Origin of the sequence: Mesorhizobium sp. B2-5-7 (assembly GCF_006440875.1) — a bacterium.
In the GTDB taxonomy this organism is placed as follows: Bacteria; Pseudomonadota; Alphaproteobacteria; order Rhizobiales; family Rhizobiaceae; genus Mesorhizobium; species Mesorhizobium australicum.
In genome coordinates, this window is the sequence record NZ_VFUO01000001.1 from 57,672 (window position 1) to 170,339 (window position 112,668).

The 112,668-nt window shown below is 63.5% G+C and carries 102 protein-coding genes, 1 other RNA gene and 1 pseudogene (2 of these 104 running past the window's edge); 72 read left to right on the top strand and 32 right to left on the bottom strand.

Translation table 11 applies throughout. From position 1 onward, the window contains the following. From FJ543_RS00255 to FJ543_RS00275, 5 genes are all read left to right on the top strand, one after another. Positions 1 to 3,697: the 3' portion of a translocation/assembly module TamB domain-containing protein gene (locus FJ543_RS00255; protein ID WP_140873271.1), read on the top strand. 2,360 nt of this gene lie to the left of the window's left edge; the window shows 3,697 of its 6,057 coding nt (coding positions 2,361–6,057); its start codon lies off the left edge, out of view; the stop codon is at positions 3,695 to 3,697. Positions 3,698 to 3,949: 252 nt separating this feature from the next. Next, complete coding sequence (locus FJ543_RS00260) at positions 3,950 to 5,608, top strand: ABC transporter substrate-binding protein (protein WP_015317134.1); 1,659 nt, start codon at positions 3,950 to 3,952, stop codon at positions 5,606 to 5,608. A 147-nt stretch (positions 5,609 to 5,755) separates the two neighbouring features. Further along, on the top strand, positions 5,756 to 6,790 hold the full coding sequence (locus tag FJ543_RS00265; protein ID WP_140873273.1) for an ABC transporter permease: 1,035 nt from the start codon (positions 5,756 to 5,758) through the stop codon (positions 6,788 to 6,790). A gap of 11 nt (positions 6,791 to 6,801) precedes the next feature. Beyond that, positions 6,802 to 7,959, top strand: coding sequence for an ABC transporter permease (locus FJ543_RS00270; protein WP_015317136.1), 1,158 nt, complete (start codon positions 6,802 to 6,804; stop codon positions 7,957 to 7,959). 50 nt (positions 7,960 to 8,009) lie between these two features. Further along, the gene (locus FJ543_RS00275) at positions 8,010 to 10,331 is read left to right on the top strand and encodes an ABC transporter ATP-binding protein (protein WP_140873275.1); all 2,322 of its coding nucleotides are present in this window, start codon (positions 8,010 to 8,012) and stop codon (positions 10,329 to 10,331) included. Positions 10,332 to 10,344: 13 nt separating this feature from the next. Here FJ543_RS00275 and FJ543_RS00280 read toward each other — a convergent pair whose 3' ends face one another. After that, positions 10,345 to 10,935, bottom strand: coding sequence for a transglycosylase SLT domain-containing protein (locus tag FJ543_RS00280; protein WP_015317138.1), 591 nt, complete (start codon positions 10,933 to 10,935; stop codon positions 10,345 to 10,347). A gap of 216 nt (positions 10,936 to 11,151) precedes the next feature. Between FJ543_RS00280 and FJ543_RS00285 the strand changes: the two genes are divergently transcribed. After that, complete coding sequence (locus FJ543_RS00285; RefSeq protein ID WP_140873277.1) at positions 11,152 to 12,690, top strand: trimethylamine methyltransferase family protein; 1,539 nt, start codon at positions 11,152 to 11,154, stop codon at positions 12,688 to 12,690. Positions 12,691 to 12,756: 66 nt separating this feature from the next. Beyond that, on the top strand, positions 12,757 to 15,198 hold the full coding sequence (locus tag FJ543_RS00290) for an FAD-dependent oxidoreductase (protein WP_140873279.1): 2,442 nt from the start codon (positions 12,757 to 12,759) through the stop codon (positions 15,196 to 15,198). A gap of 18 nt (positions 15,199 to 15,216) precedes the next feature. Here the strand turns inward: FJ543_RS00290 and FJ543_RS00295 are convergent, their stop codons facing one another. Next, entirely contained in the window at positions 15,217 to 15,612 is a 396-nt protein-coding gene (locus tag FJ543_RS00295) for a DoxX family protein (RefSeq protein WP_015317141.1), read from the bottom strand. Positions 15,613 to 15,818: 206 nt separating this feature from the next. Between FJ543_RS00295 and FJ543_RS00300 the strand changes: the two genes are divergently transcribed. Continuing rightward, positions 15,819 to 16,307: a hypothetical protein gene (locus tag FJ543_RS00300; RefSeq protein WP_140726016.1), complete on the top strand. Its 489-nt coding sequence runs from the start codon at positions 15,819 to 15,821 to the stop codon at positions 16,305 to 16,307. Positions 16,308 to 16,349: 42 nt separating this feature from the next. Here FJ543_RS00300 and FJ543_RS00305 read toward each other — a convergent pair whose 3' ends face one another. Continuing rightward, on the bottom strand, positions 16,350 to 17,126 hold the full coding sequence (locus tag FJ543_RS00305; RefSeq protein ID WP_015317143.1) for a VOC family protein: 777 nt from the start codon (positions 17,124 to 17,126) through the stop codon (positions 16,350 to 16,352). 178 nt (positions 17,127 to 17,304) lie between these two features. Here FJ543_RS00305 and FJ543_RS00310 point away from each other — a divergent pair, with 178 nt between their 5' ends. The 7 genes and pseudogenes from FJ543_RS00310 to FJ543_RS00340 all read left to right on the top strand — a co-directional run bounded on the left by FJ543_RS00310 (position 17,305) and on the right by FJ543_RS00340 (position 23,245). After that, positions 17,305 to 18,030 carry a gamma-glutamylcyclotransferase gene (locus tag FJ543_RS00310; RefSeq protein ID WP_140873281.1) on the top strand — a complete coding sequence of 242 codons (726 nt, stop codon included), beginning with the start codon at positions 17,305 to 17,307 and terminating at the stop codon, positions 18,028 to 18,030. Positions 18,031 to 18,151: 121 nt separating this feature from the next. Next, positions 18,152 to 19,507: an NAD(P)-dependent oxidoreductase gene (locus tag FJ543_RS00315; protein WP_015317145.1), complete on the top strand. Its 1,356-nt coding sequence runs from the start codon at positions 18,152 to 18,154 to the stop codon at positions 19,505 to 19,507. 5 nt (positions 19,508 to 19,512) lie between these two features. After that, positions 19,513 to 20,355 (top strand): methyltransferase domain-containing protein, encoded by an 843-nt coding sequence (locus FJ543_RS00320; protein ID WP_140714519.1) that lies wholly within the window; start codon positions 19,513 to 19,515, stop codon positions 20,353 to 20,355. 12 nt (positions 20,356 to 20,367) lie between these two features. Next, positions 20,368 to 21,681 (top strand): NAD-dependent dihydropyrimidine dehydrogenase subunit PreA, encoded by a 1,314-nt coding sequence (gene preA / locus FJ543_RS00325; RefSeq protein WP_140615544.1) that lies wholly within the window; start codon positions 20,368 to 20,370, stop codon positions 21,679 to 21,681. 106 nt (positions 21,682 to 21,787) lie between these two features. Then, the gene (locus tag FJ543_RS00330; RefSeq protein WP_140873283.1) at positions 21,788 to 22,306 is read left to right on the top strand and encodes an Rrf2 family transcriptional regulator; all 519 of its coding nucleotides are present in this window, start codon (positions 21,788 to 21,790) and stop codon (positions 22,304 to 22,306) included. A gap of 33 nt (positions 22,307 to 22,339) precedes the next feature. Then, positions 22,340 to 22,798: a carboxymuconolactone decarboxylase family protein gene (locus tag FJ543_RS00335; protein WP_140615548.1), complete on the top strand. Its 459-nt coding sequence runs from the start codon at positions 22,340 to 22,342 to the stop codon at positions 22,796 to 22,798. 70 nt (positions 22,799 to 22,868) lie between these two features. After that, positions 22,869 to 23,245, top strand: a pseudogene (locus FJ543_RS00340) (DoxX family protein). Positions 23,246 to 23,257: 12 nt separating this feature from the next. Here FJ543_RS00340 and FJ543_RS00345 read toward each other — a convergent pair. Further along, on the bottom strand, positions 23,258 to 23,980 hold the full coding sequence (locus FJ543_RS00345) for an SDR family oxidoreductase (protein ID WP_140873285.1): 723 nt from the start codon (positions 23,978 to 23,980) through the stop codon (positions 23,258 to 23,260). Further along, complete coding sequence (locus tag FJ543_RS00350) at positions 23,977 to 24,816, bottom strand: SDR family NAD(P)-dependent oxidoreductase (RefSeq protein ID WP_140873287.1); 840 nt, start codon at positions 24,814 to 24,816, stop codon at positions 23,977 to 23,979. Before FJ543_RS00350 ends, FJ543_RS00345 begins: the two co-directional genes overlap by 4 nt. A 103-nt stretch (positions 24,817 to 24,919) precedes the next feature. Here FJ543_RS00350 and FJ543_RS00355 point away from each other — a divergent pair, with 103 nt between their 5' ends. After that, positions 24,920 to 25,801, top strand: coding sequence for a helix-turn-helix transcriptional regulator (locus tag FJ543_RS00355; RefSeq protein WP_140873289.1), 882 nt, complete (start codon positions 24,920 to 24,922; stop codon positions 25,799 to 25,801). A 250-nt stretch (positions 25,802 to 26,051) separates the two neighbouring features. Here FJ543_RS00355 and FJ543_RS00360 read toward each other — a convergent pair whose 3' ends face one another. Continuing rightward, positions 26,052 to 26,687, bottom strand: coding sequence for a TetR family transcriptional regulator C-terminal domain-containing protein (locus FJ543_RS00360; protein WP_140726037.1), 636 nt, complete (start codon positions 26,685 to 26,687; stop codon positions 26,052 to 26,054). Between the two features lie 242 nt (positions 26,688 to 26,929). Between FJ543_RS00360 and FJ543_RS00365 the strand changes: the two genes are divergently transcribed. The 5 genes from FJ543_RS00365 to FJ543_RS00385 all read left to right on the top strand — a co-directional run bounded on the left by FJ543_RS00365 (position 26,930) and on the right by FJ543_RS00385 (position 31,960). Further along, entirely contained in the window at positions 26,930 to 28,258 is a 1,329-nt protein-coding gene (locus FJ543_RS00365) for an aspartate aminotransferase family protein (protein WP_015317155.1), read from the top strand. Positions 28,259 to 28,370: 112 nt separating this feature from the next. After that, positions 28,371 to 28,811 (top strand): endonuclease domain-containing protein, encoded by a 441-nt coding sequence (locus tag FJ543_RS00370; protein WP_140873291.1) that lies wholly within the window; start codon positions 28,371 to 28,373, stop codon positions 28,809 to 28,811. Then, positions 28,812 to 30,062, top strand: a complete 1,251-nt coding sequence (locus FJ543_RS00375; protein WP_140873293.1) for a Zn-dependent hydrolase — start codon at positions 28,812 to 28,814, stop codon at positions 30,060 to 30,062. A 67-nt stretch (positions 30,063 to 30,129) separates the two neighbouring features. Next, entirely contained in the window at positions 30,130 to 31,581 is a 1,452-nt protein-coding gene (gene hydA, locus FJ543_RS00380) for a dihydropyrimidinase (protein WP_140873295.1), read from the top strand. Beyond that, a complete protein-coding gene (locus FJ543_RS00385) occupies positions 31,574 to 31,960 on the top strand; it encodes a hypothetical protein (protein ID WP_246678810.1) in 387 nt (128 codons plus the stop codon). The genes hydA and FJ543_RS00385 overlap by 8 nt, the downstream gene beginning before the upstream one ends. Positions 31,961 to 32,202: 242 nt before the next feature. Here the strand turns inward: FJ543_RS00385 and FJ543_RS00395 are convergent, their stop codons facing one another. After that, positions 32,203 to 32,607 (bottom strand): cupin domain-containing protein, encoded by a 405-nt coding sequence (locus tag FJ543_RS00395; protein WP_015317160.1) that lies wholly within the window; start codon positions 32,605 to 32,607, stop codon positions 32,203 to 32,205. A gap of 130 nt (positions 32,608 to 32,737) precedes the next feature. Here FJ543_RS00395 and FJ543_RS00400 point away from each other — a divergent pair, with 130 nt between their 5' ends. The 5 genes from FJ543_RS00400 to FJ543_RS00420 all read left to right on the top strand — a co-directional run bounded on the left by FJ543_RS00400 (position 32,738) and on the right by FJ543_RS00420 (position 37,519). Continuing rightward, complete coding sequence (locus FJ543_RS00400; protein WP_015317161.1) at positions 32,738 to 33,529, top strand: ABC transporter ATP-binding protein; 792 nt, start codon at positions 32,738 to 32,740, stop codon at positions 33,527 to 33,529. A gap of 317 nt (positions 33,530 to 33,846) precedes the next feature. Beyond that, positions 33,847 to 34,725 (top strand): ABC transporter permease, encoded by an 879-nt coding sequence (locus tag FJ543_RS00405; RefSeq protein ID WP_015317163.1) that lies wholly within the window; start codon positions 33,847 to 33,849, stop codon positions 34,723 to 34,725. Further along, the gene (locus FJ543_RS00410; protein WP_140873297.1) at positions 34,722 to 35,876 is read left to right on the top strand and encodes an ABC transporter permease; all 1,155 of its coding nucleotides are present in this window, start codon (positions 34,722 to 34,724) and stop codon (positions 35,874 to 35,876) included. The genes FJ543_RS00405 and FJ543_RS00410 overlap by 4 nt, the downstream gene beginning before the upstream one ends. 39 nt (positions 35,877 to 35,915) lie before the next feature. Further along, positions 35,916 to 36,887, top strand: coding sequence for an ABC transporter substrate-binding protein (locus FJ543_RS00415; protein ID WP_015317165.1), 972 nt, complete (start codon positions 35,916 to 35,918; stop codon positions 36,885 to 36,887). Positions 36,888 to 37,075: 188 nt separating this feature from the next. Then, positions 37,076 to 37,519: a CHRD domain-containing protein gene (locus tag FJ543_RS00420; protein ID WP_140714531.1), complete on the top strand. Its 444-nt coding sequence runs from the start codon at positions 37,076 to 37,078 to the stop codon at positions 37,517 to 37,519. A 63-nt stretch (positions 37,520 to 37,582) separates the two neighbouring features. Here the strand turns inward: FJ543_RS00420 and FJ543_RS00425 are convergent, their stop codons facing one another. From FJ543_RS00425 to FJ543_RS00435, 3 genes are all read right to left on the bottom strand, one after another. Then, on the bottom strand, positions 37,583 to 39,232 hold the full coding sequence (locus FJ543_RS00425) for a thiamine pyrophosphate-binding protein (RefSeq protein ID WP_140873299.1): 1,650 nt from the start codon (positions 39,230 to 39,232) through the stop codon (positions 37,583 to 37,585). Further along, complete coding sequence (locus tag FJ543_RS00430; protein ID WP_015317168.1) at positions 39,229 to 40,404, bottom strand: CaiB/BaiF CoA-transferase family protein; 1,176 nt, start codon at positions 40,402 to 40,404, stop codon at positions 39,229 to 39,231. Before FJ543_RS00430 ends, FJ543_RS00425 begins: the two co-directional genes overlap by 4 nt. 72 nt (positions 40,405 to 40,476) lie before the next feature. Further along, a complete protein-coding gene (locus tag FJ543_RS00435; RefSeq protein WP_140873301.1) occupies positions 40,477 to 41,436 on the bottom strand; it encodes an alpha/beta hydrolase in 960 nt (319 codons plus the stop codon). A gap of 185 nt (positions 41,437 to 41,621) precedes the next feature. On the opposite strand from FJ543_RS00435, the gene FJ543_RS00440 reads away from it, so the two are divergent. Next, a complete protein-coding gene (locus FJ543_RS00440; RefSeq protein WP_140873303.1) occupies positions 41,622 to 42,629 on the top strand; it encodes a ribonuclease in 1,008 nt (335 codons plus the stop codon). A 169-nt stretch (positions 42,630 to 42,798) separates the two neighbouring features. Here FJ543_RS00440 and FJ543_RS00445 read toward each other — a convergent pair whose 3' ends face one another. After that, positions 42,799 to 44,085: a GGDEF domain-containing protein gene (locus FJ543_RS00445; RefSeq protein ID WP_140615580.1), complete on the bottom strand. Its 1,287-nt coding sequence runs from the start codon at positions 44,083 to 44,085 to the stop codon at positions 42,799 to 42,801. 253 nt (positions 44,086 to 44,338) lie between these two features. On the opposite strand from FJ543_RS00445, the gene ettA reads away from it, so the two are divergent. The 3 genes from ettA to FJ543_RS00460 all read left to right on the top strand — a co-directional run bounded on the left by ettA (position 44,339) and on the right by FJ543_RS00460 (position 48,064). Further along, positions 44,339 to 45,988, top strand: coding sequence for an energy-dependent translational throttle protein EttA (gene ettA, locus FJ543_RS00450; RefSeq protein WP_015317172.1), 1,650 nt, complete (start codon positions 44,339 to 44,341; stop codon positions 45,986 to 45,988). 44 nt (positions 45,989 to 46,032) lie between these two features. Further along, on the top strand, positions 46,033 to 46,803 hold the full coding sequence (gene tam, locus FJ543_RS00455) for a trans-aconitate 2-methyltransferase (RefSeq protein ID WP_140615582.1): 771 nt from the start codon (positions 46,033 to 46,035) through the stop codon (positions 46,801 to 46,803). Between the two features lie 139 nt (positions 46,804 to 46,942). Continuing rightward, on the top strand, positions 46,943 to 48,064 hold the full coding sequence (locus FJ543_RS00460; RefSeq protein ID WP_140822279.1) for a beta-ketoacyl-ACP synthase III: 1,122 nt from the start codon (positions 46,943 to 46,945) through the stop codon (positions 48,062 to 48,064). A gap of 12 nt (positions 48,065 to 48,076) precedes the next feature. Here FJ543_RS00460 and FJ543_RS00465 read toward each other — a convergent pair whose 3' ends face one another. Then, positions 48,077 to 48,643 carry an isoprenylcysteine carboxylmethyltransferase family protein gene (locus FJ543_RS00465; protein WP_140873305.1) on the bottom strand — a complete coding sequence of 189 codons (567 nt, stop codon included), beginning with the start codon at positions 48,641 to 48,643 and terminating at the stop codon, positions 48,077 to 48,079. 180 nt (positions 48,644 to 48,823) lie between these two features. On the opposite strand from FJ543_RS00465, the gene FJ543_RS00470 reads away from it, so the two are divergent. Further along, positions 48,824 to 49,453, top strand: a complete 630-nt coding sequence (locus FJ543_RS00470) for an MOSC domain-containing protein (protein ID WP_140873307.1) — start codon at positions 48,824 to 48,826, stop codon at positions 49,451 to 49,453. A 39-nt stretch (positions 49,454 to 49,492) separates the two neighbouring features. On the opposite strand, the gene FJ543_RS00475 is transcribed toward FJ543_RS00470, so the two are convergent. The 3 genes from FJ543_RS00475 to tsaA form a co-directional block, all read right to left on the bottom strand. Then, positions 49,493 to 50,332 carry an SDR family oxidoreductase gene (locus FJ543_RS00475; protein ID WP_140615590.1) on the bottom strand — a complete coding sequence of 280 codons (840 nt, stop codon included), beginning with the start codon at positions 50,330 to 50,332 and terminating at the stop codon, positions 49,493 to 49,495. A gap of 152 nt (positions 50,333 to 50,484) precedes the next feature. Then, complete coding sequence (locus FJ543_RS00480; RefSeq protein ID WP_140615592.1) at positions 50,485 to 50,799, bottom strand: DUF2293 domain-containing protein; 315 nt, start codon at positions 50,797 to 50,799, stop codon at positions 50,485 to 50,487. Next, the gene (gene tsaA / locus FJ543_RS00485) at positions 50,796 to 51,320 is read right to left on the bottom strand and encodes a tRNA (N6-threonylcarbamoyladenosine(37)-N6)-methyltransferase TrmO (RefSeq protein WP_140873309.1); all 525 of its coding nucleotides are present in this window, start codon (positions 51,318 to 51,320) and stop codon (positions 50,796 to 50,798) included. Before tsaA ends, FJ543_RS00480 begins: the two co-directional genes overlap by 4 nt. Positions 51,321 to 51,494: 174 nt before the next feature. Here tsaA and FJ543_RS00490 point away from each other — a divergent pair, with 174 nt between their 5' ends. Both FJ543_RS00490 and metF read left to right on the top strand, forming a co-directional pair. Then, entirely contained in the window at positions 51,495 to 52,517 is a 1,023-nt protein-coding gene (locus tag FJ543_RS00490; RefSeq protein ID WP_140726066.1) for a metalloregulator ArsR/SmtB family transcription factor, read from the top strand. After that, positions 52,517 to 53,434, top strand: a complete 918-nt coding sequence (gene metF, locus FJ543_RS00495) for a methylenetetrahydrofolate reductase [NAD(P)H] (protein ID WP_140873311.1) — start codon at positions 52,517 to 52,519, stop codon at positions 53,432 to 53,434. The genes FJ543_RS00490 and metF overlap by 1 nt, the downstream gene beginning before the upstream one ends. Before the next feature lie 434 nt (positions 53,435 to 53,868). Here metF and FJ543_RS00500 read toward each other — a convergent pair whose 3' ends face one another. Beyond that, positions 53,869 to 54,786, bottom strand: a complete 918-nt coding sequence (locus FJ543_RS00500) for a DMT family transporter (RefSeq protein ID WP_140873313.1) — start codon at positions 54,784 to 54,786, stop codon at positions 53,869 to 53,871. Positions 54,787 to 55,093: 307 nt separating this feature from the next. On the opposite strand from FJ543_RS00500, the gene FJ543_RS00505 reads away from it, so the two are divergent. Next, a complete protein-coding gene (locus FJ543_RS00505; RefSeq protein ID WP_140873314.1) occupies positions 55,094 to 56,314 on the top strand; it encodes an alanine racemase in 1,221 nt (406 codons plus the stop codon). Between the two features lie 169 nt (positions 56,315 to 56,483). Here the strand turns inward: FJ543_RS00505 and FJ543_RS00510 are convergent, their stop codons facing one another. Next, the gene (locus FJ543_RS00510) at positions 56,484 to 57,662 is read right to left on the bottom strand and encodes a lytic murein transglycosylase (RefSeq protein WP_140873316.1); all 1,179 of its coding nucleotides are present in this window, start codon (positions 57,660 to 57,662) and stop codon (positions 56,484 to 56,486) included. A 345-nt stretch (positions 57,663 to 58,007) separates the two neighbouring features. Then, complete coding sequence (locus tag FJ543_RS00515; protein ID WP_140714557.1) at positions 58,008 to 58,808, bottom strand: GH25 family lysozyme; 801 nt, start codon at positions 58,806 to 58,808, stop codon at positions 58,008 to 58,010. Positions 58,809 to 59,096: 288 nt separating this feature from the next. Between FJ543_RS00515 and FJ543_RS00520 the strand changes: the two genes are divergently transcribed. Beyond that, complete coding sequence (locus FJ543_RS00520; RefSeq protein ID WP_140873318.1) at positions 59,097 to 60,476, top strand: serine hydrolase; 1,380 nt, start codon at positions 59,097 to 59,099, stop codon at positions 60,474 to 60,476. 28 nt (positions 60,477 to 60,504) lie between these two features. Here the strand turns inward: FJ543_RS00520 and FJ543_RS00525 are convergent, their stop codons facing one another. The 5 genes from FJ543_RS00525 to FJ543_RS00545 form a co-directional block, all read right to left on the bottom strand. Next, a complete protein-coding gene (locus FJ543_RS00525; protein WP_015317189.1) occupies positions 60,505 to 60,813 on the bottom strand; it encodes a HigA family addiction module antitoxin in 309 nt (102 codons plus the stop codon). 8 nt (positions 60,814 to 60,821) lie between these two features. Further along, entirely contained in the window at positions 60,822 to 61,118 is a 297-nt protein-coding gene (locus FJ543_RS00530) for a type II toxin-antitoxin system RelE/ParE family toxin (RefSeq protein ID WP_140873320.1), read from the bottom strand. A gap of 163 nt (positions 61,119 to 61,281) precedes the next feature. Continuing rightward, on the bottom strand, positions 61,282 to 61,947 hold the full coding sequence (locus FJ543_RS00535; RefSeq protein ID WP_140873322.1) for a class I SAM-dependent methyltransferase: 666 nt from the start codon (positions 61,945 to 61,947) through the stop codon (positions 61,282 to 61,284). Then, on the bottom strand, positions 61,944 to 63,242 hold the full coding sequence (locus FJ543_RS00540; protein WP_140873324.1) for a DUF3419 family protein: 1,299 nt from the start codon (positions 63,240 to 63,242) through the stop codon (positions 61,944 to 61,946). The genes FJ543_RS00535 and FJ543_RS00540 overlap by 4 nt, the downstream gene beginning before the upstream one ends. Positions 63,243 to 63,274: 32 nt before the next feature. Further along, positions 63,275 to 66,925, bottom strand: a complete 3,651-nt coding sequence (locus FJ543_RS00545) for a hydantoinase B/oxoprolinase family protein (RefSeq protein WP_140873326.1) — start codon at positions 66,923 to 66,925, stop codon at positions 63,275 to 63,277. A gap of 183 nt (positions 66,926 to 67,108) precedes the next feature. On the opposite strand from FJ543_RS00545, the gene FJ543_RS00550 reads away from it, so the two are divergent. The 8 genes from FJ543_RS00550 to FJ543_RS32170 all read left to right on the top strand — a co-directional run bounded on the left by FJ543_RS00550 (position 67,109) and on the right by FJ543_RS32170 (position 71,120). Then, positions 67,109 to 67,321, top strand: coding sequence for a hypothetical protein (locus tag FJ543_RS00550; protein ID WP_015317194.1), 213 nt, complete (start codon positions 67,109 to 67,111; stop codon positions 67,319 to 67,321). Between the two features lie 160 nt (positions 67,322 to 67,481). Then, entirely contained in the window at positions 67,482 to 68,201 is a 720-nt protein-coding gene (locus FJ543_RS00555; RefSeq protein WP_041163805.1) for a DnaJ family molecular chaperone, read from the top strand. Beyond that, complete coding sequence (locus FJ543_RS00560; protein ID WP_140873328.1) at positions 68,198 to 68,953, top strand: N-acetylmuramoyl-L-alanine amidase; 756 nt, start codon at positions 68,198 to 68,200, stop codon at positions 68,951 to 68,953. Before FJ543_RS00555 ends, FJ543_RS00560 begins: the two co-directional genes overlap by 4 nt. Before the next feature lie 212 nt (positions 68,954 to 69,165). After that, positions 69,166 to 69,903, top strand: a complete 738-nt coding sequence (locus FJ543_RS00565) for a transglycosylase SLT domain-containing protein (protein ID WP_140615616.1) — start codon at positions 69,166 to 69,168, stop codon at positions 69,901 to 69,903. Positions 69,904 to 69,967: 64 nt separating this feature from the next. Further along, positions 69,968 to 70,367: RNase P RNA component class A (rnpB, locus tag FJ543_RS00570), an RNA gene on the top strand. 179 nt (positions 70,368 to 70,546) lie between these two features. Further along, positions 70,547 to 70,822, top strand: a complete 276-nt coding sequence (locus FJ543_RS00575; protein ID WP_140615618.1) for a type II toxin-antitoxin system ParD family antitoxin — start codon at positions 70,547 to 70,549, stop codon at positions 70,820 to 70,822. Further along, positions 70,819 to 71,013, top strand: a complete 195-nt coding sequence (locus FJ543_RS32165; protein ID WP_263495617.1) for a type II toxin-antitoxin system RelE/ParE family toxin — start codon at positions 70,819 to 70,821, stop codon at positions 71,011 to 71,013. Before FJ543_RS00575 ends, FJ543_RS32165 begins: the two co-directional genes overlap by 4 nt. Continuing rightward, positions 70,941 to 71,120, top strand: coding sequence for a type II toxin-antitoxin system RelE/ParE family toxin (locus FJ543_RS32170; protein WP_263484659.1), 180 nt, complete (start codon positions 70,941 to 70,943; stop codon positions 71,118 to 71,120). The genes FJ543_RS32165 and FJ543_RS32170 overlap by 73 nt, the downstream gene beginning before the upstream one ends. Before the next feature lie 115 nt (positions 71,121 to 71,235). Here FJ543_RS32170 and FJ543_RS00585 read toward each other — a convergent pair whose 3' ends face one another. Continuing rightward, positions 71,236 to 72,351, bottom strand: coding sequence for a cystathionine gamma-lyase (locus FJ543_RS00585; RefSeq protein ID WP_140714569.1), 1,116 nt, complete (start codon positions 72,349 to 72,351; stop codon positions 71,236 to 71,238). A gap of 408 nt (positions 72,352 to 72,759) precedes the next feature. Here FJ543_RS00585 and mraZ point away from each other — a divergent pair, with 408 nt between their 5' ends. From mraZ to FJ543_RS00690, 21 genes are all read left to right on the top strand, one after another. After that, positions 72,760 to 73,233, top strand: coding sequence for a division/cell wall cluster transcriptional repressor MraZ (gene mraZ / locus FJ543_RS00590; RefSeq protein WP_140714571.1), 474 nt, complete (start codon positions 72,760 to 72,762; stop codon positions 73,231 to 73,233). Then, positions 73,230 to 74,246 (top strand): 16S rRNA (cytosine(1402)-N(4))-methyltransferase RsmH, encoded by a 1,017-nt coding sequence (gene rsmH, locus FJ543_RS00595; protein WP_140873330.1) that lies wholly within the window; start codon positions 73,230 to 73,232, stop codon positions 74,244 to 74,246. The genes mraZ and rsmH overlap by 4 nt, the downstream gene beginning before the upstream one ends. A gap of 4 nt (positions 74,247 to 74,250) precedes the next feature. Beyond that, positions 74,251 to 74,646 (top strand): hypothetical protein, encoded by a 396-nt coding sequence (locus tag FJ543_RS00600; protein ID WP_140714575.1) that lies wholly within the window; start codon positions 74,251 to 74,253, stop codon positions 74,644 to 74,646. After that, entirely contained in the window at positions 74,643 to 76,367 is a 1,725-nt protein-coding gene (locus FJ543_RS00605; protein ID WP_015317204.1) for a penicillin-binding protein 2, read from the top strand. The genes FJ543_RS00600 and FJ543_RS00605 overlap by 4 nt, the downstream gene beginning before the upstream one ends. A 54-nt stretch (positions 76,368 to 76,421) precedes the next feature. After that, complete coding sequence (locus tag FJ543_RS00610) at positions 76,422 to 77,876, top strand: UDP-N-acetylmuramoyl-L-alanyl-D-glutamate--2,6-diaminopimelate ligase (protein WP_140873332.1); 1,455 nt, start codon at positions 76,422 to 76,424, stop codon at positions 77,874 to 77,876. Next, the gene (locus FJ543_RS00615; protein ID WP_140873334.1) at positions 77,873 to 79,354 is read left to right on the top strand and encodes a UDP-N-acetylmuramoylalanyl-D-glutamyl-2,6-diaminopimelate--D-alanyl-D-alanine ligase; all 1,482 of its coding nucleotides are present in this window, start codon (positions 77,873 to 77,875) and stop codon (positions 79,352 to 79,354) included. The genes FJ543_RS00610 and FJ543_RS00615 overlap by 4 nt, the downstream gene beginning before the upstream one ends. Before the next feature lie 17 nt (positions 79,355 to 79,371). Then, complete coding sequence (mraY, locus tag FJ543_RS00620; protein WP_015317207.1) at positions 79,372 to 80,454, top strand: phospho-N-acetylmuramoyl-pentapeptide-transferase; 1,083 nt, start codon at positions 79,372 to 79,374, stop codon at positions 80,452 to 80,454. A gap of 8 nt (positions 80,455 to 80,462) precedes the next feature. After that, positions 80,463 to 81,863: a UDP-N-acetylmuramoyl-L-alanine--D-glutamate ligase gene (murD, locus tag FJ543_RS00625; protein WP_140660917.1), complete on the top strand. Its 1,401-nt coding sequence runs from the start codon at positions 80,463 to 80,465 to the stop codon at positions 81,861 to 81,863. Then, positions 81,863 to 83,014, top strand: coding sequence for a putative lipid II flippase FtsW (ftsW, locus tag FJ543_RS00630; protein ID WP_015317209.1), 1,152 nt, complete (start codon positions 81,863 to 81,865; stop codon positions 83,012 to 83,014). Before murD ends, ftsW begins: the two co-directional genes overlap by 1 nt. 1 nt (position 83,015) lies before the next feature. Further along, the gene (gene murG, locus FJ543_RS00635; RefSeq protein ID WP_140660918.1) at positions 83,016 to 84,143 is read left to right on the top strand and encodes an undecaprenyldiphospho-muramoylpentapeptide beta-N-acetylglucosaminyltransferase; all 1,128 of its coding nucleotides are present in this window, start codon (positions 83,016 to 83,018) and stop codon (positions 84,141 to 84,143) included. After that, positions 84,140 to 85,540, top strand: coding sequence for a UDP-N-acetylmuramate--L-alanine ligase (gene murC / locus FJ543_RS00640; protein ID WP_140873336.1), 1,401 nt, complete (start codon positions 84,140 to 84,142; stop codon positions 85,538 to 85,540). The genes murG and murC overlap by 4 nt, the downstream gene beginning before the upstream one ends. Next, positions 85,537 to 86,502, top strand: coding sequence for a UDP-N-acetylmuramate dehydrogenase (gene murB, locus FJ543_RS00645; RefSeq protein ID WP_140873338.1), 966 nt, complete (start codon positions 85,537 to 85,539; stop codon positions 86,500 to 86,502). The genes murC and murB overlap by 4 nt, the downstream gene beginning before the upstream one ends. A 301-nt stretch (positions 86,503 to 86,803) precedes the next feature. Beyond that, on the top strand, positions 86,804 to 87,730 hold the full coding sequence (locus FJ543_RS00650; protein ID WP_140873340.1) for a D-alanine--D-alanine ligase: 927 nt from the start codon (positions 86,804 to 86,806) through the stop codon (positions 87,728 to 87,730). Further along, positions 87,718 to 88,659 carry a cell division protein FtsQ/DivIB gene (locus FJ543_RS00655; protein WP_140873342.1) on the top strand — a complete coding sequence of 314 codons (942 nt, stop codon included), beginning with the start codon at positions 87,718 to 87,720 and terminating at the stop codon, positions 88,657 to 88,659. The genes FJ543_RS00650 and FJ543_RS00655 overlap by 13 nt, the downstream gene beginning before the upstream one ends. Continuing rightward, a complete protein-coding gene (gene ftsA / locus FJ543_RS00660) occupies positions 88,656 to 89,963 on the top strand; it encodes a cell division protein FtsA (protein WP_015317215.1) in 1,308 nt (435 codons plus the stop codon). The genes FJ543_RS00655 and ftsA overlap by 4 nt, the downstream gene beginning before the upstream one ends. A gap of 66 nt (positions 89,964 to 90,029) precedes the next feature. Continuing rightward, positions 90,030 to 91,715 (top strand): cell division protein FtsZ, encoded by a 1,686-nt coding sequence (gene ftsZ / locus FJ543_RS00665; protein WP_140873344.1) that lies wholly within the window; start codon positions 90,030 to 90,032, stop codon positions 91,713 to 91,715. A gap of 279 nt (positions 91,716 to 91,994) precedes the next feature. Next, complete coding sequence (gene lpxC / locus FJ543_RS00670; protein ID WP_015317217.1) at positions 91,995 to 92,945, top strand: UDP-3-O-acyl-N-acetylglucosamine deacetylase; 951 nt, start codon at positions 91,995 to 91,997, stop codon at positions 92,943 to 92,945. Between the two features lie 262 nt (positions 92,946 to 93,207). Next, a complete protein-coding gene (locus FJ543_RS00675) occupies positions 93,208 to 94,077 on the top strand; it encodes an outer membrane protein assembly factor BamD (RefSeq protein WP_015317218.1) in 870 nt (289 codons plus the stop codon). Between the two features lie 184 nt (positions 94,078 to 94,261). Further along, entirely contained in the window at positions 94,262 to 95,935 is a 1,674-nt protein-coding gene (gene recN, locus FJ543_RS00680) for a DNA repair protein RecN (protein WP_140873346.1), read from the top strand. Between the two features lie 188 nt (positions 95,936 to 96,123). Next, positions 96,124 to 98,328, top strand: coding sequence for an NAD-dependent DNA ligase LigA (gene ligA, locus FJ543_RS00685; protein WP_140873348.1), 2,205 nt, complete (start codon positions 96,124 to 96,126; stop codon positions 98,326 to 98,328). Continuing rightward, positions 98,325 to 99,017 (top strand): TIGR02453 family protein, encoded by a 693-nt coding sequence (locus tag FJ543_RS00690; protein WP_246678811.1) that lies wholly within the window; start codon positions 98,325 to 98,327, stop codon positions 99,015 to 99,017. The genes ligA and FJ543_RS00690 overlap by 4 nt, the downstream gene beginning before the upstream one ends. Positions 99,018 to 99,043: 26 nt before the next feature. Here the strand turns inward: FJ543_RS00690 and FJ543_RS00695 are convergent, their stop codons facing one another. Further along, positions 99,044 to 99,802, bottom strand: a complete 759-nt coding sequence (locus FJ543_RS00695; RefSeq protein WP_140615645.1) for an SDR family oxidoreductase — start codon at positions 99,800 to 99,802, stop codon at positions 99,044 to 99,046. Between the two features lie 161 nt (positions 99,803 to 99,963). On the opposite strand from FJ543_RS00695, the gene FJ543_RS00700 reads away from it, so the two are divergent. Next, positions 99,964 to 100,692, top strand: coding sequence for an AzlC family ABC transporter permease (locus tag FJ543_RS00700; RefSeq protein ID WP_140615647.1), 729 nt, complete (start codon positions 99,964 to 99,966; stop codon positions 100,690 to 100,692). Then, positions 100,689 to 100,985, top strand: coding sequence for an AzlD family protein (locus tag FJ543_RS00705; RefSeq protein WP_023769676.1), 297 nt, complete (start codon positions 100,689 to 100,691; stop codon positions 100,983 to 100,985). Before FJ543_RS00700 ends, FJ543_RS00705 begins: the two co-directional genes overlap by 4 nt. A gap of 137 nt (positions 100,986 to 101,122) precedes the next feature. Here the strand turns inward: FJ543_RS00705 and FJ543_RS00710 are convergent, their stop codons facing one another. From FJ543_RS00710 to FJ543_RS00720, 3 genes are all read right to left on the bottom strand, one after another. Continuing rightward, positions 101,123 to 102,967 (bottom strand): aminopeptidase P family protein, encoded by a 1,845-nt coding sequence (locus FJ543_RS00710; RefSeq protein WP_140873350.1) that lies wholly within the window; start codon positions 102,965 to 102,967, stop codon positions 101,123 to 101,125. A gap of 216 nt (positions 102,968 to 103,183) precedes the next feature. Beyond that, entirely contained in the window at positions 103,184 to 104,056 is an 873-nt protein-coding gene (locus tag FJ543_RS00715; RefSeq protein ID WP_140873352.1) for a 50S ribosomal protein L11 methyltransferase, read from the bottom strand. Positions 104,057 to 104,067: 11 nt separating this feature from the next. Beyond that, entirely contained in the window at positions 104,068 to 104,646 is a 579-nt protein-coding gene (locus tag FJ543_RS00720) for an SCO family protein (RefSeq protein WP_140873354.1), read from the bottom strand. A gap of 258 nt (positions 104,647 to 104,904) precedes the next feature. Here FJ543_RS00720 and FJ543_RS00725 point away from each other — a divergent pair, with 258 nt between their 5' ends. The 3 genes from FJ543_RS00725 (at position 104,905) to FJ543_RS00735 (ending at position 106,824) form a co-directional block, all read left to right on the top strand. Then, complete coding sequence (locus FJ543_RS00725; protein WP_181173925.1) at positions 104,905 to 105,396, top strand: CreA family protein; 492 nt, start codon at positions 104,905 to 104,907, stop codon at positions 105,394 to 105,396. A gap of 84 nt (positions 105,397 to 105,480) precedes the next feature. Further along, positions 105,481 to 106,122 carry a DapH/DapD/GlmU-related protein gene (locus FJ543_RS00730; protein ID WP_140873356.1) on the top strand — a complete coding sequence of 214 codons (642 nt, stop codon included), beginning with the start codon at positions 105,481 to 105,483 and terminating at the stop codon, positions 106,120 to 106,122. Positions 106,123 to 106,380: 258 nt separating this feature from the next. After that, positions 106,381 to 106,824: a low affinity iron permease family protein gene (locus FJ543_RS00735; RefSeq protein WP_181166289.1), complete on the top strand. Its 444-nt coding sequence runs from the start codon at positions 106,381 to 106,383 to the stop codon at positions 106,822 to 106,824. Between the two features lie 76 nt (positions 106,825 to 106,900). Here the strand turns inward: FJ543_RS00735 and FJ543_RS00740 are convergent, their stop codons facing one another. Then, positions 106,901 to 107,767, bottom strand: a complete 867-nt coding sequence (locus FJ543_RS00740) for an SDR family NAD(P)-dependent oxidoreductase (protein ID WP_140873358.1) — start codon at positions 107,765 to 107,767, stop codon at positions 106,901 to 106,903. Between the two features lie 132 nt (positions 107,768 to 107,899). Between FJ543_RS00740 and FJ543_RS00745 the strand changes: the two genes are divergently transcribed. Beyond that, positions 107,900 to 108,181 carry a hypothetical protein gene (locus FJ543_RS00745; RefSeq protein WP_023792142.1) on the top strand — a complete coding sequence of 94 codons (282 nt, stop codon included), beginning with the start codon at positions 107,900 to 107,902 and terminating at the stop codon, positions 108,179 to 108,181. Positions 108,182 to 108,238: 57 nt separating this feature from the next. On the opposite strand, the gene FJ543_RS00750 is transcribed toward FJ543_RS00745, so the two are convergent. Continuing rightward, entirely contained in the window at positions 108,239 to 108,814 is a 576-nt protein-coding gene (locus FJ543_RS00750; RefSeq protein ID WP_140615661.1) for a TMEM175 family protein, read from the bottom strand. 238 nt (positions 108,815 to 109,052) lie between these two features. Here FJ543_RS00750 and FJ543_RS00755 point away from each other — a divergent pair, with 238 nt between their 5' ends. Both FJ543_RS00755 and FJ543_RS00760 read left to right on the top strand, forming a co-directional pair. Then, on the top strand, positions 109,053 to 109,460 hold the full coding sequence (locus tag FJ543_RS00755) for an SH3 domain-containing protein (protein WP_140873360.1): 408 nt from the start codon (positions 109,053 to 109,055) through the stop codon (positions 109,458 to 109,460). 215 nt (positions 109,461 to 109,675) lie between these two features. After that, the gene (locus FJ543_RS00760) at positions 109,676 to 110,884 is read left to right on the top strand and encodes an MFS transporter (RefSeq protein WP_140873362.1); all 1,209 of its coding nucleotides are present in this window, start codon (positions 109,676 to 109,678) and stop codon (positions 110,882 to 110,884) included. Positions 110,885 to 110,944: 60 nt separating this feature from the next. Here the strand turns inward: FJ543_RS00760 and FJ543_RS00765 are convergent, their stop codons facing one another. Together FJ543_RS00765 and FJ543_RS31360 are read right to left on the bottom strand one after the other, a co-directional pair. Continuing rightward, complete coding sequence (locus FJ543_RS00765) at positions 110,945 to 112,417, bottom strand: MATE family efflux transporter (RefSeq protein WP_140873364.1); 1,473 nt, start codon at positions 112,415 to 112,417, stop codon at positions 110,945 to 110,947. A 182-nt stretch (positions 112,418 to 112,599) separates the two neighbouring features. Continuing rightward, a protein-coding gene (locus FJ543_RS31360; protein ID WP_181173890.1) for a hypothetical protein crosses the window boundary here: on the bottom strand, positions 112,600 to 112,668 show its 3' portion. Its footprint extends 78 nt past the window's final position; 69 of the gene's 147 nt are visible here — the last part of the coding sequence; its start codon lies off the right edge, out of view; it ends in the stop codon at positions 112,600 to 112,602.

Here is a 112,668-nt window from a genome sequence, read left to right on the forward strand (position 1 = left end):
GGGCATTCCTGCAACCGCTGCCGGCCGGGTGAAGATCGCCGAGGGCACGACCAGCGTCGAGATCGCCTCGGGCGAGGCCACCGTTCGCGGCATCAAGGCGGCGGTCGCCGAACCTTCGGCTCTGACCATCGCCGACGGTGCGGCCAAGATCGAGAAGCTGGCGCTCGATATTGGCGGCGGCAAGGTGGCGCTGTCGGGCAGCGCCGGCGAGACGCTCGATCTGGCGGCGCAGGTCTCCGCCTTGCCCGCCGCCCTTGCCAATGCGTTTTCGCCTGGCCTGGATGCCACGGGAACGCTTGACGGTATCGCTGAAGTGAGCGGAGCGCCGGCAACTCCCGATATCCGGTTCAACGCGAAACTGGCCGGTGCCGAGACCAGCCAGACCCGCCAGGCAGGGCTCGGACCGCTCGCCGTCGATGCGGCCGGCAGCTACACGATCGCCGGCGGCGTCGCCCTCGACCATGCAACCCTGTCCGGCGACAAGGTCTCCGGGCAGGCGACAGGCACCATCAATCCGAATGGGGCGAGCGATTTTGCCATCGATCTGACCTCGTCGGGCCCCAGCCTGCCGCTGACCGTCGGCAGCGCCGAGAGCCCCGTCAAGATCGAGGTCCGATCAGTATCGGCTAAAATCGCGGGCGAAAGCACGTATGCCCGACTGGACCTTTCCGTGATCCTGCCCTCGGTCGTTACCAGCCCGGCGAAGGTGGACGGACTGACCCTGGCACTGCACTCGGACGCATTCGATCTCCGGAATCGCGCCGGGCCGGTTTCCGGAACGGTATCGGTGGACAAGGTTGGGCTCGACAATCCAACGATCGCGCCGCTTATCGCCGGCAAGGTCACGGCCGCGCTCAGCGCCCGGCTGAGCGCCGACACTGTGGCTATCGACAGCGGCTCGCTGAAAAGCGATGCGCTGAGCAGCCAGGTGGCCGGCCAAGTATCGCTGCGTGACGGTGCCCTCGATCTCAACCTGAAGGCGGATGCGCCATCGTCGGCCTTGCCGGCGGCGGCACGCGGCATGCTTGGCGACCGCGCCCACATAAGCGCCACGCTGAAGCGCGAACCCAACGGCAATCTCCACATCGGTGGATTGAAGCTGGCTTCCGGCGCGCTAAGCGCCGACGGACAGGCAAGCCTTGCCGACAACAAGATAACCGCCGATATCAGGGGGACGCTGAGCGACATCTCGCCATTGTCGAAGGATGCCACGGGCGCCATCGCCTTCGCGCTGAGCGCGCAAGGGCCGGCCATGGCGCCCGACCTGTCGCTTACCGTCAACAGCGACAGGCTCTCGGTTGCATCGCGCGAGATCACCGGATTGAAGCTCACGGCTACCGGCAAGGCCGATGCCGCCAATCCGGCGGCCAATGTCCAACTCACCGGCAATGTCGCCGGGCAGGCGCTGCAGGGGAGTGCCGTGCTGGCAACGGCGAACGGCAGGAGCGCCGTCAATGGCCTGCTGCTGTCGCTGGGCAAGAACCGGATCTCGGGCGATCTGGCGCTGGACGACAAGTTCGTGCCTGAAGGCACCATTTCGCTCGACCTTCCCGACATCGGGCCGCTTGCCGCGCTGGCACTGGAAAAGGCCGAAGGCGACGTTCGCGGCACGATCGCCTTCTCCAGGAATGGCGCGGCGCCGCAGGTCGCCATCAAGGCGACGACCGACTCGATCATACGCGGCGACCTGCAGGCGAAGGCCGTCTCGGTCGATGCGCTGATCGCCAATTATCTCGCCGCTCCCGTGATTTCAGGCAAGATCCGCGCCGACACCGTCACCTCGGGCGGTACGGTGATCAGCGGCATCAATGTCGATTTGAAGCGCGATGGCGACTGGACCGGCTTTTCCGGTGGAGCGACGGTCAAGGGCATTCCGGCGCAGGCGGCAGGCCGGGTGAAGGTAGCCAACGGGACGACCACCATCGAGCTTGCTTCAGGCCAGGCGACCGTCCAGGGCATCAAGGCGGCCATCGCCCAGGCCTCGACCGTCAGCATCGCCAATGGCACGACGACGTTGGACAGGCTGGTGCTCAACCTTGGCGGCGGCACCGCGACGGTGACCGGCAAGGTCGGGCAGGCGCTCGACATCAATGCGGTGCTGGCGCGCGTGCCGATGTCGCTCGCCAACAGTTTTTCGCCCGGGCTCGATGCCGCGGGTTCCATTTCCGGCACGGTGAAGGTGACGGGCGCACCGGCGAGCCCCGCGGTTGCCTTCAACATAGACGCGGCCGGCGTGCAGACATCGCAGACCCGTGGCGCGGGCGTCGGCGCGGTGAGCGTTTCTTCGTCCGGCACCTTTGCCGGCAACAAGCTGGCCTTCAACGCCAATATCAGCGACGGGGCCGGCCTTGGGCTCAAGGGCGGCGGCACGGTGACGACGGTGGGCACTCCGGCGCTGGCGCTCGACTTCAACGGTGCGGTGCCATTCGGCCTTCTCAGCGAGAAACTTGCCGCGCAGGGCTTGTCGCTGACCGGCAACGCCAACGTCAATGTCCAGGTGCGCGGTCCGGCGAAATCGCCTGTCATCGGTGGTACGGTGAGGGCGTCCGGCGCACGCTTGGTCGATGCCAATTCGGGTCTCGCAGTCAACGACATCGCCCTCGATGTCTCGATCGGCAACGACGTCGCCAGGATCAACCGGCTGACCGGTACACTGTCGACGCGCGGCAGCCTTTCGGCCAGTGGCACGGTCGGCATCAATCCGGCGCAAGGGTTCCCGGCCGACCTGTCGATCAAGCTCACGGACGGTCGTTATACGGACGGTCGCGTGGTGACCGCCAACCTTGGCGGCGACCTGACGATCAAGGGGCCGCTGACTTCGGCACCGGCGATTGCCGGCACCGTCAACCTGGCCAAGACCGTCATCACGGTCCCGGACAAATTGCCGGGCTCACTCTCGGCGCTCGACGTCAAGCACAAGAATGCGCCGGGTCCGGTCAGGGCGCAGGACAAGGCGCTGCGCCCGGCCACGACCAGCGGCAAGAGCGGTGGCAGCGGCCTTGCACTCGACGTCACGGTCAACGCGCCGAACCAGATCTTCATCCAGGGCCGGGGTGTCGACGCCGAATTCGGTGGCTCGCTCAAGCTAACCGGCCCGGCCTCGTCGCCGCAAGCCGTCGGCACCTTCACCTTGCAGCGCGGCCGGCTGTCGATCCTTGGCAAGCGGCTGACCTTCACCGAAGGCACGGTCGGGTTCTCGGGTTCGCTGGTGCCTTACCTCAATCTGACGGCGACGACGACGACGACCGGCGCGACCGTCACCATCGTGGTGTCGGGCGAGGCGACCAATCCCAAATTCACCTTCAGTTCGGTGCCGGCGCTGCCGGAGGACGAGGTGCTGGCGCAGTTGATCTTCGGGCGGTCGATGTCGAACCTGTCGCCGCTGCAGATCGCGCAGCTGGCCGAGGCCGCCGGACAATTGGCCGGCGTCGGCGGTTCGACGTCGCTTCTGGAAAACCTGCGCAGCGCCATCGGCGTCGACGACCTCGACGTGACCACCGATGATAAGGGCGGCACGGCGGTCTCGGCCGGCAAGTACCTGAACGACCGCACCTATGTGACCATCCAGAAGGGCGACAAGCCGGGTTCCGGCAAGGCGACCATCGATCTCAATGTCGGGCGCGGCGTCAAATTGCGCGGCGAGGCGACGGACGCCGGCGAAGCCAAGGGCGGCATCTTCTACGAGAAGGAATATTGAGGGCCTGGCCTTCATCCTGGCCGCAACTGGCGCTGTCGTAACCAGTGCGAATGTCTCAATTTAATTGCCCGAAGAGATTTTGGCGAAATCTGGGCGCACTAGCAATTTTGCGCCAAGACTGTCGCTATCACGCGAACTGCCCCCCTTCCAAAGTTGCACATTCGCTAACATGTTCCCAATCCATGCCGTCTTTGACATCATGGCCCGGATGCGGAATGTTAATCGGCGGAAAGCCAACAATGGGAGTTAGTCATGACAATCTATAAGAGCAACGGCGACAGCGTTCCGGATCACATCCTGGCGATGGCCGAAGAAGCCAAGTCGGGCAAAGTCGATCGCCGCGAATTCCTCGCGCTCGCCAGCGTCTTCGGTGCCTCTACCGCTATGGCCTACGGCCTGCTCGGCCTTGCCGCTCCGACTCCGGCCAAGGCCGAGGACGTCCAGGGCAAGAAGGGCGGCGTGCTGAAAGTGGCGATGTCGGTCAAGGATCCCAAGGATCCGCGTACCGCCGACTGGTCCGAGATTTCCAACGCCGAGCGCCAGGCGCTCGAGCCGCTGGTGAAATACACCAAGGAGTACACATTCGCTCCATATCTGCTGGCAAGCTGGGACATCAACGACGACGCCACCGAGTACACGCTGCATGTGCGGCCTGGCGTCGAATGGAACAATGGCGACAAGTTCACCGCCGATGACGTGATCTACAATTTCACCCGCTGGGCCGACAAATCAGCCGAAGGCAACTCGATGCCTGGACGTCTCGGCAGCCTCGTCGACGAAAAGACCAAGAAGTTGCGCGAAGGGTCGATCGTCAAGGTCGACGACATGACCGTCAAACTGAAGCTGTCGAAGCCCGACATCGCCATCATCCCGAACCTGTGCGACTATCCCGGCCTCGTCGTCCACAAGAGCTTCGACGAGAAGGGCGCCAACTTCAAGAACTGCCCGATCGGCACTGGTCCGTTCGAGCTCGTCTCCTATGATGTCGGCCAGAAGGTGGTCTACAAGCGCCGCACGACCGGCAAGTGGTGGCAAGGCGAAGCCTTCCTCGACGGCGTCGAGTTCATCGACTACGGCACCGATCCGGCCGCGACCGTTTCGGCCTTCGAATCGGGCGAAGTGCAGACCAACCACGAAACGACCGCCGACTACGTCAAGATCATCGCGGACGTCGGCGCGCCGCCTTCGGAAGTGGTGACCGCGGCTACCGTGGTGTCGCGCTTCAACGTCAACGCCAAGCCTTATGGCGACCAGAAGGTGCGTCAGGCGATGTGCCTGGCCGTCGACAATTCGGTGGTCCTGCAGCTCGGTTACGGCAATGCCGGCACGCCGGCCGAAAACCACCATGTCGCGCCGATCCATCCGGAATATGTCGAACTGCCGAAGATCAAGCGCGACGTCGCCAAGGCCAAGCAGATGCTGACGGAAGCCGGCGTGATCGATTTCGAACACGAGCTGATCAGCAACGACGAGGACTACCACAAGAACACCACGGACGCGATCGCGGCCCAGCTGCGCGAGGCCGGCATCAAGGTGAAGCGCACCGTGCTGCCGAGCTCGACCTTCTGGAACGACTGGACGAAGTATCCATTCTCGGAGACCAACTGGAACATGCGTCCGCTTGGCATCCAGGTCATCGCCATCGCCTACCGCTCGGGCGAAGCCTGGAACGAGACGGCCTATGCCAATCCGGACTTCGACAAGAAGGTCAACGAGGCGCTCGGCATCGCCGATGCGGAGAAGCGCAAGGTGGTGATGAAGGACATCGAGCAGATGCTGCAGGATTCCGGCATCATCATCCAGCCTTACTGGCGCAAGCTCTACATCAACATCAAGCCCGAGGTGAAGAACCACTCGATGCACCCCACCTACGAGCACGATTTCGGCAAGGTCTGGCTCGATCAGGCGTGACCGTTGCTTGATGATATGAGGGGCGCCTGCCCCTCATATTCGCAGGATCGTCGCCGTTGCATTGGATGCAGCGGCGGCGGGACGCTACAGGGTTTTCGTCACAGGGTTGACCATATCTGACCCCAACCCGGCCGGCAGGGGGGCACAATGTTCTCATTCATCATCAGACGCATCGGCACGATACTGCTCACGATGCTGTGCCTGACGCTGGTCGTCTTCTTCCTCGTCAATCTCGAACCCAATCTGAAAAAGCTGGCGATCAGCCAGACCGAAATGCACACATCGGCGGAGCAACTCGAAAGCTGGCTGGTCAATCACGGCTATCGCCAGAATTTCTTCGTTCGCTATGGCCAGTGGCTCGGCATCGTGCCCAAGCAGCCGATCACGGATCCGGCGACCGGAAAGACCACGCAGCGCTTCTCCTTCTGCAATGACCCGGCCGTGCCGACATTCTCCGGCGTGATCGAGGGCGATTTCGGCTGCTCGACCAAGTTCAAGACCACGGTCGCGGCCAAGCTGTTCCCTGCGCTGGGCGCTACCGGCATTCTGATGCTCTGCGTGCTGGGCGTAATGGTGCCGGTGTCGCTGCTGGTTGGCATCCTTGCCGGCATGCGGGAGGGGTCGCGCACCGATCGCGTGCTGTCGATCGCCTCGATCGCCTCGACAGCGACGCCTGAATATGTGTCGGGTGTCATCTTCACCGTCATCTTCGCTTCGTGGCTCGGCTGGCTGAACGGGTCGGCCGCGTCCGCGAGCCAGGGCATCACCTTTTACAATTTCACCCTGCCGGTGATCACGCTGGCGATCTACGGCATCGGCTATATCGCACGCATGACACGCGCCTCGATGGTCGAGGTGATGACGCAGCAATATATCCGCACGGCACGCCTGAAGGGGCTTTCCTTCAAGAGCGTCGTGGTCAAGCACGCGCTGCGCAACGCCTTGATCGCACCGTTCACCGTCATCATGCTGCAGTTCCCCTGGCTGCTCACCGGCGTCGTCATCGTCGAGGTGATGTTCCGCTACCAGGGCTTCGGCTACACGCTGGTCGAGGCCGCCGGCAACAACGACATCGATCTTCTGCTCGGCTGTTCGCTGGTCTCCGTGTTCATCGTGCTGATCACCCAGCTCATTTCCGACGTCGGCTATGCATTCCTCAATCCGCGCATCCGCGTTCAGTAGGGAGAAGGCGCATGCAAGCTCAATATATCGGCGCCTCCACCATCATCCTCGAAGTGCTCTGGCGCTTCTGGCCGGTCTGGGCCGCGCTCGCCATCGTCATGGGTGCGAGCTTTCTCTACAAGAAGAAGCTGGCGCTCTACGGCCAGTTGTTCGACAGCGGCGTCGGCATAGCGGGCGTGTTCATCTGCCTGTTCTGGCTGTTCACGGCGATTTTCGCCTCGACCATCTCGCCTTTCGATCCGCTCGGCCAGATCCCGATCATGAAGGACACGCTGCCGGGCGCCATCGAACCGCAATCGGGGCTCGTCTACCTCTTCGGCGGCGACAAGCTCGCCCGCGACGTGTTCTCGCGCATGGTCTATGGCAGCCAGATCGTGTTGATCATCGCACCCGCCGCGACCGGTTTCGCGCTGATGGTCGGCATCACGCTTGGCCTGCCGGCCGGCTACTACGGCGGCAAGATCGATTCCATCCTGTCGTTCCTGGCCAACCTCGTGCTGGCCTTCCCGGTGATCCTCCTGTTCTACCTGCTGGTGACGCCCGGCATCATGGACACGCCGATCCCCTATGCGCTGGCCGGCGTCTTCTTCCTGTTTCCGATCATTTTCTTCAGCGTGCTGTTCTGGACACGCTACAAGAACCGGCCCGACCGGATTTATATCCTGCTCGGCCTGACACTGATCATCGGCGGCTGGATCTATCTCGGCCTTGTCTTCGACAGGGATCCGCTGCACATCGTCCACATCGATCCCAACCAGCTCAATATCTTCGTGGCGGTGGTGTTCGCCTCCAGCCCGGGCGTGTTCCGCATCGTGCGCGGCCTGGTGATGGACATCAAGACGCGCGACTATGTGGCGGCGGCGCAGACGCGAGGTGAATCGCCTTGGTACATCATGCTGTGGGAGATCCTGCCCAATGCGCGCGGGCCGCTGATTGTCGATGCCTGCCTGCGCATCGGCTACACCACCATACTGCTCGGCACGCTGGGTTACTTCGGCCTGGGCCTCGCGCCCGAGAGCCCGGACTGGGGTACGGCGATCAAGGATGCCAGCCGATTGCTGCGGTCCTTTATTCACCCGGCGCTGCCGCCGACGATCGCGTTGATGTCGTTCGTGCTGGGTCTCAACCTGCTCGCCGACTCACTGCGTGAGCAATCGATGAAGGATTGACGGCGGGGTCTCAGATCCCACTTGGCCAAGAATAAGGATTGGAGCGACCCATGAACGAGGCAGTTCGAAATCCGGCACAGCCGATCATCGAGATCGAGAACCTTTCGATCTCCTTCTTCACCCGCAAGGGCGAGATACCGGCCGTCATGGACTTTTCCTGCACGGTCATGCCGGGTGAGGCGATGGGCATCGTCGGCGAATCCGGTTGCGGCAAGTCGACCGTGTCGCTCGGCATCATGCGCGACCTCTCCAACATCGGAAAGATCGTTGGCGGCAAGATCAAGTTCCAGGGCAAGGACATGGGCGAGCTCTCCGACGAGGAGCTGCGCGCCATCCGCGGCAACAAGATCGCCATGATCTACCAGGAGCCGATGGCCAGCCTCAATCCGGCGATGAAGATCGGCCAGCAGCTGATGGAAGTGCCGTTGATCCACGACAAGGTGTCGACGAAAGAGGCCTACTCCAGGGCGCTCGAAATGGTGCGCTCGGTCAAGCTTCCCGATCCCGAGCGCATGATGCGCTCCTATCCGCACCAGCTTTCCGGCGGCCAGCAGCAGCGCATCGTTATCGCCATGGCGCTGCTGTCGAAGCCGGCGCTGCTTCTGCTCGACGAGCCGACGACGGCGCTCGACGTAACCGTGGAAGCGGGCATTGTCGATCTGGTCAAGGGGTTGGGCGAGAAGTTCGGCACCTCGATGATCTTCGTGTCGCACAATCTCGGCCTCATCCTGGAAACCTGCGACCGCATCACGGTGATGTATTCGGGCGAGGCAGTCGAGACCGGCAAGATCAAGGACGTCTTCGACCGGATGCGCCACCCCTATACGCAGGGGCTGTTCCGTTCGATCCCGCTGCCTGGCGCCGACAAGAACTCGCGGCCGCTGATCTCGATCCCGGGGCAATTGCCACTGCCGCACGAACGGCCCAAAGGCTGCAATTTCGGCCCGCGCTGCCACCATTTCGTCGAGGGCGTCTGCAACGCCGCCGAAATCCCGATGATCGAAGTCGCCGGACACGAGGGCCATTTCTCGCGCTGCGTGCGCTTCAACGAGATCGATTGGGAGGCATTGCCGCCCGGCGCCAAGAAGGTGAATGAGCGCGTCGTGCCCGGTGCGCCAGTACTCAAGATCGAGGACCTGCGGAAATACTACAAGGTCGGCGGCAGCGAGGTGTTCGGCTCGAGCGAAGGCCGCGTCGTCAAGGCCAACGAGACGATCTCGTTCATGGCACGCGAATCCGAGACCGTGGCCATCGTCGGCGAATCCGGCTGCGGAAAGTCGACGCTTGCCAAGGTATTGCTCGGGCTGGAAACCGCCAGCTCCGGCAGCGTCACGCTCGGCAACAAGGAAATCCAGTCGACCGGCATCGAGAAGCGCAGCGTCGACACCGTGTCGTCGATCCAGATGGTGTTCCAGAACCCGTTCGACACGCTGAACCCCAGCCATTCGGTGGGGTCGCAGATCATCCGGACGCTGGAAAAATTCAATGTCGGCAAGACCGTCGCCGACCGGCGCAAGCGCATGCTGGAACTGCTCGACCTGGTGAAACTGCCGCGGGCGTTCGAAACCCGCAAGCCGCGCCAGCTTTCCGGCGGCCAGAAGCAGCGTATCGGCGTGGCGCGAGCCTTCGCCGGCGACGCCAAGGTCGTGGTGGCCGACGAGCCGGTTTCGGCGCTCGACGTCTCGGTGCAGGCGGCGGTGACGGAACTGCTGATGGACATCCAGCGCAAGAACAAGACGACGATGCTGTTCATCAGCCACGATCTCTCTGTCGTGCGCTACATCGCCGACCGCGTCGTCGTCATGTATCTCGGCTATATCGTCGAGCAAGGCACCACAGACCAGATCTTCGCGCCGCCCTACCATCCCTATACCGAGGCGCTGCTCTCGGCGATCCCGATTGCCGACACCAGCGTGGTCAAGAAGCACATCGTGCTGGAAGGTGACATCCCCTCGGCGATGAACCCGCCGTCCGGCTGTCCGTTCCAGACACGCTGCGGCTACAAGAAGCTGGTGCCTGACAATCTGTGCGAGACCAAGGTGCCGCCAGTCAAGAACCTCGGCGATGGCCATATGAGCCTGTGCTGGCTCTCCGACGACGTGCTCAAGACCATGGAGCCGGTGATCAAGTTCGACAAGGAACATGCCGCCCATGAAGGCGTGCCTGACGACGCGCCGCATGGCGAAGGTCCGGGCTTTGCCGGCGAACCGCCGAAGCGGCCACATGGCAAGGTAGCGGGTGCTGAGGCCGACGCGATCGGGGAGGCCGCCGAGGAGGCGGACGCCGTTTCGCGGGCGCGTCGCCACGAAGTCCGCGACGAGGTGTCGGAAACCGGTGATTCAAAACCGAAGGACACGACAAAGCCGCACTAGCGCGGACAGGACATCAGCTCCCGCATTGCTGCAGCTGAACAGCATAGTCGCGGGCCATCTTGTCGGTGGCCCGTGCGTAGCCCTGGACGCCGGCATCGCCACGATTGCCGCGGCCATAGGCGGTCCAGCCTAGGTAATAGGCGAGGTAGAGGTTGTAGGTGTCGTTGCGCGCGACGCCGTATGTGTCGGCTGTCTTGGAATGATACCAGCCGACGAAGTCGACGGCGTCGGCGAATCTCGTGCGCCGCGCCGCCCAGTTGCCGGTTTCGCGCTGATATTGCGACCAGGTGCCGTCCAGCGCCTGCGAGAAGCCGGTGGCCGAGGAGACATGTTTCCACGGAATGAAGCCGAGCAGTTTGGTGCGCGGCGGCCGGGCGTTGCTCTTGAAGCCGGATTCCTTGCGCACCGTTGCCATCAGCACCGGCACCGGCACGCCGTATTTCTGTGAGGCGCGCTCGGCACCCGACTGCCAATTGTCGAACCAGCCATCGTTCTGGTCGAAGACGGCGCAGACATTGTTGATGTGACTGGGTGCCGTCGCGCAGGCCGAAAGTGCCAGCAGCACGCCAACCGCTACAATTTTACTAAAACTCGACCTACGCATTGGATGAGCAATAGGCCGAAATCATAAAGGGAATCTTGCTGCCGCTGTTAACGCCTCGTCGGCACGGTCAGGTGAGAAAATGCCATAGCTGTATTCCGACGCCAATTGTCGCCTTTTATAAAGTCGTGCTGAGCATATGCCGCCTTGGCTAAAATCGCGCCCGTAAATGGCGCATTTCTGACAGCTTGCGCGGTTTACCGAAGCTTTGATGCCGGCATGACCGAACCAAGACGCAAGCGCGGCGCCGAGCGTACCAGCAACCGGGGGCCAGCGCCCATCGCACAGCTGCGGCCCAGGCGGGTGATCAATCCCTATCCGCCGATGGCCTTGCTGTCACCAGACCAGATCGAGGCGATCCATCAGGCGTCGATGCACATATTGGAGAATTTCGGCATCGAGGTGATGAGCCCGCGTGCGCTGTCGCTGTTCGAGAAGGCCGGCGCCAAGGTCGATCACGCCTCGGCCAATGTGCGCGTCGATCGCGGCATGATCGACGCGGCGCTGAAGACGACGCGGTCCGGCTATACGCTGACCCCACGCAATCCGGCCAACACAATCCATCTCGGCGGCAACACCATCAATTTCACGCTGGTTGCCGGTCCTCCCAATGTGCATGACATGGAGCGGGGCCGCCGTGCCGGCAATCTGCGCGACTATGCGGATCTCACCAGGCTGGCGCAGCATTTCAACTGCGTCCACATGCTTGGCAACCAGGTCTGCGCACCGGTCGAACTGCCGGCCAACTCACGCCATCTCGATACGTACTTCACCAATCTGACGCTGACCGACAAGAGTTTTCATGTCTCGGCGATCGGCCGGGGCAGGGCGCTGGACGGCATCGAGATGATGGCGATCGCGCGTGGGATGACGCTGGCCCAGATGGCTGATGATCCCGGCATTGCCACCATCATCTCGGTCAACTCGCCGCGTCGCTTCGACGAGATGATGGCCGAGGGGCTGATGACCATGGCCGAGTACGGCCAGTCGGTGGCGGTGACACCGTTCACGTTGATGGGAGCGATGAGCCCGGTGACGCTGGCCGGGGCGCTGGCGCAGCAGAATGCCGAGGCGCTGTTCGGCGTCGTGCTGACGCAGCTGGTGCGGCCAGGCGCGCCCGTGATGTACGGCGCCTTCACCTCCAACGTCGACATGAAGTCGGGCGCGCCGGCCTTCGGCACGCCTGAAAACACCAAGGCCAACATCGCTTCGGGTCAATTGGCGCGCCGCTATGGCCTGCCATACCGGACGACGCCCGGTTCGGCTTCCAACGCCGCCGACGCGCAAGGCGCCTATGAGATGCTGATGGCGTTGTGGGGCGCGGTGCTTGGCCATGGCAATCTCGTCTACCACGCCGCCGGCTGGCAGGAGGGCGGGCTGACGGCTTCGTTCGAGAAATTCATCATCGACGTCGAGATGATCCAGCACATGATGGAGTTTTTGCGCCCGATCGTGGTCGATGAGGCCGAACTTGCCGTCGAGGCGCTGGGCGCGGTGCCGACCGGCGGCCATTTCTTCGGCGAGCCGCACACGCTGGAGCGCTACGCCACCGCCTTCTACCAGCCGATGCTCTCCAACTGGCAGAATTACGAAGCCTGGCAGGAGGCCGGCGGCCTCGACGCGACCGCGCGCGCGACGCGGCTGTGGAAGAAGGCGCTGGAGGATTATGTCGAGCCGGTGATGGACATCGCCGTACGCGAAGCGCTCGAGGCCTACGTGGCCAAGCGCAAGGAAGCGATCGGACAGGGCGAGCCGTGATGCGCGACGAACGTCCCGTTTTGATTCATCCCACCCATCCAACTAACTGATATCAGAGAAGAAACCATGAAATCGCATGCAAAGGTCGTGGTCATCGGCGGTGGCGTCGTCGGATGTTCGGTGCTGTTCCATCTCGCCCGTCATGGCTGGACCGACGTCGTGCTGCTGGAGCGCGACGAGCTGACCTCGGGCTCGACCTGGCACGCGGCCGGCGGCATGCACACGATCAATGGCGATCCCAACGTCGCCAAGCTGCAGAAATACACCATCAACCTCTACAAGGAGATCGAGGAGCTGTCGGGCCAGGCAACCGGCGTCCACCTGACCGGCGGCGTGCTTCTTGCGGCCACCGAGGCGCGGCTCGACTGGCTGCGCGGGGTGGTCGCCAAGGGCCGTTATCTCGGCATCGAGCTGGAGGAAATCTCCCCGAAAGAGGCGGCCGAACTGATGCCGCTGCTCGATCCCAAGCAGTTCGTCGGCGCCGTCCGCAACAAGGAGGACGGCCACCTCGATCCCTCCGGTGTCACCCACGCCTATGCCAAGGCGGCACGAAAACTCGGCGCCGAGGTGGAGCGCTTCACCAAGGTCGAGGATATCGTGCGCCGTCCCGACGGGCTGTGGCGCGTCATCACCAACAAGGGCGAGGTGGTGGCCGAGCATGTCGTCAATGCCGGCGGCCTGTGGGCGCGCGAGGTCGGCCGCATGGTTGGGCTCGAACTGCCAGTACTGGCGATGGAGCACATGTACCTGATCACCGAGGACATGCCGGAGGTTGCCGCCTGGAACCAGAAAACCGGCACCGAAATCATCCATGCGGTCGATTTCGACGGCGAGCTCTATCTGCGCCAGGAACGCGGCGGCATGCTGATGGGCACCTATGAGAAAGCCAACAAACCATGGTCAGAATACCAGACGCCGTGGAATTTCGGCCATGAATTGCTGGCGCCGGATATCGACCGCATCGCGCCGTCGCTCGAGGTCGGTTTCCGGCATTTCCCGGCTTTCCAGAACACCGGCATCAAGCAGATCATCAATGGGCCCTTCACTTTCGCGCCCGACGGCAACCCGCTGGTCGGGCCGGTGCGCGGCCTGCCGGGCTTCTGGGTCGCCTGCGGCGTCATGGCCGGCTTCAGCCAGGGCGGTGGCGTTGGTCTGGCGCTATCCAACTGGATGATCGAGGGCGATCCCGGCGCCGATATCTGGGCGATGGATGTTGCGCGCTACGGCGACTGGGCGACGATGGCCTACACCAACGCCAAGGTGCGCGAAAACTATTCCCGGCGTTTTTCGATCCGCTTCCCCAACGAGGAACTGCCGGCCGGGCGGCCGCTAAAGACGACGCCCGTCTATGACCTGTTGTCGGCCAAGGGTGCGCAGTGGGGCGTCGCCTACGGGCTGGAAGTGCCGCTCTGGTACGCGCCGGAAGGCGTCAAGGACGAGTTCTCATGGCGGCGCTCGAGCGACTTCAGCCATGTCGCCGCCGAAGTCGCGACGGTTCGCGCAGGCGTCGGCTTGTCGGAGATATCGAGCTTCGCCAAATACAAGGTGACGGGCGAGGGGGCCGCGGCCTGGCTCGACCGGATGCTCGCCTGCAAGCTGCCGAAGCCCGGCCGGATGACGCTCGCCCCGATGCTGAAGGACGACGGCAGGCTGATCGGCGATTTCACGCTGGCCAATCTCAGCCCCCAAGGTCGGGAAGAAGCGGGCTGGTTCCTGGCCGGCTCCGGCATTGCCGAGCAATATCACATGCGCTGGTTCGAGCAGCATCTGCCCGACGATGGCTCGGTCCATATCGAAGCGCTGGGACAAAAGCTTACCGGCCTGTCGATTGCCGGCCCCAAGGCCAGGGACGTGCTGGCGAAAGCCACGCGCTCCGACATCTCGAACGCGGCATTTCCCTTCATGGCCGTCGGCAAGATGGATGTCGGCATGGCGCCATGCCTGGTCGGCCGCGTCAGCTACACCGGCGATCTCGGCTACGAGATCTGGGTGGTGCCGGAATATCAGCGTGCCGCCTATCAGGCGCTGATGGCGGCGGGGGCGGAATTCGGCATCGGCCTGTTCGGCTCGCGCGCGCTCAACGCGCTGCGGCTGGAGAAGAACTACGGCTCATGGGGGCGCGAATACCGGCCGATCTACGGGCCGCTGGAAGCCGGCATCGATCGTTTCGTCGCCTACGGCAAGGACGCGGATTTCATCGGCAAGGCGGCGGCTCTGGCCGAGCGCAAACAGGGCGGCAAGTTGCGGCTGCGCGCCTTCATCGTCGATGCCGACGATGCCGATGTCATCGGCGACGAACCGATCTGGTTCGGTGGCGCGGTGCGCGGCTGGGTGACGTCGGGCGGCTATGCCCATCATTCGAAGAAGTCGGTCGCTCTCGGCTACGTGCCGAAGGAGATCGCAGAGAAGAGCGACGGCTTCGAAATCGAGTTGCTCGGCAAACGGCATGCGGCGCGAATCCAGGCGGCGCCGCTGTTCGATGCGAATTTCGAACGGATGCGGGGGTGAACCACCCCCGCATGGGGTTCACGCGCTACGGCGGTTGTCCAGCGCGAAGGCGCCGGCGCCGGCAAAGACCAGATAGAGGAAGATGAAGCAGAACGAGATCGCCGAATCGCCGCTGTTGTTGACGGGGAAGAAGTCGCGCGGCATGTGAGCCATGAAATAGGCAATCGCCATTTCGCCGGCCAGAAGGAATGCGACCGGGCGGGTGAAAAGGCCCAGCGCCAGCAGAATGCCACCAGCGAATTCGAGGATGCCCGCTGCTAGCGGCAGTCCGCTCAACGCGGTGGCTGCGTGGTCGCTGGCGGGGAAATTGAACAGTTTCTGCGTGCCGTGCTCGATGAACTGCAGCGCGGTCATGATGCGCAGAACGCCAAGCGCCTGCGGCTGGTATCTGGCAAGGCCATCGAAAAGCTTCATCCAAAACTCCGTTTGGCTTCTCGGACCGGCCATAGGTTATTGCCCGGCAGTGGACCATTCACATCTCATGGCCAGCCATCAACAATTGGTGATTGGAAATGTTCCCCGCCTTTCATATTGTTCTCGTAAAGGTTGCATTTTTGTGTGTTTGGTTGTATTGGTTGTAGGCGTCGATTGGATGCTCTTCACATGTGGGTCCCCTTGTCATGAAAAAAGTCGCCATCAGCCTGTTCGCAATCCTTGTGAGTACCAGTTTAGCCATGGCCGAGGACGCCGGCTGCGAGGCCTTCAGATGGCCGGTGACGCGCGAACAGGCGCTGTTTGCAACGGCACCCTCAACGCCGTCCGGAGCGACACTGGCAGTAGGGGCGGCCGCGGATCTGGCGCTGGTGCCGGCCGAGAAGGCCGGCTTTGCGGTGCCGCCCGAACGCGCACCTGCGGAAGGCACGTTCGGTGCCGTCGCCAGTGTGGCGGTGCCGCCGGAGGGGACCATCCAGATCAGCCTGTCGGGCGAGGCCTGGGTCGATGTCATCCAGGACGGCAAAGCCGTGAAATCGTCCGGCTATAGCGGCGTCAAGACGTGTCCCGGCATCCGCAAAAGCGTGCGCTTCAAACTCGCGGCCGGCCAGGCCACCGTCCAGTTCAGCGGTGCCAGGAAAGAGACCCTCAAGGTCGCGGTGCTGGCACCGGAATAAGTCGACGCCAGCAAGCGTGATATCAGCGGTTGACGCGGGCGCTTATCGCACCGGCGCCATCAAAGCGAAGTGCGCGCCTTGCGGATCCTGGCATTGCACGACCCAGCTGCCTCCGGGGACCTCCATCGGTCCCATCAGGATCTTGCCGCCATTGTCGGTGACGCGTTTTGCGGCCGCGTCGATGCCGGTGACGTTAAAATAGAACTGCCAGACCGGCACCGGAATCTGCTCGGGCTTGTTCATGATGCCACCGCCGGATTCGGGGCCGGCGGTAAAGGTCTGGTAAGTGCCCATCGGCCCCATGTCGAATTCGCCGGCATTGGCCCAGCCGAACTGGCTGGAATAGAAGTCAAACGCGGCCTTCCAGTCGCTCGTATAAAGCTCATGCCAGCCGATATGGCCCGGCGTGCTGGCCGGCACGACGGGCTGGTCGGGGCCGTTCGGCTGCAGGAGCATGAAGGTCGCGCCTTGCGGATCGGCCACGACGGCAAAGCGGCCGACGCCTGGAATGTCGTCGGGCTGGCGGTGAACGGCGCCCCCCGCCTTTTCCAGCGACGCTGTTGCCGCGTCGACATCCCTGGCGTGGATGTAGCCCAGCCAGGCGGGCGGCATGCCCATCTTGGCGGCATCCTGAGGCATCGTCATCAGGCCGCCGACGCCACGCTCGCCGGCATTCATGACGACATAGCGCGGCATGCCTGGGGCCTTATCGAAGGGCTCGGCCTTCCAGCCCACCACGGCGGGGTAGAAAGCCTCGGCGGCGTCGAGGTCTGACGTCATCAGTTCGTACCAGAAGAAGGGCATCGGGGATTGTGGCATGGTCGGTCTCCTCACCTTTGTGCGCCGATCGTCGTTCGATCCATCCTAGGACGATCTTGACGACGGAAATCCGACATCTGGGCTGGAAATCGGGAACGGCAAGGCGCACCCTCTTGGCAATCTTGCGTGTCTTGCGATTTTCGCCTTTGCTTGGCCTCGAGGAGGAGGTCGTCGTTCCATGCGGCAGATGTCACTTACCGCCGAGCTTGTCGCACTGTGCCATCGCGACGAGGCCGATCCCGGGCCCAGCGGCGGCTGGACGCAACTGAGCGACGAGGATTTCCGGGTCCTTTCCGCGCGGCTCGCCCATGAAGCAGATGCGGGGCCGCTATGGGTGTTCGCCTATGGCTCGCTGATCTGGAAGCCGGCTTTCGAGTCCGTCGAACGCCAGCGTGCCACCGCCCATGGCTGGCACCGCTCGTTCTGCATCGACATGGTTCGCTGGCGCGGCAGCGTCGCGCAGCCTGGGCTGATGATGGCCCTCGAACGCGGCGGGCGGTGCGATGGTGTGATCTACCGTTTGCCGGAAGGGGAGAAGACTGCTCAGATCGAAAGGCTGTTGCGGCGCGAGATCGACGATCATGAGAGCGTCGCTTCGGTCAGGTGGGTCTCGGTGCGTACGGCGCAAGGGCATCTTCGGGCGCTGGGTTTCTGGGTCGGGGTGACGGGCAGGGGCACTTCGCTCGGGCAGCCGCTGGACCGGGTGGCGCGGGTGCTGGCGCGGGCCTGTGGCCATGTCGGATCGGGCGCCGAATATCTCTACAACACCGTCAGCCACCTCGAGGAATTCGGCATTCGCGACCGCAATCTGTGGCGCCTGCAGCAATTGGTCGCCGACGAAATCAGGTCTATCCATGGCAATGGCAGGGGTGGCGGCCTTATCCCAGTGTCACCGTCATCATAACATGAATACCACTATCATGTTTTCTTCCAGTCTTTTCAACGGTTTGTGCCAAAAATTGACCAATTGATAAAAAAATAAAACGTGCTAGCCTTCCCCAAAACGAAAACATGGGGAACTGAGAATGCCAGAAGGCCAGTTCAAAGAGGGTATTGTCGGCGGCCGGCTTCTGCCCGACCAATACGCGGATAATTTTTCCGACCTGCATCCCCCGCTCGATCATCACGAGGCGCTGGTCGAATCCGACCGCTGCTATTTCTGCTACGACGCGCCGTGCATGAACGCATGCCCGACCTCGATCGACATTCCGCTGTTCATCCGCCAGATCTCGACCGGTAACCCGATCGGCTCGGCCAAGACCATCTTCGACCAGAACATTTTGGGCGGCATGTGCGCCCGCGTCTGCCCCACCGAGACGCTGTGCGAGGAGGTTTGCGTGCGCGAGGTTGCGGAAGGCAAGCCGGTCCAGATCGGTCGTCTGCAGCGCTACGCCACCGATGTCGCGATGAGCGAGAGCAGGCAATTTTATCCGCGCGCCGAGCCGACAGGAAAAACCGTAGCCGTCGTCGGCGCCGGCCCGGCCGGTCTTGCCGCGGCGCACCGGCTCGCCCGCCATGGCCATGACGTGACCATCCTGGAGGCGCGCCCGAAGGCGGGCGGCCTCAACGAATATGGCATCGCCGCATATAAGAGCGTCGACAACTTTGCCCAGGCCGAGGTCGACTATGTCACCGCGATCGGCGGCATCGACATCCAGAATGGCAAGGCGCTCGGCCGCGATTACCAGCTCTCCGACCTGATCCGCAATTACGACGCCGTTTTCCTTGGCATGGGGCTTGGCGGTGTCAACGCGCTGCGCGCCGATGGCGAGGATGCCGCCGGCGTCACCAACGCGGTCGAATTCATTGCCGAACTGCGCCAGGCCAGCGACCTCTCCGGATTGCCGGTCGGCCGCCGCGTCGTCGTCATCGGCGGCGGCATGACGGCGATCGACGCCGCCGTGCAGTCGAAGCTGCTTGGCGCCGAGGAGGTGACGATCTGCTACCGGCGCGGCCAGGAGCATATGAACGCCTCCGAATTCGAACAGGACCTGGCCGCCGCCAATGGCGTCACCATCCGTCACTGGCTGCAGCCGAAGCGGGTGATTGCCGAAGGCGGCAAGGTCAGTGCCATCGAACTCGAATACACGGCACTCGACGGCGACCGGCTTGCCGGCACCGGCGAGACGCTGACGCTGGTTGCCGACCAGGTGTTCAAGGCCATCGGCCAGAGTTTCGTGCCGGCTGCACTCAACGGCAGCGGGGCGTCGATCGATCTCGAAGCCGGCCGTATCAAGGTCGACGCGGAAGGGCGCACATCGCTGGCCAAGGTCTGGGCCGGCGGCGACTGCATTTTTGGTGGCGACGACCTGACCGTTTCGGCTGTGGCGCAAGGCCGCGACGCGGCGGAAAGCATCCACAGGAGCCTGACCCAGGGATAAGGACCATGGCCACGGTGGAACCGGGCATTGCCCGTCACTACGAGATTTCAGGCCTGGAGGAGCGGATTCTTGCCGCGCTTGCCGACACCGGCGTGGAAATTGACCATCTGAGCGCTGACGATCTCGCAGCGGTCGACGAATTCCACATTGGCGGCGTGGCCGCCACCAGGGAACTCATCGACCAGATGGGGCTGAAGCCTGGAGCCCGGCTTCTCGACATCGGTTCAGGCATCGGCGGCCCGGCCCGTTTTGCCGCGAACAATGCCGGCGCCGATGTCACCGGCATCGACCTGACCCAAAGCTATGTCGATATCGCGACCAGCCTGTCGAAACGGGTGGGAATGGCCGGCAAGACGCGCTTCGTGCAAGGCAGCGCGCTGGACATGCCGTTCGCCAAGGCCAGCTTCGATGCGGCAATGATCCTGCATGTCGGCATGAACCTTCCCGACAAGGCCAAGCTGATGAGCGAGGCCGCCCGCGTGCTGAAGCCCGGCGGTGTCTTTGCCGTCTATGACGTGATGCGGCTCAAGGATGGAGCACTGACCTATCCGCTGCCATGGGCCTCCGACGCGACCATGTCGTTCGTCGCCACGCCTGCTGATTATCGAGCCGCCGCCACCGTCTGCGGCTTTTCAGTAATCGCCGAGCGCCCGCGCGGCGCTTTCGCCATCGAATTCTTCGCCACCATGCGTGCCCGCATGGCCGCCGCGCAGGCCGAGGGCAAAAAGCCGCCGCCCGGCGTCGGCCTGATCATGGGCGAGGATGCCCGCACCAAGATCGCCAATCTCACCGCCGCGCTTGAAGGCGGCATTCTTGCACCCGTGGAAATGCTCCTTCGTCTCGGTTGAAAGGGACCTGTCATGGCTGACATCAGAAATAATTTCGTCGGCATCAAATCGCCCAATCCGTTCTGGCTGGCCTCGGCGCCGCCGACCGACAAGGCCTACAACGTCATCCGCGCTTTCAAGGCGGGTTGGGGCGGTGTCGTCTGGAAGACGCTGGGCGAAGAGGGGCCGCCGGTGGTCAACGTCAACGGCCCGCGCTACGGCGCGATCTGGGGCGCCGACCGGCGCCTGCTCGGCCTCAACAACATCGAACTGATCACCGACCGCGATTTGCAGACCAATCTGCGCGAGATGAAGCAGGTCAAGATGGATTGGCCCGACCGTGCGCTGATCGCCTCCATCATGGTGCCCTGCGTCGAGGAGAGCTGGAAATCGATCCTGCCGCTGGTCGAGGAGACCGGCGCCGACGGCATCGAGCTCAATTTCGGTTGTCCGCACGGCATGTCGGAACGCGGCATGGGCGCGGCCGTCGGCCAGGTGCCGGAATATATCGAAATGGTGGTGCGCTGGTGCAAGCAATATACGCGCATGCCCGTCATCACCAAGCTGACGCCCAACATCGCCGATATCCGCAAGCCGGCGCGGGCAGCGCATGCCGGCGGCACTGACGCGGTGTCGCTGATCAACACCATCAATTCGATCACCGGCGTCGACCTCGACAGTTTCGCGCCGATGCCGACCATCGATGGCAAGGGTTCGCATGGCGGCTATTGCGGCCCGGCGGTGAAGCCGATCGCCATGAACATGGTGGCCGAGATCGCCCGCGATCCCGAAACCCGCGGCCTGCCGATCTCCGGCATTGGCGGCATCACCACGTGGCGGGACGCCGCCGAATTCATGGCGCTAGGCGCCGGCAATGTGCAGGTCTGCACGGCGGCGATGACCTACGGCTTCAAGATCGTGCAGGAGATGATCGCCGGCCTCGAAAACTGGATGGACGAGAAGGGCCACCGCTCGCTCGACGACATTATCGGCCGCGCCACGCCCAACGTCACCGACTGGCAGTATCTCAACCTCAACTATGTCGCCAAGGCGCATATCGACCAGGATGCCTGCATCAAATGCGGCCGCTGCCACATCGCCTGCGAGGACACCTCGCACCAGGCGATCACCAGCATGGTCAACGGCGTCAGGCATTTCGAGGTGATCGAGGCCGAATGCGTCGGCTGCAATCTGTGCGTCAATGTCTGCCCGGTGGACAATTGCATCACCATGGAGCCGCTTGCGGCCGGCGCGTTGGACCAGCGTACCGGCAGACCGGTGTCGCCGGTCTATGCCAACTGGACCACGCACCCGAACAACCCGATGGCCAAGGTGGCGGCGGAGTAGGGACAACCTTTCAAAAGCGGCGTCTGTGGACGTCGCTTTTTCGTTTTCCTATTGCAGATAAGAATTATCCAGGATATGTAGTATCTATGAATTGGAGACTAACATTATGAAGCTGGGCGAGGGTGTTGAGGCGGCCATCCACTGCGCGGCGACACTGGCGAGCGTCGAAGGCAACAGCACCATGCCGGGCGCGGCGCTGGCGGAATCCTTCGGCCTGTCGTCGAGCTATTTGCTGAAGCATCTCAACATGCTGACGGCGTCCGGCATTCTGGAATCGGTGCCGGGTCCCGCCGGCGGCTACCGGCTGGCGCGGGCTGCCGAACGCATCACGCTGCTCGACATCGTGCTGGCCATCGAAGGGCGCGAGCCGGCTTTTCGCTGCGGCGAGATCCGCCGCAACGGTCCGGTCAAGATCGATGCCTCCGCCTATGTGAAACCTTGCGGCATCAATGCCGCGATGCTCAAGGCGGAGCGCGCCTACCGGGCAGCGCTCGCCGAGGTGAAGTTGTCCGACATCGTGGCGGATTACGCTGCGGAAGGCGACCCCAGATCGTTTGCCGCGAGCTGCGCCTTTGTCGAGCGCCATCAACGGCGGCAGAAACCCAGTTCAACCAACCAAGCCTAAATTAACCTCCCCAAGGATGCGAAAGGAAAGACGATGAAACAGAGGCTGCAGTTCTTCGCCAAGGCGCCCGAGATCATGAAGGCTGTGTCGGCGCTCAACAAGGCGGTCGACGAATGCGGGCTCGAAGTGAGTCTGCTGCACTTGATCAAGCTCAGGGCCTCGCAGATCAATGGCTGTTCCTTCTGCGTGGAGATGCACAGCCGCGAAGCCAGGCGCGACGGCGAGACCGAGCAGCGGCTCTATCTCGTCGCCGCCTGGAAGGAATCGCCGCTGTTCTCCGAGCGCGAACGCGCCGGACTGGCCTGGACCGAGGCGGTGACGCTGATCGCCAACGATGGCGTGCCGGACGAACTCTATGCGCGCACGCTGGAGCATTTCTCGGAAGAGGAACTGGTCAAGCTCTCCGTCGCGATCGGCATGATCAACACATGGAACCGACTTTGCATTCCGTTCCACGCCATCCATCCGATGCCGGCCGCCAAGGCGGCCTGACAGTCCGGACATCTGTTGGGGGCGCCGCCGGGGAAAGGCGGCGCCCCTACTGTTTCAAAGGGGGAGTTCAATGCCTGTCGATTTGCCTTCGACCTTGCTGTTTCTCGGTCGCCTGCTGCTCGGCGGTGCCTTTGTCTTCGCCGGCTTGCGCAACATCCAGAACGCGGATTTCCTGACCAGGTTGGTGGCCGCGCGTGGCGTGCCCCAGGCCGGGCTGGCGTTGTGGGCGGGCATTGTCCTGCAGATCATCGCGGGAGTGCTGGTGATGGTCGGCCTCTGGACCGCGATTGCCTGCGTGGTGTGGTGCTGTTCCTGATCGTGGCGACGCCGATGTTCCACAATTTCTGGGATCATCAGGGTCCGGAGCGTGCATCCCGCATCAATGGCTTCGTCGGCAATGTCGCACTGAGCGGAGGGTTTTTGTCGCTGATCGCGCAGTCGCTTTAACTCTCCAAGGTTTTACGCCGCGAACCGCAGGCCGCCGTCGCAGGTCAGTACCTGGCCGGTCATGAAGCCGTTGGAGACGAGGAAGGCTATCGCCGAGGCGACGTCCTCGGCACGGCCGATGCGCCCTACCGGGGTCTTGCCGGCATAGTCGGCAAACACGGCTTGTCGCTGCTCGCCCGGCAGAAAATCCCACCATGGCGTGTCGATGACACCCGGCGCCACGACGTTGACGCGCAGCGGCTTCAGCTCGATGGCCAGGATCGGCGCCACGGTCAGGAGCATGCCATTGATGGCGCCGATGCCGGCGACGCCCGGCGTGGCGAGCTGGGCCGATACCGCCGAGATGAAGGTGACCGACCCCGATTTGTTCAGCGTCGGCAAGGCGGCCTGCAGGCAGGAGAGTTGAGGCCGCACTTTCTCGTCGACGCCTCCGGCGATATCGGTGAGATCGAGGGTCTGGAACGGGCCGAGGCCCTTGCCGCCGCTCGCCGCCAGAACGAGGTGGTCGAACGAGCCGAGGCGCTCGAAAAATTGGCGGACTTCATCCGGTTCCGAAGCGTCGAAGGCCGCCTTGTCGGCCGCTCCGCCAAGGCTTTTCCAGGCGCTGATGAGCCTGTCCTGGTTGCGCCCGGTGATCGTGACCTTCATGCCCGGGCCGAGCAGTTTGCGCGCCGTCGCCAGGCCGATGCCGGATGAGCCGCCGATGATCACCGTGTGTTCGATGTTGCTGGTCATGAATGCTGTTCCTTCGTTTCAGGGAAAGCCAGCCCGACGAGGTCGAGGCTCAGGCTTCGCAATTGTTGTCTTGCCTTGGCATCGTAAGCCTGGGCGTCGGCGCGGGATTCGCGCAGGCCGTCGAAATAGAGGCCGCTGCGCCCTTCGAGCGCGGGCGAGGTGGCGAGATTCAAGATAGCCTCGGCGCCGGTCTCGACCGAACTCCATGGCGTGACGCCCGCCTGGCGGACCATGGTGGTGTTCATGTAGCTCGCCGGATGCAGCGCGTTGACGGTGACGCCGCTGCCTTCCAACTGCCCGGCCAGATCGACGGTGAACAGGATCTGCGCCAGCTTGCTTTGGCAATAGGCGCGCACGCCGCTGTAGCCGCGGGTCAGCATGACGTCGCCGAAATCGATCGCCTGCTGGCCGGCGGACGCGACATTGACGATGCGTGCCGGGGCGCTCGCCTTCAGCAGCGGCAGAAGCTCCGAGGTCAGCAGGAAGCCGGCGAGATAATTGACGGCAAAGCGCAACTCGTAGCCATCGGCGCTTGTCTGTCGTTTGTCGCCAGCGGTGCCGACGCCGGCGTTGTTGATGAGGATGTCGAGGCGGCTCGTGCTGGCGCGCACGGCTTCGGCGAGGCATCGTACCTGCGCCAGCGAAGCGAGATCGGCCGCGAAAAATTCGGCCTTGCCGCCGGCGGCTTCGATGGCGGCGATAACGGCGTCACCGCGTGTGGCATCGCGGCCATGCACCAGCACTCGTGCGCCGGCGGCACCCAGCCTTTGCGCCAGCACGCGGCCGACGCCGTCGGTCGAGCCGGTGATGAGGACGGTCTTGTCTTTCAATTCCATGTTCAGAGCCTCCTGTTGTTGCTCTGAACGCAAGATGGAGCGCTTCGCCCATGTCAAACAGTTCAAACTTTATCCTGGTATCAATACTGCTATAATAGCCGGTATGAACGCTCCCGTTGCCTCCACCCGATCAGCCGACGAGAGCCGCCGGCGCGAACTCGGCGCCTTCCTGCGGTCGCGCCGGGAAAGGCTGGCGCCATCGGCCACCGGCATCGCGACAGGTCCGCGACGGCGCACGCCGGGTCTGCGGCGGGAGGAAGTGGCGATGATCGCCGGCGTCGGCACCACCTGGTACACCTGGCTTGAGCAGGGCAGGGACGTGCGGCCCTCGGTGGAAGTGCTGGCGGCGCTCTGTGAGGCCTTGCGCCTCGACGCCGTCGAGAAGCGGCATCTGTTCATCCTGGCAGGCCGCCAGCAGCCGGAGCGTCGTTTGGCGGCGCCTGAAAAGGTCGACGCTACGCTGTTGCACATGCTGCAAAGCCTGGTGCTGCAGCCCGCCTATGTCGTCGGCCGCCGTTGGGACGTACTTGCCTGGAACGACGCGGCCGTGGCGGTGTTCGGCGACTATGGCTTGCTCGAGGGCGATAGCAGAAACATCGTCCACATGGTGTTCACCAACCCGCACCATCGCCGCCTGCTGGTCGACTGGGAAGAACTTGCCCGCGTGGTGCTTGCTTCGTTTCGTGCCGAAAGCGCCAAATATGTCGGCGATCTGGATTTCGAACGGCTGATCGCGCTGATGATGAGTTCAAGTCCCGAGTTCCGTGACTGGTGGCCCCGGCGCGACGTGGCGCGCAGGCTGACCGGCGTGAAGCATGTCCGGCATCCCATGGTGGGCTTGATGGCCTTCGAGCATATGAGCCTGTCGATCGACGACGGCTCGGACATGCGGCTGATCGTCTACACGCCGCTCGCCGAGCAGAACTCGATCTCCAAACTTCAACAACTGCTGGAGGCGATGCCGGCCGAACGGCGCAGCGCGTGAAGTTATCTGCCGGCGCGCTCTCAACTTCGTCATCCACGGGCGGAGCGGAAGCGAAGCGGACGCGCAGACCCGAGGATCCATGCCGTTACCTTGACAGTATAGTGCAGCCGAGCAGAATTCTGGACCGTAGCGGCGCTCATGTGTCGCGGCATGGATTCTAGGGTCTGCGCCGCGTCGCTTCGCTCCTTGCTTCGCCCTAGAATGACGAAGCCAATGTGCGCTTCGGCCAATCTAGACATGATTTCGCCTGTTACCCTTTCGGCTTCAGCCCATCGAGGAACAATTGCTCCAGGAAGCGGGCAGCGTCCTCGAAGCGGCCGTCGCCGCCACGGTTCGGCCCCAGCACGGCGCGGACCTGGACATCGAAATCGGCGTAATGCTGCGTCGTCGCCCAGATCGAGAAGATCAGATGCCAGGGATCGGTCCGGGCGATCTTGCCGGCGCGCATCCAGCCCTTGATGACGGCGGCTTTCTCGTCGACCAGCGTCTTCAACTCGCCCGCCAGCAGCGGCATGATGCGCGGCGCGCCTTGCAGGATCTCGTTGGCGAACAGGCGGCTCTCGCGCGGAAAGTCGCGCGCCATTTCCAGCTTGCGCCTGATGTAACTCCTGAGTTCAGTCATCGGATCGCCGATGTCGTCGAGTTCCCGCAGCGGCGCCAGCCAGGTTTCGAGCAGCCGTTCCATCAATGTCTCGTGGATGTCTTCCTTGCGGCGGAAATAGTAGAGCAGGTTCGGCTTCGACATGCCGGCGGCTTCGGCGATCTGGTCGATGGTCGAACCGCGGAAGCCGTTGGTGGAGAACACTTCGAGCGCGGCCTCCAGGATCAGTTCGCGCTTTTCCTGCTGGATGCGGGTGCGGCGAGGGGCTTGCGTGCTCGTGGTCACCGTTGCGGACCTTCTTATTGCCATATCTCGCATTCAAGGTCATCTGGACCAATTCTCTGGACCAGTTTTTCCCCAGGCTGTGGAACGCACTTCAGGAGCCGCATTTCCGCTAGTAATCCATTGACCGCCGACATGGCGGTGCTAAACGTTTGTCCAATCGGTCAAAATTTGCGTAGCATGAAAGCGCGGCAAAGACCAAGCGTTGGACGCAGCGAAACAGGTTACAAGGGGAAGTCTTGGTCATGTCCAACCGGCTGAAAGTCACGCCGAACGATCTCAGCGCATTCTGGATGCCGTTCACGGCAAACCGGCAGTTCAAGCAGGCGCCGCGCATGTTCGTGTCCGCCAAGGACATGCATTACACGACCAGCGATGGCCGCAAGGTATTGGACGGCACCGCCGGCCTGTGGTGCGTCAACGCCGGCCATTGCCGTCCCAAGATCACCGAGGCGATCCAGCACCAGGCCGCCGAGCTGGATTATGCACCCGCCTTCCAGATGGGCCATCCGATCGTGTTCGAACTGGCGAACCGCCTGGTCGACCTCGCGCCCAAGGGCATGGACCATGTCTTCTTCACCAATTCCGGTTCGGAATCGGTCGAAACGGCGCTGAAGATGGCGATCGCCTATCATCGCGTGAAGGGGGAAGGGTCGCGCACCCGGCTCATCGGCCGCGAGCGCGGTTATCACGGCGTCAATTTCGGCGGCATCTCGGTCGGCGGCATCGTCACCAACCGCAAGATGTTCGGCACGTTGCTGGGCGGCGTCGACCACATGCCGCACACGCATCTGCCGGAGAAGAACGCCTTCTCCAAAGGCGTGCCGGAGTATGGCGCGGAGCTCGCCAACGAACTCGAGCGTATCGTCGCCCTGCATGACGCCTCGACCATCGCCGCCGTCATCGTCGAGCCGGTCGCGGGTTCCACGGGCGTCATTCTGCCGCCGAAGGGCTATCTCGAGAAGCTGCGCGAAATCTGCACCAAGCACGGCATCCTGTTGATCTTCGACGAGGTCATCACCGGTTTCGGCCGTCTCGGTGCGCCGTTCGCGGCCGACTATTTCGGCGTCACGCCCGACATCATGACCACCGCGAAGGGCGTCTCCAACGGCGTCATCCCGATGGGCGCGGTGTTCGTGAAGAAGGAAATCCACGACGCCTTCATGACCGGCCCCGAGCACATGATCGAGTTCTTCCACGGCTACACCTATTCGGGCAACCCGATCGCCTGTGCGGCTGCACTCGGCACGCTCGACACCTACAAGGAAGAGGGCCTGCTGACGCGCGGCGACGAACTGGCGCCTTACTGGGAAGATGCACTGCATTCGCTGAAGGGCGAACCGCATGTCATCGACATCAGGAACATCGGCCTGATCGGTGCGATCGAACTGGCGCCGATCGCCGGCAGTCCGACCAAGCGGGCCTTCTCGGCCTTCGTCAAGGCGTTCGAGCGCGGCGCGCTGATCCGCACCACCGGCGACATCATCGCACTGTCGCCGCCGCTGATCATCACCAAGGGCCAGATCAACGAACTGATCGATCATGTGCGTGAAGTGCTTAGGATGATCGATTGAAGAACTGGGCGCCGATATCCCTCCCCCTCGAGGGGAGGGTGGCCGCGAAGCGGTCGGGTGGGGTCGGTTCGACCGGGTGCCGACGTGATCTTTTGCCGCGAGGTCGCTTCTGATGCCCCGTACCCGCGTGAGCTTCGAAATGCGCCAAAAGGCGCGCGCGCTTCGAGTTCACGCGACCAAAGGCGAATCCCTTCTTTGGTATGAATTGCGTGAGTTGAAACCAAACGGAATCAAGTTTCGCCGACAATGTCCGATTGGGCCCTATATCGTTGACTTTGCCTGCTTTTCTACAAAGCTGATTGTTGAAGTCGACGGCGATTTGCATGAGCACGAAAAGGGCAAGCAGCACGACGCCGTTCGTGACGCGTATCTACGATCGCTTGGGTTCGAGGTCTTCCGTGTCGACGAACCCGATGTCATAAACAGCGCTTGGCATGTCGCGCAGGTGGTCAAGGAAAAAGTCGAGCGTATGTCAGCCGACCCCACCCGACCGCTTCGCGGCCACCCTCCCCTCGAGGGGGAGGGGGACGCCCCGCAATTGATGAGGTTTTGAATGGCCGCACCCGGCGAGAATCTGCGAATCAATTCAGACCGTTTGTGGGATTCGCTGATGGAGATGGCGAAGATCGGCCCCGGCATTGCCGGCGGCAACAATCGCCAGACCGTGACCGACGAGGATGGCGAGGGCCGGCATCTGTTCAAGCGCTGGTGCGATGCCGCGGGGCTCGAAATGGGTGTCGACGAGATGGGCACCATGTTTGCCCGCCGCGAAGGCACCGACCCCAGCCTGCCGCCGGTCTATGTCGGCAGCCATCTCGATACGCAGCCGACCGGCGGCAAATATGACGGCGTTCTCGGCGTTCTTGGCGGCCTGGAGATCGTGCGCTCGCTCAACGATCTCGACATCAAGACGAAACATCCGATCGTCGTCACCAACTGGACCAACGAGGAGGGCGCGCGCTTCGCGCCGGCCATGATGGCGTCCGGTGTGTTCGCCGGCGTGCTCGACCAGGCCGACGTCTACGAGCACACGGACAAAAACGGCAAGAAATTCGGCGAGGAACTGGAGCGCATCGGCTGGAAGGGCACCGAGAAGGTCGGTGATCGCAAGATCCACGCCTTCTTCGAACTGCATATCGAACAGGGCCCGATCCTCGAGGACGAGGACATCGACATCGGTGTCGTCACCCATGGCCAGGGCCTGAAATGGCTGCAGGTGACGCTGACCGGCAAGGAGGCGCATACCGGGTCGACGCCGATGCCCAAGCGCCGCAATGCCGGGCTCGGCATGGCGCGGGTGATCGAATTGGTCCACGAGATCGCCATGGACTACCAGCCCGACGCCGTCGGCGCGGTCGGCCACATGGAGGTCTATCCCAACTCGCGCAACATCATCGCCGGGCGCACCGTCTTCACCATCGACATACGCTCGCCGGAAAAGGAAGTGCTCGACGCCATGGATGGCCGCATCCGCGAAGGCATCGACACGATCTGCGACGCGCTCGACATCCAGTACAAGATCGAGCAGGTCGGCGCTTTCGATCCGGTCACCTTCGACAAGGGCTGCGTCAAGGCGATCCGCGATGCGGCCGAGCGGCTTGGCTATACGCATCGCAACATCGTCTCGGGTGCCGGCCACGACGCCTGTTGGATCAACCGCGTCGCGCCTACCGCCATGGTGATGTGCCCTTGCGTGGATGGGTTGAGCCACAATGAGGCGGAAGAGATCACCAAGGAATGGGCAGCGGCCGGCGCCGACGTTCTGTTCCATGCCGTGGTGGAGACGGCCGTTATAGTAGAGTGAACTTAGAGATTTACCTTCAAACGCCGCTCACCAAGAAGCGGGAAGAGAAGAACAAGGGAACAGCAAAATGACCAAAGTGATCAAGAACGGCACCGTCGTAACCGCCGACCGAACCTGGAAGGCCGACGTGCTGATGCAGCACGGCAGGATCGTCGCCATCGGCTCGGACCTGCATGGCGACCATGAGTACGACGCCACCGGCTGCTATGTGATGCCGGGCGGCATCGACCCGCACACCCATCTCGAAATGCCGTTCATGGGCACCTATTCGGCCGATGATTTCGAATCCGGCACGCGTGCGGCCTTGGCCGGCGGCACCACGATGGTGGTCGATTTCTGTCTGCCGGCGCCGCAGCAATCGCTGCTCGAAGCCCTGCAGATGTGGGACAACAAGACCTCGAGGGCGTCCTGCGATTATTCGTTCCACATGGCGATCACCTGGTGGGGCAAGCAGGTGTTCGACGAGATGGCCACCGTGGTCGACAAGGGCATCACCTCGTTCAAGCACTTCATGGCGTACAAGGGCGCGCTGATGGTCGACGACGACGAGATGTACGCGTCGTTCCAGCGCTGCGCCGACCTCGGCGCGCTGCCGCTGGTGCATGCCGAGAATGGCGACGTGGTCGCGGCCCTGTCGCAGAAGCTGCTTGCCGCCGGCAATAACGGCCCCGAGGGACATGCCTATTCGCGCCCGCCGGAAGTGGAAGGCGAGGCGACCAACCGCGCCATCATGATCGCCGACATGGCGGGCGTGCCGCTCTATGTCGTGCATGTCTCGTGCGAACAGAGCCACGAGGCGATCCGCCGGGCACGCCAGAAAGGCATGCGGGTGTTCGGCGAGCCGCTGATCCAGCACCTGACGCTGGACGAGAGCGAGTACTTCGACAAGGACTGGGACCATGCGGCGCGCCGCGTGATGAGCCCACCCTTCCGCAACAAACTGCACCAGGATTCGCTATGGGCCGGCCTGCAGGCCGGTTCGCTGCAAGTGGTGGCGACCGACCATTGCGCCTTCACCACCGACCAGAAGCGCTTCGGCGTCGGCAATTTCACCAAGATCCCCAACGGCACGGGTGGCCTCGAGGACCGGTTGCCGGTGCTGTGGACCAGGGGCGTCAATACCGGCCGGCTGACGATGAACGAGTTTGTCGCCGTGACCTCGACCAACATCGCCAAGATCCTCAACATGTATCCGAAGAAGGGCGCGATCGTCGAAGGCGCGGATGCCGACATCATCGTCTGGGACCCCCAGCGCAAGAAGAAGATTTCCGCCAAGAAGCAGCAATCCGTCATCGACTACAACGTCTTCGAAGGGGTCGAAGTGACCGGCCTGCCGCGCTTCGTGTTCTCGCGCGGCGAGCTGTCGGTCGAGGAGGCCGAGGTCAAGGCGAAGCCTGGCCATGGTGAGTTCGTCGGCCGCGAACCGAACGCGGCCGTCAATCGGGCGCTGTCGACCTGGAAGGAGATCACCGCGCCTCGCAAGGTCGAGCGGACGGGCATTCCGGCGACGGGTGTTTGAGGTGAGGTGCGCGGGGCTCTATCTCACCGCCGTTGTTGTTCTGGCAGCCGGCTCCGCCTCGGCGGCTGGCATCGACCTGTCCAAACCCTATGGCAATAAGTCCGGCTGCATCAACAAGAACGGCCAGAAGGTCTATGCCGAAGACATGCTGCTGCTGACCGACACCAATTTTATCACCGCGACCAGTGCCTGCGCCTTCACCGGCAAACACGGTGAGGCCGATGGTTCGCTGACGGTCAAGGCAGAGTGCGAAGCCGAAGGCGAGGAGGGAAAGTCGCCGGCCACCTTCACGATCAAGCACAGCGCCAAGAATGCCAAGAAATTGGTGATCGCCGACGAGGACGGCAGCGTATACGGGGAAGTGTCTCGGTGCAGATGATTGCCGAGGTCGGCGCCGCCCCTCATCTGCCTGCCGGCATCTTCTTCCCGTATAGTGATGGGGAGAAGATGGCTGAGCGCAACCTCGGCGCTCTTTTTGCCAACGCTGGCGATTGGCGGAATCCTTCGCGACGGCGTCCTTCTGCCCGCCTCTATACGGGGAGAAGTGCCGGGCAGGGCGATGAGGGGCAGCGCGGACCTGGAGCTATTGAGCCTCGGCCGGCGAACCCGCCAATACCGCCCTCAGGCGACGAGCGCGTCCAGTTCCGGCAGCAGGACGACGCTTTCCTGTTCGTTGGGATCGGTGCGGGCGATGACGGCCGAGGACGGCGCATTGCTCAGATTGGCCGGCAAATGCGGCACGCCTGCGGGAATGTAGAAAAGGTCGCCGGCCTTGACGACGATGTGATGCTCCAGCCGGTCGCCATACCAGGTATGGACCTCGCCGGAGAGCACGTAGATCGCCGTTTCATGGTTCTCGTGCAGATGCGCCTTGGCGCGGGCACCGGGCGGCATGGTGAGCACGTGCATGCAGATGCCGGAGGAGCCGACCGACTCGGTGGCTATGCCGGCGAAGTAGGTCAGGCCCTGCTTGCCTTCATAAGTGCTTTCAGGGCGGATAAGATGACAAGTCGGTTTAGGCGACATCGGGGAAACTCCGGGCGTCGATCGAGTGGGACAAACTCAGCAGGACTGGGGCCAATGGGACGGGTCGAGTGGAAAACAACATCACGATAAAAGCAATCGGTTTCGTGCGGCGGAAGGCAGGCAGCAACCGATGACGGGACCTTCGCCAGCCGTCGTTTCGGCAAGCAAACTGGGCCTCACCTTCCAGACCAATGACGGGCCGGTACAGGCGCTGTCCAATGTCGACCTGACCATCGGCAAGGGTGAGTTCGTCTCCTTCATCGGGCCTTCAGGTTGCGGCAAGACGACCTTGCTGCGCGTCATCGCCGATCTGGAAAAGCCCACTTCGGGGACGATCTCGGTCAATGGCATGACGCCGGAACAGGCGCGCGAGAGGCGTGCCTACGGCTATGTCTTCCAGGCCGCCGCCCTGTTTCCCTGGCGCACCATCGAGCGCAATGTCGGGCTGCCGCTGGAAATCATGGGCCTGTCCAAGACCGAGCAGGCGGAGCGGATCAAGCGCACGCTCGACCTCGTCAACCTCAGTGGCTTCGAGAAGAAATACCCCTGGCAGCTTTCCGGCGGCATGCAGCAGCGCGCCTCGATCGCGCGTGCGCTGGCCTTCGATGCCGACCTGTTGCTGATGGACGAGCCGTTCGGCGCGCTGGATGAGATCGTGCGCGACCACCTCAACGAGCAATTGCTGCAACTATGGGGACGGACGAACAAGACCATCTGCTTCGTCACCCACTCCATTCCGGAAGCCGTCTACCTGTCGACGCGCATCGTCGTCATGTCGCCGCGCCCGGGCCGGGTCAGCGACATCATCGAATCGACGCTGCCGAAAGAGCGGCCGCTCGACATCCGCGAGACGCCGGAGTTTCTGGCGATCGCGGCGCGGGTGCGCGATGGGTTGAGGGCAGGGCATAGTTATGATGATTGAGGGGAGCGACAAGCGCGCGGTCCATCGCGACTTCGTCATCCTAGGGCGGAGCAAGGAGCGAAGCGACGCGGCGCAGACCCTAGGATCCATGCCGTTACCTCAACGTTCCGCAGCGGTGCAGACCGATGCACCTTACGCTGTGCGTTCGAAGGCGAACACTCTCGACCGCTTATACCCCCCGGCCAACGTCACGGAATGGATCCTAGGGTCTGCGCGACGCTTCGCGTTGCTCCGCCCTAGGATGACGAAGGCGAAGGTGGTCGGCCTTCGCTTCGCTCCGGCCACCCTCTCCCCGGCGGAGAGAGGAGAAGGCGCCCATGGATAGCTTCCGCTCCAAGATCATCCCCGTAACCTCCATCCTTCTGGGCGTGGTTGTGCTCTGGTATATCTTCGCCGTTATCCTCAACGCGCCCTTCCAGCGCGATCTCGACCGGCGTGCCAACGAAACCTCCACGTTCGGCGAACTCATCGGCAAGACGCTGTCGCAGCCCAAGCCAACGCTGCCGGCGCCGCATCAGGTGGCGGTGAATTTCTTCGAGAACACTTTTCTGCGGCCCATCACCTCAAACCGCAGTCTCGTCTACAACGCCTGGGTTACGCTGTCCTCGACGCTGCTCGGCTTCGCCTTCGGCACCGCACTCGGCATCGTCATCGCCGTCGGCATCGTCCATGTCGCGACGCTCGACCGCAGCCTGATGCCATGGATCATCGCCTCGCAGACCATCCCGATCCTGGCGGTGGCGCCGATGATCATCGTGGTGCTGGCGGCGATCGGCATTACCGGACTGATCCCGAAGGCGATGATTTCGACCTATCTGTCGTTCTTCCCGGTGACGGTCGGCATGGTGAAGGGCCTGCGCTCGCCCGAGATCATGCATCTCGACCTGATGCACACCTATAACGCCAGCCGCGCGCAGACCTTCTGGAAACTGCGTGTGCCAGCCTCGGTGCCATTCCTGTTCACCTCGATGAAGGTCGCGGTGGCGGCAAGCCTGGTGGGCGCAATCGTGGGCGAACTGCCGACAGGCGCGGTCGCCGGCATCGGCGCCAAGCTGTTGGCGGGCGCCTATTACAGCCAGTCCATCGACATCTGGTCGGCGCTGGTCGCCGGCTCCATCGTGGCGGCGCTGCTGGTGATGGTGGTTGGCATCGCCGGCCGCGTCGTTGACCGCGCCATGGGCGGGAGGCCAGCATGAACTGGCTGAAACCTTCCTGGCAGGCCGTGCTGGCGATCGTGCTGTGCCTGATCGCGATTGCGCTCGGCGCCATGTCGAAGCCGGAAGCGGCAGCGCTTGCCGATCCGACGGCCAGTATCGGCTACCCCTATCTCGGAATGAAGGGCTTGATGCTTGGCGTGGCCGTGCTGGCGGCGCTGATCTCCATGGTCAGGATTACGCCCCTGGTGGAGGCCGTGGTGCTCTTCATAGGCGCCCATCTCGTCGCCTGGCTGCTGATTTCGGGCATTGCAGGTTTCGAAGGGACGGCGCTGGCGCCGTATTTCCTTCTGCTCGCGGCTGCCTGGCTGCTTGGCTGGCGTTGTGTGGCGGTGCTTTCGGGATTGCGGCCGAAGGCAGGATGGGTCCGGACCGCACTGCGTCTGGTCATCCCCGCTATCTTCGGCGCCTGGATCCTGATCATCTGGGAAGCCGTCACACGCGGCGCCGGCATTCCTTTCATCCTGCTGCCGCCGCCGAGCGCCATCGGTGCGCGCATCGTCAGCTCGCTGCCGGTGCTCGGCGCCGATGTCCGGCAAACCATCTTCAAGGCGGTGCTCTTCGGTTATGTGGTGGGCAGCGGCGCTGGCTTCATCACCGCTGTTCTCGCCGACCGCGTACCGTTTCTGCGGCGTGGACTTCTGCCGATCGGCAATATGGTCTCGGCGCTGCCGATCATCGGCGTGGCGCCGATCATGGTCATGTGGTTCGGCTTCGACTGGCAATCCAAGGCGGCGGTGGTCATCATCATGACCTTCTTCCCGATGCTGGTGAATACGGTCGCCGGGCTCGCCGCGTCCGGCCATATGGAGCGCGACCTGATGCGCACCTATGCGTCGGGCTACTGGCCGACGCTCGTCAAGCTCAGGCTGCCGGCCGCCGCTCCCTTCATCTTCAACGCGCTGAAGATCAATTCGACGCTGGCGCTGATTGGCGCCATCGTCGCCGAGTTCTTCGGCACGCCCGTCGTCGGCATGGGATTCCGCATTTCGACCGAGGTCGGGCGGATGAACATCGACATGGTCTGGGCCGAAATCGCAGTTGCAGCACTTGCGGGTTCGGTCTTTTATGGCGTGGTCGCCCTTGTCGAAAGGGCCGTCACGTTTTGGCATCCCTCTGTCCGTGGTGGATAGGGGCGGTGGGTTTGGGCACTAACTTCAGAGGGTAAAAAAATGAAAAGACTTATTATTCCAGTCCTGGCCGGCGCGATGTCACTGGCCGCGTTCCAGGCGATGGCCGCCGACAAGGTGACCTTGCAGCTGAAATGGGTCACGCAGGCGCAGTTTGCCGGCTACTATGTCGCCAAGGCCAAGGGTTTCTATGAAGCCGAAGGCCTCGACGTCGACATCAAGCCAGGCGGCCCCGACATCGCCCCCGAGCAGGTGATCGCGGGCGGCGGTGCCGACGTCATCGTCGACTGGATGGGCGGCGCGCTCGCCGCGCGCGAGAAGGGCGTGCCGCTGGTCAACATCGCCCAGCCGTTCAAGAAGGCCGGCATGGAGCTGGTCTGCCCGAAGGACGGCCCGATCAAGACCGAAGCCGACTTCAAGGGTCATACGCTCGGCGTCTGGTTCTTCGGCAACGAATATCCGTTCTACGCGTGGATGAACAAGCTTGGCCTCAAGACGGAGGGTGGCCCCGATGGCGTCACCGTGCTGAAGCAGAGCTTTGACGTGCAGCCGCTGATCCAGAAGCAGGCCGATTGCATCTCGGTCATGACCTACAATGAGTACTGGCAGCTGATCGACGCCGGCTATAAGCCCGAACAGCTGACCGTGTTCAACTACTCGGCCATGGGCAACGACCTGCTTGAGGACGGCCTCTATGCCTCGGAAGACAAGCTCAAGGATCCGGCCTTCGAGGACAAGATGGTGCGGTTCGTGCGCGCCTCGATGAAGGGCTGGAAATACGCGGTCGACAACAATGACGAAGCCGCAAGCATCGTCATGGACGGCGGCGGCCAGGACGAGAATCACCAGAAGCGGATGATGAGCGAAGTTGCCAAGCTGATCGACAATGCCGACGGCAAGCTCGACCCGGCGACCTACGAACGCACCGCCAAGGCGCTGCTCGACCAGAAGATCATCACCAAGGAGCCGAAAGGCGCCTATACCACCGCCATCACCGACAAGGCGGTCAAGTAGGCCTCGCAGGCGCGATCAACAGCGCCTGAGACCGGGTCTGACGGTCAAAGGGGCGGGCGACCGCCCCTTTTCCATGCGCTCCAATCACAAAACCGTGTGCGGGGATACATTGCGCCGTCCAGCCGTTGCATTGAAGCATGCGCGCGTCGGGGAGCCGCGACGCACGCTCTATCAATCGGAGGTCCTTCATGCGCGCTTACTCCTTCCTGCCGGCGCTATCGGCGCTCGCCATTTCCACCGCTTTCCTGTTCGCATCACCGGCCATGGCCGAGATGGTAAAATACAAGGCGACCCTCGATGGCGGCCAGCAGAGCCCAGCCGTCACCACGAAGGGCAAGGGGACGGCCACTCTCACCTTCGATACCACCAAGAAGAAGCTCAGCTGGAACGTGAAGTATTCCGGCCTCACCGGCCCGGCGACAGCGGCGCACATTCACGGCCCGGCGGCGGCGGGCGAGAATGCGCCTCCGGTGATCCCGTTCAAAGGCAAGCTCAAGAGCCCGATCAAGGGGTCGGCGACGCTGACCGATGCGCAGGCCGCTGACCTCGAGGCCGGCAAGTATTATGTCAATGTGCACACGGCGGCCAACAAGGACGGCGAGATTCGCGGCCAGATCGAAAAGGCGATGTAGAGCCGGAAGCGCGGCTAACGCTTGAAGGCCGGCGGGACAGCCCGCCCTTTGTCCTGCCGGTCCTTAAGCCCTGTCGCGTATCTGTGTTATCGTCCGGGTCGGGGTGATCGCTTCGGGATCGAGCCTGATCTCGACGATCGCCGGCTTGCCGCTGGTTCGCGCGCGCTCGAAGGCAGGCGCGAAATCAGCTGTATTCTCCACCGTCTCGCCATGGCCGCCATAGGCGCGGGCAAGTGCTGCAAAATCAGGGTTCTTCAGATCGGTGCCGACGACGCGGCCGGGATATTCGCGTTCCTGGTGCATGCGGATGGTGCCGTAAATACCGTTGTTGACGAGAATGACGACGATCGGCAGGTCGTACTGCACGGCGGTGGCGAATTCCTGGCCGTTCATCAGGAAGCAGCCGTCGCCGGCGAAGGCGACCACTGTGCGCTCCGGATACAGCGCCTTGGCGGCGACCGCCGCCGGCGTGCCGTAGCCCATCGAGCCCGACGTCGGCGCTCCTTGCGTGGCGAAGCGGCGGAAGCGATGGAAGCGGTGTACCCAGGTTGCGTAATTTCCGGCGCCATTGGTGAGGATGGCATCGTCCGGCAGCACGTTTTCCAGGTAGTTCATGATAGGTCCCATCTGGACCGGGCCGGGACCGTTTTCAGGCGGAGTCGACCAGTCGAGATAGGCGGCATGCAGCTTGGCTGTTTCGGCCGCCCATGATGGCGTTCCGGCCGGCATGCGCTTGGTGAAAGCCTCGACGAAAGCCGCTGGCGAAGCATTGATCGCCAGGGTCGGACGGTAGACGCGGCCGAGTTCGCCGGCATCGGCATGGACATGCACCAGAGCTTGGTCGGGATAGGGGCTCTTCAGCAGCGTGTAGTCGGAAGAGGGCATCTCGCCCATGCGCCCGCCGATCAAGAGAACGACGTCGGCCTGCTTGATAGCCGTTGCCAGCTTCGGATTGATGCCGATGCCGACATCGCCGGCATAGTTTGGATGAAGATGGTCGAACAGCATCTGGCGGCGGAAGGAACAGCCGACAGGAAGCGACCAGGCCTCGGCGATCTCATGCATCCGCGCCACCGCGTCCGCGTTCCAGCGTGTGCCGCCAAGAATGACGAAGGGACGCTTCGCGCCGGCAAGCAGCATTTCCAGTGCGTCGAGTTCGGCCTCGCCGGGATAGGTTTCGACCGGCGTGTGCGGAAGTGCTTCCGGCGCGTCGACGACGCTGGTCAGCATATCCTCAGGCAGCGATATGACGACCGGGCCGGGGCGGCCCGACGTCGCCACGGCAAAGGCGCGCGTGACGAATTCGGGGATGCGCGAGGCGTCGTCGATCTCGACCACCCATTTGGCGATGTCGCCGAAGAACCTGACATAGTCCACTTCCTGGAACGCCTCGCGCTCCTTGGCGTGGCTGGCGACCTGGCCGATGAACAGGATGAGAGGAACCGAATCCTGCATGGCGATGTGGATGCCGGCCGAAGCGTTGGTGGCGCCGGGTCCGCGGGTGACGAAGCAGATGCCGGGCTTGCCGGTCAGCCGGCCCTGGCAGTCGGCCATCATGGCAGCGCCGCCTTCCTGGCGGCAGACGATGGTGCGGATCGAGGAATCATGCAGCGCGTCAAGCACCGCAAGGTAGGATTCGCCCGGCACGCAGAACATACGGTCGGTGCCATTGGCTTCGAGGGCGTCGACGATCAGTTGTCCACCGGTCTTCATTTCCCAGACTTCTCCAGTTCGGCAAGGATTTCGTCAGTGTGCTCGCCAAGGCGCGGCGAGGGGCGTTCATAAGTAAGCGGTGTGCCCGACATCACCATCGGCGCGCGCACTGACGGCAGGCGGTTGCCATGGCCGTCGTCGAGGTCGAGCCGCATGCCGCGGGCAATGGTCTGCGGGTCGTCGAACATCTGGCCGATCGTGTTGATCGGGCTTGCCGGCACGCTGGCGGCTTCGAGCTTCGCCAGCAGCGGATCGCGATCAAAAATCTTCAGCGCCTCGATGATGCGTGCGCGAAGTTCCACGCGATTGGCGACGCGGGCCGGATTGGTGGTGAAATCGGGATTGGCCGGCAAATCGCCCAGCCCGACCGCGGCGCAGAATTTGGCGAACTGGCCGTCATTGCCGACAGCCAGGATGATGTGGCCGTCCCTGACCGGAAGCACTTCGTAGGGGGCAATGTTCATATGGGCATTGCCCATCTGCACCGGCGACTTGCCGGAAACGAGATAATTGAGGTTCTGGTTGCCGAGCGCCGAGATCTGGGTGTCGAACAGCGCCATGTCGATGTGCTGGCCTTCGCCGGTCTGTTCGGCATGGCGAAGTGCTGCCTGGATGGCGATGACCGAATAGAGGCCGGTGAAGATATCCGAGATGGCGACGCCAGCTTTTTGCGGCTCGCGGCCGGGCTCGCCGGTAATCGACATCATGCCGGCCATGGCCTGGATAATGAAATCGTAGCCCGCGCGAGGCGCATAAGGCCCATCCTGACCGAAACCGGTGATCGAGCAGTAGACGAGGCGAGGGTTGATTTCCTTCAGGCTGCCGTGGTCGAGCCCGTATTTCTTCAGGCCGCCGAGTTTGAAGTTCTCGATCAGCACATCCGCCGTCGCGACCAGCCGGCGCACCGTCTCGGCGCCTTCGGGCGTCGAGAAGTCGATGGCGATGGAGCGCTTGCCGCGATTGCAGGAATGGTAATAGGCGGCCGACAGGTTCTCGCCGTCGTGGCTCATGACGAAGGGCGGACCCCATTTGCGGGTGTCGTCGCCGCCATCGGGGCTCTCGACCTTGATGACATCGGCGCCGAGATCGGCAAGCAACTGCCCGGCCCAGGGCCCGGCAAGAATGCGGGCGAGTTCGACGACGCGGACGCCTTTCAGCGGGGGTTCGGCCATAAATCACCGTGGTTGCTGCAATCATCCTGATCGCTGCGAAAGCAGAGCCTCTATCAAGCCCGGCGGCGGCTGTCACGATTCTTGCGATGGGCCAAACCGTCGGGCTTTCAGGACAGCGTCCGCCCAGTTGGCGAAATCGTCCATGACCGTGTCCCGGTTCGCCTCGTTCAGGCTCTCGTGGCGGGTGCCGGGGTAAACCTTCGAAACCAGATTAGAAAAGCCCATCTTGCGCATGCGGTTCGCGAGATGGGTGATGCCCTTGCCGTAGTCGGAAGCTGGGTCTTTCTCGCCGCCAACGATGGCGACGGGAAGGTCGCGCCGGATGCCGGCAAAGGCCGCATCCTTGCCGCCGTTCAGCGCCATCGCGACCACATCGCGCCACATCGATATGGAGGCATCCCAGCCGCAGAGCGGATCGGCGATGTATCTCGCGACCTCCGCCTCGTCGCGCGAAAGCCAGTCGAACAAGGTGCGATGGTCGGGGACCGCCTTGCCCCAGGCCTGGAAGGTGAGTTTCGGCAGCAGGCGCGACGGGACATCGGAGCCCAGCCGCATCCGTTCCCAGGCCAGGATGCCGAGCGCCACCTGGCCGAGCAGGCCCTGCGAGAAATTGCCGTTCCAGATGGCGGCGGCATGGATCCGATTCGAGTGCCGTAACAAGTAGTTCAGCGCCACGGACGCGCCCATCGAGTGGCCGAAAAGGATCACCGGCAGGTCAGGCTGCTCGCGGGCGATAAGATCGCGGATGGCGTCGACATCGGCGATCACCTTGGCCGGGCCGTCCTTGTCGGCGAATCTGCCGAGCGGCGCGTCGGGCGCCCTGGTCGCTCCATGGCCACGGTGGTCATGGACATAGACATGGAAACCCCGAGCGGCCAGGAAACCGGCGAAGCGGTCGTAGCGCGCGGCATGCTCGGCCAGGCCATGATTGATCTGGACCACCGCACGCGGAGAGCTGTCGGCCTGCCGGATGAACAGATTGAGGTCGGCGCCGGTCGGCGAGCGGACCACGCGCTGCTGGCTGAATGGCATGCCGGCTGGCCTCCCCCTGGTTCCGCCCTTGCAATGTCCAACGTGTGCGCCGGCGCCAGATTTGCGTCAATCGGGCCTGCCGGCTTTTCCGCGACGATCTTTCTTGCCACGGGCCCGCAAAATATCGCAATTCTGACATGGAGACAGTTTCAGTCTGTCGCCCACTTTCCAGCAGGGGAATCTCCATGCGCATTGCTGTTGTTTTCGGATTGGCCTTGCTGGCGGGGTCGCTGGCAGGCGCGGCGCATGCCGACGTCAAGATGAGCGGCACCTTCGTGGCCGACGCTGCCTGTCCCGCGACGCAGGCGATCAAGAACGCCAAGAACCCCGGCAATGTCTCGACCGATGCGGGCAAGACCTATCAATTGCTGGCCGGCAACAAGGACGCTCCGAGCCACTACCTCATCCTGGTGCCGGGCGCCGATCCCGAGCGCCGTTGGGTGAAGGTCAGCTGCGGCCATCTCTCGGGCAGCAGTGCGGTGACCGCGCCGGCGGCACCGGGCGGGCAAGGCAAGCCGGCGGCCTCGGGAAAACCCGAATATGTTTTCGCGCTGAGCTGGCAGCCGGCCTTCTGCGAGACCAAGTCGAACAAGACCGAATGCAAGGCGCAAAGCCCTGGCGAATTCGACGCCACCAATTTCACGCTGCACGGCCTGTGGCCGCAGCCGAACGGCAATTTCTATTGCCAGGCTACTGCCAGCGACAAGGCCAATGACAATCCGGCTCACTGGCAGGACCTGCCACCGGTCAACCTCGATGCCGAGACCCGCGCCGAACTCGACAGGGTGATGCCGGGCACCGCCTCGAAGCTGGAACGGCATGAATGGATCAAGCACGGCACCTGCTATGGCAAAAGCCAGCAGGAGTATTTTTCCGACGCCCTTCATTTGATGCGTGAGGTCAACAGCTCGCCCGTGCGCGACCTCTTCGCCAAAAATATCGGCGGCAAGCTGACCGCGGACCAGATCCGCAGCGCCTTCGACCAGTCCTTCGGCGCGGGAGCAGGGGACCGGGTGCGTGTGTCCTGCCTTATCGATCCGTCGAGCGGCCGGCGGCTGATCGGGGAACTGACGCTTGGCCTTGCCGGCCCGATCGGTCCGAACAGCTCGCTCAAGGATCTGCTGCTGGCCTCCGTGCCGACCAACAAGGCCGGTTGCCCGACCGGCACGGTCGACGCGATCGGGTTCCAGTAACGCACGGGCACGGATTTAGGCAGCCAGCCGGGCTTTCGCTTGCCGTGCCTGCTGTTATGTTGGCATGGCGGTGTTCATTCAGCGGGGGTTGCATGAGTGGCATGACGAGCAGCGCGCCGGCACGGCAGGGGAAATCGTAGCGACAAGGTTGGTTCTGGACTGACTTTGGCTAGATCTGCGCGGACCTGGTCCAGGCGATATCGGCGTCGGCTTCATGCCCGCCGGGTTCACCGACGACGCGGTCGCGTCCGGTCGATTTCGCCTTGTAAAGACGCTGGTCGGCGAGCGCGAACAGGTCGGCCAGGCACTGCGTCGTTTCGCTGACGGTGGAAACGCCGGCGCTGACGGTCAAATCGAACCGGCTGGTGGCGGCCGATGCCTTGAGCGCGGTGCGGACGCTTTCGCCGAAGAGCCTGGCGACGGAATGCGGACGCGAACTCAGGATCGCGAATTCCTCGCCGCCGATCCGGAACACCTGGTCCTCGACGCCTGCCGCCTCGCAAAGTACGGTTGCGACCGCCTTCAGCACCTTGTCGCCTTCGGCATGGCCGAAACGATCGTTGATCGACTTGAAGTGGTCGACGTCGACGATGAGCAGGCTGAGCGGCCTCGCCGTGCGCAGGCTGGACTGGACGGCGGCCTCGCCATCGGCATCGAAGCGTCCCCTGTGCAGCAGTCCGGTCAGGCCATCGCGGCCGACATGTTCGACCAGCGCCTCGTAGCGTTCGCGATAGGTCAAGGTCTCGAAGATGTCGGTCAGCCCACGCGGCATCTGGACATCCCGGACCTCGAACCATTTGAGATAGGCGACCAGCATGGCGCTGAAGGTCAGTGCTGCCGCCATCTTGGCGAACCAGCCGCCGAAGAAGACCGCGATCGGCGCGCCGGCAACGAAATGCAGCGCGGTGAAGAACCCCGCCTGATCGAAAGTCAGCACGCAGGCGACGCAAATCAGGATGCGTGCGAACCGCGCCTTGCGCAGGACGCGTCCAAGTTTCTCATAGAGCAGGATGATCAGGATGGCATCGACGAACAGCAGCGTCGTGCCCCAAACCATCAGCCAGCCCATCTCGTCGATGAAGCCGATATCGGGGAGCCGGCCATCGGGAAGCGGAGCGATGGCGTGCAGGCGCAGGAGCAGGACCAGACCGATCATCAGCGCATTGCCGAGCAGCAGGCCATAGATCGGCTGCCGCACTGTGGCGGCATCCTCCTTCATGTAGAGCAGAAGGAGCATCACCAGCTTGCCCGAAAACAGCACCGCCGAGCCCGGCGAGACCATGCCGAACGGCAGCGCGACGTAGAAGACGCTGGCGAGATAGGTTTCCAGGAAATGCATGACGCCGAGTGCGCAGATGAAGACGCCCAGGCCGATGCGCTTGCGGAAGCGGAAAAGCGTCACCATGACGCTGAAGTAGACGATCGCTTCGGCAAGGAGCAGGAAACTGTTCAGCAATGCCGTCGATCCGCTCTCTGTTCGAAATCGCGGCCAGCCAGCGATTCCACTCCGATCCTGTTTTGACGTGGAAGGGTTAACCGGAGATTTCCGCGCGCCATCGACCGGTTGAAAACCTGGCTGTCGGTGCACACTTGTCCGTGTGGTTGGCCTGATATGGCAAAAGCGATTGCCGTTCGGCGCCGCATCGCCTACATAGCGGCCAACCTCCATTCAATTCGACAAATCCAGTCATTTTTCAGGGAAAGCGCGCGTGGCACGCCAGTTCATCTATCACATGGCCGGCCTCAACAAGGCCTATGGCACCAAGAAGGTGCTCGAGAACGTTCATCTGTCCTTCTACCCGGACGCCAAGATCGGCATCCTGGGCCCAAACGGCGCCGGCAAGTCGACGATCCTCAAGATCATGGCCGGCATCGACAAGGACTGGAGCGGTGAGGCGTGGCTCGCCGAAGGCGCCACTGTCGGCTACCTGGCGCAGGAGCCGGCGCTCGACCCGGACAAGACCGTGTTCGAAAACATCATGGAAGGTGTCGCGGCCAAGACCGCCATCATCGAGCGTTACAACGAATTGATGATGAACTATTCCGACGAGACGGCCGACGAGTCGGCCAAGCTCCAGGACGAGATGGACCGGCTGAACCTGTGGGATCTCGAACAGCAGGTCGAGATGGCAATGGAAGCGCTGGGCTGCCCGCCCAAGGATGCCAACGTCACCAAGCTATCGGGTGGCGAGCGCCGCCGCGTCGCGCTCTGCCAGCTGCTGCTTCGCCAGCCTGATCTTCTGCTGCTCGACGAGCCGACCAACCATCTCGATGCCGAGACGACGGCGTGGCTGGAAAAGCATCTGCGCGCCTATCCGGGCGCCGTGATGATCATCACCCACGACCGCTACTTCCTCGACAATGTCACCGGCTGGATTCTCGAACTCGATCGCGGACGCGGCATTCCTTATGAGGGCAACTACACCAAGTACCTCGAAGCCAAGGCCAAGCGCCTCAAGCAGGAAGGCCGCGAGGACGACGCCCGCCAGCGCGCCATCGGCCGCGAGCGCGAGTGGATCCAGTCGAGCCCGAAGGCTCGCCAGACCAAGTCCAAGGCGCGTATCCAGGCGTTCCAGGATCTGCTCGATGCAGCCGACAAGCGGCGGCCGACGGATACGCAGATCGTCATCCCGCATGGCGAGCGGCTCGGCAACGTGGTCATCGAGGTCGAGGGCCTGTCGAAAGGCTTCGGCGACACGCTGTTGATCGAAGGCCTCGAATTCAAGCTGCCGCCGGGTGGCATTGTCGGCGTCATCGGCCCGAACGGCGCCGGCAAGACGACATTGTTCCGCATGATCACCGGCCAGGAAAAGCCGGATGCGGGTTCTGTCCGCGTCGGCGAGACGGTCAAGCTCGGCTATGTCGACCAGAGCCGCGACGCGCTCGATCCGTCAAAGACCGTGTGGGAAGAAATCTCGGGCGGCGCCGAAGTGGTCAAGCTCGGCAAGTTCGAGGCCAACACCCGCGCTTATTGCGCGTCCTTCAACTTCCGCGGCGGCGACCAGCAGCAGAAGGTCGGCAACCTCTCCGGCGGTCAGCGCAACCGTGTGCACCTGGCCAAGATGCTGAAGACCGGCGGCAATGTTCTGCTGCTCGACGAACCGACCAACGATCTCGATACGGAAACGCTGGCGGCACTCGAAGACGCGCTGGAAAATTTCGGCGGCTGCGCGGTCATCATCTCGCACGATCGCATGTTCCTCGACCGTCTGGCGACGCACATCCTCGCCTTCGAGGGCGACAGCCACGTCGAATGGTTCGAGGGCAATTTCGAGGATTACGAGCAGGACAAGATCCGCCGGCTCGGACCCGAAGCCGTCAACCCGCACCGCATGACCTACAAGAGGCTGACGCGGTAAGGGGCACCGGGCGGCGAATTCTCAAGCTGACATGAGGAGCCCGGATGGCTGACTGGTCCGCCGCCCAATATCTGAAATTCGAGGACGAGCGCACGCGGCCCGCGCGCGACTTGGCGGCACTGATTCCGGTCGACTTCCCGCGCCGGGTTGTCGATATCGGCTGCGGGCCGGGCAATTCGACCGAACTGCTGGTCGAGCGCTGGCCGGATGCGCAAGTGAGCGGCTTCGACACGTCTCCCGACATGATCGAGAAGGCGAGGGCGCGGCTGCCCAATGTTAGCTTCGACCTCGCCGATGCGTCGACATGGCAGCCGGTCGAGCCGGTCAACGTGATCTTCGCCAACGCCGTCTTCCAGTGGCTGCCGGAGCATCCGGCGGTGTTCCAGCGCCTGATGGGTTTTCTGGCCCCCGGCGGCGCGCTAGCCGTCCAGATGCCCGACAATATGGCCGAGGATTCGCATCGCCTGATGCGGGAGACCGCCGCCGAAGCGCCTTTCGCGGCAAAGATCAGGGATGCGGCCCGTGCGCCGCTGCCGCCGGTGTCGTTCTACTACGACCTGCTGTCGCCGCTCTCGGCTCGGCTCGACATCTGGCACACCATCTACAACCATCCGCTGGCCGATGCCGAGGCGATCGTCGAGTGGGTGAAGTCGACAGGGCTGAAGCCCTTCCTCGATCCGCTGGACGCGGATGAGCGCAAGCTGTTCCTCGACAGCTACACGGCCAAGATCGCCAAGGCCTATCCGAAGACCGCCGATGGCAAGGTGCTGCTGCGTTTCCCCCGCATTTTCATCGTCGCCAAGGGGGCGGGATAGGCTGGCGAAAAACCTTGGTTTAAGCCGGCCTAAACCTTGGTTTAAGCCGGCGTAAACCGGCCGAGTGAGAAAAATGTTGCGCCGGAACGTTTCGGCGCCCACATCAAGCCGCAACGCCCGCGGATGGACGGACTTAAACATGCATCGCGTCATCATCAGCGGCATCGGCGCTGAAATTCCCAAGCCTGTCATCACGAATGAGGAACTGGTCGCCAGCTTCAATGCCTGGGTCGACACGGAGAACGCGCGGCGCCAGGATACCGGCGAGACGCTGCTGCAGAAATCGGATGCCGACTTCATCGTTCATGCTTCAGGTGTGAAGTCCCGCCACGTGGTCGAGCGTGAAGGCATTCTCGACCCGACCCGCATGGCGCCGCGCATTCCGGCGCGTCCGGACGACGCGCTCTCGCTGCAGGCGGAATTCGGCATCGCTTCGGCTGGGAAGGCGATCGACCACGCCGGGGTCGAGGCCTCGGACATCGATCTGGTGATCTGCTCGTCCTCTCATCAGCAGAGGCCATATCCGGCGATCGCTATCGAAATGCAGGAGGCGCTGGGCACGAGGGGTGCGGGCTTCGACATGGGGCTTGGCTGTTCGTCGGCCGCGGCTGCGCTGCACATGGCGGTCAATCTGGTGCGCTCGGGCGCGCACAAGCGCATCCTGGTGACGACGCCGGAAATCATCACCGGCCATCTCAATTTCCGCGACCGGCAGACGCATTTCATCTTCGGGGACGCTTCGGTGTCGATGGTGGTGGAGGGGCTTGCCCAGGGTGAGAGGCGGCCGGGCCGCTTCGAGGTGCTGGACACGCGCATATGGACGCAGATGTCGAACAACATCCGCACCAATCTCGGCTATCATACCCGCACCGCTCAGGACGATCCCTACAGGATCGACCTGGAAGGCAACCTCATCAAGCAGGTCGGCAACAAGGTGTTCAAGGAAGTGACCGTCGCCGGGCACAAATTCATCGTCGAATTCCTCGCCGAACACGGGCTGACGCCGCAGGCGGTGCGGCGCTTCTGGCTGCACCAGGCCAATGCGCGCATGAATGCGATGATCCTGAAACTGGCGTTCGGCCACGATGTCGGCCATGACCGCGCGCCGATGGTGCTGGAGCGGCTCGGCAACACGGCGGGCGCGGGAGCCATCATCGCGCTGTCGGAGAACCATGCCGACATGAAACCGGGCGATCACGGCCTGATCTGCGCCTTCGGTGCGGGATATTCGATCGGTGGCGCGCTGCTGAGAATGCTCTGAGGTGATGCCGCGCTAGGCCGGCGTGAAGGGAACCAGCATCGGCACCCGCTTGGCGTAATCGTCATAGGCGGGTCCGAGTTCGTCGCGCAGGAAACGCTCCTCCAGCCTCGCCTTGATGACGACGCCGATGATGAGCAGGGCCGTACCTGCAATGCCCCAGACCGTGCCCTTTGCCGCCATGGTGGCAACCACAGCCAGCAGCAGCCCGGTGTAGATCGGATGCCGGACCAGGCGATAGGGGCCGGTGTCGACCACGCGATGATCCGCCTTGGCTGTGACCGTGGCGGACCACAACCGCCCGAGATGGATGCGTGCCCACCATGCGAAGCCGATGCCGACCGCGATCAGGGCAACGCAGACCCAGGCTTCGGCAAGGGTCGGCGTCCACAATCTCAGCCTGCCTTCATAGCCGTGCGCTGGAACGAACAGCAGGACGGTGCCGGCCAGCCAGAAGACGCGATAGCGGGCCTCCGCCCCGATGGTGGCGCGCTTTTGGGCTGGATCGGCCCAGGATGCAGCGACGATCCAGGATACCACCCAGAACAGCCAGAGCGCTGCGATGGCCTGTCCAACCTGCATGCGAACCTCCTCCTCCCGACTGGCGCCGAATATATATAGGCGGCGCGGCGGCAATGGGACGCGCTCGCTGCAACATGACGGCATTTCCGGTAATAACGTCGTGATCGGCATCAAACGCAGTGATCGGATCATCAGCGCTTTAGACTGGACCGTATTGTCCGAGGCCTCTAGACCAGCAGCATGCAGGAAACAAACCTAGAACTTTTTCCAACTGCCGAGCCCACGATCGACATCGTCCCGGGCCGCAAGCTGACGGCAAAGGCAGTGGCGCTCTATGCCGCTCCGTCCGATCATTTCGAGACGAAAGCCGTCGAGGAATTGCATCTTGGCTTCGACGGAATCGCGAATGACTTCCATTCCGGAATGACGCGGCGTTCCGGTGGGCGCGAGCCTTGGTATCCGCGCGGCACGGAGATGCGCAACGAGCGGCAATTGTCGCTGGTCGCCGCCGACGAGCTTTCGATCGTCGCCGAGCGCATCGGCCTGGAGGAGATCAAGCCGGAATGGATCGGCGCCAATATGCTGATCGGGGGCGTGCCACGTCTGTCGATGCTGCCGGCCGGCTCACTGATGTTCTTCCAAGGGGGCCTGACGATCAAAATCGACGCGCAGAACAAGCCGTGCCGGGTCGCCGGGCAATCCATCGCCACGCATGTCCATGCATCGGATCGCGATGCAGCCGCGCTGCTCTTCCCGCAGACGGCGAAGCGGCTGCGTGGCCTTGTCGCCTGGGTTGAAAAACCCGGCGTGGTCAGGGTCGGCGAAGAGATTTCGGTGCGTGTGCCGGAGCAATGGATTTACAAGGCATAGCTACGCCGCTCAGTAGCGGCGTAACTATTATTTTGGGTGTCAGCCCTTGCGGTTCTTGTTGACGCCTTGCGCCATGACGGAGACGTGGTCCCACTTGTCCCAGGTGGCGAGGCGGTTGGCGTATTCCTGGCGTATCATCGGCAGGCCGCCATCGCCGAAGAACACCCTCAGCGGCGGCTCTGCCGCATCGACGATGGCCAGCATCGCCGGCCCGGTCGCCTCGGGATCGCCAGCAACCGAGTTGGCGCGGCGCTCGGCCATCTTGGCGCGGGCGGGCGCATAGGCCTCGATCGGCTTGGAGACCTTGGCCGATGCTCCCGACCAGTCGGTGGAGAAGCCGCCCGGCTCGACCAGCGTGACATGGATGCCGAATTCCGCGACCTCGATGCTGAGCGACTGGCTGAAGGCTTCCAGCGCCCATTTCGAGGCATGGTAGAGGCCGAGCGAGGCAAAGGCATTGACGCCGCCGATCGACGAGATCTGGATGATGTGGCCGGAGCGCTGCGCCCGCATGATCGGCAGGACAGCCTGGGTAACCCACAGCGCGCCGAACACATTGGTCTCGATCTGGTCGCGGGCTTCCTGTTCGCTGACTTCCTCGATGGCGCCGAAATGGCCGTAGCCGGCATTGTTGATGACGACGTCGAGCCGGCCAAAGCGCTTGTGCGCCTCGGCGACAGCGGCATCGACGGCTTTCTTGTCGGTGACGTCGAGCTTTATGGCGGCGATGTTGTCGCCGTATCTATCGACGAGATCGGCGAGCGTGGCGGTGTCGCGGGCGGTCGCTGCAACGCGGTCGCCACGCGCCAGTGCGGCCTCGGCCCAGACGCGGCCAAAGCCTTTCGACGATCCGGTGATGAACCAAACCTTTGATGTCATGTGTGGAATCCTTGCCCCTGCGGGGCGCAATTTCTGGATGGAAGCGGAGGCTTCTCCGCTTTCGGGCATATACGGCCTGTTCCGTGATTTTCCAGAGGCGAGGGGGAATCTTTTTGAACAAGACGCAGAGCGCCATCTCCCCGGCAGTGGCCTCATTCCTCCTCGTCGTCGGCGTCGAGCAGGCGCGTGGCGCGCCAGCGCGTGAGCATGGTGTTGGTTTGGTCGATGACGAAGAAACGGGCGGAGTCGCGGTCGTAGCCCTCGGCCAGCAGCTTTTCGTAATCGGTGTGCATGTGGCGGATGTGGGCGATCGTCGCCAGCCATACCGCGATCGTCGGCGGCAAGGTTTTCATATGGACCGAGCCGGCGTCGGTGCGGATCTTCTCCATGTCGGCATAAGGCGCCAGCGGCAGAAGTGCTGTCAAAGCCTTGGCGATGGCGCGGCGGCGGCCGGTGGGCGCGGTCATTGCTCCCCGCGCCCCTCAACGGTCGCCTCGGCAATGGCATCGGTCGAGGCGAAATATGGTTTGATGTCGATGACCGGCGTGCCGTCGAGCACGTCAATGGCGTCGAAGTCGACGCGCCCGGTGCCGATGTCCAATCCGACGAGTTTGGCCACGTGCAGGCCGACCGGGTTCGGCCGGGCAGGGGAGCGCAGGCCGAATACGCCTTTCGCTTCAGCCGCATGGCGGGGTTTTTGCACAATCAGATTCCGCGGCGCGTGGTGCAGCCAGGACAGGATGACGACGTGGCTGGCCCGCTCCAGCCCGCGAAGGCCCGCACGATAGGGCGCATCGATGGTCAGCGCCGCGGGCTGTCCCGCCTCGCGCGCCGCGCGCATGTTCTTCGGGCAGCTATCCCGGGTGGTCCACGACGAGGCAATACGGCCGATGAAGACGATGCCGGCATCCGGCGGCATCAAGGCCGGATTCTGGTCCAGTCTCTGCTCGCCTTCGCGTGCCTCGAACATCTCACGCGGTTCGGTCATTGCCTGTCTCTGTGCTGGTGCCTGCCATTGTCTCAAACCGCTAGACGTTTCGGGCTGACCCGGACCGGGAAATCACGCATGCGGCATTTTCTGGTCCGGAAGCGACATAGCGCTTGCAAGGTCGCCGAATTCGACATAAACATATGTTTATATCTTTTCAAAGAGAATACGCTGATGCATGTCTCGCTCGACACCATGGTGGATACGCTGAAGGCGGCGGCCGAATCCAGCCGCCTGCGCATATTGGCATTGTTGTCGCGTGGCGACCTCACCGTTTCCGACCTTACCGAAATTCTCGGCCAGTCGCAGCCGCGTGTCTCGCGCCACCTGAAGCTGCTGCTCGAGGCGGGGCTGATCGGCCGCTACCAGGAAGGGTCGTGGGCCTTCTTTCGCCTGTCGGACGCCGATTCGGCGCGAGACTTCGTGATGAGGCTGGTTGCCGGCATTCGCGGCGCCGATCCGCAGATCGAGCGCGATCTGGAGCGACTGACCTCGGTCAAGCGCAAGCGCCAGGACCGCGCCACCGCGTACTTTTCGCAGAACGCCGCAAGCTGGGATCATATCCGCTCGCTGCATGTGCCCGATCGTGCGGTGGAGGCCGCGATGCTGAAGCTGGTCGGCAAGCGGCCGTTCCAGTCCATGCTCGACCTTGGCACCGGCACCGGGCGGCTGCTCGAAATCTTCTCGCCGCTCTACCGGCGGGGGATCGGCATCGACATGTCGCGAGAGATGCTGACCGTGGCGCGCGCCAATCTCGACAAGGCCGGCGTTTCGAACGCGCAGGTGCGGCAGGGCGATATCTTTTCGCCGCCGGTCGAGCGCGATGCCTTCGATCTCGTCACCATCCACCAGGTGCTGCACTATCTCGACGACCCGGCCCGCGCCATCCATGAGGCGGCGCGGCTGCTTCGGCCGGCCGGCCGTCTCGTCATCGTCGATTTCGCGCCGCACACACTGGAATTCCTGCGCGACGAGCATGCGCATATGCGGCTGGGCTTTTCCGACCGGCAGATCGGAGAGTGGTTCTCCGAAGCCGGCCTCGATCTCGAGGATGCCCAGGAGTTCGAACCGCGCGGCGGCAACGAGGCCAGGCTCACCGTCAAGCTTTGGCTTGGCCGCGACCGGCGCCTGCTGATCGCCGATCCTGCCAATGCCAGCCAGCAGACCAGAGTGAGCTCGATAGGGGAAATCGCCTGATGAACCAGTTTCGTTTTTCCCGCCGGCCCGATATCGGCGACAAGGTCAGGGTTTCGTTCGAGTTCTTCCCGCCGAAGAACGACGAGATGGAGGCAAGGCTGTGGGATACGGTCACAAGGCTCGAGCCGCTGCAGCCGAAATTCGTCTCGGTGACCTATGGCGCCGGCGGTTCGACGCGTGAGCGCACGGCTCGCACCATCGGCCGTATCCTGAAGGAGACCAGCCTGACGCCGGCCGCGCACATGACTTGCGTCGATGCGGCTCGCCATCAGGTCGACGCCGTGATCCAGGAATTCACCGACATGGGGGTGAAACGCTTCGTCGCCTTGCGCGGCGATCCGGCGGAAGGCGTCGGCGCCGCCTACCGACCGCATCCGGACGGCTACGCCAACGGCGCCGAGCTGGTCGGGGCGCTGAAGGACGCCGGCGATTTCGACATCTCGGTTTCGGCCTATCCGGAAAAGCATCCGGAAAGCCCTGACTTCGCCACCGACATCGACATGCTGAAGCGCAAGGTCGACAACGGCGCGACGCGGGCGATCACCCAGTTCTTCTTCGACAACGATCTCTACGAACGTTACGTCGAGCGCGCGCGCCGCGCCGGCATCTACATCCCGATCGTTCCCGGCATCTTGCCGGTGCACAATTTCACCCAGGTCGCCAATTTCTCGGCGCGCTGCGGCGCGCTGGTGCCGGCATGGCTGGCCGAGCGTTTCGACGGCCTGCAGAACGACCCTCAGACGCATGCGTTGGTGGCATCCGCCGTCGCCGCCGAACAGGTGCTGGATCTGGTCGAGCGCGGCGTGGGCGATTTCCACTTCTACACAATGAACCGGGCCGACCTCGTCTTCGCGGTCTGCCATATGATCGGCATCCGCTCGCACGATTCGGAGGTGGCGGGCTCCGCTGCTGCCTGAGGATCAGTCAGGTAAGCAAAAGGCCGGGTAAAAACCCGGCCTTTCGAATCGGTTGGACTATTTGGTGCTGGTCTTCCCCGTCTTGGCGGGTTCAGGGAAGGACGCCCATAATGAGGGCGCCGATGAAAGCAAACGCAGCACAAATCATCAATGCGTTGATTGGCCTCGTAAGTCCCATGACATAGCCTCCTCTTAAAGAGCTATGCCCTGGAGTCTAGGTTCATTTGTGCCACAGGCAAGCGGAAAATGTGCTGCATTGCGACGTGATTGTGGATTTTGCGACTTCGGTTTCGCCGTTAGCCGTTGAAACTCCTTGGCAAAAACCCGCTTCATGCCTGTGAATAAATTATGGCGGTGGCGTGTCGATGCTGTGTCATGGCAGCGCTACCCTCGCGAAAGTCGCCTTCGACTTTCGCGATTGCACATGCCGAGTTCTAACGCCGTCCGAACACTCGCCCGTCGATTGTCAGAAGACCAAGTCCGATCAGCACCACACCGCCGATCTCGAACGATTCCAGCCGCTCGCCAAGGAAAAGAAAGCCGAGCAGCATGGCACTGGCCGGCACGATCAGCGTGACCAGCGAGGCGTTGGTTGCCCCGGCCGAGGCGAGGAGGTTGAAGTAGAGGATGTAGGCGAAGGCCGTCGAAAGAAGCGCCAGCGCCAGCACCGCCGCCCACACCGGCGGCGAGGCGGAGAACAGGCCGGCCGGGCCATGGGCGAAGAGCACCACCGGGATCATGATGATGGTCGAAGCCGTCAATTGCCCGGTGGCGACGACTGGCGAGGGCACGCCCTTGAAACGGCGGGCGACCATCAGCGCGATACCGTAGGACAGCGAGGCGCCGATCAGCGCGAATTTGGCCCAAACAGGGCCGCCGAGCCCCGCCAGCAGGCCGGGACCGATCATCACGGCGGTGCCGGCGACACCGAGCCCGATGCCGGCGAGCTTGTTCCAAGACAGCTTTTCATCTGATGTCAACGCGTTGGCCAGGAGCAGCGTCCAGAACGGCGTCGTGGCATTGAGGACGGAAGCGACGCCGGCCCCCAGTTGGGTTTGACCGGCAAAGATCAGCGAGAACGGGACGACATTGTTGGTGAAGGCCAGCAGGAAGAACAGGCCGGCATGCGGCAGAGCGAGGCGGAAGGACGGTCCGCGCAAGCCGAGATAGAGCTGCAGCGCGATCGCTGCGATGGCGACGCGAAACAGCACCAGCACCAGCGGTTGAAGCTCCGCCACCGCGATGCGGGCGAAGAAGAACGAGCCGCCCCAGATGGCGCCGAGCAGCAGCAATTGCCCCCAGTCCCTGAGCGTCATCGGTCCGCGTGGCGCAGATACAGCGGTCACTGCCATATGAATCCTCTCCAGACAGCCGGAATGCCAGCCGACAGGCGGAAGCCATATCTGGTCCGGGGGCAAGGGCCACCCGAAACCCGACCGGCAGCCAAGCCTTTCGGCAAAGGCCAGTGCCGTGCCGTCAGGAGCACGAGACACAGAATTGTTTTCGTTGCAGCGCCGCGCGCCTCCAGAGATGCGCAAAGGACGCTTGCAAGGCTCATCCCTGGCGCATGATCCCTTCCGAAGTCGAAATTAACTTTCGGGGTCATGCGCTAGCCGCTAGCTTGGATTAATTGTGCGAGCTGAAGTCGAGGATTCGTCCATGCAGCGATTCGAGAATGCAAGCGAGGCTGCACTGGCGCTTCGCCCGGACGACCCGGTCTACTGCTTCCGCCCGCAGGTCTTGAAGGCGGATGCGAAGCAGTTCATGGGCATGTTCCCCGGCAAGACCGCCTACGCGGTCAAGACCAATGGCGAGCAGATCGTGCTGAAGACGCTGGTCGAGGCCGGCGTCACCGCCTTCGACGTCGCTTCACCAGGCGAGTTCGCCGCCGTGCGCGCCGTCTCGCCCGATGCGGAAATGCTCTACATGCATCCCGTCAAGGCGCAGTCGGACATCAAGCTGGCTTTGGAGAAATACGGCATTCGCGTCATCTCGCTCGACCATGAGGACGAGATCACCAAGCTGACCCGTGTGGTGCGGGCGCTCGATATTGACCCGGGCGCGGTCAGCGTCTTCGTGCGTGTGCAGACAAAGGGCCATGCCGCCTACGAGCTGTCCAAGAAATTCGGCGCCGGGCCTGCCTATGCGGTCGAACTCGCCGAGCGGCTGAACCGCACCGGCTACAAGGTCGGCCTGTGTTTCCATGTCGGCAGCCAGATCGAGGATCCCGACACCTATGAGCGGGCGCTGGCCTCGGCCGACTGGGTGCGCAACCGGCTGACCTTCGACATTGCCGGGCTCGACGTCGGCGGCGGCTTTCCGGCCGAATACGGACATGATCCCAACCGCAAGCAGATCGAGATGCCGTCGCTCGGCCAGATCATGTCACGGCTGTCAGGCGACCTGAAGGAGTACCAGTTCGATCAGATACCGCTGGTGGCGGAGCCGGGCCGGGTGATCGTGGCGCGCTGCCTGTCGCTGATCGTGCGGGTGCTGTTGCGCAAGGGCAAGCGGCTCTACATCAATGACGGCATCTGGGCCTCGCTGTCGGATTCCTGGACCGGCAAGATCACGCTGCCGGCGCGGTTTATCCCCGATCCGGCGATCCGTACGCGCAATGGCGATGAGAAGAACATCGTGCCGTTCAAGGTCTGCGGCGCGACCTGCGATTCCGTCGATATCCTGTCACGGCCGTTCTGGCTGCCAGAGACCGTCGACACCGGCGACTGGATCGAGATCGGCCATATCGGCGCCTATTCGCTGTCGCTGAGGACCCGCTTCAACGGCTTCTATCCCGATACCTTCGTCGAGGTCACGACGCCCTTCGACGAGGGCGACGCGCCGGTGGGGTTCGCGAGTTTGGAGACGATGGCGGATTAGGAAAAAAGGGGTGAGTAGTCAGTAGTCATGAGTAGTCAGTAGTCATGAGTAGTCAGTAGTCATGAGTAGTCAGTAGTCAGTAGTCAGCAGGGAATCTCTATATCTCACTACTCACTACTCACTACTCACTACTCACTACTCACTACTCACTACTCACTACTCGCTCTCTTCACAATTTTCCCAAAAGCTCCGGGGTCGGCCAGCCATCGACCGGCATGCCGAGGCGCATCTGCTCCTTGCGGATGGCTTCACGGGTGTTGGTGCCCAAAATGCCGTCGACGGTGCCGACGTCGTAGCCCCTGGCTTCGAGCTTGGTCTGCAGTTCTTTCATCTGCTCATTGTTGAGGCCGGGCTCGGGATTGCGCGGGTCAAGCGGCGGCGCGCCCGCCAGCCGCGCGGCGAGATTGGCCGCGGTCAGCGCGTAGGTGAAGGACTGGTTCCATTCGAGATAGACGTCGAAATTCTCGTAGGTGAGGAAGGCCGGGCCCTTGCGGCCCATGGGCAGCGCCAGGCCGGCCTTCAGCCCCTTGTCGGCCAGCGGCGAGCCGTCGGGGTTGGTGACGCCCCACTGCGCCCACTGTGTCAGCGGCAATTTGTTGGTGCGCCCGGTCTGGTCCCACGGCATCTCCTCGGGCACACGCACTTCCTGGATCCAGGGTTCGTCCCGCTTCCAGCCGCGCGACAGCACCTTGTTGCCCGTGGTCATGATCACGTCGGGCACGGAGCCGCGCAGATCGATTTTGCCGTCGCCGTCGCCATCGATGCCCCGCGCGAGATAGTCGGATGGCAGGATCTGCGTCTGGCCGATCTCGCCGGCCCAGGCGCCGGTGACGTCGGTCGGCAGCACGCCGCGATCGATCAGTTCCAGGAGCGGCACCAGTTGCTGGCGGAAAAGCTGCGGGCGGCGGCAGTCATGCGACAGCGTCACCAATGCGCTCAGCGTATGGAAATCGCCCTGCACGGCGCCGAAATCCGTTTCAAGCGCCCAGAAGGCGGTGATGACCGGGGCCTGGACGCCGAACTGCTGGTCGGCGCGGGCGAAGATGTCGGCGTATTTCTTCATGTTCGCCGCACCTTGCTTCAGCCGGTAGGCCGAGATCATGCGGTTGGAAAACTGGACGAAGGTTTGCGTGAAGACGCCCTGCGCACGGTCGCGCGCCAGAGCCCTCTCGTCGATCCTGGCGTCCTCCAGCGCATCAAGACCGACCGCGCCGACACCGGCAGCCTTGGCTTCCGCCGCCACACCCTGCTTCCAGGTTTCAAAATCGCCGCCGCATTCCTGCGCCATCGCCGGCAAGGCCGTGGCGCACAAGAACAGCGCCGCGAGGGCTTGGGAACGCAGTCGCATCAGCTTCCTTTCGAAACGAGAGGGCATTGTCGTGCCTGAAAGCGCAACGCCCTGAATTACCAGCGGTTGCACCCTTTAGCGCTGGCTGTGTCGAAAGCAGGCGGCAGGCCCGGTGTCAACGGCTGATCTGTCGCAATCACTATTCCCGCGGCTTGCTGCCGTTGTCACGGTGTCAACGGGTGATCTGCCGCAACCCCCATTCCCGCGGCCTCGCTGCCGTTGTCACGGTGTCAACGGGTCTTCTGCCGCAACCACCTTTCCCGCGGCTTCGCTGCCGTTGCCACGGCGTCAAAGGGTGATCTGCCGCAACCCCCATTCCCGCGGCTTGCTGCCGTTGCCACGGCGTCAACGGGTGTTCTGCCGCAGCCACTTGTTCCAGGCGGATTCCGAGCCGTTGAAGACGTTGATGTCGGACTTGCCGGTCATGCCGGGAACGATGCCGGTTCCGGTGTACTGCCAGAAGGTGAAAGGGTGGCCACCATATTTCTCGCGCGGGTGTCCGGCGACGGAGCGCAGCCAGTAGGGATAGCCGCGGAAGGTCGACAGTTCATTGTCGTCGAAGAAGTCGACCGAGGTGTAGATGATCGGCTTCTTGCCGTAATGCCGCTCCACGATTTCGAGGAAGGTGGTCATCTCCGCGCGCACCGTGGCGGCGTCGGGGCGCAGCCGGCAGGTCGGCGAGTTCGGGTTCCATTCCATGTCGAGAACCGGCGGCATGGCGGAGCGGTCGACGGGGACATTCTGGATGAACCAGCGCGCCTGGGTGGCTGCCGGAGTGCAGAAATAGAAGAAATGATAGGCCGCGCGTGGAATCCCATTGGCTTTCGTGCGCGCCCAGTGCTCGCTGAAATACTCATCGAAACGGTCACCGCCTTCCGTTGCCTTGATGAAGGCGAAGGAGATGCCGCTGGCCTTGGCCGCCGGCCAATCGACCGAGGTCTGGTATTTGGACACGTCGGTACCATGGACGGCATAGTTCCACGGCGCACCGCTGTCCCACTCATGCGGCTTTGAATCGGCAAAGCGCGGCGCGCGCACGGCCACCGTCGGGCTGCTCGACGCGGATGGCGACAGCGGCGAGAGATCGTCCACGGTCGAGCAGGCGCCGAGCAGTGTCAGCATGAAAAGGGCCGCAAGACGGCGCATCCGCAACTTCCAAGCCGGAATCAGCCGGTCGCTGATGGGTCTGTGCACTGATGGCCGAAGCTGGTCTGGCCCTCTCCAGGCGATCGCCCCACGCATCGCCTGGCATATTCGTTTTTCATGCATGTCGTGTCCCAAAACCGCTGCGCGCTTTTGGGCGACATGCATCCCTGTGATCGCCGATCATGGTTGATATCTGGTTTATGGCGCTCGACAAGAGGCCCGATTTTGCGGAAGCAATGGCGGCAATTCGATGACATAAGCGTCAGGCGAATGCCTGGGAGGCAAGGGATGCGGTTCGTCGTCAAGATCGTCAAATGGCTGCTTGGCCTGATCGTGCTGGCTATCGCCGCGCTGTTTGCCTGGCTCTATATCGCGCCGCCGGAACTGATCCGCGTCGGCTCGGGCTATTCGGCCAAGATCGTCTGCTCCAACGTCTTCATCGCCGGGCGCGATGCCAACGAGGTGCTGGCAGTCGACGTGCAGGCGCCGGGCCACCCGCTGCTGCGCTTGATGCGGGTCTCGGTCGACAAGAACCGGGGGACGGTTTCGGCCGGCCTGCTCGGCTTCCTCGGCAAGAGCGAGGCGGTTGCCCGCGACGGGTTGGGCTGCGCCTCGGTCCCCGACGGCGATGTCGGCAAGGCGCGGCGCACGGCAATCCATGCCTCGCCATCGCCGGCCAATCAGGACGCGCTGTGGCCCGAGGGCGAGCGGGTCGATGCCTCGCAAAATCTCGAGGTCTCGAAAATCGTCGGGGATGACGCGCTGGCCGGCACCGGCATGCGCGCGATCGTGGTGATCAAGAACGGCCGCGTCGTCGCCGAACGCTACGGCGACGGTTTTTCGGCCAAGACGCCGCTGCTCGGCTGGTCGATGACCAAGACAGTGAATGCCGCTATCGTCGGCACGCTGGTCAAGGATGGGAAGATGACGGTCGACAACAAGGGCCTGTTCACGTCGTGGAAGGCCGACGGCCGCGCCGCGATCAGCCTTGCCGACATGATGGCGATGTCGAGCGGGCTGGAGTTCAACGAGGATTATGGCGACGTCGCCGACGTCACGCGCATGCTCTATCTCGAACCTGACATGGCGGGCTTTGCCGCAACCAAACCCCTCACCGGTGAGGTCGGCAAGACGTTTTCCTATTCGAGTGGCACGGCGGTGATGCTGTCGCGCCTCTGGCAGGACGCGATCGGCGACAAGGCCAAGGCATTGACGTGGCCGCGCATGGCGCTGTTCGAGCCGCTCGGCATGCGTAGCGCGGTGCTCGAGACCGACGAGCAGGGCACTTTCGTCGGCTCGTCCTATCTCTACGCCACAGCGCATGACTGGGCCCGCTTCGGCCAGTTCCTGCTGCAGGGCGGTGTATGGAACGGCAACCAAATCCTGCCGGCCGGCTTCGTCGAATGGATGCGCGAGCCGGCATCCGCCTCGAAGGTCTACGGCAAGGGCCAGTTATGGATCGAAGCGCCGGGCGACGAGGAAAACCCCGGCGCCGGCGTCGCGGCCGGGCTGCCGAAGGACACTTACTGGATGGAGGGCCATGACGGACAGACCGTCGCCATCATTCCGTCTGAGCAATTGGTGGTGGTGCGGCTCGGGCTTACGCCGGCCACGTTCAACTACCGCCCGCAAGCAATGGTGGGGGCGCTCGTGAAGGCGCTGCATTAAGCGGCAGTCGGTTGCTGTAGAGTTTCTTCTAGGCCGCGGTCGCCAAAGGCTTGGCGCGATCAATCCGCGCCCGCTCCTCGGGTGAATTCATGACCTGCCAAAGATCGCTGCGGCGCTGCACGTTGAGCCAGAAATCCGGGCTGTTGCCAAAGACCCGCGCCAGAATGAGCGCGGTCGCGGCCGTCACGTTGCGGCGGTCGTTGCACAATTCGTTGACATGCTTGCGCTGAACCCCCATCGCTTCCGCCAAAGCAGCCTGTGTCAGGCCAAGTGGTTGCATAAATTCTTCCGTGAGGATTTCACCCACCGTTGCCGGCTTGCGTGTGGTCATCAACATGTGTCGTCTCATCTGTAGCTATGATCGTCGAGATGGACATCCGACGCTTCACCACGGCCGCCATTCCACCGAAAGATCAGCCGCCATTGGTTGTTGACGCGGATTGAGTGGAAGCCATCGAGACTACCACGCAACTTTTCGAAATGATTGCTCGGCGGTACGCGCAAATCCTGATCGGTCGTCGCGTCATCGATCATCTGGAGCTTGCGGAACAACCGGCCTTCAAGATCGGACGGAATGTTGCGGGAATGGATGTCTTCCACGAAAAAGGCTCGCAGCCATCCGTCCCGAAACCCGACGATCACTTTCTATCTCCAGCATGGAGATGATGTACCACCCTTTGGGTCATTCTGCAATCGCGAAGGGCGAACCCTGCTGATCGCGTTCACCGGATTGACCTTGGAATTGGAGCGTTGGGCCGCCGATGGCGAAAGCGCGCCGGGTTCTACGGCTGTTTTGTCTGCGATGTCAGATGCCGAGCTTGATCACAGCCAGCCAGGAATAACCGTGATAAAGCGTGCGGAAACGGAAGGTTGCGCCGGTTCGCTCGGCTTCCGATTCCAGAACGTCGCGCAGGGATTCACGCGGCGTGACGTGGAATTTTTTCAGCCAGCCGCGTAGCAAGGTGCGGAACCAGCCTGGCAGACCTTCCTGCTGGCCGAAATCGACGACGTGCAGCGAGCCCATCGGGGCCAGCGCGGCAAGTGCTGCCGATACCGTCTTCTCCCAGCCCGGGATCATCGACAGCGAATAGGATACGAAGACGCGGTCGAAGCTGCCTTGGCCAAACAGCGCCTTCGCGTTGAAATCCGTGGCATCGCCCCTTGCCAGCATGACGCGATCAGAGAGGCCTTCGCGGGCAACCGCAGCGCCTGCCGTCTCCAGCATTTCGGCCGAAATATCGAGGCCGAAGAAGCGCGCGTCTGGATAGGCGCGGGCGGCGAGGATGATGTTGCGGCCGGTGCCGCAGCCGAGTTCAAGCACGGTGCCGCCCGATGGCACGTTCAGTCCCGATATCAGCTTGTCGCGGCCGAGAAGGTAGTATTTGCGGGTCAGGTCGTAGATGTGGCGCTGCCAGCGGTAGACGCCGTCCATCAGTTCGGCGTGGCTGGCCGGCAGCTCCGTCGTGCTCATGCGGCGCGCTTCACATAGAGGTGGAAGCCGCCATAGATGGCCGAGCGGTCGCGGGCCGAGAATTCGCGCGAGGCCTCGTTCTGGTAATCCCACTGGTCGAGAAGCGAGGTGGAAACGCGGCCCGGCAGCAGGCTGGGCTCGGCAGCGGTGCGGAAAATGACGCGCGCCCCAGTGGAGGCGGTGCGGGTGACCTCGGACCATAGCGCATTGAGCTGGTCATCGGTCATCCAGTCCTGCGCGTCGAGCAGGATGAAGCGGTCGACGGCGCCGGCATCCTTGCCGGCGAGGAATTCGATCAGGTTGGCGTGATGGATGGCGACGCGGTCGACATTGCCGCGGATGGTCTCGTAATTGTGCTTTTCCAGATAGGCGGGCAGGGCGGCCTCGCCTGGTTCCGGGTAGCGGCGAGCAAAGGCCTGCCAGGCGAAGTAATTGTTTTCCAAGGGGAAGTCGCAGGCAAGCTTCTCCAAGCGGGCCTTAAGCACGCTGGCCATGGTGCCGTCGCCGGAGGTGATCAGCGAATCATACTGCGCCGGCGGAATGCCGAGACCGAACAGCGAGGCTTTTCGCGAGGTCGCCCATTTCAGAAGCTTCCTGTCGAAGACCGGCGCCAGCTCCTCATTGAAGAAGCGGCGCTGTTCGCCGATATTCCTGGCTTCCATCATGCGGGCCGGGTTGACGCCGAACAATTTCGCCGTGCGGTGGCCCATGGCGATGAACAGGCCGAGCAGGCCGGTCTGGTAGAAATTGCGGTCGAAGACACCAATACGCCGGCGGCCGCGCCAGTTGCGGTGTTCCCAATAGTGGCGGCTGACCGGGTCGAGATGCGGCGCGATGAAACGGTCGTAGGCTTCCGAATTGTGGCTGGTGTCGGCGGCGCCGAAGAAGCGGAACAGGTCGCTCTGCGAAGGCAGATGGCGGACTGCCTCAAGCTTCATGCGGTTCAGCGCGATGTGAGCGGCGTTGAGGTCGACAGCGTCGATCCGTGCCGGCGAACGGGTAAGGTAGGCCAGGATGTTGCAGCCGCCGGAAGCGATGGTGACGACGCGATGACCCTGGCCAAGTTGCATCGCGTCCATGTCGACGTCAGGATCTTCCCAGATCTGCGGATAGACAAGGCCGGAAAACAGGAAGGCGAACAGCCGCTCGGAAATGCCAGCTTTCGAAAGCGCGCGGTTCTGGTAGACGGCTTTTCCAACTTCCTTGCCGCGGCGAAAAACCAGATCCGAGGAGACGTCCGTCATGGCAAAGTGATTCCCCATTTGCTTTGCCGCAAGCGGGTAACCCAGGGTCATGACAGGCCGGTGACAGCCTGTTGACGTCTCCCTTACAGCTTGCCAAACCCGCCCGGCGTCGGCGTCGTCACGATGACGGCTTCGCCAGCGTCGAGAACGGTCTGGTCGCAGGCCTTCAGCACGTCGACCGTGCCGTCGTTGCGGCGGACTTTGGTCGAGCCGACCTCGCCGTCGCCGCCGCCATCCAGCCCCCGTGGCGGGCGGTTGCGGTGCGAGGACAGGATCGCGCATTCCATTTTCTCGAGGAAGCGGATGGTGCGTTTGGTGCCGTCGCCGGCGTTCCATTTGCCCTTGCCGCCCGAGCCTTCGCGGATGTGAAAATCCTCCAGCACCACGGGAAAGCGCAGTTCAAGCACCTCCGGATCGGTTAGGCGCGAATTGGTCATATGGGTGTGCACGCCGGAGGTGCCGGCAAAGCCGCGGCCGGAGTTCATATGGCCGGCCGGCGAGCCGGAACAGATGGTCTCGTAATATTGGTACTTCTTGTTGCCGAAAGTCAGGTTGTTCATCGTGCCCTGCGCATTGGCCATCGCGCCCATGGCGCCGAACAGCGCATTGGTTACGTGCTGCGAGGTCTCGACATTGCCGGCGACGACGGCGGCAGGGTAGGCGGGCTTCAGCATACAGCCGTCGGGAATGACGATGTTGATCGGCCTGAGGCAGCCGGCATTCATCGGGATCATGTCCTCGACCATGACGCGGAAGGCGTAGAGCACGGCCGCGCGCGCCACCGGCTCAGGGGCGTTGAAATTGTTCTTCATGACAGGCGACGTGCCGGTGAAGTCAACGGTCGCCTCGCGCTTTTGGCGATCGACCGTGATCTTCACCTTGATGACCTGGCCGGTATCGGTCGGATATTCATATTCCGACGTGTCCGGCAGCCGCTCCAGCACCCGGCGCACGCTCTCGGCGGCATTGTCCTGGACATGGCCCATATAGGCCTCGACGACATCAAGTCCGAAATGGGAGACCATCTTGCGCAGTTCGGCGACACCCTTCTCGTTGGCGGCAATCTGTGCCTTGAGATCGGCGATGTTCTGGTGCGGGTTGCGGGCGGGGTAGCGATGATCGGTGAGCAGCGTATGCAACTCCGTCTCGCGGAATTTTCCGCCGTCGACGATGCGGAAATTGTCGAACAGAACGCCTTCCTCGTCGACCGTGGTGGCGAGCGGCGTCATCGAGCCCGGGGCGGTGCCGCCAATGTCGGCATGGTGGCCGCGCGAGGCCGCCCAGAAGAGGATGTTTTTCCTGATGTCGTCGAACACCGGCGTCACCACGGTGATGTCGGGCAGATGCGTGCCGCCATTATAGGGGGCATTCAAGGCAAAGACGTCGCCGGGGTGGATGTCGCCGGAGTTCAGCCGGATGATGGTTTCGACCGAACGGTCCATGGAGCCGAGATGCACCGGCATGTGCGGCGCATTAGCGACCAGCGCCCCGGTGTGGTCGAAGACGGCGCAGGAAAAATCCAGCCTTTCCTTGATGTTGACGGAATAGGCGGTGTTCTGCAGCGTCACGCCCATCTGCTCGGCGATCGACATGAAGAGATTGTTGAAGACTTCGAGCATCACCGGATCGGCTTGCGTGCCCAGGGCAGCGGCGCGCGCTTTCTTTTCCGTGCGACGGATGACGACGTGATTGAGGTTGGTGATTTCGGCCCGCCAGCCTGGCTCGACGACGATGGTCTGGTTCGGCTCGATGATCATGGCGGGGCCGGCGACCATATTGGACGGTCCGAGGATCTCGCGACGGTAGACGCCAGCTTCATGCCACTGGCCTTCCGTGTAGATACGCCGGGTCTCGGAAGCGGCTGGATGGACCCTTGCCGGTCCGGCAGGCGCATGGGCCTCGGCGCTGGTCTGGCCGGTTTCGGTGCCCTCGACGCCGACGGTCTCGACCACCATCGGCTTGTCGTCATAGACGAAACCGAATTGCGCTTTGTGGGCGATTTCGAAATCGCGCTTTGCCTGGAAAATCGAATCGTTCTCAAAATTTACCGGCAGCGTCGTGTCGGTGCCGTCATAGCGAATGTGCAGCACCGGCCTGGTGGCAATCACGTCCTCGGCGATGCCTTGCGCCGCCAGTTCCGCGATCACGGCCTTTTTCAAGATGGCGATGAGGCCGCCAATCTCCGTTCTGGACTCTTCGGCGAGCGGCTTGAGCAGCGCCTGCTGGCGCGAGGCGAACACGGAGGCCAAGCCGATGCCATAGGCCGAAAGCAGGCCGGAGAAGGGATGGATCAGCACGGCCTCCATGCCAAGCGCGTCCGCGACCAGGCACGCGTGCTGTCCGCCGGCGCCGCCGAAGCAGTTCAGGAGGTATTCAGTGACGTCGTAGCCGCGCTGCACGGAAATCTTCTTGATCGCATTGGCCATGTTCTCGACCGCGATGGTGACGAAGCCCTCGGCGACCGATTCGGGCGGCCGGCCATCGCCGATCTCAGCGGCAAGTGCCGCGAATTTCGCACGTACGGTTTGCGCGTCGAGCGGCGCGTCCTGGCCGGAACCGAAGATCGACGGGAAGAAGTCGGGCTGCAGCTTGCCGAGCATCACATTGGCATCGGTCACCGCCAGCGGGCCGCCGCGCCGGTAGGCGGCGGGGCCGGGATTGGCGCCCGCGGAGTCCGGTCCGACGCGGAAACGCCCGGCCTCGTAGTGCAGGATCGAGCCGCCGCCGGCGGCGACCGTGTGGATGCGCATCATCGGCGCGCGGACGCGCACACCGGCGACTTCGGTGTCGAAGGCCCGTTCATACTCGCCGTCATAGTGGGCGACGTCGGTGGACGTGCCGCCCATGTCGAAGCCGATGACCTTGTCGAAACCGGCGAGCTTCGCCGTCTCGACCATGCCGACCACGCCGCCGGCCGGGCCCGACAGCAATGCGTCCTTGCCCTGGAACATGTCGGCGGCGGTGAGCCCGCCAGAAGACATCATGAACATCAGGCGAGGGGATTCGTTGTTTTTTCCCGCCGCACCCGGTTCTCCCGCCACCCCCAGTTCTCCCGCCACCCTTTGCACATAGCGCGACAGGATCGGCGACAGATAGGCGTCGACCACCGCGGTGTCGCCGCGGCCGACCAGCTTGATCAGCGGCGAGACCTCGTGGCTGACCGAGACCTGTCCGAAACCAAGCTTGCGGCAGACCTTGGCCACGGCCTTCTCGTGATCGGGATATTTCCAGGCGTGCATGAAGACGATCGCCACCGCATCGATGCCATCGGCTTTCGCTTGTTCTATGGCCGGCCGGCAGGCTGATATGTCGAGCAGCCGTTCGACGCGGCCGTCGGCGAGCACACGCTCGTCGACCTCGATGACGCGCTCATAGAGCTGTTCGGGAAGGATGATCTCCTTGGCGAAGATGTCCGGTCGCGCCTGGTACGCAATCCCTAACGCATCGCGAAACCCCTTGGTGATGAGCAACAACACGCGGTCGCCCTTGCGCTCCAGGAGGGCGTTGGTGGCCACGGTCGTGCCCATCTTGATGTCGCCGATCAGGCTGGACGGGATCGCGGCGGCCGGTTCAAGGTCGAGCAGGTCGCGGATGCCCTGAATGGCCGCATCGGCATAGGCCTCAGGATTCTCCGACAGCAATTTGCGCGGATGCAGCCCGCCTTGCGGGTCACGGCCGATAATATCGGTGAAGGTGCCGCCGCGATCGATCCAGAAATCCCATTTCGCGGTCATGCGGCTGTCTCCGGTATTCGTTTTCGTTATCGTTGTTAAAGCGCCCAAGCGCCGGCAGCAATGTCGCCTGCATGCCATTGATGTTACAGGCGGAAACGCAACGTTATGAAACCCATGGCCGTCCGGGGCATTTCTCCTTCGACCGTTCACCGCAACGTGAACGTGTGTTGAAGGAGAGACGTAATGAAAAAGCTCATTCTTGCTTCGGTGTCCGCCCTGGCCCTGCTGGGCGTTGCCGCCTGCAGCGACAGTGGCACAGGCACTGACAACACCACCACGCAGAGCACCAATCCGCCGGCTGCCGAGCAGCCGATGAAGCCTGCGGCCCCGGCCGATAATTCGACCAAGCCTGCCGAGCCGGCTCCGGCAACGCCCGCTCCTGCGCCCGCGCAGTAGTTTGTAAGCAGTAGGTGTCTTGGGAGGAAGGCCGGCTTCATGCCGGCCTTTCTCGTGGAGACCGCGCTCGGGACCGTGGATCGTCGGTGGCCACGGACCCGATAGAGAGTGGCCGTTATTGGCTTGATAGCGGGGACCGGTTGGCTCTATGAAGCTGGCCATGTCGATTTGGGACCGCCTCGGCGACTTCATCACGCGGGTTTCGTCTTCAACCACGTCAGGCGTCGCCGACGTGGTTGAAGCTGTGCGCACGGTTTTCTCCGGCGATGCCGACCTGCGCCGCCGCGTCGCCTTCTCGGTGGCGATGATCGCGCTGTCGGCCAAGATGGCCAAGGCCGACGGTATCGTCACCCAGGATGAGGTGCGCGCCTTCCAGGAAATTTTCGAAGTGCCGCCGAAGGAGACGCGCAACGTCGCGCGGCTGTTCGATCTGGCCCAGCGGGATGTGGCCGGTTTCGAGACCTATGCCGAGCGCATGGCGCAGCTCTGCGGCTCCGGGCACTCCAATTGCGTGATGTTGGAAGACATACTCGATGGCCTGTTCCACATCGCCAAGGCCGATGGGTTGGTGCATGAGCGCGAAGGCATCTTCCTGCACCGTATCGCCGAGATCTTCCGTATTGACGAGACGCATTACGAATCGATCATGGCGCGGCACGTCAATCTTGGTGCCGGCGACCCCTATGTCGTCCTCGGCATCGAGCGGGGCAAGCCGTTCGAGGAGGTCAGGAAACGCTATCGCAAGCTGGTGTCGGACAACCACCCGGATCGGCTGATCGCGCGCGGGCTGCCGCAGGAATTCATCAAGATCGCGACGACCAGGGTCGCGGCGATCAACGCCGCCTACGAGATGATCGAGCGGGGTCTGCGGCACGCATGAGCGGCTTCCTGCCCGACGAGCCAAGCGCCGAGGTCAGGGTATCGCCGAATTTCGGGCCAAGGCGCGACGCGCAGAAGCCCGAGATGATTGTGCTGCACTACACGGGCATGGCTACCGGGGCCGCGGCCGAAGCCTGGCTGTGCGATCCGGCGAGTGAAGTCTCGTCGCATTATCTCGTCCATGAGAATGGTCACGTCGTGCAGATGGTGCGGGAAAGCGATCGCGCGTGGCACGCCGGCCAGAGTTCCTGGTTCGGACGCACCGACATCAATTCCTGCTCGATCGGCATCGAAATCGTCAATCCCGGCCATTCACTGGGCTATCCCGGCTTTCCGAAACGTCAGATCACGGCGGTCATCGAGCTGTGCAAGGGGATTGTCACGCGGCACGCGATCACCCCCCAGCGGGTGTTGGCGCACTCCGACGTGGCGCCGGGGCGCAAGATCGATCCCGGCGAGAAGTTCCCATGGGCCGCGCTGTTTAAGGCCGGTGTCGGTCATCTCGTGCCGGCCGCTCCCGTCAGGCGCGGAGCCGCGCTGAAGTCCGGTGACCGCGGTGCCGATGTGGAGACGCTGCAGTCGATGCTGTCGCTTTATGGCTATGGCGTCGAGATATCGGGCATTTTCGACGACCGGACACGAATTGTCGTTGAGGCCTTTCAACGGCATTTTCGACCGCGCCGGATCGACGGAATCGCCGACGGCTCGACGATGCGCACGCTGCAGAAACTGCTTGCTTCCGCGAGGAATTGACCTCAGGTCAAGAGCGGGTCCAAGTAATCCTCGCTGGTCATAAAGTTACAAACTGTCACTGAAAGTGACTTGCCTCGCCTTCATTGGCGCCAAATCGGACTTCAAAGGGCGTTTCGTACAGTTTGTCGGACGTCCATCCCCCCGGGTGTTCCGATATTGATCAAGCGATGCCACGCGAAGATCTTCGCGTGGCCCCAACAGAACAGGATCACATGCAGAAATTGACCGTTTTAACGGCAGCTCTTGCTGCCGGGGTAATGAGTTTTGCCTTCAGTGCGGCCGACGCCGCGCCGTTAAGTCCACGGGCCGACCAGGGCCTCGTCGCGGCATCCGCCAAAGGCAAGGCCATTTCGGCCAAAAGCAACAAGACGACGAAGCAGGTTTCCGCGAAAGTGGAAAAGGCAAGCTGGGCCAAGGCAAGTGGGACCAAGGCAAGTAAGACCGGGGCAGGGAAATCCTCCGCCAAGAGGCAGACAAAGCGCGGCCGCAAAACCGTGGACATGACGACGACAGCATCGATCGGTCTCGGCAACGTCGCTGCGGCGACCGCGGCGGTGACGAGCGGTGGCCAGTATTCCGCGATTGTCGGCCGCTACGCGGCGACCTACGGGGTTCCGGTGTCGCTGGCCCAGGCCGTGATCAAGATCGAAAGCAACTACCGGCCGAATATGGTCGGCGGCGCCGGCGAGATCGGACTGATGCAGATCAAGCCGGCAACCGCGCGCATGATGGGTTACAGCGGGTCGGCCAAGGGCCTGTTCGATCCCGACACCAACATCAAATACGGCATGAAGTACCTCGCCATGGCGCGCGACCTCGGCGGCGGCACGACCTGCGGCACCATCCTGAAATACAATGCCGGCCATGGCGCCACCCGCATGAACCCGGTTTCGGCGGCCTATTGCAGCAAGGTCAAGGTCCAGTTGGCGGCCGTCGGCGCACCGGCTTGACAAGAACCGGGCACGACGGCTTTTTCGGTTGCGTTTTGCGGTGTGAACCCCTTTATACGCCCTGCCAGCTGGCCGGGCGGCCGCACCCGCAAACGCCGAAAGGCCGCGGGTGAGGAAAGTCCGGGCTCCATGGAAACACGGTGCCGGTTAATGGCCGGCGGGGGCGACCCCAGGGAAAGTGCCACAGAAAGCAAACCGCCACGATTTAGTCGGGGTAAGGGTGAAAGGGTGGGGTAAGAGCCCACCGCGCGACTGGCAACAGGAGCGGCACGGTAAACCCCACCGGGAGCAAGACCGAATAGGGGCGGTGCGAGGGGAAACCCTCGAGGGCTGTTTCCGGCCCACCGTCCGGGTAGGTTGCGTGAGGCGCATGGCAACATGCGCCCAAGATGAATGGCCGCCACGTTCTCGCCTCGCAAGGGGCGAGGGCCATACAAAACCCGGCTTACAGGCCAGCTGGCAGTTTCTCTCCACGACATCTGGGATTAACCTTTGGTACCAGAAGGTTGCGCCCATGGGCGCAACCTTCTGATTCAAGGGCACGGCGCTGATTTGCCCCGCCACAAGACAGAGATATCCGCCGACTTTCTTGAAATTGGTGCGATTAAATCGTACCGTCACGGCTCATCATCAGGAGCCTATCATGGGTCAGGTCGACAAACGCAGCATCACGCTTTCGCCGGAATTGGCTCAGGCGGTCGACGATGTGGTCGCGGCTGGAGAATACGCCTCGGCGAGCGAGGTGATCCGCGATGCGTTGAGGCAATGGAAGGACCGCCGCGACCTGATGGGCTACACGGTTGAGGAACTGCGCAAGCTGGTGCAGGAGGGGATCGACAGCGGGCCTGGTCGGTTTGCCTCGATGGACGAAATCAAGGCGGAGGCCCGCAGGCGTCTGCGATCTGACGACGCGGCATGAAGTTGCTGCCAATCGACCGCAGCGCTCGTGCGGAAGAGGATTTGATTGCGATCTGGCTTCATATTGCGGGCAACAACGAGGCAGCAGCGGACCGGTTGCTTGATCGTTTAGCGGCAAGATGGCGGCAATTGTCGACTTATCCCTACTCAGGTGCGCCACGCGACGACATTGCGCCGGGTATCGCCATCTGATTGTCGGCGAATATCTCACCTTGTACCGGGTCGGCGGTGATGCGATCGAAGTTCTTCGCGTGCTGCATGGTCGGCGCAACATCGAAGCCAATGACCTCGGCTCCTAAGCAATCCAGGAGAAGCGCTAGCGCTTTCCCTTGCGGAATTGCGTAATTGCGTAAAACAAAGAGTTAGGGCGGTTCGGCGATTCCATCAGACGCTGACCCGCTCGTGGTCGATTTGTCAGTCGCTGATCCTGTCCAGCGAGGCCTCGATTGCCTTCCAGAGTTCTTCCACGGGCTCACAACCGACCGATAGGCGAACGAAGCCAGCCGGAACCGCGTCGCCTCGCTTCAAGCGCCGCTCGGCCGAGGTGTGGACGCCGCCGAAGGAGGTTGCGGCCTGCATCAGGTCGCAATTGTTGATGAAATCCTCGGCTTTCTGCTCGGAAGCGAGTTCGAAGGAGATGAGGAAGCCGAAGCGCTCCATCTGGGCGCGCGCAAGATTGTGCGAGGGATCGCCTTCCAGGCCGGGATAGCGCAAGCCGTTGATCGCCCGATGGCCTTGCAGGCGCCGCGCGATCACTTCCGCCGACGAACACATGCGGTCGAAGCGCACATCCAATGTTTCCAGGCCGCGATGCACCAGCCAGGCTTCGAACGGCCCGGGGATGCTGCCCGAGACCTCGCGCCAGCCGGTCACGGCGGCGATGATATCCGCATTGCGGCTGGCAACATGTCCGAACAGCACGTCGGAATGGCCATTGGGTGCCTTGGTGTCGGCGGCGACAACGATATCGGCGCCGTGATCGAGAGGACGCTGGCCGAAGGGCGTCATCGTCGTGTTGTCGACCACCAGCAGCGCGCCGGCCTTGTGGACGGCTTCGGCGACAGCGGCGATATCGCAGATGTCCAGCCCCGGATTGGCCGGCGTTTCGACGAAGGCCAGGCGATAGCCCGCAAAACCGCCGTCGAGGAAAGTCGATGTCGGCCGGACATCGTAGGAGACGCCGAGCGGTTTCAGGAAGCGATCAGCCAGCGCCCTGGTGGTGTGATAACCGTCCGAAGGCAGCAGGACATGGTCGCCGGCCTTGAGCACGGCAAAGAATGCCGCCGAGATCGCTGCCATACCCGAGGGAAAACCGACGCAGGGCGCGTCTTCCAAATGGGACAACATGTGTTCGACGGCATCCCAGGTCGGGTTGCTGAAACGGCCGTACTGGTTAAAGCCGGTGGCATCGCCCGGTGCATGGAAGATGGCGGCCATGGTCAGTGGCAGGGGAATGGAATCGCCCATGGCAAACCCGCTGCGACGCAAATGGGGAAGGGCCGCAGCGCGCGATTTGGCAGTTTCAGACATCGAGTTTCAAATCCCTTGGCGATCAGTGAGATGGGGGAGACGCTATGCCCGGCCGCGGCTCGCGGCAAGGCGCCTCCAGTTGGACCAGCGAGGCTCTAAACGGTTCGTTAGGCTTAATAGACCATAAAGACGAGACGTGCCGTCAAAGCCTTCTCGTCGCCGTGATGCGCATGTTTGTGAAGCCCTATTCCCGTTGACGCCCATAGTGCCCCATGGTATCCCATTTCGACATCAAAGCCTTCGTTCCGCGTCAGGGTAAAGCGTACGCCAATCGGGCAGCCGCGGCGGCTGCGCGTTTGCCGTTTTTTGCCCCTGTGGACGAGGTTGGTGCGGGGCGGGCGCAGCGCTGCGGTGGCGCGTGCGACACGATGAAGAGGGGTGCGGCCGCGCAGGCGGCTGCAACGTGTGATGGACCGGTTTCTGTCGAACACGGTGAGCAGGATCGATGCGAAGGGGCGGGTGTCCGTTCCGGCGCATTTCCGTGCCGTGGTGCAGAAGCGCGGCTATTCGGAACTCTATGCACTGCGGTGCCTGGATCTGCCGGCGATGGATGTCGGCGGGCTCGATCTGCTCGATCGCTACGAGCAACGCATCGCGCGGGAAGACCCGTTCCTGCAGGCTGCGGACGACATGTCGTTCTTCTGCCATGGCGACGGAGCGTTCCTGAAACTCGACCAGGACGGCCGCATCACCATGACCGATTTCATTCGCGAACATGCCGGCATTTCCGCGGAGGTGGCCTTTGTCGGGCGCGGCAATTTCTTTCAGATCTGGGAGCCGGGACGGCTTGCGACCTACGGCGCGCAGGCGCGGGCCAGGCTTTTGCAGCTTCGGCAGGGCACGAAGACTCACGAGGCCAAGGCTGGGGAGCGACCGGAATGACGGTGGGCCACGGCGATGATATCAACGCCGTTGGCGGATCGGTCCGCCACATTCCGGTCCTCCTTGGCGAAGTGCTGGAAGCGCTGGCGCCGGCGGAGGGCGACATCGTCATCGACGGCACGTTCGGCGCCGGCGGCTATACCAAGGCGATACTGGCGACCGGCGCGTCCGTTGTCGCCATCGATCGCGATCCGGATGCCATCGCGGCCGGCCGCGACATCGAGGCGCAATCCGGCGGCCGGCTGAAGCTGGTGCAGGCGCCGTTCTCGACGCTCGACGAACACGTCGAAAGCGTCGACGGCGTCGTGCTCGACATCGGCGTTTCCTCCATGCAGCTCGACCAGGCCGAGCGCGGCTTTTCCTTCCGCAACGACGGACCGCTCGACATGCGGATGGCGCAGGCGGGCCTGAGTGCTGCCGATGTCGTCAACAGTTTCAAGCCGGGCGACCTTGCCCGCATCTTCGGCTTCCTCGGCGAAGAGCGTCACGCCGGCCGCATCGCGCGCATGATCGAGGCGCGCCGGGAAAAACGCCCATTCGAGCGCACGCTCGAACTCGCCGATGCGATCGAAACCCATATTGGACGCGCGCCGAAGGACAAGATCCATCCGGCGACCCGCGTCTTCCAGGCGCTGCGCATCTTCGTCAATGACGAGCTCGGGGAACTGGCCAGGGCGCTGTTCGCGGCCGAACGCGCGCTGAAGCCTGGTGGACGGCTCGCCGTGGTGACGTTCCATTCGCTGGAAGACCGCATCGTCAAGCGCTTCATCGCCGACCGCGCCGACACCATGACCGGCTCGCGCCACATGCCGGAGGCGCAGGCGCGCACCGCGACATTCCGCAAGGCTGGTGGCGGGGTGACCGCAGGCGATGCCGAGGTTGCGGCCAACCCACGCGCCCGCTCGGCCAGGTTGCGTGCCGCGATCCGCACCGAGGCTCCGGCGCGCGGCGACGATTTTTCGATTTTCGGCCTTCCAAAACTTCCCGGCATCGACCGGCCGGGGGAGAGGTAAGCACGTGTTTCGTACCAGCGACATTGTCCTGATCGCCGTCATGGTTTCGGCGGCCGCCCTGACCTACAAGGCCAAGCGCGAGGCCGAGGACCAGTTGACGGCCGTGCAGAAGATCCATGCCGAGATCCGTTACGAGGAGGACACGATCGACCTGCTCAAGGCCGACTGGAGCCTGCTCACCCAGCCGTCGCGCCTGCAGAAGCTGGCCGAACTCTATAAGTCGCAGCTCGCGCTGGAGCCGGTCAGTGCCCGCCAGATCGTGGGCCTGGGCGACCTGCCGGCCAAGGCCCTCGATATCCAGGACATCCTGAACGGGCGCCAGGGCGCGATGGCCGACAATTCCGATAAGGCGCCTTCAGGCGACAAGGATCCCGTCGTGACCGGAGACATCGCCCAATGATCGGCAAACTGCTGAAGCGCTTCGCGTCGGTGAGGCGCGCCAGGACGGGCGAGGACAGATCGATCGTGGTCGAAGGCGCCCGCAAGGCGACAGGCGGCAAGGGCAAGGCGCGCATCGTGATGACGATGGCCGTGTTCTTCGGCATCTTCTCGACCATATCCGGGCGGCTGGTCTATCTCGGTTTCCAGACACCCGACCTGTCGGGCGGGCCGCAGAGCCGGGTGACCGCCTCGCGGCCCGACATTGTCGACCGCAACGGCGAAGTGCTGGCCACCGACATCAAGACGGCGTCGCTGTTCGCCGAGCCGCGCCGCATCGTCGATGCCGACGAGGCGATCGAGAAGCTGTCGACGGTGCTGCCCGAAATCGACTACGAGCAGACCTATCACAAGCTGAAGAGCGGCGCCGGCTTCGTCTGGCTGCAGCGGCAGCTGACGCCCAAGCAGCAGGCCGACATCATGCAGCTCGGCATTCCCGGTTTTGGCTTCCGCACCGAAAAGCGCCGTTTCTATCCAAGCGGCGAAACCTCGTCCTACGTTGTCGGCCTGACCAACATCGACAACCAAGGCATTTCCGGCATGGAGAAATATATCGATGAGCAGGGCCTGAGCGACCTGCAGGCGTCGGGCCTGGCGGTGGCGAAGGATCTCAGGCCGGTGAAGCTTTCGATCGACCTGCGCGTCCAGCATGTGGTGCGCGACGAGATCGCCGCCGGCCTGGAACGCTATCGCGCCATGGGCGCAGGCGCGGTCGTGCTCAACGTCAAGACCGGCGAAGTGGTGGCCATGGCCTCGGTGCCGGATTTCGATCCGAACAATCCCTACAATGCGCAGGACAAAGACCGGCTCAACCGGATGTCGGCGGGGCTCTATGAGATGGGCTCGACGTTCAAGAGCTTCACCTCGGCCATGGCGCTCGATTCCGGCAAGGCGACGATGTCGAGCCGCTTCGACGCTTCGCATCCAATCCGCGTCGGCCACCAGGCCATTCACGATTTCCACGGCAAGAACCGTGTGCTGTCGTTGCCGGAGGTGTTCCTCTATTCGTCCAACATCGGATCGGCCAGGGAGGCAGAGCTGGTCGGCATCGAGGCGCACCGCGAATTCCTGCATCGCCTCGGCATTCTGGAGAAGATGCAGACCGAACTGCCCGAAGTCGCCCGCCCGACCGAGCCGAAAGTCTGGAAGCAGGTCAATTCGTTCACCATCGCCTTCGGGCATGGCGTGTCGACGACGCCGCTGCAAGCGGCTGTCGGCTGCGCGGCGCTGGTCAATGGCGGCTTCCTGATGCAGCCGACATTCCTGGTCCGCAGCCAAGAGGACGCGATGGCGGCGGCCAAGAAAGTGGTTACCGAAAAGACCGTCGAGGGCATGCGCTACCTCTATTCGCTCAACGCCGAGAAGGGTTCGGCCAGAAACGCCCGCGTTCCCGGCTACCGCGTCGGCGGCAAGACCGGAACGGCCGAGAAGGTCATCAACGGCCGTTACTCGAAGGAGTTGAATTTCAACACCTTCGTCGCCGCCTTCCCGATGGACGATCCGCAATATCTGGTGTTCACGATCGCCGACGCCCCGCATCCGGAAAAGCCTGGGATGACCGACGTCGCCGCCAACAATGCTGGGGTTATGGCCGGCAATATCATCAGGCGTTCAGCGGCCATGCTTGGCGTGAAGCCAGATTTCAGCCATGAAAATGGTGCAACGCTGGTTTCCTATCAGTGATTCTTGGGGCGCGCCGGCAACTGCGCGCTATTTTGTTGCGGTGAACGGGACTCGATGAAGCTCAAAGATCTAGCCGGTATCCTGCCAGTCGAAGGAACAGCTTCCGCCGATCTGGAGGTCACCGGCATCTCGTCCGATTCCCGCCAGGTAAAACCGGGCGTCGTCTTTTTCGCGCTTGCCGGAACCAAGGCCGATGGCGCGAGCTACGCCGCTGATGCGGCCCGGCGTGGCGCCGCCATGATCGTCTTGGGCAACGGGAGCGCCCTTGCCGATTTGCCGGTTCCGGTGCTGGCGGTCGATGATCCGCGCCTGGCACTGGCGTTGAGTGCCGCCCGCTACTTCGGCAAACAGCCGCAAACCATGGTCGCGGTTACCGGCACCAGCGGCAAGACGTCGGTTGCCGCCTTCACCAGGCAGATTTGGGAGCAGGCGGGATACGCCGCCGCCTCGATCGGCACCACTGGCGTGGTCGCGCCCGGCCGCAACGAATATGGTTCGCTGACGACACCCGATCCGGTCGCCCTGCACCGGTTGCTCAGGGAATTGGCCGATGCCGGCGTTACCCACGCCTCGATGGAGGCCTCCAGCCACGGGCTCGACCAGCGCCGCCTCGACGGGGTGAAGCTCTCGGCCGGGGGCTTCACCAATCTCGGCCGCGACCACATGGATTACCATCCGACGATCGAGGATTATCATCGCGCCAAATTGCGCCTGTTCGACACGCTGCTGCCGAAGGGTGCCCCCGCCATCGTCTTCGCCGACGATCCGTGGTCGGAACCGACGATAAAGGCGGCGCGGGCCGCCGGGCTCGATGTGCTGACGGTCGGCCGCCATGGCGATTTCCTCAGGCTGAAGCGGGTCGAGCATGAGCGTCATCGCCAGCGTGCCGAGGTCGAGGCCGACGGTGTGATCCACGAGATCGACCTGCCGCTCGCCGGCGATTTCCAGATCGCGAATGCGCTGGTTTCGGCGGGGCTGGCCATTTCCACTGGAACGTCTGTCGCCAAAGCCTTGGCGGCATTGGAGAAATTGAAAGGGGCGCCGGGCCGGCTCGATCTCGTCGGCACCACGGCGAGCGGCGCGCCGGTCTATGTCGATTACGCGCACAAGCCCGATGCGCTGGAGAACGTGCTGGCCTCGGTGCGTCCGTTCACCACCGGCCGTGTCATGGTCGTCTTCGGCTGTGGTGGCGACCGCGACCGTGGCAAACGACCGATCATGGGCGAGATCGCGACCCGGCTTGCAGATGTCGTCATCGTCACCGACGACAATCCGCGCTCGGAAGTGCCCGAAACCATCCGCGCCGCCATTCTTGGGGCCGCGCCCGGCGCCATGGAGATCGGCGACCGGCGCAAGGCTATCCACGAGGCTGTCGGCATGCTGCATGCCGGCGACACCCTGATCGTGGCCGGCAAGGGCCACGAGGAAGGCCAGACGATCGGCTCGGAAACCCTGCATTTCTCCGACCACGAGGAAGTGCGCGCCGCGCTCCGGGAGCATGCCGCATGAGCTTGCTGTGGACGTCGGAAGCGCTGGTTGCCGCCACGGACGGGCGGCCGCTCGGCCCCATGCCCGAAGGCATATCGGGCATTTCGATCGACAGCCGCAGCCTGCAGCCGGGCGATGCTTTCTTTGCCATCAAGGGCGAGGCGATGGACGGCCATGACTTCGTCACCGCGGCCATCAAGGCCGGCGCCGGCGTGCTGGTGGTGGCCGAAGGCAAGCTGCCCTCACTTGGCCGGTTGACCGCGCCGATCATCGTCGTCGACGACGTCCTGGTTGCGCTGGAAAAGCTCGGTGTCGCGGCGCGCGCCCGCTCGCAAGCCAAGATCATCGCGGTGACCGGCTCGGCGGGCAAGACCACGACCAAGGAGGCGCTGCGCCACGTGCTTTCGGCTGTCGGCAAGGTGCATGCCTCGGCGCAGTCCTTCAACAACCATTGGGGCGTGCCGCTGACCTTGGCGCGCATGCCCGCCGATTGCGATTATGCCGTGTTCGAGATCGGGATGAACCATCCCGATGAGATCCGGCCGCTGGTGAAGATGGTGCGGCCGCATGTCGCCATCGTCACCATGATCGGGGCCGCGCATCTTGGCTTCTTCCGCAACCTGGACGAGATCGCCAAGGCCAAGGCCGAGATTTTCGAGGGCCTGGAGCCCGATGGTGCTGCCGTCCTCAACCGCGACGATGCGCGTTTCAAGCTGCTGTACAAAATGGCAAAGGCTGCCGGCGTCGAACATATCCATGGCTTCGGCGAGAATGCACGCTCGACCTTCAAGCTGGTCAAATGCGAGTTGCATGCCGACCATTCCGACATCGCCGCCCGGATCAGCGGCCACGATATGATCGCCCGTATCGGCGCGCCCGGCCGGCACATGGTGCAGAACGTGCTGGCGGTGCTTGGCGCCGCGCATCTGGTTGGCGCCGATCTCGACAAGGTTGCATTGGCGCTGGCCGATCTCTCGGCCGAGCGCGGGCGCGGCAAGCGCCACGTGCTGCGGCATCCCGGTGGCCCGATTTCGGGCCGGGCCGGGGGCCTGATTTCGAGCCAGGCCGGTGGCTCGATCACGCTGATCGACGAGAGCTACAACGCCAATCCTGCCTCGATGGCGGCCGCGATGGCGCTGCTCAACGCGACGCCGGTAACGGGCGAGGGCAGGCGCATCGCCGTGCTTGGCGACATGCTCGAGCTCGGCGATCACTCGGCCAAGCTGCACGCTGCTCTTGCCGATCTCATCGTCGGGACCGGCACGCGGACGGTCTTTCTCGGCGGCCCGGAAATGCGGTCGCTGGCGGAAGCGCTGCCGGACGATATCAGGACGGAATACCGCGCCGGCGTCGAGGAGTTGAAGCCGGTGCTGCTCGCCGCGCTGAAGCCGGGCGACGTGGTGATGATCAAATCGTCGAAGGGCATCGGTTTTGCAAAACTGGTCGATGCGCTGCTGGGCAAATTCCCGGCTGAAACGACAACAAGCAACCAGACCTAGTCGGGGGACGAAAGCGCATGTTCACACTGCTGGTCGATTTCGCGGACAAGGTCTCTGTCTTCAATGTCTTCCGCTACATCACGTTCCGCACCGGCGGGGCGCTGATCACCTCCGCCCTGATCGTCTTCATCTTCGGGCCGACCATCATCAATTCGCTGCGGCTCAGGCAAGGCAAGGGCCAACCGATCCGCGCCGACGGGCCGCAGACCCATTTCAAAAAGGCAGGTACGCCGACCATGGGCGGACTGATGATCCTGTCCGGCATCATCGGCTCGTCGCTTTTATGGGCGAACCTGTCCAGCATCTATGTCTGGGTGGTGCTTTTGGTAACACTCGGCTTCGGCTCGATCGGCTTTTACGACGACTATCTGAAGGTGACGAAGCAGTCGCATCTCGGCTTCTCCGGCAAGGCGCGGCTTGCGTTGGAATTCGTTATCGCCGGCATCGCCGCCTGGGCGATCATGCACAATGGCCAGGCGCCGTTCTCGTCGTCGCTGACATTCCCCTTCGCCAAGGAATTCATTATCAACCTCGGCTGGTTCTTCATTCCGTTCTCCTGCTTCGTCATCGTCGGCGCCGGCAATGCGGTGAACCTGACCGATGGCCTCGATGGCCTTGCGATCGTGCCGATCATGATCGCGGCGGCGTCCTTCGGCGTCATCGCCTATCTCTCGGGCAACGCGGTTTTCGCCGAATATCTGCAGATCCATTTCGTGCCTGGCACTGGTGAACTGGCGGTCGTGCTTGGCGCGGTCATCGGCGCCGGCCTAGGCTTCCTGTGGTTCAACGCGCCGCCCGCGGCGATCTTCATGGGCGACACCGGATCGCTGGCCATGGGCGGCCTGATCGGCACGGTCGCGGTCGCCACCAAGCACGAGATCGTGCTCGTCATCGTCGGCGGCCTGTTCGTGGTCGAGATTCTCTCGGTCATCATCCAGGTCGGCTACTTCAAGATGACCGGCAAGCGCGTGTTCCTGATGGCGCCGATCCACCATCATTTCGAAAAGCTCGGCTGGACCGAAAGCCAGGTGGTGATCCGCTTCTGGATCATCGCCGTCATCCTGGCGCTGGTCGGTCTTTCCACCCTCAAGCTCAGATAGGCCGCCACTTGATCCCCGCCGCATCATTCGCAGGCAAGCGTGTATCGCTCTTCGGGCTCGGCGGCTCGGGGATCGCCACGGCGCGCGCGCTGATCGAGGGCGGCGCCGAGGTGCTGGCCTGGGACGACAATCCCGGCAGCGTCGCCAAGGCGGCTGCCACCGGCATCGCCACCGGCGATCTGCGTGGCGCCGACTGGGCCGGTTTTTCCGCCTTCGTGCTGTCGCCCGGCGTGCCGCTGACCCACCCCAAGCCGCACTGGACCGTGGAATTGGCACGTGGGGCCGGCGTCGAGGTCATCGGCGATATCGAGCTGTTCTGCAGGGAACGGACGCAGCGTGCGCCGGATGCTCCCTTCATCGCCATCACCGGCACCAACGGCAAGTCGACGACGACGGCGCTGACGGCGCATATCCTTCAAGCCTCCGGGCGCGACACGCAGATGGGTGGCAATATCGGCCGTGCGGTGATGACGCTCGATCCGCCGAAGCCTGGCCGGCATTATGTAGTCGAATGCTCGTCCTACCAGATCGACCTTGCGCCCTCGATCAATCCGACGGCCGGCATCCTGCTCAATCTAACGCCCGACCATCTCGACCGCCACGGCACCATGCAGCACTACGCTTCGATCAAGGAGCGGCTGGTGGCGGGCAGCGAGACGGCGATCATCGGCATCGACGATTCCTGGTGCGCGCAGATCGCCGATCGGCTGGAGCGGGCAGGGCGGCAGGTCGTCCGCATTTCCAAGCGCCTGCCGCTGACCGACGGCTATTTCGCCGATGGCACCAATCTGATGGAAGCCGTGCACGGCCGCTACAGCCGGGTAGCCTTCCTCGAAGGCATTGGCTCGCTGCGTGGTCAGCACAATGCGCAAAACGCGTTGGCCGCCGTCGCCGCTTGCCTCAAGGTCGGGCTCAACCTTGGCGAGATCCAGTCTGGGCTGGAAAGCTTCCCGGGTCTGGCGCACCGCATGGAGCAGGTTGGCCGCAAGGACCATGTGCTGTTCGTCAACGATTCCAAGGCGACCAATGCCGATGCCGCCGCACCCGCGCTGTCCAGCTTCAATCGCATCTACTGGATCGCCGGCGGCCTGCCCAAGGAAGGCGGCATCGAGCCGCTACGCGGTTTCTTCCCGCGCATCGCCAAGGCTTATCTGATCGGCGAGGCGGCGCCCGCCTTTTCGGCGACGCTCGGCGAGGCCGTGCCCTACGAGATCTCGGGCACGCTGGCGGCAGCGGTGGAGCATGCCGCGCATGACGCGGCCAAGGACGACAGTGGCGAGGCGGTGGTGCTGTTGTCGCCGGCCTGCGCCAGTTTCGACCAGTTCAAGAATTTCGAGGTCCGCGGCGAAGCCTTCAGGCAAGCTGCGAGCGCTATGGATGGCGTCAAACCCATCGGAGGGGCACGATAATGCAGAGCCGTCTCGACAAAAGTCCGGTCGCAACCTGGTGGTGGACCATCGATCGCTGGTTCCTGGCGGCGTTTCTGTCGCTGATGGGGCTCGGCATCGTGTTGTCCTTCGCGGCAAGTCCCGCGGTGGCCGAACGCATCGGCCTCGACAGTTTCCATTTCGCCACCCGGCAGATCATCTTCACCGTGCCTGCGCTCGGCGTGATGCTGGCGGTCTCGTTCCTGGATTCCAGGCAGATCCGGCGCATGTCGCTGATTATGCTGTGCCTGATGCTGGTGCTGATGGTGGCGGTGCTCTATGTCGGCGTCGAGGTGAAGGGCGCGCGCCGCTGGGTGTCGCTTGCCGGCCTGTCCATCCAGCCGTCCGAGTTCCTCAAGCCGGCCTTCGTCATCATGTGCGCGTGGCTGTTCGCCGAGCACAAGCGCCAGCCCGACATTCCGGGTAATCTGTTCGCCATGCTGCTCCTGGTGCTGGTCGTGTCGCTGCTGGTGGCGCAGCCGGACCTCGGTCAGACCATGCTGACCACCGGCACCTGGGGCATCATGTTCTTCATGGCGGGGCTGCCATGGCTTTGGATCATCGTGCTGGGCGCTGCCGGCGTCGGCGGCGTCTTCGCCGCCTATACGGTGTTTCCGCACGTCGCGCTGCGCATCGACAAGTTCCTCACCGGCGAAGGCGACACGTTCCAGGTCGACATGGGCCGCGATGCGCTGATCAATGGCGGCTGGTTCGGCGTCGGGCCGGGCGAGGGCACGGTCAAGCGGGTCATCCCCGACAGCCATGCCGACTTCGTCTTCTCGGTCGCGGGCGAAGAATTTGGGCTGATCATGTGTTTCTTCATCATGTCGATCTTCGCCTTCATCGTGCTGCGCGGTCTCAACACGGCGCTCAAGGAGCATGACGACTTCACCCGTTATGCGGTCGGCGGTCTGGTCACTGTGTTCGGCCTGCAGGCCGTCATCAACATGTGCGTCAACCTGCAACTGGTGCCGGCAAAGGGCATGACGCTGCCCTTCATCTCCTACGGCGGCTCCTCGCAGATCGCCATCGCCATCTCGATGGGGATGGTGCTGGCGCTGACGCGCAAGCGGCCGGAGAAGCGCAAGCAGATGGGCTTTACCCTGCCGCAGCGCGCCATGCCGGCGGAGTGACATGGCCAGAGGCGTTATCCTTCTCGCGGCGGGCGGAACCGGCGGACATCTGTTTCCAGCCGAAGCGCTGGCGCATGAACTCCTCGATCGCGGCTGGGCGGTGCATCTGGCGACCGACACCCGGGCCGAACGGTTTGCCGCCCATTTTCCTGCGGCGGCCGTCCATCCGATCCAGTCGGCGACGTTAGGCTCGAAAAATCCCTTCGCCCTGCTCGGCGCCTTCTGGAAAATCTGGAGCGGCGTGCGTCAGGCCTCCGCCATCATCGGCAGGGTCAAGCCGGAGGCCGTGGTCGGCTTTGGCGGCTATCCGACCTTGCCGCCGCTCTACGCGGCGACGCGGCGCAAGGTGCCGACGCTGATCCACGAGCAGAACGCGGTGATGGGGCGCGCCAACCGGGCGCTGGCCGGCCGTGTCGACGCGATCGCCGGCGGCTTCCTGCCGCAGGATGAAAGCGCGGCCGGCGCCAAGACTGTGACGACCGGCAATCCGGTCCGGCCGGCTGTGCTCGAAGCGGCCAGGACGCCTTACGCGGCTTCAACCGGGGATGAGCCTTTCCGCCTGCTGGTGTTCGGCGGCAGCCAGGGCGCACAGTTCTTTTCCGATGCCATGCCAGGGGCCATCGCGCTGCTTTCCGACGCACAGCGCAAGCGCCTTGTCGTGACCCAACAAGCTCGCGCGGACGACGTGGCGCGGGTGAAGGCGGCCTATGCCGCGCTCGGCGTCGCCGTCGAGGTCTCGCCGTTCTTCACCGACATGGCGGCGCGCATAGCGGCGGCGCATCTTGTAATCTCTCGTTCCGGCGCCTCGACCGTGTCGGAAATCGCCGTCATCGGCCGGCCGGCGCTGCTGGTGCCCTATCCCTTCGCGCTCGACCACGACCAGGCGGCCAATGCAGCCGCCCTTGCGGCCGCCGGCGGTGGCGAGGTGCATGTGCAATCCTCGCTTTCGCCCGAGCGCATCGCGGCACTGCTCGGCGCCCTGATAGACCAACCGGAGCGGCTGGCGACGATGGCTGCCGCGGCCAAGTCGGTCGGCAGGCCCGACGCGGCGCGGTTGCTCGCCGACCTCACAGAGGCTATTGCGTCCCGCAAAACAGTATCGGATTTCAGGAAGGGGACGCACCCATGAAGATGCCGCAGACCATCGGCCTCGTGCATTTCATCGGCATTGGCGGCATCGGCATGAGCGGCATCGCCGAGGTGCTGCACAATCTCGGCTACAAGGTGCAAGGGTCCGATCAGGCCGACAGCGCCAATGTACAGCGGCTGCGCGACAAGGGCATCGAATGCTTCGTCGGCCACAAGGCGGAGAATCTCGGTGACGCCGAGGTCATCGTCGTCTCCACGGCGATCAAGAAGTCGAATCCGGAGCTGAAGGCGGCGCGTGAAAAGCTGTTGCCGATCGTGCGCCGCGCGGAGATGCTGGCCGAGCTGATGCGTTTTCGCCAGGCGGTGGCGATCGGCGGCACGCATGGCAAGACGACGACGACCTCGATGGTGGCGACGCTGCTCGAGGCCGGCGGGCTCGACCCGACCGTCATCAATGGCGGCATCATCAATGCGTACGGCACCAATGCCCGCATGGGCGATGGCGAGTGGATGGTGGTCGAAGCCGACGAAAGCGACGGCACCTTCCTTAAGCTGCCGGCCGACATCGCCGTCATCACCAACATCGACCCCGAGCATCTCGATCATTACGGCAATTTCGACAATGTGCGCGAAGCGTTCCGCCAGTTCGTCGAGAACGTGCCTTTCTATGGCTTTGGGGTGATGTGCACCGATCACCCGGAAGTGCAGGCGCTGGTCGGGCGCATCGAGGATCGGCGTGTCATCACCTATGGCGAGAACGCACAGGCCGATGTGCGCTTCACCAACCATCGCATGGCGGGGGCGACCTCGGAGTTCGACGTGATCATCCGCGACCGCAAGGGGCGCGGCCAGACGGCAATTTCGGGCCTGCGCCTGCCGATGCCCGGCCGCCACAATGTTTCCAACGCGACCGCCGCGATCGCGGTCGCGCATGAACTCGGCCTGTCGGCCGAGGCGATCAAGAAAGGCCTGTCGTCTTTCGCCGGCGTCAAGCGCCGCTTCACCCACACCGGTTCCTGGAACGGTGTCGACGTGTTCGACGATTACGGCCACCACCCGGTCGAAATCTCGGCGGTGCTGAAGGCGGCGCGCAGCGCCACCAACGGGCGTGTCATCGCCATTGCCCAGCCGCACCGCTTCACCCGGTTGCATGATCTGTTCAACGAGTTCTCCGCCTGCTTCAACGATGCCGACACGGTGATGGTCGCCCCGGTCTACGCCGCCGGCGAAGAGCCGATGGACGGCGTGACATCGGACGCGCTGGTGTCGCGTATCCGCGCCGGCGGCCATCGCGACGCCCGCTACATCGAGGGACCGGCCGACATCGCGCCCGTCATCCGCGACATCGCCAAGCCCGGCGACTTTGTCGTCTTTCTCGGCGCCGGCAATATCACTCAGTGGGCCTATGCGCTGCCGAAGGAGCTTGCCGCCCCATGATGAACGGCCAGGCCCTGATCGACAGACTTGGCGACCGGCTGGCCGGTCTGCGCGGCCGCGTCACGCCGAATGCCGAGATGGACAAGATCACCTGGTTCCGGGCTGGCGGCCTTGCCGAGGCGCTGTTCCAGCCTGCGGACGAGGAGGATCTGTCGGCCTTCCTCAGAGCCGTTCCCGAAGAGATACCCCTGACCATCGTTGGCGTCGGTTCGAACCTTCTGGTCCGCGACGGCGGCATTCCGGGTTTCGTCATCAGGCTTTCGGCCAAGGGCTTTGGCGAGGCGGAAGTCGTTTCCCCGATCAGGATCAAGGCAGGTGCCGCCACGCCAGACAAGCGCATGGCGGCGGTGGCGCTCGAGGCCGGCATTGGCGGCTTCCATTTCTATCACGGCATTCCAGGCGCTATCGGCGGCGCGCTCAGGATGAATGCCGGCGCCAACGGGGTCGAGACGCGCGAGCGTGTCGTCGAGGTGCGGGCGCTCGACCGCGCGGGCAACGCCCAAACGCTGAGCAATGCCGAGATGGGCTATGCCTACCGCCATTCGGCGGCGCCCGCCGGGCTGATCTTCACTTCGGCCGTTTTCGAAGGCTTTGCCGAGGACAGGGCGGTGATCAAGGCGGCGATGGATGCGGTGCAGAACCATCGCGAGACCGTGCAGCCGATCCGCGAGAAGACGGGCGGCTCGACCTTCAAGAATCCGGAAGGCACGTCGGCCTGGAAGGAGATCGACAAGGCGGGTTGCCGCGGGCTGATGATCGGCGGTGCGCAGATGTCGCCGATGCACTGCAACTTCATGATCAACACCGGAACGGCGACCGGCTACGACCTCGAATATCTCGGCGAGACGGTGCGCGCGCGCGTGCTCGAGCATTCCGGCATCCGGTTGCAGTGGGAGATCAAGCGCATCGGCAATTTCCGTTCCGGATATGCCGTCCAGGAGTTCCTCGGCCAGCTTCTCTAGCGCCTCTTGAAGTTCACGTGATGCGTGAACTTCAACCGGATCGAAATACCGTGAAATCGTTGCCGCAAAGACTCAGCGACACGGTTTTCGCATCCATTTTCTCAGAAAGTGAATCTCTCGGAATCATAAGTGCTTGCCAGTGAATCAACTCTCTGATTCTCTGCCCTGAAGCGTTTCCTGATTTGAGTCGTTCGACGCGTTTTCAGCGTTTTCCGTCTGGGGGGCAACCTGCCGGGAGACTCAGACTCAATGTTGCGGAAATCTTGTGTTTTTGGTCCGCGGTGAGAGGGGATGACGGGGAATGAAAAGCAAGCATGTGGCCGTATTGCTGGGAGGTTTCTCGTCCGAGCGGCCCGTGTCTCTGTCTTCCGGAAAGGCCTGTGCCGATGCGCTGGAGCAGGAGGGTTACCAGGTCACCCGCGTCGATGTCGGGCGCGATGTCGGCTCGGTGCTTGCCGAGCTCAAGCCTGACGTCGCCTTCAATGCGCTGCATGGGCCTTTTGGCGAGGACGGCACCATCCAGGGCATCCTCGAATATCTCGGCATCCCCTACAGCCATTCCGGCGTGCTCGCCTCGGCGCTCGCCATGAACAAGGAGCAGGCGAAGAAGATCGTCAAATCGGTCGGCGTCCCCGTTGCCGAATCGAAGGTCGCCAATCGGTTCTCCATCCAGAACAGGCATCCGATGAAGCCGCCCTATGTGGTCAAGCCGGTCAGCGAGGGGTCGAGCTTTGGCGTCGTCATCGTGTCGGAGGGGCAGTCGCACCCGCCGCAGGTGATCGGGTCGTCCGAATGGAAATATGGCGATACCGTCATGGTCGAGCGCTACATCCATGGGCGCGAGCTGACCTGCGCCGTCATGGGCGATGTGGCGCTTGGCGTCTGCGAGATCATCCCGACGGGCCATTCCTTCTACGACTATGATTCAAAATATGTCGCGGGCGGATCAAAACACGAATGCCCCGCAAAAGTTTCACCGAATATTTACCAAAAAATACAGACACTGGCGCTCAAGGCTCACCAAGCTGTCGGCTGTCGGGGCGTTTCCCGGTCGGACTTCCGTTATGACGATCGTCACTCCGAAAATGGCGAGGTTGTATGGCTCGAGGTCAACACTCAGCCGGGCATGACGCCGACGTCTCTGGTGCCTGAAATTGCCGCCCATGCCGGGCATTCGTTTGGTGAATTGTTGAGTTGGATGGTGGAGGACGCTTCGTGTCTGCGTTGAAATGGGGACAGGGTAAGGTGAGGGGCGCGGCCGGGCCGTCGCTGTTCGGCCTGCCATTGTCGTTGGACCATTTCGTTCTGCCGCGCGTGCTTCGCCGCCCGGTACGCATCCTGACGCGCCTGGGCGATGGCGAATTCCAGGCACCGCGCTTCTCCGCCGCGATCATGTCGTCGGTGCTGCTGGCCTCGAGTGGCGCCTATGGCGCCTACCTCGGCGGTCACGCCGACGGCATCATTCAAAGCATCACCGCCCGCACCGGCTTCGCGGTCGACCAGGTCAAGGTGGTCGGCAACCGCCAGACTTCGGAGATCGACATTCTCGACAGGCTGGAACTCGATGGCTGGACGTCGCTGATCGGCTTCGACGCCGAGGCCGCGCGGGAGCGTATCGCCACCTTGCCCTGGATCCAGGTTGCCGCGGTGCGCAAGGTCTATCCGCACACGCTGGAAGTGCGCGTCGAGGAGCGTGCGGCTTTCGCGCTCTGGCAGCAGGGCAACGACCTTTCCGTCATCGAGAAGGATGGCGCCGTCATCGCGCCGTTCTCGGGCGGCAAGCAGGTGCTCCTGCCGCTGTTGATCGGCACCGGCGCGCCCGCCAAGGCGCCCGATTTCCTGGCCAGGATCGAACACTATCCCGACCTCGCCGGCCGCATCAAAGGCTATGTCCGTGTTGGCGAACGGCGCTGGGACCTGAAGCTGGACAACGGCATCACCATCAAGTTGCCCGAGGATGACGAGGACCAGGCGCTCGCCGAACTCGTCAAGATGGATCATGACAAGGGGCTGTTGTCCCGCGACATCGCCGCCGTCGACATGCGCCTGACAGACCGGCTGGTCGTGGAGCTGACGCCGCAGGCGGCGACGCAGCGCGAAGCCGCGCTCAACGAGAAGCCGAAAACCCTCAAGCGCAAGCCGGAGACGAAGATATGAGCTGGCTTGGCGGTTCTGGCGATGCCTCGTCGCGCCGGTCGGGCACCCTGACGGTGCTGGATGTCGGCTCGAACAAGGTCTGCTGCATGGTGGCCAAGCTGAAGCCGAACGATGACGGCAAGCTCCTGCGCGGCCGCTCGCATCGCATCCAGGTCATCGGCATCGGCCACCAGAAATCGCAAGGGGTGAAGTCCGGCGTCATCGTCGATCTCGACCGGGCCGAGCATGCCATTCGCCTCTCCGTCGATGCCGCCGAACGCATGGCCGGGCTGACGGTCGATTCGCTGATCGTCAACATGACCGCCGGCCGGCTGAAGAGCGAAAGCTTCTCGGCGACCATCAATCTTGGCGGCCACGAAGCCGACGAAGCCGACATCAAGCGCGTGCTCGGCGCCGGTGCCAAGCAGGCGCTGAAGGCCGAGCGCGAGGTGGTCCATTCGCTGCCCGTCGGCTTCTCGCTCGATGCCGAGCGTGGCGTGCGCGATCCGCGCGGCATGGTGGGCGACACGCTTGGCGTCGACATGCATGTGCTGACGGGCGATGCGGCGCCGATGCGCAATCTGGAGCTCTCCATCAACCGCTCGCATTTGTCGGTCGAGCGCATGGTGGCGACGCCCTATGCCAGCGGGCTGGCGGCACTGGTCGACGACGAGCTGGAACTCGGAGCCGCCTGCATCGACATGGGCGGCGGCACGACGACGATCTCGGTGTTTTCGGAAGGCAAGTTCGTCCATGGCGACGCCATCGCCATCGGCGGCAACCATGTGACGCTCGACATGGCCAAGGGACTTTCGACCTCGCTCGACGCCGCCGAACGGCTGAAGGTGATGCACGGCTCGGCGCTGCCGGGCAGCGCCGACGATCGCGACCTGGTCTCGATCCAGCCGATCGGCGACGATGGCGACGTGCCGCTGCAGATCCCGCGTTCGGTGATGACGCGCATCGTGCGCGCCCGCATCGACGAGACGCTCGAACTCCTGCGCGACCGGTTGAACAAGTCCGGTTACGGCAATGCGGTCGGCAAGCGCGTCGTGCTCACCGGCGGCGCCAGCCAACTGGCCGGCCTGCCGGAAGCGGCGCGCCGCATCCTGGGGCGCAATGTACGCATCGGTCGCCCGCTCGGCGTGGCGGGCCTGCCCGAAGCGGCGAAGGGCCCTGCTTTCTCGGCCGCGGTCGGGCTTCTGATCTATCCGCAGATGGCGAGCTTCGAGAGCCATCCGGCGAAAGGCATTTCCGGTCTCAGAATGACCGGAACGGGTGGAAAACTGCATCGCATGAGTCAGTGGTTGAGAGACAGTTTCTAATTGACGGGGACAGCCCCATAGGCGGCCGCGGCGGCGAAGCGGCGTGAAAGGCAAAGGACGGAGACAATGACTATCAATCTGCAGAAGCCGGACATCACCGAGCTTAAGCCGCGCATCACCGTGTTCGGTGTAGGCGGCGGCGGCGGCAATGCCGTGAACAACATGATCACCGCCGGACTGCGCGGTGTCGAGTTCGTCGTGGCCAACACCGACGCGCAGGCGCTGACCATGTCGAAGGCCTCTCGGCTGATCCAGCTTGGCGCGCATGTCACCGAGGGGCTCGGTGCCGGATCGCAGCCGGAAGTCGGCCGCGCGGCGGCGGAAGAGTGCATCGACGAGATTCTCGACCATCTCACCAACACCCATATGTGCTTCGTCACCGCCGGCATGGGCGGCGGCACCGGTACGGGTGCTGCTCCGGTTGTTGCCCGCGCAGCGCGCGAGAAGGGCATTCTCACCGTCGGCGTCGTCACCAAGCCGTTCCACTTTGAAGGCCAGCGCCGCATGAAGACGGCCGACTTCGGCATCGAGGAGCTGCAGAAATGCGTCGACACCTTGATCGTCATCCCCAACCAGAACCTGTTCCGGCTGGCCAATGACAAGACCACCTTCGCCGACGCCTTCGCGATGGCGGACCAGGTGCTCTACTCCGGTGTGGCCTGCATCACCGACCTGATGGTCAAGGAAGGCCTGATCAACCTCGACTTCGCCGACGTGCGTTCGGTGATGCGCGAGATGGGCAAGGCGATGATGGGCACCGGCGAGGCTTCGGGCGAGGGCCGCGCGATGGCGGCGGCGGAAGCCGCGATCGCCAACCCGCTGCTCGACGAGACCTCGATGAAGGGCGCCAAGGGCTTGCTGATCTCGATCACCGGCGGCCGCGACCTGACCCTGTTCGAAGTCGACGAAGCGGCGACCCGCATCCGCGAGGAAGTCGACCAGGACGCCAACATCATCCTGGGCGCCACGTTCGACGAGGAATTGGAAGGCGTCATCCGCGTCTCGGTGGTCGCCACCGGCATCGACAAGTCGGCGGCTGAAATCGCCGCGGCGCCGATCTCGATCCGGACCTCCCCGCCGAAGCAGGCTGCCCGGCCGGCCGTCGCTCCTGTGGAAAGCCGCCCGACGCCGGTCCAGCAGACGGTGTATGAGCCGCGCGCCGCCGATCCGGTCGCCGACGCCATCCAGTTGGCCGAAGCCAATGCCGCGGCCATGGCGCAGGCTCGTCCGGCTCCTGTCGCCCATGCGGACGATTTCCGCCCGCAGAGCAAGATCTTCCAGGCGCCGCCCGCACAACCGCAGCCTATGGTGCAGCCGGTCGTCCAGCAGATGATGCAGCCGGCTCCGCAGCCACGCGAAATGCTGCGTGAAGTCCAGCAGCCGGTGGCGATGGCGCCGCAGCGCATGCCGCGCGTCGAGGACTTTCCGCCGGTCGTCAAGGCCGAGGTCGACGCCAAGAGCCGCCCGGCCGACCACGAGAACAGCGGCCCGATGGGCCTCCTGAAGCGCCTGACCAATGGCCTGACCCGCCGCGAGGAGGAGCCCGCACGGCTGCAGCCGGCGCAGCCGCGCGAGCCCAAGCTGCGCCAGGCCGCACCGGAAGTGCGCCGCCTCGCCAGCCAGGACGCCCAGCTTTACGCGCCGCGGCGCGGCCAGTTGGACGATCAGGGCCGCCTGACGCCGCAGACCAGGGCGACTCAGGACGACGATCAGCTGGAGATTCCGGCGTTCCTGCGCCGCCAGGCCAACTGATCGGTTAACGGACTGTAATAATTGTTAACAGGCAGGCAAGAAATTGCTTGCCTGTTAACGTTTAAAATGCCGCGTAATCAAAGGGTTATGACGTCGTACATGTTCCAGTTCGCGGTTACAAAGAGTAAGAAACCGTGATTTGGACTCTCCCTGCCGGGACACTATCTTCGCTGCCTACCATAGTCGGTTTGCCGGGATTCGGGGGAAGTCGCCCTGCCTGCCGATTTTACAAGAGCCGCGCCCTCGGGCTGGAGAAGCGGACCTAGGCATTACGGGCTCATGGGGATTGTCTTGCACGACCACCAGACGACAGTGAAGACGCGCGCGTCGCTTACAGGCACCGGCGTTCACAGCGGCAAAGAAGTTTCCATCAGTTTCCTGCCCGCGGATGCCGATACCGGCATCGTGTTCGCGCTCCTCAATGGAGACGGGCAGGGCCGTGAGTTCCGCGCCCTGTTTTCCGAAATCGGCGCCACCGACCTGTGCACCATGCTTGGCGATCCCTCGGGCGAGCACATCGCCACGGTCGAGCACATCATGGCCGCCCTGTTCGGGCTCGGCATCGACAATGTCATCATCGAGATCGACGGGTACGAGGTTCCAATCCTCGACGGCAGCGCCATGGCGTTCGTCGAAGCCATCGACCAGGCCGGCATCGAGACGCTGGCCGTCAAGCGGCGCTATATCAGGGTGGTCAAGCCGGTCCGCATCGAGAACGGCGCCTCCTGGGCGGAGTTCAGGCCCTATGACGGCACCCGTTTCGAGGTCGAGATCGATTTCGAAAGCCCGGCGATCGGCCGTCAGCTCTTCGCATCGGACATCAACGCCGATATTTTCCGCCGCGACATCGCGCGGGCCCGCACCTTCGGCTTCATGAAGGACGTCGAGCGGCTGTGGGCCGCCGGCTATGCTCTGGGATCCTCGCTGGAAAATTCCCTGGTGATCGGTGACGACAACCGCGTCATCAATATGGGCGGCCTGCGCTATCCCAATGAGTTCGTGCGCCACAAGACGCTCGACGCCATGGGCGACCTGGCGCTGGCCGGCGCGCGCTTCATCGGTTGTTTCCGCTCCTATCGCGGCGGCCATCGGCTGAACGCCGCCGCACTGCGGCGCCTGCTGTCGGACCGCACCGCCTTCGAGATCGTCGAGACGACACGCCGCGAGCGTGGTCGCGCCGCCGAGATGAACGCCGTCAATGCGCCTCTCTATGCGCCCTGGATGATCTGATTTTCTTAATCTTTTTCGGATTCCATGGCGGTATGGGTGTTGCATGAATGCATCATCCATCGGCGAAATTGCGTAGATTTTCACGCCACGGTCCGCCGCCACAAAAATGCGCGATTGGCTGGACATAGCGTTGCCGGGCAAGGCGGTTATGGTTTATGGCTGCTGCCGTCGATTAGTGCATGTCGCTCAAAGGTGGGGACCAGTTTTGGGACAACTGCATGCAACGAGCATTAAAATAACGCCGAAAGGGCGCAATCCAATCATGTTCTTCAAGCGAGTTGGTCAATCGAAAGCGCCGCAGCGGTCTGTTTTCCTGGCGCTTTCGGTGGTTGTTCCATCGCTCTTTCTGGCGGCTTGCATGTCGTCGGAAAAAGACATCGACCTGTCGACCTATGTCGACCAGACCGAACCGGCCGACGTTCTCTACAATCAGGGCCTGGCCAATCTGAACGCCGGCCGCCTGGACGAGGCAAGCAAGAAATTCGACGCGGTCGACCGCCAGCACCCCTATTCGGAATGGGCCCGCAAATCGATGGTGATGGGCGCGTTCGCCGACTATCGAAAGGGCAGCTACGACGATGCGATCCAGTCGGCGAAGCGGTACTTGGCGCTCTATCCGTCCACGGATGACGCGGCCTATGCCCAGTATATCATTGGTCTGAGCTACTATCGCCAGATCAAGGATGTGACGCAGGACCAGAAGGAAGCACGCCAGACCCTGCAGACGATGCAGGACCTGGTGACGCGCTGGCCGACGTCGGAATATGTCGACGATGCCAAGGAAAAGATCCGCTTCGCCAACGACCAGCTCGCGGGCAAGGAAATGCAGATCGGCCGCTATTATCTGGAGCGCCGCGAGTACATCGCCGCCGTCAAACGCTTCCGCACCGTGGTCGAAAACTATTCCAACACCCGCCATGTCGAGGAAGCGCTCGCGCGCCTTACCGAAAGCTATTACGCGTTGGGCTTGACCTCGGAGGCCCAGACGGCGGCCGCGGTGCTCGGTACCAACTATCCCGACAGTTCGTGGTACAAGGATTCCTACAAGCTGCTGCAGAGCAACGGGTTGGCGCCGCGTGAAAATGCCGGGTCGTGGATATCCAAGGCCGGGAAGCTGATCACCGGCGCCTGACCGCGGAGCCTCCGAGCGAAGTGCGCAGCGCGCTTTTTCGGATTGATCCGAAGCTCAAACAAAAAGATAGTGCGGCGCTGCGACTCCAACTGTCGGGTGCCGCTTTATCCTTTTGTTTTTCGTGCCTGTCGTTATCCCGAAACCGGGTCCACTTTTGGGCGGCATGCAATAGGTCCGGTTTCTCATGCTTTCCAGACTGTCGATCCGCGATATCGTCCTGATCGAAAAGCTGGACATCGACTTCCAGCCGGGCCTTTCCGTGCTGACCGGCGAAACCGGCGCCGGCAAGTCCATCCTGCTCGATGCCCTGTCGCTGGCGCTCGGCGCGCGCGGCGATGCCTCGCTGGTGCGCCACGGCGCGTCCCAGGGCCAGGTCATTGCCGTGTTCGATGTTCCGCGCAACCATCCGGTGCGCGCGCTGCTCGCCGAAAACGCCATCGAGGATGATGGCGACGTCATCCTGCGGCGCGTGCAGACGGCGGACGGCCGGACCCGTGTGTTCGTCAACGACCAGCCTTCCTCCGTGACGCTGATGCGCGATGTCGGCCGCGCGCTGGTCGAGATCCACGGCCAGCATGACGAGCGCGCCTTGGTCGATCCCGGCGCGCATCGCGATGTGCTCGATGCTTTCGGCGGCCATCTCGGCGCCGTCCGCTCGACCGGCGAGGCATGGCGGCACTGGCGCGCCGCCCAGCAGGAGCTGACGCGCCATCGCGCCAAGGTGGAAGCCGCCGCGCGCGAGGCCGACTATCTGCGCGCCGCGGTTGCCGAACTGACCAAGCTCGATCCGCAGCCGGGCGAGGAAACCGAACTTGCCGAGCTGCGTGCCCACATGATGCGCGCCGAGAAGATCGCTTCCGAAATTCACGACGCGCAGGATGTGCTGTCGGGCCCGTCCTCGCCCTTGCCGCAACTGGCCAGCCTGCTGAGACGGCTGCAGCGCAAGGCGACGGAGGCGCCCGGCCTGCTCGAGGACGTGGTGAAGTCGCTGGACGAAGCCATGCTGTCTCTCGACGCGGCGCAGTCGGGCGTCGAGGCCGCGCTTCGTGCCACGGAGTATGATCCGCAGCGGCTGGAGAAAGCCGAGGAACGACTGTTTTCGCTGCGCGCGGCGTCACGCAAGCACAGCGTCGCCGTCGATGACCTGGCGCAGCTGCGCGACACGATGGTTGCCGATCTCGCCGATCTCGATGCCGGCGAAGAACGCCTGCACGGCTTGGAAAAGCAGGCGGCCGCTGCGCGCGAAGCCTATGACATCGCCGCCGCACAGCTGTCCTCGCTTCGTCATGCCGCGGCGGTCGGTCTGACCAAGGCGGTGATGGCCGAACTGCCGGCGCTGAAGCTCGAACGCGCGGCCTTTATCGTCGAGATGAAGAGCGAGGCCGAGGCGCGCATGGAAGAGGGCATCGACCAGATCGAGTTCTGGGTGCGCACCAATCCTGGCACGCGGCCCGGGCCGATGATGAAGGTTGCCTCCGGCGGCGAGCTTTCGCGCTTTCTCCTGGCGTTAAAGGTGGCGCTGGCCGATCGTGGCTCGGCGCCGACATTGGTTTTCGACGAAATCGACACCGGGGTGGGCGGCGCTGTCGCCGACGCCATCGGCCAGCGGCTGGCGCGGCTGTCGAAGCGCGTCCAGGTGCTTTCCGTCACCCATGCGCCGCAAGTGGCGGCGCGCGCGGCAACACATTTCCTGATCTCCAAATCGGGCAGCACCGACCGTGTCGCGACCGGAATTGCCGAGATGGACAGGACTGCGCGGCAGGAGGAGATCGCCCGCATGCTGGCCGGCGCCATGATCACCGACGAGGCGCGCGCCGCCGCCGAGCGGCTGCTGCGCGAGAATACAAACGCGGCATGAGACGATCCGGCGTCATGAGACGATCCGGCGTCATGAGACGATCCGGCGTCATGAGACGATCAGGCGTCATGGGGCGAGTCAGGATATGGCTCCATCCTGCTGTTCAGGAATGATCTTTTCCGAAAACCGGTTCCCACCTTTCAAGATCATGCTCTATTGTGGCGCGCCACCGTTCAGGGACAAAAAGCATGGCCGAAAAACCTGTCGATTCGCTCAGCGAAAGCGAGGCTGAAGCCGAACTCCAGCGCCTTGCCGAGGAGATCGCTGGTCATGACCGGCGCTACCATGCCGAGGACGCGCCCACGATCACGGACGCCGAGTATGACGCGCTGCGGCGGCGCAATCTTGCCATCGAGGAGCGCTTTCCCGGGCTGGTGCGCGAGGATTCGCCCTCGCTCAGGGTGGGTGCCGCCCCGGCGGAAGGCTTCACCAAGGTGCGCCATGCCGTGCCGATGCTCAGCCTCGCCAAGGCCTATACGGACGCCGACGTCACCGATTTCATCGAGCGCGGCCGGCGCTTCTTCGACCGCGACAAGGACCTCGATATTGCCTTCACCGCCGAACCGAAGATCGACGGGCTGTCGGCTTCGCTGCGTTACGAAAAGGGGGTGTTCGTGCAGGGCGCGACGCGCGGCGACGGCGCTGTCGGCGAGGACATCACCGCCAACCTCAGGACCATCGCCGACATTCCCGCCAAGCTGAAGGGTTCAGGCTGGCCCGAGACCATCGAGATCCGCGGCGAGGTCTATATGACCTATGCCGAATTCGAGGCGCTCAAGGCGCGCTCGGCGGCTGTGGGGGGCCAGGATTACGTCAATCCGCGCAACACGGCGGCCGGGTCGCTGCGCCAGAAGGATCCATCCGTCACCGCCAGCCGCAACCTCAAATTCTTTGCCTACGCGTGGGGTTACACGACGGCGGATCCGGCACCAACGCAGTATGAAGCGGTGCAGAAATTCGCCGATTGGGGCTTCAAGATCAGCCCGCTGATGGTGCGGGCGAAATCGGTCGAGGAACTGGTCGCGCATTATCACCTGATCGAGGAGCAACGCTCGTCGCTCGGCTATGACATAGACGGGGTCGTCTACAAGGTCGACCAGCTGGAGCTGCAGCGCCGCTGGGGTTTCGTCACCGGTGAGCCGCGCTGGGCCGTCGCGCACAAATTCCCGGCCGAACAGGCGATGACGACCGTGCAGAGGATCGACATCCAGGTCGGCCGAACCGGCACGCTGGCGCCGGTCGCGCGGCTTGCGCCGGTGACGGTCGGCGGCGTGGTGGTGGAGAACGTCACGCTGCACAATGAAGATTATATCAAGGGCCTGGACAGCACCGGCCAGCCGATCCGCGACGGCATCGACGTGCGCATCGGCGACACGGTGGTGATCCAGCGGGCAGGCGATGTCATCCCGCAGATCGTCAGCGTCGTCATCGACAAGCGTCCGCCCGATGCCGTGCCGTACGAATTCCCGCACTCTTGCCCGATCTGCGGCTCGCCGGCGACGCGCGAGATCAACGAGAAGACCGGCAAGGAGGATTCGCGCCGCCGCTGCACGGGCGAACTGATCTGCCCGGCGCAGGCCGTGGAAGGGCTGCGCCACTTCGTGTCGCGCGGCGCCCTGGATATCGAAGGCCTGGGCGCGGAGAACATCGACACGTTTTTCAATGCGGGTTTGATCAAGACAGCCGCCGACATCTTCACGCTCAGGGAGCGCCGCCCCGCCGTGACCAAGGCGCTGGCCGAGCGGCGCGAGGAGCAGGCCAGGCAACGCGAGGCCGCATCCGGCAAGACCCGCAAGAATGTGCGCAGCGTCGAGGACCGCAATTACGAAAGCCTCGACAAATTGTTCGCGGCCATCGATTCGCGCCGCGAGCCGGAGCTCGACCGCTTCATCTTCGCGCTCGGCATCCGCCATATAGGCGAGACAACGGCCGCCGTGCTTGCGCGAACATTCTCGACCGTCGAGGAGCTTATCCGCGTCGGCAAGGAGACGGCGGCGGCGGAGGATCCGCATTCGGTCTTCCCGTCGATCAACGGCATTGGCGATACGGTGATCGATGCGCTGCGCGATTTCTTCGGCAACGAGCGCAATGACGAGGTGCTCGAGAAGTTGCTGCAACAGGTCAAGCCGAAGCCCTATATCGTTACCGTCTCGGCCGACAGCGAAGTTGCCGGCAAGACGATTGTCTTTACCGGTTCACTGGAAAAGATGACCCGTTCCGAAGCCAAGGCGATGGCCGAACGTCTCGGCGCCAAGGTGGCCGGTTCGGTTTCGGCCAAGACCGATCTTTTGGTGGCGGGACCGGGTGCGGGCTCCAAACTCAAGCTTGCCAGCGAACTCGGCGTCGAGGTCATCGACGAGGACACCTGGCTGCAGCGGGTCGGCAAGTCGTGACGGACGGAACGTTCAAAGGTTTTGGTCCGAAAGCCATGCCGTTCTTCAAGGCGCTGGATTTCCACCAGAGCCGCGAATGGTTTGCGGAGAACCGCGCGCTTTTCGACAGCGATCTGCATGGGCCGATCGGCGATCTGGTCGAGGTCCTTACGGAGCGTTTCGTAACGGCGGGGCTTGGTCTGCGCGGCGACCGCAAGAAATCGCTGTTCCGCGTCAATCGCGACGTCCGCTTTGCCAAGGACAAACGTCCCTACAACAGGCATGTTTCGGCCATTCTGTCACCAGACGGCAGCAAGACAGGCCTGGGCGTCTTCTACGTGCATATCGGGCTCGAGCGCTGCTTTGCCGACGTGGCCTGGTGGAACCCTGAGCCGCCGCTCTTGCTGGCGATGCGCAAGGCGATCACCGATCGGCCCGGCGAATTCCGCAAGCTGCTTTCAACGTTGAAGAAAAACGGCCTTGAATTCGAAACCGAAGGCCGCATGAAGCGGGCGCCGCGCGGTTTTGAGCAGATCGCGGACGCCGATCTCGCGGAGGCCGTGCGCAACCGGCATTTCGTCGTCCAGCGTGTCATCAATCCGACCGAAATTCACGCGCCGGCGCTGGTCGACGAGCTTGTCGAGTTTACATTACGCGCCAAGCCGCTGCTCGACTGGGGCAGGGCGATCCAGGGCAAGGTGACCGGTTAGTTTTCCGATCCGTTGGACAGGGCGGGCTACATCCGCATCAGGAGACCCCCATCGACGGCCAGCTCTATTCCGGTGATGTAGCTTGCCGCGTCGGAAAGCAGGAAGAGCGCGGCGTTGGCCATGTCCTGCGGCGTGCCGATGCGGCCGAGCGGTGTGTAGTCGGCGACGGCGGCGCGCTTCTCCTCGGTGTCCCAACGCGCCTGCAGCGGCGTCAGCGCCATGCCCGGGCAGATGGCGTTGGAGCGGATGCGCTCGCCGGCCAACTGCATGGCGAGCGACTTCGACAGCGCGCAGACGCCGGCCTTCGACGCCTGGTAGGCATCCTGTGGCTTCGGATCGCCGCGATACCACTGGATGGTCGAGAAATGCACCATGGCGCCGCCACGCCCGCCTGCGCGCATTTGCGGAACAACCGCGCGCGCCGTGTGCACGAAGGATTTCAGGTTGATGTTGAAGACCTGGTCCCAGACGTCGAGGTCCATCTCGAGAGCCGACTTGTCGCGGCCGAACCAGAGCACGCCTGCGACATTGGCGAGATAGTCGATACCGCCGCGTTCGCGGCCCGCAGCGCCGATGGTCCGTTCAACAAAGCCGGCGTCGGTGAGGTCGCCCTGGGCGAAGGTCAGCCGGTCGTCATAGGCGGCGAGCGCTGTCGGGCGTGGCTTGACGTCGATGGCGGTGACCGACGCGCCGGCATCGAGCAACGCCAGCGTGATCGCCTCGCCCATGCCGCCACCGGCCCCGGTGACGACTGCGTGCCTGCCGGTGAAATCATAAGCAATCATTAGAATCCCCCTCGTGTATTTCTGCCAAATGCCTGCCGGGCGACAATAGGATATCGCGTGAATCCTAACAGGGATCATTTCCGCTGATCGTTTGGCTCAAGCGAATTCGTGTGACAAGCCGGGCAGTGCTTCCTACATCAGCCCTCTGACCGGGGAGAGACATGTCGGCGCAAGCAATTTCCGAGAACGGCGTGAAAAGCGATTTCTGGCAAGGCGTACGGCTCTCCATGCCGGTCGTGGTGGCGGCGGCGCCATTCGGGCTGCTGTTCGGCGCGATCGCCGTCGACAACGGCTTTTCCGTTTTCGAAGCCTTCCTGATGAGCGCGCTGATCTTCGGCGGCGCCAGCCAGATGGTCGGCATAGAACTGTTCGGCCAGCATGTCGCGCCGTGGCTGATCGTGCTGTCGATCTTCGCCGTCAATTTCCGCCACGTGCTCTATTCCGCCGGCATTGGCCGGCGCATCGCGCACTGGTCCGGGGTGCAGCAGGCGCTCGGTTTCTTCATCCTCACCGATCCGCAATTCGCCGTCGCCGAGGCCAGGGCCCAGTCGGGCCAGACCGTCGGCTTTGCCTGGTATCTGGGACTTGGGCTGCCGGTCTATGTATTCTGGACCATCGAAAGCGCGCTCGGCGCGCTGTTTGGAAAGCTCATTCCCGATCCCCATGCCCTGGGCATCGATTTCCTGCTGCCGATCTATTTCCTTGGCCTGGTGATGGGCTTCCGCAAGCGGCCGCTGTGGCTGCCGGTGGTCGTCGCCAGTGCCTGCGCCTCGATCATCGCCTACAAGACAGTGGGTTCGCCCTGGCACGTTTCGATCGGCGCCATCGCCGGTGTGTTGCTCGCCGTCGTCCTGCCGCCGCATCACAGCGGTGTGGAGACAAGGCCATGAGCACGACCTTCTGGATCATCATCGCCGGCGCCATCGCCACCTATCTCACCCGTATCGGCGGGCATCTGGTCATCTCGCGCTTCGACCACATTCATCCGCGCGTCGAGGCCGGGCTCAACGCCGTGCCTGCGGCGGTGCTGACGACGCTGGTGGCGCCGGCGGCGCTCGGCGCGGGTCCGGCGGAGTGGGCAGCGCTGGTCGTCTCCGCGCTGGTGGCGCTGCGAGGCGGGCTGATGGCGATGTTTCTGGCGGGCGCGGCTGTATTGATCGTAGCGCGGCAGTTCGTCGGGTAGGGCGTATCGATATCCGGGTGATTCCGGCCCGCAGACGGCCGATAGCTGCGCTTAGGCGCTCCAATCCGGTTCTCCGTATCAACCGTTTTCGAACCGGCCTGGCCTGAACCTCGACACGCCCTACAGCGCTTCAGAAATCAAATCTTCGCGTCGTGCGGCAGCGGCGCCGTCGCCTTTTCCAGCCAGGCCAGCGTTTCGCCGTCGAGCATCGGTCCGATCTCGGCCAGCACGCGGGCGTGGTAGGCGTCGAGCCAGTGCAATTCGTCTCGCGTCAGCAGATCCGATCGCACCAGCCTGACGTCGATTGGGGCCAGCGTCAGCGTCTCGAAACCGTGCATGGCGATGTCGCCGCCCTCGATCTGTTCGGCCGGCGTCACCAGGATGAGGTTCTCGATGCGGATGCCATAGGCGCCTTCCTTGTAGTAGCCGGGCTCGTTCGACAGCATCATGCCTTCGAGCAGCTTTTCGGTGCCGGTGCGGGCGATGCGCTGCGGACCCTCATGGACGGCCAGGTATGAGCCGACACCGTGGCCGGTGCCATGGGCGAAGTCGCAGCCATGCCTCCACAGCGCCATGCGGGCGACGGCGTCGATCTCCGAGCCGCGCGTGCCGGCGGGGAAGCGCAGCGTGGAAATGCCGATCATGCCTTTGAGCACCAGCGTGAAGCGCTCGCGCATCTCTTCGGTCGGCTGGCCGATCGGCACGGTGCGGGTGATGTCTGTCGTGCCGTCCTGGTATTGCGCGCCGGAATCGAGCAGGAACAGCTCACCGGCCTGAAGCTTGCGGCTGGTGGCGCGCGAGACGCGGTAATGCATGATGGCGCCGTTCGGGCCGGCGCCCGAAATGGTGTCGAAAGAGACGTCGCGCAGCGGCATCTGCGTTTCCTCGCCGGTCTGCCGGCGGGTTTCTTCGAGCCTGGTGACAACCGCGATTTCGTCGAGTGAGCCGGGTTTCTGGCGCTCCAGCCAGCACAACAGCTTGGCCACCGCCGCGCCGTCGCGGCGATGCGCGGCGCGCGAGCCGTTGATCTCGGCCTGGTTCTTGGTGGCGCGCGGAATGCGGGCAGGGTCGGGCGCGGCAATCACCGTGCCGCCATTGTCCTCGACCAGCATGCGCAGCCGGTCGGCGGCCAGCACCGGATCGAGCGCGATTTTCGCGCCGCTTTTCGCAAGTGCGGCGATCGCCGCTTCGAATTCGCCGGGCTCATGCGGATCGGCGAGCTGGGTGAGGTAGGCCGCCACCTGGCGCGAGAACTTGCGCCGATCGATGAAAAGCTGGTGCGACCCGTCGGCGGCGAGTATGGCGAAGCCGAGCGCCAGCGGCGTGTGCGGCACGTCACCGCCACGGATGTTGAAGGCCCAGGCGATGGATGATGGGTCGGTCAGCACCGCATGGGTGGCGCCGTCCTTGCCGATCGCCGTCGCCAGCCGCGCCAGCTTGTCCTTGGCGAGTTCGCCGGCAAAGCCGATCGGATGAAGCTCGATCGGGGTCACGGGTGCGGCGGGCTGATCCTTCCAGATGATGTCGATCGGGTTCCTGTCGAGCGGCACCAGCACCGCGCCGGTCTTGTCGGCGGAGGCCTGCAGCGCCTTGACCTCGCCGATCGTGTGCAGCCAGGGATCGAAGCCCAGGCGCACGCCCTTGCCGATGTTGTCCTTGAGCCAGACGGCGGGCGGATTATCGACCAGGCTTTCGATCGAAAAGATGTCGAGATCGACCTCATTGCGCACTTGCAGCGTGTAGCGCCCGTCGACAAAGACGAAGGCCCGGTCGCGCAGCACGATGGCGACGCCGGCCGAGCCGCTGAAGCCGGTCAGCCATTTCAGCCGTGCCGACCGATCGGCGACGTATTCGCCCTGGTGCTCGTCGGCGCGCGGAACGATGAAGCCATCGAGGCCGTTCGCGGTCAGCCACTGGCGCAGCAATGCCACGCGCGGCTTGCCGACCGCCGGGTCGCCCGCGGAATCGAAGCTCTGGAACATGATGGGCCTCCTGATATCAGCGCGACCGTAACCTATGGGCCTGGAAAGCGGAATCGATTTTCCGGCTGGTGCAAATTGCTACAGCGTCGGCCGGGTGACAACCAAATGAGGCTGGTCCAGCCATGAATGAAGGGGGCGGCGGCGGCATTCTCTTGCCGACACGCATCGAAGTCCAGCAACCGGGACCGTTGAGGGCCGGCAACCGCCTTGCCGGCCTCAACGCTTGAGATGGATAGTCACCCAGCCTTCGCGGTGCAAGGTACTGACGTGGCGGAAGTTCTGGCCGACATAGGCCGAGATCACCGCGTCGCGCTGGCGGTCGAGGATGCCCGACAGCACGATCGAGCCGCCAAGCGTGATATGCCCTGCCATTTGCGGCGCCAGCCGCATCAGCGGCCGCGCCAATATGTTGGCGACGATGAGGTCGAAGGGCGCGCGCCTGGCAAAGATCGGGTGGTGAAAGCCAGGCGCGGTCACCGTCTCGATCAGGCCTTTGACGTGATTCAGACGCGCATTGGCGGCGGCGACCTTGACCGCGACCGGATCGATGTCGGTGGCCAGCACCGGAATATGTGCCAGCTTGGCGACGGCGATCGCCAGCACCGCACTGCCGGTACCGAGGTCGAGCGCGTTGCGCGGGTGCTCGCGCCGCACGACTTTCTCCAGCATTTCGAGGCAGCCCGCGGTGGTGCCATGATGGCCGGTGCCGAAGGCAAGGCCCGCCTCGATCTCGATGGCGAGTTCGCCGCTGTGGCGCTTCCTGCTGTCATGCGCGCCGTGGACGAAGAAACGGCCGGCGCGCACCGGCTTCAACCCTTCCAGGGACCGTGCCACCCAGTCGATGTCGGGCAGCGCTTCGCGCTGGACCGGTCTCGACAAAGCGAGGCCGGCGAGAACATCCTTCAGCCGCGCCTCGACCGCTTCGACGTCGCCATCGGCGTAGAGCGAGACCTCGTGGATGTCGGCCTCTTCATCGACCTCCAGCACGGCGATCGGCAGGCCCTCATCCTCGAAGGCCGTTTCGAGCGCCGCGAAGATGCGCTCGGCCTCGATCTTTCCGGTGGTGAAATGGAGCCGCGTCTGGGTCATGTGAATTCTTGTCAGCCCTTCGCGGCGAGGCGCTTCAGCTTCTCCACGGCGGTGCTGGCATTCTCGCCATAGGCGATCGTGCCCGCGAAGTCGCCCTTGGCGTTGAGCAGCAGCACCGAGGCGGTGTGGTCCATGGTGTAATCGCCGTCGCCGGTATCGACCTTCTTCCAATAGATGCCGAACGCCTTGGCCATGGCATGGACCTTGTCCGGATCGCCGGTAATGCCGGTGATGCGGTCGGAGAAATTGCTGACATAGGCGTTCATCACCGGCGGCGTATCGCGCTCCGGATCGACCGATACGAAATAGGCATGCAGGTTCTTGCCGTCGTCGCCGAGCGTCTTCAGCCAGCCGGAGAGTTCGAACAGCGTGGTCGGGCAGACTTCGGGGCAGTGGGTGAAGCCGAAGAAGACGACGCTGGGCTGGCCCCGGAAAGCGGCCTCGGTGATTGGTGCGCCTTTCTGGTCGACCAGGGTAAAGGGCTCGCCGAACGGTTCGCCGCCATAGTGGCCGCGATACCAGTCGAAGGTCAGCCAGCCGATGCCGGCCGCCATCAGAACGAGAATGCCGACCAGGATAGAACGCATCATCAGAAAAGTCCGTCCGTAATGTCACGGTGCGCCGGCCAGAACCATGCGCCCGTTGTCGGCCACAGTCTTAGCGGTTCGACGGGGTACACGCAAAGATGCCGCGTTGACGCAACCGGCTGTGGCGGATGCCTGCGGTTTGATCGAACCTTCCGGCTTGCAATGTGTCAGCTTTGGCCCCACCTGAGACCCCGGCAACTCGAACCGCAGGAGGATTCTTTGCCGGGATTGACTGGGCCAGGATTGATTGGGCGAGGATTGATTGGGCGAAAACTGATCGGCGGTGCCTTGGCCGCGTGTGTCGTGCTTGCCGCCGGTAGCGCCATCGCCGAGGAAGTCGGCAAGGTCGGCGTCGACTGGATCGGCAACGACATCATCGTCGAGGCGATCAAGGATCCGAAAGTGGAGGGCGTGACCTGCCACGTTTCCTATTTCGATCGCAGCGTCATCGACCGCCTGCACAAGGGCAACTGGTTCGAGGATCCCAGCGACTCCTCGATCTCCTGCCGTCAGACCGGTCCGATCACCATCGGGGATATCGATACGAGCGAAGGCGGCGAGGAGGTTTTCAAGCAAGGCATCAGCCTGATCTGGAAGAAGCAGGTGGTGAACCGCATCTACGACAAGACCAACGAGACCTTGATCTATCTGTCGCATTCGCGCCAAGTCCAGAACGGCTCGGCCAAGATGTCGGTTACGACGGTGCCGCTCTATGGCCAGAATGTGGTGTGGAGTAACGGCAAGCCGAAATAGGCGGGTCGAACTCTACCCTGTCCTGTTCTGGCTGGCGATTGGCCCCGCTTGCGGGACCAATCGGTCTGACGTAAAGCCGCCGGCATGGACCGTTCTGAAGATCTCGTTGCGAAAGATCCCGAGCCGCGCATTCATCCAACCGCTGAGATGAAGGGCTGCAAGCTTGGCCGCTACGCCGCGATCGGCGAACGCGTCGTGCTGCGCGAGGTCATCGTCGGCGATTTCTCCTATTTCGAACGCCATGCCGAGGCGATCTACACGACGATCGGCAAATTCTGCTCGATCGCCGCCAACAGCCGCATCAATGCGCTGGAGCATCCGATCGAGCGGCTGGCCCAGCACAAGGTCAGCTACCGGCCGAACGAGTATTTCCGCTGGCTGGGCGTCGATGCCGCGTTCCGTGAGCGGCGGCGGTCGAAGGCCGTGACCATCGGCCATGATGTGTGGATCGGCCATGGCGCGGTCATCTTGCCTGGGATCGCCATCGGCAATGGCGCCGTCATCGGCGCCAATGCCGTGGTGACGCGGGACGTGCCTTCGTACACGATCGTTGCCGGCGTGCCGGCGAAGCCGCTCAGGTCACGCTTTGCCCCTGAAATAGCGGCACGCATCGAGGCTCTCGCCTGGTGGGACTGGCCGGTCGAGAAACTCGCCAGGGCGGTTCCCGACATGCAGGCAATGCCGATCGAGGCTTTCCTCGACCGCTGGGAAAACGACGCCGTCTGACGGAATGAGACCCCTTCCGCCATGCGGGGGTGGCGCAGCGGAAGGGGCTGGAGGTAAACCGCTGTGAAGCGGAAGGAACAGGCTCTTTGCCTGCACGGCTACAATGACCTTAAACCGATAAGGTGTGTTTTGTTCCAGATGCGCGCTTTGCGTGCATTCGATTGCGTGGGTCGTATTTTTTACCGGCGGGAACCCGAAATGGCTGCTGGTTGTTTCTTCCGGCGGACCGCATGACGCGGCGCTGTTTTGAGGGACCACATGATCGAGAAGCTTTTCACCAAATTCGCCAACCAGATCGCCCATCTCACCGGACTGCCGCTGACATTTGCGGTGTGTTGCCTGATCGTTATCGTCTGGGCGGTGAGCGGGCCGTTCTTCAATTTTTCCGACACCTGGCAGTTGGTGATCAACACCGGAACCACGATCATCACCTTCCTGATGGTGTTTCTCATCCAAAACACCCAGAATCGGGACGGCGCCGCGATCCAGGCCAAGCTCGACGAATTGATACGGGTGAGCGAGGCCAAAAACACCTTCATCGGCATCGAGCACCTGACTGAAGCCGAGGTCCAGGAGATCCGCGCCAAATGCGAGGTCGCGGCGAAGCGGCATGACGACAAAGTCGCGACCATGGCCGCAAAGAAAGTCGTGGCGGCAAAACGCAAACCGAAAAAAGAGGTGGCACGAAGCGCCGGCGGCTGAACCCGCGGTCAATTTTCGAGAGTTCCGCCGGTGTTCGAGTTATGTGATCCGCACAGCGGCCATGTTCGGGACATGCTCATCGCTTCATGAACGCCGCGAATGCATCCTTGTGGCCGGGGTGCCAGCGCGACAGGGCAGGGCGGTTTTCGATGATGTCGCCGATCGCCCAGGCCATGCGCTTTTCGTCCATGGGTCGCGCCGTCTCATTGTCGGGACACAGGATATAGAAGTCGCCCCCGACCAGCGATTCCAGCATGAAATCGATCACCTGTTCGCCCGTCCACGCTCCCACCGGCTTTTCGGTCGCACCCTCGGTGAGGCCGGTATAGGTGAAGCCGGGGATGAGCAGATGCGCCGACAGGCGGGCGCCGGGTTCATTGCGCAGCGCATGCGCCAAGCCCTCGGTAAAGGTTTTCACGCCAGCCTTGGAAACGTTGTAGGCGAGGTTGCCGGGCGGTGTGGTGATGCCTTGCTTGGAGCCGGTGTTGACGATCAGGCCCGGCTTGGCCGACGCCAGCATGCGCGGCGCGAAAGCTTCGACGCCATGCACCACGCCCCAGAAATTGATGTCGAGCAGCCGTTTCCAGCCATCGCGGTTTTCCCAGGGCTTTCCGGGGTTGTCGCCGACGCCAGCATTGTTCATCAGCAGCGAGACCTCGCCGAAGGCGCCGAATGCCCGGTCGGCGAGACGGTCGACCTCACCGGCCTTCGAAACGTCCGATGCGACGGCAAGCACGGCGTCGTCACCGGCAATCGCGGAGACGGCCCGCGCGGCATCGTCGAGGCGCGGCCCGCCAATGTCGGCCAGCACGACCTTCATGCCCATCAGCGCCAGCCGTTTGGCCGCGGCAAGGCCGATGCCACTGGCGGCCCCGGTGATGACGGCGGTGTTGCCCTGGCCAAGTGCTGGCAGGGCGGTCTGGATCTCAGTGTCGGCGATCATCGGCGATGCTTCCTTTTTGATGTTGCCGAACTTAGCGCCGGAACGGGCCTGCGCAAGCCTCCGTCGGGCTTGTCGGGTTGACCGGCCCGGTCGGGGCTGCGCATGCTACGACGCCAAAAAGGAGATTTCCGATTGACGGATTGGGTTGCAATTCTGAAGGAACAGACCGCCACCGGCGACCAGATGGGGCGCGAGGTGCCGCAGATGCTGGCCAACCCCGATATCAGCGAAGCCCAGGTGAAGACTCTGTTTTCGGCGCTCGAAAAACAGGCCGAGTTTGTCGAGAAACTGCGCATGGCGCTGGAAAAGTTCGGCCATGATTTCTCGATCATCAAGGCGGCGGAGCGGCTGGAAGAGCGCTATGCCGATCTGGCCGCTTCCGTGGCGGAAAAGCTGAAGGCGATGCGCGGTTAGGCAATTCCACGAAACGTGTGAAGCGGTTTGCCCTGCCGGATTGCGTCAGGCAGATGGCTATTTTTCGATCACCCGCGCAAAGCGCGTGTCCGGCACCAGCCAGATCAGGGCGACGGCGACATAGAGCGCCACGCCGATCCACCGGTCGAGGAAGGTCAGCCCAACGGCCGCTATGTAGACGGCGAGCGAAATCCTTCCCTTGCGATCGCGGCCGATTGCCTTGGCGAATGCGGTGTCCGGCCCATGCAGCCGATGCAGCGCAATGACCAGGATGCTGTAGGCGGTCGCACACATTACAAGGTCAAAACCATAGACCGCGACCGGAACCGCGGCGAAATGGTTCTCGCCCATGAAGGCGGTCGTCACCGGCATCAGGGACAACCAGAACAGCAGATGCAGGTTCGCCCACAGCACGCGGCCGTCGACACGCTGCACGGTATGGAACATGTTGTGCAGATTGTTCCAGTAGATGCCGACATTGATGAACGAAAGCACGTAGCACAGGAAGACCGGCCACTGCGGCAGCAGCGCCGAAAAATCCTCCCCTTCCGGTACCTTCAAGTCCAGCACCATGATGGTGATGATGATCGCCACCACGCCGTCGGTGAATGCCTCGACCCTGCCCTTGCCCATGATCACCACCTCGGTCCGCGACGAATTGCCGAAAGATAGTAAATCGTTAGCGGATGTTGGCATGCCGATAAACGGCGTACGCAAAATTCCTCAACTATATCAGGGGAAACTTCCACCCGGATCGGTGATCGTGGTGATTGGCCTTGGTAACTTGTTGACTTTTCCCTGCCCAGCCTCTCCCCTTGCGATGCAGTCCCGGCCGAAGCAGTCGAACGGCCGGCGCTCGATGGAGGGACTGATGAGATTTCGATTTCTGCTTGCGATAGCGACCATTCTGGCCGCCGTCTTCGGGACGTCCGCCGCGGCCTTCGCCTACGGCGCCCACACCACGACGAGCCTCAACGTGCGTACCGGACCTGGCGCGGGATACGCCAAGGTCGGGACGTTGCCGGCCGGTCTCAGGGTCGACGTGACCGGCTGTCAGCCGGGCTGGTGCAGGATCCATGGCGGCGGTGTCAGCGGCTGGGCCAGTTCCGGCTATCTCTCGCGGGCCCAAGTCGTGCATCCGCCGGTTATCATCGTGCGCCCGCCGCATCGGCCGCCGCACTGGCATCATCGGCCCCATCACCGTCCTCCCCACCACCGCCCGCCGCACAAGCCGCGTCCCGGCAAGTGCAAGATCGCACCTGGTTTCTCCTGCAAGTAGGCCCGGCTTTTTCTGCAAACAGGACTGATTACGTCTAACGGTAAAGGGTGCCGTGATGGATCGGGGCCGCTGGCCCCGATCCACGTTTTTACGATCATCGGCTTGCCTGGCCGGGCAATGCCCACCGTGGTGTCAGGAGCCTGGCCGTCCACCGGAACGTCGGCGGTGAGGACGCGTTAACGTCGCGACCCCTGAACCTGGTGAGGAGGTTGGCCATGGCCTTTCGCGATCTGGCGCAAACTCACAACGAAGCCGGCAGCGACGTCCTCGCGATTCCGACCGTCGCGGCGATGATCGCGGTGCTGTTTGCCGGCAGCACGGTGCTGACGCCTCTCTATATCGTCTACAAGCAGCAATTCGGCTTTTCGCAGATCACCTTGACGCTGATCTACGCGGTCTATGTCGTCGGCAATCTCGGCGCCCTGCTGGTGTTCGGCAGCGTTTCGGATGTCGTCGGGCGCCGGCCGGCGGCGCTTGCAGCCATGATCGTCGCCGTCATCAGCGCGGTTGTGTTCCTGTTTGCCGGCAATGTCGCGTCGCTCGAGGTTGCGCGGATCCTGAGCGGACTTGGCATCGGCGTGGGCGCTGGGACGGGAACCGCGTGGATCGCCGAGCTTCTTCCAGAGGCCGGCAGGTCGCGCGCCAGCGTCATCGCCACCAGCACCAACTTTCTCGGCCTCGGTTTCGGGGCGCTTGTTTCGGGGCTGCTGGCCCAATACGAGCCGTGGCCATTGCGTCTGGTCTTCATTGTCTACCTGGCGACGCTCGCGGTGGTGACGATCATGGTCTGGCGCACGCGCGAAACGGTGATGAAGCCAGGCGGCCTTGGCAAGGTCTCCATGCGGCCGCGGCTTTCCGTGCCGGCGCAGATCCGCTCGCGCTTCGTGGCGCCGGCGGTGACCGGCTTTGGCGCGATGGCGCTGGTCGGCTTCTATGCGGCGGTGGCGCCGAGCATCCTGGCGCAGCAACTGCATGAGGCCAACCACGCCGTGGCCGGTGCGCTGTTCTTCGAACTGGCGATGGTCGCGGCAATCAGCATCGTGGCGCTGGCGCGGATGGGGAGCAGCAAGGCGATGCTGGCCGCGCTGGCCTTGATGATCCCAAGCACCATGCTTGTGGTGGCGGCGCAGATGCTGGCCTCGATGGCGCTGATGATCGCGGCGACGGCCTGCTGCGGCGTGGCGGCAGCGCTCGGCTATCGCGGCGGCCTGCAAGTGGTGAACGAGATCGCGCCGCGGGATCGCCGCGCCGAGGTCGTGTCCAGTTTCTTCATCTGCTGCTTTGTCGGCAACGCCTTGCCTGTCATCGGCATCGGCGTCGTGTCGACTTATGCCAGTGCTGTCGCCGCCAGCCTGGCCTTCGCGGCCATGATCATCGCGTTCGCGCTGGTGGCGCTCGCCTTCGGGCTCGGACAGAGGCGCTGAGACCGCCGCGCCAGCCCGGCAAGGCACGCCGGCAAGGCACCTCGGCAAGGCGGCCCGGCATCAGCCGTTCGGCGTTTCAGGCGCCATGTTCGCGCGCTGGCGCGGCACGCCAAGCCCGGTGTCGGGCGGCTCGCCGGCAGCCGGCCTGTTCTCGATCATGTGCAAGCTGCGCCAGCCGCCGAAGCGGTAATAGATCGCGGCCAGGATCAGAGACGTGATCGAACCGGCCGGAAAACTCCACCACAGCGCATCCTCGCCGATCACGCCGCGCATGTAATAGGCAAAGCCGGTGCGCACGACGAGCACCGAGATCACCAGGATGATCAGCGGCGGCATCACGGCACCCGTGGCGCGCACCGTGGCGAACAGCACGATGGTGATGCCGAACAGGATGAACGACCAGGACGCGGCCGTGTTGATATGGGCGGCGATATCGATCGCCGCGCTGTCGCTGCTCAGGAACAGGCTCAGGATCGAACGGTCGAAGACCCATAGCAGCGCGACGAGGGCGCCGGTCAGGACAAGGTTGAAACCGACGCCGGAGGCGGCGATGCGGCCGATCCGGTCCCAGCGACCGGCGCCGACATTCTGCGCCGCCATGGAAGAGACCGCGGCGCCGATGGCGAGCGCCGGCATCTGGATATAGGTCCAGAGCTGCGCGGCGATACCGTAGGCGGCGGCGACCTGCGAACCGTAGGAATTGACGATGCCCATCACCGTCAGGGCCGCCGCCGAGATGACGATCATCTGCAGGCCCATCGGCACGCCCTTGAAGACGACGATGCGCAGCAGCGCCGGATCCGGGCGCAGCAGGACGAGATTGGCGCCGGCCAGCCGCAACGGATGCTTGCGCGCGTAGAGCACGATGAGGATGGCGACGACGCTCACGGTCTGGCCGATCAGGGTCGAGGTGGCGGAACCGGCGATGCCGAGTTCAGGAAACGGGCCGATGCCGCGGATGAGCAGGGGATTGAGCACGATGTCGAGCACGACCGCCAATGCCATGAAGATGAAGGGGGTGCGTGAATCGCCCGCACCGCGCAGCACGGTCATGACGAAGGACAGAAGGTTCATCATCGGCACGGCGACGAAGATGATGCGCAGGTAGGAGCGTGCGAGCGGCAAGGCGTCGGCCGGCGTGCCGAGCGCGCCCAGGATGGCATCGACCCAGATCCAGCCGCAGACCGCGAACACCACTGAAACGAGGAAGAAGAAGGTGGCGCTGGTGCCGACGATGCGGCGCGCCTCGGGCAGGTCGCGGGCGCCGACCGACTGCGCCACCAGGATTGTGGCCGCCATGCCGATGCCGAACACCGTGCCGAGGATCAGGAACAGGACGAGGTTGGCGTTGGACGTCGCGGTCAGCGCCGACTCGCCGAGGAAGCGGCCCACCCAGACGGCGTTGACCGAGCCGTTCAGCGATTGCAGCACGTTGGAGCCGAGCACCGGCAAGGCGAAGAGCAGCAGCGTGCGCGGGATCGGGCCGCTGGTCAGGTCGCCGGTACGCCGGCGTGCGGGCATTTTTTCGTCCATGGCGGGCAACCTGGCAAATGTGACTCTGGCCCGCCACGATATCGCAGGCCGGACCGAGATGCACCCTGCGCCGAGGCGCAGTGACCGTCGATCGGTCAGGCTCGCCGGAATGGAATTCGATCGGCAAGAACGCGTCGTCCGGCTGCGTGCGCTTATGAACCAGGACATCATCGACCTCCCGCTCAGGTCTTCGTGCGGCCCAACCTGTCGGCAGCCGGCAAGATCATGGCCGTGTCGAGCAGGACGGCCGA

What these genes read in the sequence shown, in the direction of transcription:
- FJ543_RS00260 (WP_015317134.1), top strand. Translation starts at nt 3,950, where the DNA reads ATGACAATCTATAAGAGCAACGGCGACAGCGTTCCGGATCACATCCTG.
- FJ543_RS00265 (WP_140873273.1), top strand. Translation starts at nt 5,756, where the DNA reads ATGTTCTCATTCATCATCAGACGCATCGGCACGATACTGCTCACGATG.
- FJ543_RS00270 (WP_015317136.1), top strand. Translation starts at nt 6,802, where the DNA reads ATGCAAGCTCAATATATCGGCGCCTCCACCATCATCCTCGAAGTGCTC.
- FJ543_RS00275 (WP_140873275.1), top strand. Translation starts at nt 8,010, where the DNA reads ATGAACGAGGCAGTTCGAAATCCGGCACAGCCGATCATCGAGATCGAG.
- FJ543_RS00280 (WP_015317138.1), bottom strand. Translation starts at nt 10,935, where the DNA reads ATGCGTAGGTCGAGTTTTAGTAAAATTGTAGCGGTTGGCGTGCTGCTG.
- FJ543_RS00285 (WP_140873277.1), top strand. Translation starts at nt 11,152, where the DNA reads ATGACCGAACCAAGACGCAAGCGCGGCGCCGAGCGTACCAGCAACCGG.
- FJ543_RS00290 (WP_140873279.1), top strand. Translation starts at nt 12,757, where the DNA reads ATGAAATCGCATGCAAAGGTCGTGGTCATCGGCGGTGGCGTCGTCGGA.
- FJ543_RS00295 (WP_015317141.1), bottom strand. Translation starts at nt 15,612, where the DNA reads ATGAAGCTTTTCGATGGCCTTGCCAGATACCAGCCGCAGGCGCTTGGC.
- FJ543_RS00300 (WP_140726016.1), top strand. Translation starts at nt 15,819, where the DNA reads ATGAAAAAAGTCGCCATCAGCCTGTTCGCAATCCTTGTGAGTACCAGT.
- FJ543_RS00305 (WP_015317143.1), bottom strand. Translation starts at nt 17,126, where the DNA reads ATGCCACAATCCCCGATGCCCTTCTTCTGGTACGAACTGATGACGTCA.
- FJ543_RS00310 (WP_140873281.1), top strand. Translation starts at nt 17,305, where the DNA reads ATGCGGCAGATGTCACTTACCGCCGAGCTTGTCGCACTGTGCCATCGC.
- FJ543_RS00315 (WP_015317145.1), top strand. Translation starts at nt 18,152, where the DNA reads ATGCCAGAAGGCCAGTTCAAAGAGGGTATTGTCGGCGGCCGGCTTCTG.
- FJ543_RS00320 (WP_140714519.1), top strand. Translation starts at nt 19,513, where the DNA reads ATGGCCACGGTGGAACCGGGCATTGCCCGTCACTACGAGATTTCAGGC.
- preA (WP_140615544.1), top strand. Translation starts at nt 20,368, where the DNA reads ATGGCTGACATCAGAAATAATTTCGTCGGCATCAAATCGCCCAATCCG.
- FJ543_RS00330 (WP_140873283.1), top strand. Translation starts at nt 21,788, where the DNA reads ATGAAGCTGGGCGAGGGTGTTGAGGCGGCCATCCACTGCGCGGCGACA.
- FJ543_RS00335 (WP_140615548.1), top strand. Translation starts at nt 22,340, where the DNA reads ATGAAACAGAGGCTGCAGTTCTTCGCCAAGGCGCCCGAGATCATGAAG.
- FJ543_RS00345 (WP_140873285.1), bottom strand. Translation starts at nt 23,980, where the DNA reads ATGACCAGCAACATCGAACACACGGTGATCATCGGCGGCTCATCCGGC.
- FJ543_RS00350 (WP_140873287.1), bottom strand. Translation starts at nt 24,816, where the DNA reads ATGGAATTGAAAGACAAGACCGTCCTCATCACCGGCTCGACCGACGGC.
- FJ543_RS00355 (WP_140873289.1), top strand. Translation starts at nt 24,920, where the DNA reads ATGAACGCTCCCGTTGCCTCCACCCGATCAGCCGACGAGAGCCGCCGG.
- FJ543_RS00365 (WP_015317155.1), top strand. Translation starts at nt 26,930, where the DNA reads ATGTCCAACCGGCTGAAAGTCACGCCGAACGATCTCAGCGCATTCTGG.
- FJ543_RS00370 (WP_140873291.1), top strand. Translation starts at nt 28,371, where the DNA reads ATGCCCCGTACCCGCGTGAGCTTCGAAATGCGCCAAAAGGCGCGCGCG.
- FJ543_RS00375 (WP_140873293.1), top strand. Translation starts at nt 28,812, where the DNA reads ATGGCCGCACCCGGCGAGAATCTGCGAATCAATTCAGACCGTTTGTGG.
- hydA (WP_140873295.1), top strand. Translation starts at nt 30,130, where the DNA reads ATGACCAAAGTGATCAAGAACGGCACCGTCGTAACCGCCGACCGAACC.
- FJ543_RS00395 (WP_015317160.1), bottom strand. Translation starts at nt 32,607, where the DNA reads ATGTCGCCTAAACCGACTTGTCATCTTATCCGCCCTGAAAGCACTTAT.
- FJ543_RS00400 (WP_015317161.1), top strand. Translation starts at nt 32,738, where the DNA reads ATGACGGGACCTTCGCCAGCCGTCGTTTCGGCAAGCAAACTGGGCCTC.
- FJ543_RS00405 (WP_015317163.1), top strand. Translation starts at nt 33,847, where the DNA reads ATGGATAGCTTCCGCTCCAAGATCATCCCCGTAACCTCCATCCTTCTG.
- FJ543_RS00410 (WP_140873297.1), top strand. Translation starts at nt 34,722, where the DNA reads ATGAACTGGCTGAAACCTTCCTGGCAGGCCGTGCTGGCGATCGTGCTG.
- FJ543_RS00415 (WP_015317165.1), top strand. Translation starts at nt 35,916, where the DNA reads ATGAAAAGACTTATTATTCCAGTCCTGGCCGGCGCGATGTCACTGGCC.
- FJ543_RS00420 (WP_140714531.1), top strand. Translation starts at nt 37,076, where the DNA reads ATGCGCGCTTACTCCTTCCTGCCGGCGCTATCGGCGCTCGCCATTTCC.
- FJ543_RS00425 (WP_140873299.1), bottom strand. Translation starts at nt 39,232, where the DNA reads ATGAAGACCGGTGGACAACTGATCGTCGACGCCCTCGAAGCCAATGGC.
- FJ543_RS00430 (WP_015317168.1), bottom strand. Translation starts at nt 40,404, where the DNA reads ATGGCCGAACCCCCGCTGAAAGGCGTCCGCGTCGTCGAACTCGCCCGC.
- FJ543_RS00435 (WP_140873301.1), bottom strand. Translation starts at nt 41,436, where the DNA reads ATGCCATTCAGCCAGCAGCGCGTGGTCCGCTCGCCGACCGGCGCCGAC.
- FJ543_RS00440 (WP_140873303.1), top strand. Translation starts at nt 41,622, where the DNA reads ATGCGCATTGCTGTTGTTTTCGGATTGGCCTTGCTGGCGGGGTCGCTG.
- tam (WP_140615582.1), top strand. Translation starts at nt 46,033, where the DNA reads ATGGCTGACTGGTCCGCCGCCCAATATCTGAAATTCGAGGACGAGCGC.
- FJ543_RS00460 (WP_140822279.1), top strand. Translation starts at nt 46,943, where the DNA reads ATGCATCGCGTCATCATCAGCGGCATCGGCGCTGAAATTCCCAAGCCT.
- FJ543_RS00465 (WP_140873305.1), bottom strand. Translation starts at nt 48,643, where the DNA reads ATGCAGGTTGGACAGGCCATCGCAGCGCTCTGGCTGTTCTGGGTGGTA.
- FJ543_RS00470 (WP_140873307.1), top strand. Translation starts at nt 48,824, where the DNA reads ATGCAGGAAACAAACCTAGAACTTTTTCCAACTGCCGAGCCCACGATC.
- FJ543_RS00475 (WP_140615590.1), bottom strand. Translation starts at nt 50,332, where the DNA reads ATGACATCAAAGGTTTGGTTCATCACCGGATCGTCGAAAGGCTTTGGC.
- FJ543_RS00480 (WP_140615592.1), bottom strand. Translation starts at nt 50,799, where the DNA reads ATGACCGCGCCCACCGGCCGCCGCCGCGCCATCGCCAAGGCTTTGACA.
- tsaA (WP_140873309.1), bottom strand. Translation starts at nt 51,320, where the DNA reads ATGACCGAACCGCGTGAGATGTTCGAGGCACGCGAAGGCGAGCAGAGA.
- FJ543_RS00490 (WP_140726066.1), top strand. Translation starts at nt 51,495, where the DNA reads ATGCATGTCTCGCTCGACACCATGGTGGATACGCTGAAGGCGGCGGCC.
- metF (WP_140873311.1), top strand. Translation starts at nt 52,517, where the DNA reads ATGAACCAGTTTCGTTTTTCCCGCCGGCCCGATATCGGCGACAAGGTC.
- FJ543_RS00500 (WP_140873313.1), bottom strand. Translation starts at nt 54,786, where the DNA reads ATGGCAGTGACCGCTGTATCTGCGCCACGCGGACCGATGACGCTCAGG.
- FJ543_RS00505 (WP_140873314.1), top strand. Translation starts at nt 55,094, where the DNA reads ATGCAGCGATTCGAGAATGCAAGCGAGGCTGCACTGGCGCTTCGCCCG.
- FJ543_RS00510 (WP_140873316.1), bottom strand. Translation starts at nt 57,662, where the DNA reads ATGCGACTGCGTTCCCAAGCCCTCGCGGCGCTGTTCTTGTGCGCCACG.
- FJ543_RS00515 (WP_140714557.1), bottom strand. Translation starts at nt 58,808, where the DNA reads ATGCGCCGTCTTGCGGCCCTTTTCATGCTGACACTGCTCGGCGCCTGC.
- FJ543_RS00520 (WP_140873318.1), top strand. Translation starts at nt 59,097, where the DNA reads ATGCGGTTCGTCGTCAAGATCGTCAAATGGCTGCTTGGCCTGATCGTG.
- FJ543_RS00525 (WP_015317189.1), bottom strand. Translation starts at nt 60,813, where the DNA reads ATGTTGATGACCACACGCAAGCCGGCAACGGTGGGTGAAATCCTCACG.
- FJ543_RS00535 (WP_140873322.1), bottom strand. Translation starts at nt 61,947, where the DNA reads ATGAGCACGACGGAGCTGCCGGCCAGCCACGCCGAACTGATGGACGGC.
- FJ543_RS00540 (WP_140873324.1), bottom strand. Translation starts at nt 63,242, where the DNA reads ATGACCCTGGGTTACCCGCTTGCGGCAAAGCAAATGGGGAATCACTTT.
- FJ543_RS00545 (WP_140873326.1), bottom strand. Translation starts at nt 66,925, where the DNA reads ATGACCGCGAAATGGGATTTCTGGATCGATCGCGGCGGCACCTTCACC.
- FJ543_RS00550 (WP_015317194.1), top strand. Translation starts at nt 67,109, where the DNA reads ATGAAAAAGCTCATTCTTGCTTCGGTGTCCGCCCTGGCCCTGCTGGGC.
- FJ543_RS00555 (WP_041163805.1), top strand. Translation starts at nt 67,482, where the DNA reads ATGTCGATTTGGGACCGCCTCGGCGACTTCATCACGCGGGTTTCGTCT.
- FJ543_RS00560 (WP_140873328.1), top strand. Translation starts at nt 68,198, where the DNA reads ATGAGCGGCTTCCTGCCCGACGAGCCAAGCGCCGAGGTCAGGGTATCG.
- FJ543_RS00565 (WP_140615616.1), top strand. Translation starts at nt 69,166, where the DNA reads ATGCAGAAATTGACCGTTTTAACGGCAGCTCTTGCTGCCGGGGTAATG.
- FJ543_RS00575 (WP_140615618.1), top strand. Translation starts at nt 70,547, where the DNA reads ATGGGTCAGGTCGACAAACGCAGCATCACGCTTTCGCCGGAATTGGCT.
- FJ543_RS32165 (WP_263495617.1), top strand. Translation starts at nt 70,819, where the DNA reads ATGAAGTTGCTGCCAATCGACCGCAGCGCTCGTGCGGAAGAGGATTTG.
- FJ543_RS32170 (WP_263484659.1), top strand. Translation starts at nt 70,941, where the DNA reads ATGGCGGCAATTGTCGACTTATCCCTACTCAGGTGCGCCACGCGACGA.
- FJ543_RS00585 (WP_140714569.1), bottom strand. Translation starts at nt 72,351, where the DNA reads ATGTCTGAAACTGCCAAATCGCGCGCTGCGGCCCTTCCCCATTTGCGT.
- mraZ (WP_140714571.1), top strand. Translation starts at nt 72,760, where the DNA reads ATGGACCGGTTTCTGTCGAACACGGTGAGCAGGATCGATGCGAAGGGG.
- rsmH (WP_140873330.1), top strand. Translation starts at nt 73,230, where the DNA reads ATGACGGTGGGCCACGGCGATGATATCAACGCCGTTGGCGGATCGGTC.
- FJ543_RS00605 (WP_015317204.1), top strand. Translation starts at nt 74,643, where the DNA reads ATGATCGGCAAACTGCTGAAGCGCTTCGCGTCGGTGAGGCGCGCCAGG.
- FJ543_RS00610 (WP_140873332.1), top strand. Translation starts at nt 76,422, where the DNA reads ATGAAGCTCAAAGATCTAGCCGGTATCCTGCCAGTCGAAGGAACAGCT.
- FJ543_RS00615 (WP_140873334.1), top strand. Translation starts at nt 77,873, where the DNA reads ATGAGCTTGCTGTGGACGTCGGAAGCGCTGGTTGCCGCCACGGACGGG.
- mraY (WP_015317207.1), top strand. Translation starts at nt 79,372, where the DNA reads ATGTTCACACTGCTGGTCGATTTCGCGGACAAGGTCTCTGTCTTCAAT.
- ftsW (WP_015317209.1), top strand. Translation starts at nt 81,863, where the DNA reads ATGCAGAGCCGTCTCGACAAAAGTCCGGTCGCAACCTGGTGGTGGACC.
- murG (WP_140660918.1), top strand. Translation starts at nt 83,016, where the DNA reads ATGGCCAGAGGCGTTATCCTTCTCGCGGCGGGCGGAACCGGCGGACAT.
- murC (WP_140873336.1), top strand. Translation starts at nt 84,140, where the DNA reads ATGAAGATGCCGCAGACCATCGGCCTCGTGCATTTCATCGGCATTGGC.
- murB (WP_140873338.1), top strand. Translation starts at nt 85,537, where the DNA reads ATGATGAACGGCCAGGCCCTGATCGACAGACTTGGCGACCGGCTGGCC.
- FJ543_RS00650 (WP_140873340.1), top strand. Translation starts at nt 86,804, where the DNA reads ATGAAAAGCAAGCATGTGGCCGTATTGCTGGGAGGTTTCTCGTCCGAG.
- ftsA (WP_015317215.1), top strand. Translation starts at nt 88,656, where the DNA reads ATGAGCTGGCTTGGCGGTTCTGGCGATGCCTCGTCGCGCCGGTCGGGC.
- ftsZ (WP_140873344.1), top strand. Translation starts at nt 90,030, where the DNA reads ATGACTATCAATCTGCAGAAGCCGGACATCACCGAGCTTAAGCCGCGC.
- lpxC (WP_015317217.1), top strand. Translation starts at nt 91,995, where the DNA reads ATGGGGATTGTCTTGCACGACCACCAGACGACAGTGAAGACGCGCGCG.
- FJ543_RS00675 (WP_015317218.1), top strand. Translation starts at nt 93,208, where the DNA reads ATGTTCTTCAAGCGAGTTGGTCAATCGAAAGCGCCGCAGCGGTCTGTT.
- recN (WP_140873346.1), top strand. Translation starts at nt 94,262, where the DNA reads ATGCTTTCCAGACTGTCGATCCGCGATATCGTCCTGATCGAAAAGCTG.
- ligA (WP_140873348.1), top strand. Translation starts at nt 96,124, where the DNA reads ATGGCCGAAAAACCTGTCGATTCGCTCAGCGAAAGCGAGGCTGAAGCC.
- FJ543_RS00695 (WP_140615645.1), bottom strand. Translation starts at nt 99,802, where the DNA reads ATGATTGCTTATGATTTCACCGGCAGGCACGCAGTCGTCACCGGGGCC.
- FJ543_RS00700 (WP_140615647.1), top strand. Translation starts at nt 99,964, where the DNA reads ATGTCGGCGCAAGCAATTTCCGAGAACGGCGTGAAAAGCGATTTCTGG.
- FJ543_RS00705 (WP_023769676.1), top strand. Translation starts at nt 100,689, where the DNA reads ATGAGCACGACCTTCTGGATCATCATCGCCGGCGCCATCGCCACCTAT.
- FJ543_RS00710 (WP_140873350.1), bottom strand. Translation starts at nt 102,967, where the DNA reads ATGTTCCAGAGCTTCGATTCCGCGGGCGACCCGGCGGTCGGCAAGCCG.
- FJ543_RS00715 (WP_140873352.1), bottom strand. Translation starts at nt 104,056, where the DNA reads ATGACCCAGACGCGGCTCCATTTCACCACCGGAAAGATCGAGGCCGAG.
- FJ543_RS00720 (WP_140873354.1), bottom strand. Translation starts at nt 104,646, where the DNA reads ATGATGCGTTCTATCCTGGTCGGCATTCTCGTTCTGATGGCGGCCGGC.
- FJ543_RS00730 (WP_140873356.1), top strand. Translation starts at nt 105,481, where the DNA reads ATGGACCGTTCTGAAGATCTCGTTGCGAAAGATCCCGAGCCGCGCATT.
- FJ543_RS00735 (WP_181166289.1), top strand. Translation starts at nt 106,381, where the DNA reads ATGATCGAGAAGCTTTTCACCAAATTCGCCAACCAGATCGCCCATCTC.
- FJ543_RS00740 (WP_140873358.1), bottom strand. Translation starts at nt 107,767, where the DNA reads ATGATCGCCGACACTGAGATCCAGACCGCCCTGCCAGCACTTGGCCAG.
- FJ543_RS00750 (WP_140615661.1), bottom strand. Translation starts at nt 108,814, where the DNA reads ATGGGCAAGGGCAGGGTCGAGGCATTCACCGACGGCGTGGTGGCGATC.
- FJ543_RS00755 (WP_140873360.1), top strand. Translation starts at nt 109,053, where the DNA reads ATGAGATTTCGATTTCTGCTTGCGATAGCGACCATTCTGGCCGCCGTC.
- FJ543_RS00760 (WP_140873362.1), top strand. Translation starts at nt 109,676, where the DNA reads ATGGCCTTTCGCGATCTGGCGCAAACTCACAACGAAGCCGGCAGCGAC.
- FJ543_RS00765 (WP_140873364.1), bottom strand. Translation starts at nt 112,417, where the DNA reads ATGGACGAAAAAATGCCCGCACGCCGGCGTACCGGCGACCTGACCAGC.